This is a genomic window from Nonomuraea sp. NPDC050783 (genome assembly GCF_040802095.1).
Taxonomy (GTDB): domain Bacteria; phylum Actinomycetota; class Actinomycetes; order Streptosporangiales; family Streptosporangiaceae; genus Nonomuraea.
Genome location: NZ_JBFAHK010000003.1, coordinates 247,685 through 363,027, shown reverse-complemented (window position 1 = coordinate 363,027; position 115,343 = coordinate 247,685). Strand labels below are relative to the sequence as shown.

The following is a 115,343-nucleotide window of genomic DNA, read 5'->3' as shown; positions in this document are numbered from 1 at the left end:
GCCGAGGTTCCGCCTGCTGACGAGGGGAGCAGAGCTCCCGAGCGAAGAAGAGGTGGCCCGCAACCCGCGGGCGGCCTCGGCCCGGCTACGGGCGGCAGAGAGGATCCGTGTTGACGACTGAGCAGGAGACCGGCCGGGGCGCGGCCGTGCGCCGCGCGGTGCCCAAGACGGGGTCCACGGCGGTCCCCAGGACCGGCGCGCGCCGGGCCGGGGCGCCGCACCAGTCGAAGCCCGATCCGGCCAAGCCCGATCCGGCCAAGCCCGCGCCGGCCAGGCCCAAGCCGGCCGAGCCGGCGGCGGCGAGGTCCGCGTCGGCCAGGTCCAAGCTGACCGAGCCCAAGACGGCGGCGCCCAGGACGGCGGTGCCCAGGACGGCCGGGTCCAGGACGACCGGGTCCAGGACTACCGAGCCCAGGACGGCCGGGCCCAGGACGGCAGGGCCGGGCCGGACGCGGCCGGCGGCGCGTCCCGACGCGCGCCCGGCCTGGCGGGCCGAGACCGGGCCGGAGCCCGCGCGGCGCCGGCGGCTCGCGCGGCGGCAGCGCACGCCGTTCGTGCTGCTCGTCGTCGGGCTGATGTCCGGCGGCCTGGTCAGCCTGCTGCTGCTCAACACGATGCTGGCCAAGGACACCATCACCGACGCCACCCTGCGCGAGGAGATCGCGGTGGCGCGGCTGGAGAAGGAGAAGATCGAGCAGGAGTACCAGCGCAACACCCAGCCCGGCGTCATCGCCGAGCGCGCCGAGCAGCAGGGGCAGCACCCCGACTGGGACAACGTCAACGGCTGGGACAGCGCCGGTGACGGCCAGGTAAACCGGGTGGACACGGAACGGTGAGGGAATCAGGCGGCAGGGGGCAGGGTCCCGGCCGCGGCGCTGGCGGCGCCGGCTCTCAGGGAGGGCCCGGCGCCGCTCGTCGTACGCCGGGCGGGCCGGGACGGGCGGGGCGCCAGGGCGGCTCCGCCCGTTCGGAGGGGGCGGGCCGCCCGGCGTCGCCGGACACCCCGCCGCGCCAGCCGCGCAAGCGGCCCGACCCGCTGGACCTGCCGTTCGGTCACGAGGACGGCTACCGCACCCGGCCGCCCCGCGACCCGTCCGACCCGGGCCACGACGACGACCCCGGCCGTTCCGGCCGTAGCCGTCCGGACGGAGGGCGCGGCCGCCCGGGTGACGGCCGTGGCCGTTCCGGCGAGGGCCGTGGCCGTACGGACGGCGACCGCGGGGACGACCCGCGTGGCCGTTCCGACGAGGGACGCAGCCCCGGCGACGACCGGCGCGGCCGTCCGGACGACGACCGGCGCGGCCGTCCCGGCGACGGCCGGCGCGCGCCGCGCGAGGAGGGCTCCGGCCGCGCCGAGGACGGCCGCGCCCGCCCGCGGGGTGCCGCCGGCGAGCCCGCCGGGCGACGGCGCCCCTCCCGGGACGGCGACGACCACCCCAGGGGCCGCGCCACCGCCCAGAGCCGCGACCCCGGCCCGCGCGACCGGACCCCCGGCAGCCGCGACGACGCCGACCGCCCCCGCCGCCCTACTTCGGGCCGCGAGGACGCCGATCACCCCCGCCGTCCTACCTCCGGCCGCGAGGACGCCGGCCGCCCGCGCCGTCCCACTTCGGGCCGCGAGGACGCCGATCACCCCCGCCGTCCTACCTCCGGCCGCGAGGACGCCGGTCGCCCGCGCCGTGGCGCCGACGACGACGACGTCCGCCGCTCCCGCCGCCCCGCTTCCGGCCGTGACGACGCCGGCCGTCCCCGACGTGGTTCCGTGGATCGTGACGACGCCGGCCGCGGTCCCGCCGGTCGCGACGACGAGCGGGTGCGCGGGCGCGTCCAGGGCCGCGACGGCCGCCGCCTCCGCGACGACCGCGCCGACGAGCCGCCCGCCCGCGACCGCCGCCACGACGCCCCCCGCGCCCGTGGCGGGCGCGACGACGACCCGCGCGCCCGCGACGCCGAGGCGCGCTCGCGGCACGAGCACGGGGACGGGGCGTCGCGCCGCGCCCCGGCCGGCGGCTCCCGCCAGGAGCGCGAGCGGGCCGCCGGGCGCCGCGCCGGGGACGGCGCCAGGAGCACGCGGGGCGGCGACGTCCCCCCGCCGAGGAGCCCGTGGCGCCGGCCGCCCGCGCCGCCGCGCCCGCCCAGGCCGCCCCTGGTGCTGCGCCTGGGCAACCCGCGCCGCCGCATCAACATTGGCCTGATCGGCATGACGTTCGTGCTGTCGATCTTCGCCGGCCGCCTCATCCAGATGCAGGGCCTGGACTCCAAGGTGTACGAGGCCGCCGCCGCCGACCAGCGCCAGCACGTCGAGACCATCCCCGCCAAGCGCGGCTCGATCACCGACGTCAACGGCCACGACCTGGCGGTGACGGTCGAGGCCCGCGAGCTGTCGATCGACCCGTCCAAGATCACCAAGCCGGACGTCCGCGCGAAGGTGACGAAGGCCCTCGCCCAGCAGCTCGGCAAGAGCGAGCAGGACATCGCCGCCAAGCTGGCCAGGACCGACACCCGCTACCAGCGCCTGGCCACCGACGTCGATCCGGTGGTGGCCAGCCGCCTGCAGCAGGCGGGCATCCCGGCGCTCAGCGCGAAGAAGACCTACCGCCGCCTCTACCCGGCAGGCGACCTCGCGGGCAGCATCATCGGCTTCGTCGGCGACGAGGGCAAGGGCCTGGTCGGCGTCGAGGGTGCCAGCGACAAGCTCCTGGCCGGCCGCGACGGGCAGCAGCGCGTGGAGACCGGCCGCGACGGCCAGCGCATCCCGATGACCAGCAGCCAGCGCACGGCCCCCGTGGACGGCCGCGACATCCGGCTGACCATCGACCGCGACATCCAGTGGGCCGCCCAGAAGTCGATCGGCGACCAGGTCAGGGAGTCCGGCGCCGACAGCGGCACGGTCATCGTCATGGACGTGCGCACCGCCCAGATCGTCGCGATGGCCAACGCGCCCGAGCTCGACCTCGGCAACTGGCGCTCGGCCCCGGCGTCCAGCCAGATCAACAAGGCCGCCGCCGACGTCTTCGAGCCCGGCAGCACCAACAAGGTGATCACCGCCGCGGCCGCGCTGGAGGCCGGCGCGGCCACCCCGGACACGGTGTTCCAGGTGCCCGACCGGATCAGGTGCTACGACCAGGTGCTGCACGACGCGCACGCGCACGGGACGGAGTCGATGACGTTCCGCCAGGCGATGGCCGAGTCCAGCAACGTCGCCACGGTCATGGCCGCGCGCAAGATCGGCAGCGCCCGCCTGTACGGGATGCTGAAGGCGTTCGGCTTCGGCAGCAGGCCGGGCGGCGGCGTGCCGGGCGCCGAGGCGGGCCTGCTGCCCGACTACAAGAAGTGGTCCGGCAGCCAGAGCTGCACGATCGCCTACGGCCAGGGCGTGTCGGTGACGGCGCTGCAGATGGCCAGCGTCTACCAGACGATCGCCAACGGCGGCGTCAGGATCGAGCCGCGGATCGTGGCCGGCACGACCGACGCCACAGGCAAGTTCGTCCCGGCCCCCGAGAGCAAGCGGACCAGGGTGGTGAGCGAGACGACCGCCAAGGAGATCACGACCATGCTGGAGAGCGCCGTGGGCGAGGAGGGCACCGGCCACCTGGCCGCCATCCCCGGCTACCGGGTGGCGGGCAAGACCGGCACCGCCAACCGCTACGACGCCTCCCTGGGCCGCTACGACGGCTACACTGCCTCGTTCGTCGGGTTCGCCCCGGCGGACAAGCCGAGCCTGGTGGTCCTGTCGGTGCTGCAGAACCCCAAGAAGGGGCACTTCGGCGGCGAGCTGGCGGCCCCCGTGTTCAAGGATGTGATGACGTTCGCCATCAAGAGCAAGAAGATTCCTGCCACAGGCTCCACCGTGCCGCCGGTGCGTACGCGCGCCGGGGAGTGACCAGGAAGGGTACGCTCTCGCCGTGCGTCCCCCGTCGTCTATGCGTCCCACGACCAGTCCGCCCCGTCCGCTGACCGGGCTCGCGACCATGCTCGACGCCGATTCCGGCACGTCGCGGTCGCCACACGCCGCCCTGACCGGCGTCACCATCGACTCCCGCGACGTCCGGCGGGGTGATCTCTACGTGGCGCTGCCCGGCAGCCGGGTGCACGGCGCGACGTTCGCCGCCGCGGCGATGGCCGGCGGGGCGGTGGCGATCCTGACCGACCGGGCCGGGCGCGAGGCCGCCGTCGCCACCGGCCTGCCGGTGCTGATCGTGCCCGACCCGCGCGCGCTGCTCGGGCAGATCGCCTCCTGGGTGTACGGCCAGCCGGCCCACGACATCCAGGTCCTCGGCGTGACCGGCACCAGCGGCAAGTCCACCACCACGTTCATGCTGGAGGCGGGCCTGCGCGCCGCCGGGCACACCACGGGCCTGGTGGGCGGCGTCGAGATCCGCGCGGGCGAGCTGCGCTTCCAGCCGACGCTGACCACGCCGGAGGCCACGACGCTGCACGGCCTGTTCGCCCTCATGCGCGAGCAGGGCGTCACCGCGGCCGCGATGGAGGTCTCCAGCCACGCGCTCGCCCTCGGCCGGGTGGACGGCGTCTTCTACGACGTGGCGCTGTTCACCAACCTCTCCCAGGACCACCTCGACTTCCACAAGGACTTCGAGGACTACTTCTCGACCAAGGCGCGGCTGTTCCAGCCGGAGCTGAGCCGCGCCGGGGTGACCAACCTCGACGACCGTTACGGCCGCGAGCTGCTGCACCGGGCCAAGGTGCCGATGACGACGTTCTCGGCGCAGGGCGACCCTGAGGCCGACTGGCGGGCGGTCGACGTGCGGCTGGGCGCCGACGGCAGCGCGTTCCGGGTGACCGGGCCGGGCGGCGTGGAGGCCGACGCGCGCATCGCGCTGCCGGGGCCGTTCAACGTGGCCAACGCGCTCGGCGCCGTCGTCACCCTGGTCGAGGCCGGCATCCCGCTGCACACCGCGGTGCGCGGCGTCGGCGCGCTGGCCGGCGTGCCGGGGCGCATGCAGCGCGTCACGACCGCCGGCGACGAGTTCCAGGCCGTCGTGGACTACTCGCACAAGCCCGGCGCCGTGGAGTCGGTGCTGCGCTCGCTGCGGGCCGTCACCGCGGGCCGGCTGGTCATCGTGCTCGGCTGCGGCGGCGACCGCGACAGCGGCAAAAGACCCATCATGGGCGAGATCTCCGCGGAGCTGGCGGATGTGGCCATTTTCACGAGCGACAATCCCCGTACGGAGGATCCGCTCGCCATTCTCGCGGCCATGATGGAAGGAGCGCTCCGCGTTCCGCAGCACGCCCGCGCTCATGTGATCATTGAGCCCGACCGCGCGGCCGCCATCGGCCTGGCGATCGCCAGGGCCGGGCGCGGCGACGTGATCGTCGTGGCGGGCAAGGGTCACGAGCAGGGCCAGTACGTTTCAGGCGAGGTGATCCCCTTCGACGACCGCGAGGTCGTCGCCGAGGCGATCCACGCACGCAAGGAAAGCACGGAAAGCAGGAAGCACTGATGATCCCGTTGCCTCTGGCCAGGATCGCCGAGATCACCTCCGGCACCCTGTCGGGCATGGCCGATCCCCGCGCCGTGGTGCGCGGGCCCGTCGTGATCGACTCGCGGGCCGTCGAACCGGGATCGTTGTTCGTCGCCTTCCCGGGCGCCCGGGTGGACGGTCACGACTACGCGGCGCAGGCCGTCCGGGCCGGGGCCGTCGCCGTGCTGGCCACCCGCCCCGTCGAGGCGCCGTCGGTGATCGTGCCGGACGCCGCCGCGGCCCTGGCCCGGCTGGCCGCCGCGCAGGTGGCCGCGCTGCCCGCCACCACCGTGATCGGCGTGACCGGCTCGGCCGGCAAGACCTCCACCAAGGACCTCCTGGCCCGGCTCGCCGCCAGGATGGGGCCGACCATCGCCCCCGTCGGCAGCTTCAACAACGAGCTCGGCCACCCGCTGACCGTGCTGCGCGCCGACATGGACACCCGCTTCATGGTGCTGGAGCTGGCCGCCCGCAACATCGGCCACATCAGGGAGCTGACCCGCATCGCGCCCCCGCGCATCGGCGTCGTGCTCAACGTCGGCACCGCGCACCTCGGCGTGTTCGGCGGCAAGGAGGCCATCGCCAAGGCCAAGGGCGAGCTGGTCGAGGCGCTGCCGCGGCACGGGGTGGCGGTGCTCAACGCCGACGACCCGTACGTGCGGGGGATGGCCGGGCGCACCGACGCGCGGGTCACCTTCTACGGGCGGGGCGAGGACGCGGCCATCCGGGCCGAGGGGGTCACCCTGGACGAGCGCGGGCGGGCCTCCTTCACGCTGCGCACCCCGTCCGGCGCGGCCCCCGTCTCGCTCCAGCTCTACGGCGGCCACGCGGTCGAGAACGCCCTCGCCGCCGCCGCGGCCGCCTACGAGCTCGGGCTGCCCGTGGCCACCATCGCCGAGGAGCTGTCGGAGGCCACGCCGCGCAGCCGGTGGCGGATGGAGGTCACCGAGCGCCCCGACGGCGTCACCGTGATCAACGACGCCTACAACGCCAACCCCGACTCGATGCGGGCCGCGTTCGACGCCTTCGCCGTGCTCGGCCAGGGGCGGCGGCGCTTCGCCGTCATCGCGGCCCTGCGCGAGCTGGGCGAGGAGGGGCCCGCGCTCAACCGCGAGCTGGGCGTCATGGCGGGCGGGGCGGGCCTGGCGGGCCTCGTCGTCGCGGGCCCCGACGCCGAGCCCGTGCTGGAGGGCGCCCACGAGGGCGCCGCGCGGGCGGCCTCCGGGCCCCCCGGGCACCCGCAGCCGCGCATCGTGCACGTCCCCGACGCCGCCGCGGCCGCCGCCGAGCTGAACGCGTTGCTGCGCCCCGGCGACGCGGTGCTCGTCAAGGGCCCGCGGGCCATGGGCCTGGAGCGGACGGCCGAGCAGATCCTCGGAGGTTCCGCCCAGTGATCAACATCGTCATCGCCGGCGCGGTGGGCCTCATCCTCTCGATGCTGGGCACCCCGCTGGCGATCCGGCTGTTCTCGCGGCGCGGTTACGGCCAGCAGATCCGCGAGGAGGGCGTGCAGGCCCACCACGGCAAGCGGGGCACCCCCACCATGGGCGGCACGGTGTTCGTCCTGGCCGCCCTGTTCGCCTACGGCGCCTCCCACCTGGCCACCCTCACGCCGCCGACCGTCTCGGGCGCCCTGGTGCTGTTCCTCATGACGGGCCTCGGCGCGGTCGGGTTCCTCGACGACTTCATCAAGATCTACAAGCAGCGCAGCCTCGGCCTGCGCAGCGGCGCCAAGGCGCTCGGCCAGCTCGTCGTCGGCGCGGTCTTCGCCGTCCTCGTCGTACGCCAGCCCAACGTCTACGGCATCACCCCCGCCGAGACCCGGCTGTCGTTCCTGCGCGACATCGGCCCCTCGATCGGCATCATCGGGTTCACCATCTGGGTGCTCATCATGATCGTCGGGTTCTCCAACGCGGTGAACCTCACCGACGGCCTCGACGGCCTGGCCAGCGGCGCCTCCGGCGTGGTGCTGGCGGCGTACGTGCTGATCGGCAACTGGCAGCTGCGCAACAACTGCATCGACCAGCTCGGCCCCAACTGCTACTGGGTGCGCGACCCCCTCGACCTGGCCGTGGTCGCCGCCGCCGTGCTCGGCGCGCTCATCGGCTTCCTGTGGTGGAACGCCCCGCCCGCCCGCATCTTCATGGGCGACACCGGCTCGCTGGCCCTCGGCGGCGTGCTGGCCGGCCTGGCCATCGCCACCCGCACGCAGCTCCTGCTCATCATCCTCGCCGGCCTGTGCGTGATCATCACCCTGTCGGTGATCATCCAGGTCGGGTTCTTCAAGATGACCGGCAAACGCGTCTTCCGCATGGCCCCCCTCCAGCACCACTTCGAGCTGAAGGGCTGGGCGGAGACCACGATCGTGGTCCGCTTCTGGCTGGTCGCCATGCTCTGCGCCGCGCTCGGGCTCGGCCTGTTCTACGTCGAGTGGATGCCCAAGCCATGACCCTCACCTGCGTCGCCGGGCTCGGCGTCTCCGGCACCGCCGTGGCCAGGGCCCTCGCCGGGCGCGGCGAGCGCGTCGTCGTCGTGGAGGCCGCCGAGGGGGAGCGCCAGCTCGCCGCCGCGGCCGAGCTGGCCGGGCTCGGCGTCGAGACCCGGTTCGGGCCGATGGCCCTGCCCGAGGGCACCGGCCGGCTCGTCACCACCGGCTGGGCGCCGCACCACCCGCTCGTCGCCGCCGCGCTGGAGGCGGGCGTGGAGGTCGTCGGCGAGGTCGAGCTGGCCTGGCGGCTGCGCCCGGAGCACGCCGCCCCGTGGCTCGCCCTGACCGGCACCAACGGCAAGACCACCGCCGTGCGCATGCTCACCTCCATCCTGCTGGCCGCCGGCCACAAGGCCCTGGCCGTGGGCAACGTGGGCGTCCCCGTGGTGGGGGCCGTCGCCGAGCCGTACGACGTGCTGGCCGTGGAGCTGTCCAGCTTCCAGCTCCACTGGTCGGCGACGCTGGCCCCGCACGCCGCCGCGATCCTCAACGTGGCCCCCGACCACCTCGACTGGCACGGCTCGATGGAGGAGTACGCCGCCGCCAAGGGCCGCGTCTACGAGCGCGCCGGCACCGTGATCTACAACGCCGACGACCGCGAGGCCACCCGGCTGGCCGCGCCCTACCCGGACGCGGTCGGGTTCACGCTGCGGGTCCCCGGCCGCGGCCAGCTCGGCGTGGTGGAGGACCTGCTGGTGGACCGGGCGTTCGTGGCCGACCCGGTGGAGGCGGCCGAGGAGCTGGCCACGCTCGGCGACATCCGGCCCCTCGCCCCGCACAACGTGGCCAACGCCCTGGCCGCGGCCGCCCTGGCCCGCGCGTTCGGCGTGCCCGGCGAGGCGGTCGCGCGCGGCCTGCGCGACTTCGTCCCCGACCCCCACCGGCTGGCCCACGTGGCGCGGGTGGGCGGGGTGGACTACGTGGACGACTCCAAGGCCACCAACCCGCACGCCGCCGCAGCGGCGCTGGCCTCCTACCCGTCGGTCGTGTGGGTGGCCGGCGGCCAGCTCAAGGGCGCCGACGTGGACGAGCTGGTGCGCGGGGCGGCCCCCCGGCTGCGCGGCGCGGTGCTGCTCGGCGCGGACCGGGCGAAGATAGCCGAAGCCGTCGCGCGACACGCCCCGGATGTCCCCGTGGTGGACATCGCCGATCGCGACACTGGTGCGATGGAGAAAGTCGTCACCGAAGCCGCTCGCCTGGCCCGTCCCGGCGACACCGTGCTGCTCTCCCCGTCGGCGGCCTCACTCGACATGTACCCCGGCTACCCCGCCCGCGGGGAGGCCTTCGCGCGCGCCGTACGCGGGCTGAAGGAGCGGGCCGAGGGAGCGGTGTGAGCGCGACCGCCGAGGAACGCGCCCGCCCGGGCGCGGGGGAGCGCGAGGCCGGCCGGCCGGACGCCGCCGGTCCGCCGGGCGCCGCCAGGGCCCAGGGCAACCCGTTCCGCGAGCAGCTGGCCGCGCTGCGCGAGCTGCTCGGCAAGCCGCTGACCACCTACTACCTGATCATCATGTGCAGCGCGCTGCTGCTCGCGCTGGGCCTGATGATGGTGCTGTCGGCCTCCAGCATCGAGGCGCTGCAGAAGACCGGCAGCCCGTTCTCGTGGTTCCTCAGGCAGTCGGTCTCGGCCGCGGTCGGCGTGCCGCTCATGTACGCCTGCTCGCGCCTGCCGGCCAGGTTCTTCCGCTGGGCGGGCTACCCGCTGATGGCGCTGGCCATCATCGCGCTGGTCATGGTGCTGTTCATCGGCTCCGCCGAGCTGGGCGCGCAGCGGTGGATCTACCTCGGCCCGCTGACCGTCCAGCCGTCCGAGCCGGCCAAGCTGGCGCTCGTGCTGTGGGGCGCCGACCTGCTGGCGCGGCGGGCGCGGCAGGGCCGCATCGAGTGGCGTCAGCTGCTGATCCCGCTCATGCCGGGCACCGCCATCCTGGTCGTCATGGTCCTGCTGGGCCGCGACCTCGGCACCACGCTGGTGCTCTTCATGATCTTCCTGGCCCTGCTGTGGGTGGTGGGCGCGCCGATCAAGCTGTTCGGCGGCCTGATGGCGCTGGCCGTGCTGGCCGCGGCCATCATGATCAAGGTGGAGCCCTACCGCATGCGGCGCATCGGTGCCTTCCTCAACCCGTGGGCCGACGCGCAGGGCGACGGCTACCAGGCCGTGCAGGGGCAGATCGCGATGGGCTCGGGCGGCTGGTTCGGGCTCGGCCTCGGCAGCAGCCGGCAGAAGTGGAGCTGGCTGCCTCACGGCGAGAGCGACTTCATCTTCGCCATCGTCGGCGAGGAGCTCGGGCTCATGGGCACGCTCCTGGTCGTCGCGCTGTTCGGGCTGCTCGGCTACGCCGGGCTGCGCGTGGCCATCCGGGTCAACGACGCCTACATCAGGCTCGCCGCGGCCGCCACGGTGGCCTGGATCGTCGGGCAGGCCACCGTCAACATGGGCGCCGTGCTGGGCGTCCTGCCCATCACCGGCATCCCCCTCCCGCTGGTCTCCTACGGCGGTTCCTCGCTGCTGCCCACGCTCGCCGCGCTCGGCATGCTGCTGTCGTTCGCCAAACGCGAGCCCGGCGCGCGTGAGGCCTTGGCCGCTCGTGGCCCCGGACCGGCCGCGCGGGCCCTAAGCTGGCTTGGCCTGGGGGGAACGACCAGAGGCCGAGCGACACGTTAGGGAGTGACCGTGATGAGGGTGGTCCTCGCCGGTGGGGGGACGGCCGGGCACATCGAGCCCGCGCTCGCCCTTGCGGACGCGCTGCGTCATCTCCAGCCCGGCATCGGCGTCACCTGCGTGGGCACCGAGCGCGGCCTGGAGACGCGGCTGGTGCCCGCCAGGGGCTACGACCTGGAGCTGGTCCCGGCCGTCCCGCTGCCGAGGGCGATCACCCCCAGCCTGCTGACCGTGCCGGGCCGGCTGGCCGGGGCGATCAACGCCGTCGCGGGCCTGCTCGACCGGGTCCAGGCCAGCGTGCTGGTCGGCTTCGGCGGCTACGTCGCCACGCCCGCCTACCTCGCGGCCAAGCGGCGCGGCCTGCCGATCGTCGTCCACGAGGCCAACCCGCGCCCCGGGCTGGCCAACCGGCTGGGTGCCCGGCTCACCGACCACGTCTACACCGGCTTCCCCGACGCCGCGCTGCCCAAGGCCGAGTTCATCGGCACGCCGCTGCGGCGCGAGATCGTCACCCTCGACCGGCTGTCCACGGGCGACAAGGCGCGCTCGTGGTTCGGGCTGGAGAGCGACCGGCCCACGCTGCTGGTGTTCGGCGGTTCGCAGGGGGCCCGCTCGATCAACGAGGCCGCGCTGGCCGCCGCTCCCGCGCTGCGCCGGGCCGGGGTGCAGGTGCTGCACGTGATCGGGCCGAAGAACACCGTCGAGCACGAGCCGCCGCCCGGCGACCCCCAATACGTCCTGCTGCCCTACGTCGACCGCATGGACCTCGCTTACGCCGCCGCCGACGTGGCGCTGTGCCGCAGCGGCGCGCTCACCTGCGCCGAGCTGACCGCGGTGGGGCTGCCGGCCGCGTACGTGCCGCTGCCGCACGGCAACGGCGAGCAGGCGATCAACGCCGAGCGGGTCGTCCGCGCCGGGGGCGGGCTCATGGTCGACGACGCCGGGCTGTCGGCCGACTGGATCATCCGCAACGTGCTGCCGATGCTGCACGATCCCGAGCGCGTCGCCGCCATGTCGGAGGCCGCCTCACGGCTCGGCCGCAAGGACGCCGATATCATGCTTGCCAGGAAAGTGTTGGAGATAGCCAGATGAGTCTCGTGAAGCTGGTCGATCCCGTCCGTGTCGAAGACCTGGGGCGGGTGCATTTCATCGGCATCGGTGGCGCGGGCATGTCCGGCATCGCACGCATCCTGCTCAAGCGCGGCGTGCGGGTGTCGGGCAGCGACGCCCGCAGCTCCGACATGGTCGCCGAGCTGCGCGATCTGGGCGCCGTGGTGCACATCGGCCACGCCGCCTCCCACATCCGCGACGTCGACACCGTCGTCGTCTCGACCGCCATCCGCGACTCCAACCCCGAGCTGGGCGAGGCGCTCAAGCAGGGGCTGCGGATCATCCCGCGGGCCGCCGCGCTGGCCTCCGTCATGGCCGGGCGCACCGCCGTGGCCATCGCCGGCACCCACGGCAAGACCACCACCACCTCGATGCTGACCGTGGCGCTGCAGAAGTGCGGGGCCGACCCGTCCTACTGCGTGGGCGGCCAGCTCGTCACCACCGGGCTCGGCGCCGACGACGGCTCCGGCACGGTGTTCGTGGCCGAGGCCGACGAGAGCGACGGCTCGTTCCTCATGCTCGCCCCCGACATCGCCGTGGTCACCAACGTCGAGGCCGACCACCTCGACAACTACGGCGACCCGCGGGCCGTGCACGACAGCTTCGCCCGCTTCGCCGACCGGGTCGGCTCGCTGCTGGTGCTGTGCGCCGACGACCCGGGCGCGGCCGAGCTGGCCGTCCGGGCGCGCTCGCGCGGGCTGCGGGTACGCACCTACGGCACGGCCGAGGGCGCCGACTACCGCGTGCGCGGCGTCCGGCCCGACGGGTTCGGGACGGTCTTCGCGATCGAGGGGCGCGGCGACGTGCGGCTGGCCGTCCCCGGGGCGCACAACGCGCTCAACGCCACCGCCGTGATCGCCGTGGCCGACGAGCTGGGGCTGTCCTTCGAGGAGATCAGGGAGGGCCTGGGGGCCTTCACGGGGGCCAAGCGGCGCTTCGAGGCCAAGGGCGAGGCGGGCGGGGTCGCCGTGTTCGACAGCTACGCCCACCACCCGACCGAGCTGTCGGCCGACCTGCGGGCGGCGCGCGACGTCGTCGCCTCCTACTCCGGCCACGGGCGGGTCATCGCGATCTTCCAGCCGCACCTCTACTCGCGCACCCGGTTCTTCGCCGACGAGTTCGGCGCCGCGCTCGGGCTCGCCGACGAGGCCATCGTGCTCGACGTCTACGGCGCCCGCGAGGACCCCGAGCCCGGGGTGTCCGGGGCGATGGTCGCCTCGCGGGTGCCGCTGCCGGCCGAGCGGGTGTCGTACGCGCCGGACCGGGCCGAGGTGCCCGCCCTGGTGGCCCGGCGGGCGCGGCCGGGCGACATCGTCCTGACGATGGGCGCCGGCGACGTCACCGAGCTCGGCCCCCAGATCGTCGCCCGCCTCTCCTGACCCGCGACGGGTGCCGGAGGAAAACGCGAGGTCCCGGGCGTGGCGCGCGGGCGCGCGGGCGGGAGCGGGCGTAGGTTCGGTGCCGACATGGGTGGGAGGGCGATGAAGGCGCGCAAGGCGTTCCTGGTGCTGCTCACCGCGGGGGTGGTGGGCAGCGCCGCATGGCTGGTGTTCTTCTCGCCCGTGCTGGGCGTGCGCTCGATCGAGATCGTGGGAAATCTCACAGTGCCGAGCGAGCGCATCAGACAGCAGGCCGGCGTGCCCGACCTGCATCCCCTGGCCACCGTCGACCTGGCGGGCGTCCAGAGCCGGGTCCTCGGCATCCGGCAGCTGGCCGGTGCGAAGGTGGATCGGGTCTGGCCGGGCACCCTCAAGATCGAGGTGACCGAGCGGGAGCCGGTCGCGGCGATCCCGGCCGCCGGCAGGTTCGCGATCGTGGACGGCCACGGCGTCGTCATCGAGGTCAAGCCGGCCGCGCCGCCCCTGCTGCCGCTGCTGAGAGTGGACAACCCGGCCGCGAGCGATCCGGCCACCGTGGCCGCCCTGCGGGTCGTCCAGGCCGTCCCTGACGAGATCGCCCCCAAGGTCAGGCAGGTCCGGGCGGGCACGGCCGAGGGCGTGACGCTGGAGCTGTCCGACGGCCGCACCGTCGTCTGGGGCGGCGCCGACCGGCCCGAGGAGAAGGGCCGCATTCTGGCCTCGCTGCTGAAACGGGAGAAGGCCACCGTTTACGACGTCAGCTCACCCGACGTGGTGACCCTGAAGTGATCGGGCAGGAAGCGACCGGCCCTGAGGTGATCAAGAACGTCAGGGTCTGGCAAGTCAGCGGCAAGGGCATCGCCCAGCCTGTACGCAGGGGGCCCGCGGCGTGAGAGCCTAAAGCGGGGACAGGGCAGGGGAGTGCCCCGACCAGGCGTGACCTCGGAGCGAAACGGACAGCCCGCGACACGCCGGACGTGCTTGCGGCGCGGTTAGTTGACCCGCCAGGAGCGTAACTCCTACTGTCCGTATCAATCCTCAGGTTGACATAAATCTAAATCTCAACCTGAGGTTGAGAGTTACCCGAACTGAGAAAAGCGGAGACAATCCGCACCGAAATGGCAAGTCAACGAGCGGAAAGGCCCCTCGTCGTGGCAGCACCGCAGAACTACCTCGCGGTCATCAAGGTCGTCGGCATCGGCGGCGGCGGAGTCAACGCCGTCAACCGGATGATCGAGGAGGGACTCAAGGGCGTCGAGTTCATCGCCATCAACACCGACGCCCAGGCGCTGCTGATGAGTGACGCCGACGTGAAACTCGACGTGGGCCGCGAGCTCACGCGCGGACTGGGCGCGGGCGCCAACCCCGACGTCGGGCGCAAGGCGGCCGAGGACCACCGCGAGGAGATCGAGGAAGTCCTCAAAGGGGCCGACATGGTCTTCGTCACGGCGGGCGAGGGCGGCGGCACCGGCACCGGCGGCGCGCCCGTCGTGGCCAACATCGCCAGGTCGCTCGGCGCGCTCACCATCGGCGTCGTCACCCGGCCGTTCAGCTTCGAGGGCCGGCGCCGGGCGATGCAGGCCGAGGCGGGCATCGAGACGCTGCGCGACGAGGTCGACACGCTGATCGTCATCCCCAACGACCGGCTGCTGTCGATCTCCGACCGGCAGGTCAGCGTGCTGGACGCCTTCAAGGCCGCCGACCAGGTGCTGCTGTCGGGTGTCCAGGGCATCACCGACCTCATCACCACCCCCGGCCTGATCAACCTGGACTTCGCCGACGTCAAGTCGGTCATGTCCGGCGCGGGCTCGGCGCTCATGGGCATCGGCCACGCCCGCGGCGACGACCGCTCGGTGGCCGCCGCCGAGATGGCGGTCTCCAGCCCGCTGCTGGAGGCCAGCATCGACGGCGCCCACGGTGTGCTGCTGTCCATCGCGGGCGGCTCCGACCTCGGCCTGTTCGAGATCAACGAGGCCGCGCAGCTCGTCTCCATGGCCGCGGCGCCCGACGCCAACATCATCTTCGGCACGGTCATCGACGACGCGCTCGGCGACGAGGTGCGCGTGACGGTGATCGCGGCCGGCTTCGACGACGTGCCGGGGCCGGCCGTCAAGGAGGTGCCGCGGCCGATGGGCCGTGCCGCCGCCGCGCCGCCGCCCGCGCCGCCGGTGTCCTCGCCCGCGCGCCCGAGCGTGTCGTCCCCCAGCGTCAAGTCCGAGCTGCCCGTGCTGCGCCCTGAGCCGCGTCCTGAGGTGCGTCCTGAGCCGCGTGCGGAGTTCCGTCCGGAGCCGCGCCCCGAGCCCCGCCCTGAGCCGCGTGCGGAGTTCCGCGCCGAGCCGCGTCCCGAGCCCCGCCCCGAGCCGCGTGCGGAGTTCAGGCCCGAGCCCCGTCCTGAGCCGCGTCCCGAGCCCCGGGCGGAGTTCCGCCCCGAGCCGCGGCAGGAGCCCAGGCCCGAGCCGGTGCGCCCGGTGGAGCCGGTGCAGGCGGTCGCCGAGCCGGCCGACGAGCCGCCCGCCGACGAGCCCTCCGGCCCCGTCTCCATCCCCCGGCCCACGCCCGAGCCCGCCAATCCGCCCACGCCCATCACCTCCCGCATGTCGGAGCCCGCCAAACGCCCCCGGGTGATCTTCGAGGAGCAGGAGGAGGAGCTCGACGTCCCTGACTTCCTCAAGTAGCGCGGGCGTCCCACGCCGCTCCCCAGGGTGACGGGAGCGGCGCCGTCATGTGCGCGCGAGGAGCCCGAGCACGGGAACGCCGGTACCGGAAGGAAGACTCAGGTGAGAAGGGACGAGATCGCGGCCGGGCTCGCCCAGGTCGAGGCGCGCATCGCGGCGGCCTGCCGCGCCGCGGGCCGCGACCGCGGCGAGGTCACGCTGATCGCCGTCACCAAGACCCGCCCCGCCGAGGACGTCAGGATCCTGGCCGGGCTCGGCGTGCGCGACGTCGGCGAGAACCGCGACCAGGAGGCCGCGCCCAAGGCGGACGAGCTGGCCGACCTGCCGCTGACCTGGCACTTCGTGGGCCAGTTGCAGACCAACAAGGTCCGCTCCGTCGTCGGGTACGCCGACGTGATCCACTCCGTCGACCGGGTGCGGCTGGTGGAGGCGATCAGCCGCGAGGCGGTCCGCCAGGGCCGCGACGTCGGCTGCCTGATCCAGGTCTCCCTCGACGACGACCCGGAGCGGGGCGGCGCCCGCCCCGCCGACGTCCTGGAGCTCGCCGACGAGGTGGCCGGGGCCGGGGGCGTGTGGCTGGGCGGCGTCATGGCGGTCGCGCCGCTGGGGGAGGAGCCGGCCAAGGCGTTCGCCCGGCTGCGCGAGGTGGCCGCGCTGGTGCGCGAGCGGCATCCCCGCGCCACGATGATCTCGGCCGGGATGAGCGGCGACCTGGACGAGGCCATCGCCCACGGCGCGACACACGTGCGCGTCGGTACGGCGTTGCTCGGCCGTCGCAAGCCCTTCGTCAGGTAATGTCCCCTCAAGTGGGTCTTCAAGCCCATGATCAGGTAGAGGTCGAAGATGGCGGAGGGTTCGAGGGGTCACGGCTACCGCCCCGGGCGCCCGCCGCCGGGCCCCCACGGGGGGCGACCATGAGCAGGAGGACGACGTAGCGATGGCCGGCGCGATGCGCAAGATGGCGGTCTACCTCGGTCTCGTGGAGGACGACCGCTACGAGAGGTACGAGACCTACCAGGACGACTACGCCTACGAGGACGAGGCGCAGCGGACCGGCGAGGAACGGCCCGCGGCGGTCCAGGACCGCGACGAGGAGGCCGACGCCCCGGTGCCCGCCCCCAGGCCCTCCACGGCGATCCTGGAGCGCCGTACGACCGATCTGGCCCGCATCACGACGCTGCACCCGCGGACGTACAATGAGGCGCGCACCATCGGCGAGCACTTTCGTGACGGCACCCCGGTCATCATGAACCTGACCGAGATGGTTGACAGCGACGCCAAGCGGCTCGTCGATTTCGCGGCAGGTCTGGTCTTTGGCCTACACGGAAGCATTGAACGTGTTACCAACAAGGTGTTCCTGTTGTCCCCTGCCAATGTTGAGGTGACCGCCGAGGACAAGGCTCGAATCGCGGAACGCGGGTTCTTCAATCAGAGTTAGAGTCTCTGTATGTCCATCCACCCGACCAGGTCTCGGCGAGGCCGGGAGGGCTCACCAGAAGTGGAGGCGCGGCCGGGCCGTGGGGATCGTAGGTCAGATCTTGGTGGTTGTCCTGTCCCTCTACTTGGTGTTGCTCATCGGCAGGATGATCTTCGAGACGGTGCAGGCATTCGCCCGCCACTGGCGGCCGACAGGCGTCGTGCTGGTGCTGGCGGAGGCCACCTACACCGCGACGGATCCTCCGTTGAAGTTCCTCCGCCGTTTCATTCCTCCGCTCCGGTTGGGTACGGTGGCCTTTGACCTAAGCTTCACTGTCCTGTTCATCGTGGTCCTGATCTTGATTCAGCTCGCGGGGCTGCTGCGGTGAGCGGGCCGGTGTCGCGCAGGGCGTGATCCAACTCGTGTCCGCGCTGAAGTGATTCGGGTTACCGTCCCTCCGGACAGACTCCCAAGCGCGCCAAGGAGACCAAAAGATGCCGCTGACGCCCGCTGATGTGCGGAACAAGCAGTTCAGTACCACCCGGTTGCGGCCGGGCTACGACGAGGAGGAGGTCGATGCCTTCCTCGACGAGGTGGAGGCTGAGCTCGACCGCCTGATCCAAGAGAACGAGGAGCTCCGCGCCAAGCTGGCCGAGTGCCTGCGCGGGAAGGTGCCGGGCGGCATGAGCATGCCCATGGCCTCCGCCCCGGTTCAGGAGCAGCCCAAGCCCGAGATGATGGCGCCGCCGCAGCCGGAGCCCATGCGGGCCCCCGAGCCGCCGCCGGTGCAGCAGCAGCCGCCGGTCCCCGTGGCCATGAACATGCCTCCCGCCGAGGACAACATGGACACCGCGGCCCGCGTGCTCGCCCTGGCCCAGCAGACCGCCGACCAGGCGATCGCCGACGCCCGCCGCGAGGCCGACGAGACCGTCACCCGCGCCCGCCGCGAGGCCGACGAGATCCTCACCAAGGCCCGCCGCCAGGCCGAGCAGGTCATCGGCGACGCCCGCGCCCGTGCCGAGACGCTGGAGCGCGACGCGCAGGAGCGCCACCGCCAGGCCATGGGCTCGCTGGTGCAGACCCGCGACGAGCTGGAGCGCAAGGTCGAGGAGCTGCGCAGCTTCGAGCGCGAGTACCGCAGCAGGCTCAAGCTGTACCTGGAGAACCAGCTCGCCGAGCTCAACGTCTCCGCCGAGGGCAGTGGCGGGTTCCCGGTCATGTCCGGTGGTCCCGGCGGCCAGGCTCCGGCCATGCACGCCGTGCCCCAGGGCGGCCAGCCGCCGCTTCCGGGCAGCCCCAACCCGTTCGGCGGCGAGGCTCCGCAGGGCGTTTTCCCCGGCGGTGACGGTCCTCACAACGACCGCCGGTAAAGTAACGGGTCACTAGGACCTGTCACTCGAAAGAGCCCTCTGTGATCCTTATCAGTGCTGGTTTGGTGCTCGCGGCGGTCGTGCTGCTGATCGCGGGTTTCGTACTGGCGAAGCCGTTCCTGATCATGTGGTCCATCGTGGTCAGCGTGCTGTCCGCGCTGTTCCTGGTGATCGGGGCGTTCCTGCGGCGACACGAGCTGTTCCCCGGTGGTGGGCGGGCCGCTGCGCCGGCCAACCCTCCCGCAGGGCTCATGCCGCCGCCGCCCGGCTCGCCGCCGTACAACCAGACCGGTCCTGTGACTCACCAGCCGCCGCCTCACCCGCGTCCGCAGCCGCAACCGCCGCAGCGGACGGTGACCGTTCCGGCCACCGGTCCGCGCCGCCCCCCGGCAGGCGGTGTCGCCCCCGACGCGATCGTGCTGGTGATCCCCGGCCGCAAGCGCTACCACGTGGCCGGCTGCCGGCAGCTCGCCGGCAGGCAGCACGAGGAGCTCACCTACGAGGAGGCGCGCGAGGAGGGCTTCACGCCCTGCACGGCGTGCCTTCCCGACGCAGCGCTCGGCGGACGGCAGCTGCCACCTGCCGCCGACCCCGAGCCCGCTGCCGCCCCCGGCTCCGCGCCCGCCGCGGAGAGCCGGGCCGAGACCTCCGCGGAGACCCGCGACCCGCGCCCGCCGGTCGCGCCGCCGAAGCCCGGCAGCACGGCTTCCACCCCCAGCCCGGAGCCCGCCGCCCGCGAGGAGGGTGCCACCGGGTGGTTCGGCCGGTCGGCCGCCGCCGGCGCCCCCGCCCCTGACGCCTCCGGGTCGCCGGACGCTCCCGGTTCGTCGGACGCCCCGGAGCCGGACGACGAGCAGGCGGAGACGCGGACCGCCGTCTTCCGGCCACCGCCGTACGCGAGCCGCTCCGAGCCCCCGCAGCCCGGCAAGGACCCCCGCCCGGGACCCGCTTCGGCCGAGGCGAAGGGCACCCAGGGCAAGACCGCCGAGTCCACGGGCGCCCAGGCCGGAACCGCTGAGTCCAAGGGGACCCAGGGCAGGACCGCCGAGGCGAAGGGCGCCCAGGGCAAGACCGCCGCCGAGTCCAAGGAGACCGGCACCGCGCCCGGCAAGCCGCCCGCTCCCACCGCATCGCCCGCTCCCACCGCATCGCCCGGTCCGGCCGCATCGCCCGGTACCGGCGCCAGGCCCGGTGCCACGGCCAAGCCCGGTGCCGCCGCCGGCGCGAAGCCGGGGGCATCCGGCGCCGCGCCCGGGACCGGTGGTGCCGCGCCCGCGACCGGTGGTGCCGCGCCCGCGACCGGTGGTGCCGCGCCCGGGACCGGTGGTGCCGCGCCCGGGACCCGTGGGGGCGAGCCGGGGGCCGCCGGTGGCAAGCCCACGGCCCCTCGTACCGAGGCGGAGAGCACCGGCTCCCCTTCCGGCTCCGGTTCCGGTACGCCCGCGTCCAAGCCCGGGACGTCCGGGAGCAAGGGCGAGGCGCCGGAGGACGACGCCGAGCGGACCGACCCCTCACTGCCGCGCATCGTGCCCGCCCCCGGCGAGGCGGCCCCCACCGGCACGTCGAGCCGGACCGAACCTCTCCTGCGTCCTCCCGGCGAGGGGAAGAGCCCGCGACCGGGCACCCCCGCCCGCCCCACGCCCGAGCCCGCTCGCCCGGCCGGGACCGGGTCCGGGCCCGCCCGCTCGCCCGAACCCGCTCGCCCGGCAGGCCCGGAGCAGTCCGGGCAGTCGCCGGGCCAGTCCGCACAGACCGGTAAGCCCACGCAGGCCGGCAAGGCCGGGCAGCCGGGTAAGCCCGAGCAGGCCGGTGGCCGGCCGGGGCAGGTTGCGGACGCGAGGGACGGCGGGGACGATGCCTCCGGACCGGCCACGGCGCCGCAGCCGCGCATCACCTCCTCGACCGCCCCGCCCCGCCCCGAGCCGGCGGCAGGGGCCGGGGGGAAGACGGCGCAGGAGCGGCCTCCGTCCTCGGCCGAGTCGCAGGCCAAGCCCAAGGGACCCCTGCCCTCCGGTCCCGGCGGGGCCGGTGCGGGTCAGGCGGGGGCGCCCGGCAAGCCGCACACCGCCGCGGGCGGGAAGGCCGGGGGCGCGGACGCGAAGGGCGGCGACGAGCCTCCCGCTCCCAAGAGCCCGCGTCCGGGCACGGTGAAGGTCATCATCGGCACCCGCCGCTACCACAGCACCGACTGTCCCTTGATCAAGGGCGCGGGGGACAGCGGCGTCGAGACGATGACGGTCGCCGCGGCCGAGGCGGCCGGGCTGACGAGCTGCTCGGTCTGCCAGCACGACCGCCAGACCGTCTCCTGAGACCTGAGACCTGAGATCTGGGACCTGAGGCTTGAGACCTGAGGTCCTGAGGTCCTGACCGCACCCCTCGACCTCACGCGCGCCACGAACGGCCGCACACCGGTGACACGCGAGCCCGGACACGCGAAGGGGCGCGCCGCGTTCGTGCGGCGCGCCCCTCCGGCGGTCCGGGTCAGGCGCGGCGGAGCTGGAAGGTCAGGGACAGGTCCTCGTCCGTGTGGGACGGCAGGCCGTCCACGGTGCCCTCCGTCACCGACGTGGCCAGCACCTCCTCCGCCACCACCCCCGGCTCCTCGCGCAGCGCGGCGGCCAGGTCGGCGGACGTGGTGGACCACCACAGCTCGATGCGGTCGCTGATCGACAGGCCGGTGGCCTTGCGGGCCTCCTGCACCAGGCGGACGACCTCGCGCAGCAGGCCGGCGCGGCGCAGCTCGTCCGTCAGCTCCAGGTCCAGGGCCACGGTCTCGCCTGCGCCCGCGCCGATGGCACCGGTCTCCACGGCCCAGCCGGCCCTGGGCTGCTCGTTGACGATCACGTCGTCGGGGCCGAGCATGATCTCACCCAGGTCGCCCGCCTCCACCATGACCGTCTGGCCGGCGCGGATGGCGCGGGCCACGCGGGCCGGGTCGGCGGCGGTGACGGCGGCGGCCACCAGCTTGGTGCTGGAGCCGAACCGCTTGCCCAGCGCCCGGAAGTTGGGCTTGACCGTGTAGGACACGAGATCGGCGCTGAAGCCCGACATATCCTCCAGGGCCTGGACGTTGAGCTCGTCGGCCACCAGCCCGCGCAGCTCGTCCGGCAGCGTGGGCCAGCCGTGCGCGCCCACCAGGGCCCGCCGGAGCGGCTGGCGGGTCTTGACGCCGGAGGAGGCGCGGGCCGAGCGGCCCAGCTCCACCAGCCGTCGCACCAGCGCCATCCGGTCGGACAGCACCGGGTCGAGCAGGTCCTCGCGCACCTCGGGCCAGGACGCCAGGTGCACCGAGGCGGGGGCGTCGTCGGCGCGGAGCACGTCCCAGAGGTAGTCGGTGATGAACGGCGTGATGGGGGCCATCAGCCGCAGCACCGTCTCCAGGCACTCGTACAGGGTGGCGAACGCCTCCTGCGAGCCCTGCCAGAAGCGGCGGCGCGAGCGGCGCACGTACCAGTTGGACAGGTCGTCCAGGAAGTCGGCCAGGCGGCGGCCGGCGCGCTGGGTGTCGTACTCCTCCAGCGCCGCCGTGACCTCGGCGACCGTGCGGTGCAGCTCGGCCAGCGCCCACCGGTCGAGCAGCGGCCGCTCGGCGGCCGGAGGGGCCTCGGCCAGCCGGGACGGCGTCCAGGACTCGGCGCCCGCGTACAGGGCGAAGAACGACGAGGTGTTCCACAAGGTCAGCAGCACCTTGCGGACGATCTCCTCCAGGACGTTGTGCCCCACCCGGCGGGCCGACCACGGCGAGCCGGAGCAGGCCATGAACCAGCGCAGCGCGTCGGCGCCGTGCTGGTCCATCAGCGGGATCGGCTCCAGGATGTTGCCGAGGTGCTTGCTCATCTTGCGGCCGTCCTCGGCCAGGATCAGGCCGAGGCAGAGCACGTTCTCGTAGGAGGAACGGCCGAAGACCAGCGTGCCGACCGCCATGAGCGAGTAGAACCAGCCGCGGGTCTGGTCGGTGGCCTCGCAGATGAACTGCGCCGGGTAGACGCCCTCGGGCTTGCCCCGCTCGCCCCACTGCGCGAACGGCATCGAGCCGGAGTCGTACCAGGCGTCGATGACGTCGGGCACGCGGCGGGCCTCGGCGCCGCAGGACGGGCAGGGGAAGGTCACGTCGTCCACGTACGGGCGGTGCGGGTCGAGGGCGGAGACGTCCCGCCCGGCCAGCGTGCCCAGCTCCTCCATCGACCCGACGCAGGTGACGTGGGTGTCGTCCTCGCCGCACACCCACAGCGGCAGCGGCGTGCCCCAGTAGCGCGAGCGCGACAGCGACCAGTCGACGTTGTTGCGCAGCCACTCGCCGAAGCGGCCCCACTTGATCGTCTCGGGGTACCAGTTGGTGTTGCCGTTCTCGGCCAGCATCTGGTCCTTGACCGCGGTGGTGCGGATGTACCAGGAGGGCAGCGCGTAGTAGAGCAGCGCCGTGTGGCAGCGCCAGCAGTGCGGGTAGCTGTGCTCCAGGTGACCGCCGCGGTAGAGCAGGCCGCGGGCGTCCAGGTCGGCGGTCAGCTCCTCGTCGGCGTCCTTGAAGAACCTCCCGCCGACCATGGGCACGTCGTCGAGGAAGCGGCCGTCGGGGCCGATCGGGTTGACCACGGGCATGCCGTAGCGCTTGATGACCGCCATGTCGTCGGCGCCGAAGGCGGGGGCCTGGTGGACCAGGCCGGTGCCGTCCTCGACGGTGACGTAGTCGCCGAGCACGACGTAGTGGGCGTCGGGGATGTCGACCAGCTCGAACGGCCGGGAGTAGGTGGTGCGCTCCAGGTCGCGGCCGGTGTAGCGGGCGACCTCGGTGACGCCCTCGCCGAGGACCGACAGCAGCGGCTCGGCCACGACCAGGACCTCGCCGTCGGGGGTGCGCGCCGCGACGTAGGTGACGTCGGGGTGCACGGCGACGGCGGTGTTGGACACCAGCGTCCACGGCGTGGTCGTCCACACCAGCAGCGCGGCGCCCAGCTCAGCCAGCGGCCCGGAGGTGACCGGCATGCGGACGTAGACCGACGGGCTGGAGACGGTCTCGTACCCGCCGGGCTGGCCCAGCTCGTGGTCGGACAGTCCGGTGCCGCAGCGCGGGCAGTACGGCGTGATCCGGAAGTCGCGGAACAGCAGCCCCTTGTCGAAGACGACCTTCAGCGACCACCACACGGACTCGATGTAGGACGGGTCCATCGTCCGGTACGCCTGCGACAGGTCGATCCAGTAGCCCATCCGCTCGGTGAGCTGCTCGAAGGCGTCCACGTGCCGCAGCACCGACTCGCGGCACTTGGCGTTGAACTCGGCTATGCCGTACGCCTCGATGTCGCGCTTGCCGGACAGGCCCAGCTCGCGCTCGATGCCGACCTCGACCGGCAGGCCGTGACAGTCCCAGCCGGCCTTGCGCGGGACGCTGAAGCCGCGCATCGACTTGTAGCGGGGGAAGAGGTCCTTGAACACGCGTGCCTCGACGTGGTGGACGCCGGGCAGGCCGTTGGCGGTGGGCGGGCCCTCGTAGAAGACCCAGGCGGGGTTGCCCGCGTTCTGCTCGACGGAGCGCTCGAAGATCTTCCCGTCCCGCCAGCGGTCGAGGACCTCATGCTCGAGCGCGGGCAGGTCGACCTGCGCGGGAAGAGAGCGGAAGGTTGGGGAAGACATCTCGGGCGTGACCTCCACGCTTGATCGTCGGCCAGGACAAGCGTGAAGGGACGAAGCCGTGCGGCTCCGCGGTACCACCCTTCTTGACCCCGCACGCGGGCGGAGCCCTCTTCATTCGGTCTGCTGCCGGTTCTAATGAGCTCCGTGGAGCCGTTCTTCCGGCGGCTCCGGGGTGATATCCCTCACAGTCGGGCCCCATCAACGCCTTGCAGACTCAAACCATAACGCAGAGTAGGAGCGGGAGCTTCCAGGTTTCCCTGGTGGCGTTCCCACGGCCCCGACCCGCGCATCGGTACGCCCGGCGTAAACGCCGACAAAGTTGTGGGAATGGACGCCGCTGAGGAGGAGTTAGTTGCGCGAGGCGGGATAGTACGGGTGAGGTAAACAGCCCGGCGGGTCGTTTGTCGTTCCGTTATGCGGATCCTAAGCTGCCCGCACCTCAAGGCCTTGATCAGCAATGGAGGCAGCCATGGCGGCAGTCACGCAGACCGCTACACCGTCGATGTGGTCGGAAGAGGAGCTGGCCGAGGTACGCGGCAGTCTCCAGCGGGAGATCGCCGAGCTGGAGGCGGACATCCTCCGCCACGAGAGCGCGATAGCCTCTGGAGAGATCACTCAGGGGGCCGGCGACGACCAGGCGGACGCCGGAGCCAAGACGTACGAGCGCGAGCGCGAGATCGCCCTTACCCTGAATGCGCGCGATCTGGTCGCGCAGAACGAACGTGCGATCGCCAGGATCGACGCAGGGACCTATGGAGTGTGCGAATCGTGCCACAAGCCGATCGGCAAGGAACGCCTCCAGGCGTTCCCGAGGGCGACGCTGTGCGTGGCCTGCAAGCAGAAGGAGGAGCGCCGGTAGGCAGACCTCGCCGTCGCCTGCTCGCCGTTCTCGTCGGGCTGTCGGCCGTGATCTACGCGGCCGACCTCGTCACGAAGACGGTGGCGCTGCGAGCGCTGGAGGGCGAGGCACCGCTGGTCGTCATCCAGGACGTCCTGCAGTTCCGGGTGATCTTCAATTCCGGTGCCGCGTTCAGCATGGGCACCGGGATGACCTTCGTCTTCACGCTGGTCGCCGCCGGGGTCGTGGTGGCGATCGTCCGCACCGCGCGCAAGCTGGGCAGCAGGGCATGGGCCGTCACGCTCGGCCTGCTGCTCGGCGGCGCGCTCGGCAACCTCACCGACCGGCTGCTGCGCTACCCGTCGGGCTTCGGCCGGCCGACGCAGCTCCAGGGGCACGTGGTCGACTTCATCGAGGTGCTGCCGGGCCACTTCCCCGTCATCGACTACTTCCCCGTCTTCAACGTCGCCGACTCGGCCATCGTCTGCGGCGGCATCCTGGCGGTGCTGCTGGCCTGGCGCAACGTACAGATCGACGGGACCCGCGAGGGCAGGACGGCGGGCGAGAGTGAGTGAGCAGCAGTGAGTGAGCAGCGCAGCCTGCCGGTTCCCGACGGCCTGGAGGGCGAGCGGCTGGACGCCGCGCTGTCGCGGCTGTTCGGCTTCTCCCGCACCCGGGCCGCCGAGCTGATCAGCGACGGCGACGTGCTGGTGGACGGCCGCGAGCCCGCCAAGTCCGACCGGGTACGCGCGGGCGCCTGGCTGGAGGTCACCCTGCCGCCGCCGGTCACCACGCCCATGCCGGTGGCCGAGCCGGTGCCCGGCATGACCATCGTGTACGAGGACGACGACATCGTCGTGGTCAACAAGCCCATCGGCGTGGCCGCCCACCCGACCGTCGGCTGGACCGGCCCCACGGTCATCGGCGGGCTGCTCGGCGCCGGTCACACGATCGCCACCAGCGGCGCCGCCGAGCGTCAGGGCATCGTCCACCGCCTGGACGCCAACACCACCGGCGCCATGGTGGTGGCCAAGAGCGAGCACGCCTACTCCCACCTCAAGCGCGCCTTCAAGGAGCGCACCGTGGACAAGCGCTACCACGCGCTGGTCCAGGGGCACCCCGATCCGTTCCGGGGCACGGTGGACGCGCCGATCGACCGGCACCCGTCGGGCGACGGCCGCTTCGCGGTGGTGGCCGGCGGCAAGCCGTCCGTCACCCACTACGACACGATCGAGGCGTTCCGGGCGGCCTCGCTGCTGGACATCAAGCTGGAGACCGGGCGTACGCACCAGATCCGGGTCCACATGTCGGCCCTGCGCCACCCGTGCGTCGGCGACCTGCTGTACGGCGCCGACCCCACGCTCGCCGCCCGGCTGGGCGTCACCCGGCAGTGGCTGCACGCGGTCGCGCTCGGGTTCGAGCACCCCTCGACGGGGGAGTGGATGTCGTTCAGCACCGACTATCCCGCGGACCTGCAGAAGGCGCTCGACCTCGTCCGCGAGGAGTCCTGACCCCGGCCTGACCCGGACCCCGCTCTGGACGTGGGTCCGACCCGGGCCGGGGTGCCGGGGTTCGCCGTCAGCCGGAGCCCTCGACCGCGCCGGGGGAGGCGGCCGGCTCGGCGTTCTCGTTGCCGGTGTCCTCGTTCCCGGTGTCCTCGTTGTCCGCGCCGGAGCCGCCCTGGCCGGAGTCGTCCCGGCCTGAGTTGTCCTGGCCGGAGTTGCCCCGGTCGGACGGGCGTTCCGCCGGTGTCCTGGCGGGGGTCTTCTTCTGGCTCGGCCGGCCGCTGGGCTGGTCCCCGGTGGGGGGCGGGGTGCCGCCGCGGCGCGGGGCGTCCCCGGTGCGCTGGGGGGACGTGACGCCCTCCTGCCGGGACTGCTCGGACGGCGGGGCGGAGGACGGCTCCTCGGAGGCGGAGCGCGACGGGGAGTGCGTGGCGACCGCGGGCTTGGTGGACGGCGGGGTGCTTACCGACTCGTTCGCGCGGCTCGACCACCAGGCCACACCGCCGACGAGCACGGCGACCAGCAACGCGCCGCCGACGAGGAGCGCCAGCGGCAGCCCGCGCCGCCGCCCGCCCCCGGCGCCCGCGGCCCCGCCGGTGGGTCCGGTCCCGTCTCCACCTGCCGCCGTACCTGCCACGCCCGCCGCACCGCTGGACGCCGCATAGGGGGAGGCGGTGTCGGAGGAGGCCGCATGAGGGGAAGCCGCGTAGGCGGAGACCCCATGAGGAGAGGCCCCAGGAGAGGCCGCGTAGGCGGAGGCCGCGCCGGAGGGGGTTGTATGGGCGGAGGCGGCGTCGGTGGGGGTCGCGTAGGCGGAGGCCCCATGAGGAGAGGCCCCATGCGAGGCCCCATGCGAGGCCCCACGAGAGGCCGCGTAGGCGGAGGCACCGCCGAGAGAGGTCGTGCCGGGGGAGGCCGCGTCGGAGGGGGTTCCGTTGGCGGGGGTCGCGCGATGGGGAGCCGCGCCCTCGCCCGCCAGAGCTCCGCCCGCTAAGGCGCCGCCCGCTGCGAGCCCGCCTGCTGTGAGCACGCCTGGCGGGGTCTCGCCCGCAGGGGTCCTGTCCGGGGTAGATCCGTCAGCTGGATGACCGACGGCTGCCGGCCCACCGGTCGGGAACTCGCCTACGGGGGGCACGTGCGGTGTGGTCCCGCCTGCCGCGAGCCCGCCTGGCGGGGTCGCGCTCGCGGAGGTCCCGTCCTGGGCGGACCCGGTGGCGGGGAGACCGGCCGCTGCGGGCCCGCCTGCCGTGGGCCCGCCTGCTACGGGCCCGCCTGCTGTGGGCCCGCCCGGGGCGAACGCGACCGCTGGGGTGCTGCCAGGAGCGGAACCGTCCGCTGGAGTCCTGTTCGGTGCGGAACCGCCTGCCGGGGTCACGCCCGGGGCGGGGCCGTTCGCGGGTGACCCGCCCGCCGCGGCTGCGCCGGCCGCGAAGCCCCCGGCCGCGCTCGCGTCCCCCAAAGGCTCGGAGGGCATGATCATGGTGGGGGTCGGGCCGGGCGGTTCGGCGGGGGCGCCGGTGAGGACCGCGGCCAGCCGCCGCTCGGCCTCGTCCAGGGTCATGCGCTGGGCCGGGTTCTTGCGCAGCAGGCCGTGCAGCACGGGGGCGAGCGCGCCCGCCCGGACCAGCGGCTCCGGCTCGGCGTGCATGACCGCGCCCAGCGTGATGAGCGGATTGTCCCGCTGGAAGGGGGAGTGGCCCTCGACGGCCTCGTAGAGCGTCACGCCGACCGACCACAGGTCCGAGGCGGCCGAGGCCCGGCTGCCCGCCGCCCGCTCGGGCGCGATGAAGGCGGGCGTGCCGATGAGCACGCCGGTCCTGGTGACGGTGGAGTCACCCTCGGTGGTGGCGATGCCGAAGTCGGTCAGCACGGCCCGGCCGTCCTCGGTGAGCAGCACGTTGTCGGGCTTGACGTCGCGGTGCAGCACCCCGGCCGCGTGCGCCGCGCGCAGGGCCTCCAGGAGCTGCACGCCGATCCTGGCCGTCTCCTCGGGGGACCTCGGGCCGTCCTCGCGGATCAGCTCGCCCAGCGTGCGGGACGGGACGAGCTGCATGACGATCCACGGGTGCCCGTCCTCCTCCAGTACGTCGTACACGGTGGCCACGCCCGGGTGCGCCACCCGGCCCGCCGCCCTCGCCTCTCGGAAGGTGCGCAGGGCGAACACCTCGCGCTCGGGCTCGCTCAGGTCGGGCGGCGGCATGACCTCCTTGACGGCCACGTCCCGGCCCAGGACCTCGTCATGGGCCTGCCAGACCTTGCCCATGCCGCCCTTGCCGATCGTCCTGACCAGGCGATATCGCCCGCCGACCATCACCGCTGCGGAATCGGACATGCACCGCGACTACCCCAGAACCAGCCGGGCAAGCGCGGTCACTCCCGCCGCCCCGAAGAGCACCACGAGAAACGGCGCGCGCAGCAGCAGCGCCACCACCGCCGCCACGAGCCCCGCCGTGCGCGCCGGGTCGACGCGCAGCGCGCCCTCCTCGGTGAACGCCTGCACCGCGATCAGCGCGGCCAGCAGCGCCACCGGCACCAGCTCGGCGAACCTGCGTACCGTCGGATGGTCCAGCACCCGCCGCGGGGCGGCCAGCCCGGCCAGCTTCAGCGCGTAGCAGCCGGCGCACAGCGCGGCGATCGCCCACCACAGCGTCATCGCGCCCCCACCTCCGCTCCGCGTCCCGTGCGGAGCATGACCAGCAGCACCGCCGCAGCCGACAGCAGCACCGGCACGCCGGGCGGCAGGAACGGGGTGGCGCACAGCGCGATCGCCGCCCCGCAGGCCGCCAGGGCGCGCAGCTCGCCGCTGGCGCGCAGCCGGGGCCACAGGATGGCGAGGAACGCGGCCGGGCCGACCACGTCCAGCCCGAAGGCGCCCGGATCGCCCAGGAACGCGGTGCCGTACGCGCCGGCCAGCGTCGTCAGGTTCCAGGTCAGGTAGAGGCTCGTGAAGGTGACCACGAACGCCGTCCGCGCCGCCCGCCGGTCGGGCTGGGCGAGGGAGACCGCGGCGGTCTCGTCGATCACGCCTTGGGCGGCCAGCAGCCGCAGCGGGCCGCGTACCTGGAGCAGGTCGGCCAGGCGCAGGCCGTACAAGGTGTTGCGGCCGCCCAGCAGCAGCGCCCCCGCGACGGCGGCCAGCGGATCGCCGCCCGCGCCGACGGCTCCCGTCAGCGCGAACTGGGAGGCTCCCGTGAACGCCAGCAGGCTCAGCACGCACGCCTGCGGCACGCTCAGCCCCGCGGTGACGGCCGCGGCCCCGAAGGCGAGCCCGGACAGCCCCACCGCCAGGCCCACACCCAGACCGTCCCGCACGGCGGCGGGACGACGTGTCGTTCCATTCATGGGACGGCAGGCTAAAGGGCGGGCGATTCGTCCGTCTTGTACGTTCCTGCGGCACGTTGGTAGGCGGCCGGCGGCACGCCGACCACGCGTCGGAAATGCCGGGTCAGGTGGGCCTGGTCGGTGAAGCCCACCTCGGTGGCCACCCGTGCCGGCCGCATCCCGCCCTCCAGCAGGCGGCGCGCGGTGCGCACCCGCAGCGAGGTCAGGTACGCGTGCGGCGGCAGCCCCGTCGCCTCCTTGAACGCCCGCAGCAGCCCGAACGGCCGCGCCCCCACCGCCGCCGCCAGTTCCTCCAGCGCGGGCGGGTCCACCAGGCTCGCGTGCAGCAGCTCCACCGCCTCCCGCACGGCCCGCCCCCCGTCGCCGGGCGGCGTGCGCACCGGCCGGGGCGCGGCGTGCCGGGCCAGCAGCCGGGCGAACATCGTCCGGCTCAGCGTCGAGGCGGCCAGGGCGTCGCCCCGCTCGGCCGCCCGGTGCGCCCGCGCCAGCAGCGCCGCCACCGCCTCGTCCCGCACCACCTGGCGCGGGAAGTGCGGGGTCGCGTAGGGCGCGCCCAGCTCGGCGGCGATCGCGGCCAGCGCCTCGATCGAGGGATACAACATCCGGTACGACCAGCCGTCCGGCGTGCCCGCCTGGCCGGTGTGCACCGTCTCGGGGTTGACCAGCACCAGCTCGCCCGCGCCCGCCCGGTGCGTGGTGCCCCGGTAGTCGAACTCCTCCACGCCCTGGACGATCAGGCCGATGGCGTAGCCGTCGTGGACGTGGCGGGAGAAGCGGTGGGTGACGTAACGGGCCTTGAGCAGGTCCGTCTCCGGCACCGCGGGATGTCGCCAGAAGTGCGCCTGCTCTTTCACAGCTCTTTCACAGCGGTCGGAAGGTCTTCGTGAAGGCGTCGAAGTAGTGGCGGTCCCGCGCCCAGCGGGAGTCGGGGGTCTCCCAGTAGAGGGCGAAGGGACGGCCGTCGGCGGTGCGGAACCCCCGGTTGATCACATGGATGAGGCTTCCTGAGCGCATCCGGGTGAACTCCCAGTCGGCGGCCTGCCGTCCAAGGTACCTGACGCCGGTGATGCCGACGCGCGTGTAGCCCTGGAACTCGTTCCTGGCCAGGATCTCCTTCTCCAGGCCCAGCCAGTGGCGCTTCGGGTCCCGCCACGGCTGGTCGGGGACGGTCCACTCGACGATCAGCGTCCCCGGGGTGCCGGGGCCCGTGAGGGAGACGCTGTCCCTCGTGGGGTTCTTCCTGACCTGCCAGTTCCGGGGGAGGCCGATGGTGAAGCGGCCGGGCGTGCTGGAGAACGTGCGCCAGCCGGCGGGGAGCGGGCGTGCCGTGGCGTCCGGCTCGCCGGAGCCGCCGGGCGAGGTCGCCGGGGTCGCGCTCGGGCTCCCGGGCTCCGGGCTGGTGGGGACCGGGCTGGTGGGAGCCGAGGTCGCGGAGGCTGTGACGACCGGGGCCGCCCCGGTGTCGGCCGTCGTCGAGGAGCCGTCCGCCAGGCGGTTGTGGAGCAGCATGCCGCCCGCGCCCAGGACCGCCGCCGCCACCAGGGCGGCGGGCAGCCCGACGCGCAGCGCCCTGCCGCGCCGCCGCCGCTCCGGCACCGTGGTGTGCGGGGCACCCGGCGAGCGGGACCCCCCGGCCGCCGGCCCGCCGGTCCCTCCCCCGGCTGCCGGCCCGTCGGTCCCTCCTCCGGGCAAGGGCCCGGCAGTCCCTCCTCCGGGGAACGGCCCGCCGGTCCCTCCTCCGGGCAAGGGCCCGGCGGTCCTTCCTCCGGGGAACGGCCCGCCGGTCCCTCCTCCGGGGAACGGCCCGGCGGTTCCCGCCGGGAACGGCGCGGCGGGCTGGGTGTGCGTCGTGGCGACCTCGTACAGCAGCCGCGCGGCCTCCTCGGCCGGCATCCGGGCGGCCGGGTCGCGGCGCAGCAGCCCCATGACGACCGGCGCCAGCGCGCCCGCCCGGCGCGGCGGCTCCGGCTGGTCGCGCAGGACCGCCGCCACCGTCGCCGGCCACGACTCGCGCTTGAACGGCGGCTCGCCCTCGACGGCCGCGTACAGGGTGGCGCCCAGCGACCACAGGTCGGACTCCGGCCGCGCCGGCTCGCCGTTGAGCCGCTCCGGCGGCATGTACGCCGGCGTGCCCACCAGCCCGCCGGTCGCCGTCAGCCCCGCCTCGGCCTCCAGCGTGGCGATGCCGAAGTCGGTCAGCACCACCCGGCCGTCGTCGGCGAGCAGCACGTTCTCGGGCTTGACGTCGCGGTGCAGCACCCCGGTCGCGTGCGCGGCGCGCAGCGCGTCCAGCACCCGGCCGCCGATCACCGCCACCTGCCCGGCCGGCAGCGGCCCCTGCTCGCGCACCACCTGCGCCAGGGAGCGGGAGCGTACGAGCTGCATGACGATCCACGGCCGGCCGTCCTCCTCGACCACGTCGTGGACGACCACCACCGACGGGTGGTCGAGGCGGCCCGCCGCCCTGGCCTCCCTGATCGTGCGGCGGTTCAGCTCGGCCCGACGGGCGTCGCCGACGCCCGCGTAGCGGACCTCCTTGATGGCGACGGTGCGGTCCAGCAGCTCGTCGTAGGCCCGCCACACCACGCCCATGCCGCCCTCGCCGAGGGGTTCGAGCAGACGGTAGCGGTTGCTGACACGCACGGCGGGAAGCCTACTTGGCCGGCTTGAACGACGCGCAGAACCCCTCGAAGAAGTGGTAATCGTCCTTCCAGTGGCTGTTGAGGGTGTGCCAGTAGATGGCGTACGCGCGCCCGTTGTCGGTGAGGAAGCCCCGGTTGCGCACCCGCGTCTTGCCGGTGTTGGTGTTCCAGGTGAAGTCCCAGTCGGCGGCGGACTTCTGGTAGTCGACGCGCTTGATGTCGAGCTTCTTGTAGCCGCCGAAGTTGTGCTTGAGGTAGGGCTCCTGCTTCTTCCAGTCCTTGTACGGGTCCTTGCCCGGCTTGACGGCCTCTTCGACCATCACGTACGCGTTGGGCGCCGCCCCCGGCCCCTTGAACTTGACCTGCCGCCCGTTGCGGTCCCACTCGTCCCAGCCGGGAGGCAGCCCGATGGTGAAGCCCATCTTCTTGTCCTTGTACCACTTCCAGCCCTTCGGCAGCGTGGCCTCCGTCTTGTCCTCGCTCGGGGTGGGGCTCGGCGTGGCCGTGGGGGTGGCGGTGGCCGTGGGCGTGGTCGTCGGGGTGGTCGTCGGGGTGGTGCTCACGCTCGGCGTGGCCGACTGGCCGGCGGACGGCGTGCCCCCGCTCCCGCTCGGTGACGGCGGGGCGGACGCCGAGGTGGTCACGGCCGCCCCGGAGGCGCCCCCGTCGTCGGGGTCGTCGCCGGGGACCGAGCGCAGGCCGAGGTAGCCGGCCACGCCCGCGACCAGCATGACGGCCAGGGCCGCCGCGATGACCGGGCCGGGCCGCCGCTGGGACGGGTCGCGCGCGTCCACGGTGGACTCGGCCGGCGGCTTCGGCCCGCCGGTCACGGGGGTGAGCCGCGCGCCGGTCTCGGGCGGGGTGGAGGCGAGGGCGGGAGCGAGGTCGGGGTCGGTCGGGGTGTCGTCCTCGGCGGGCGGCTTGGGCTGATAGGGCTGCTTGCGCGGCCGGGCCGGGGCGGTGGCCTTGCGCGGCGCGGCCTGCTCGGGCACGGCGGTCGGGAACTGCGCGGTGAGCCGCGGGCTGGCCTGCGCGAGGGCCTGGCGCAGCATGCGCTCGGTCTCCTCGTACGTCAGCCGCTGCACCGGCTCCTTGCGCAGCAGCCCGGAGATCACCTCGGCCAGCGGGCCGGCGTGCGGGGCGGGGTCGGGCTCGTCGGTCAGCACGGCGTGCATCGTGGCCAGCGCCATGCCGCGCTCGTGCGGCGAGCGGCCCTCCACCGCCGTGTAGAGGGTCGCGCCCAGCGACCACAGGTCGGACTCGCGCCGCGCGGGCAGCCCCTTCAGCCGCTCCGGGGCGATGAACGCCGGCGTGCCCGCCAGCCCCGTCACGGTGAGCTGCGTCTCGGTCTCCAGCGTGGCGATGCCGAAGTCGGTCAGCACCACCCGGCCGTCGTCGGCGAGCAGCACGTTCTCGGGCTTGACGTCGCGGTGCAGCACGCCCGCCTCGTGCGCGCGGTGCAGCGCGTCGAGCACGGCCAGGCCGATCTCGGCCACCCGCTTGGGCGGCAGCGGCCCCTCCTGCTTGATCACCGCCCCCAGCGAGCGCGACTGCACGAGCTGCATGACGATCCAGGGACGGTCGTCCTCCTCGATCACGTCGTGGACGACGATCACGTTGGGATGCTCGAATCTGGCCGCCGCCCTCGCCTCGCGCATCGTGCGCCGGTTCAGGAGCTGCACCTCTTCGCCCAAGGCGGCCGCGTACCGGACCTCCTTGACCGCGACAGTGCGGTCGAGGAGCTCGTCGTGGGCCCGCCAGACGATGCCCATCCCGCCCCTGCCGATGATTTCCTGCAGGTGGTAGCGGCCGGCGATGCGACGTCCCGCCTGCTTACGATCCGACATCAACGGCCTCAAACCCTCCCTCTCGGCCAAGAAATACTCCCATAGCGAGGGATCAACGGCGACTCGCTCGAAGGACAGTCCGCCATGCGAGAAGCGCCATCCGGCAGGTGGGACGCGGGTGTAGGGTGCGGATATGACTTGTCGCAAGGCGTTTACCGAGCCGGCTCCGGGAGGGCCGGTCGGCAGCTAGCGACCACCTGGAGCCGGCACGAGGCAGAGACACCCCCGTCTCTGCCTTTTTCGTTTCCCCCGCCGGCTCCCTGCGCAGGGCGTATGAGGGTGGCCGGCCCGTATGGAGAGGTTTCGGCCATGTCATCGACCTTGGAACGGCACGCGGAACAGCACGCGGAACAGCACGCGATCGCCGTCGGCGGCCTGCTGGTGGGCGAGGGGCCCGCCGTGGTGATCGGCGACCGGGTGAGCCTGCGGGCGCATCCGGCGGCGGCGGACGCTCACGAGGTGCTGCGCGCCGCTGTCCCCGCCGTCTCCGCCGACACCGGCGGGGAGGACGGGAAGGGCGGGAAGGGCGGGGACGCCGGGCGCCGCGGCGCGGTGCTCGCCGAGCCGCGCACCGCCGCCGACCTACCGGCCATCGCCGAGCTGGCGGACGCCGTGGTGGTGGGAGCCGCGTGGACCCGGGACATCCCGCTGGTCCTGGCGGCGGCGGGGCTCGGACTGCCCGTCGTCGTCGAGCGGCGGCCCGGGGCCTCGCTGGAGGAGTGGCTGGAGCTGGCCGCCTACTGCGCGTCCGAGGGCGACGGGCGGGTGATCCTGTGCGAGGGCGGGCGGCTCGATCTCGGGCTGATGCGGGCGGCCCGCGCGGCGTCGGGGCGGCCGGTCCTGGCCGACGTCTCGGCCGACCCCGGCCTGTCGGCGGCCGCCGTCGCCGCCGGCGCCGACGGCCTCATCGTCCACGCCCCGGCCCGCCTCCTGGACGCCGTCCCGGCGCGGGACGAGCCGCACGCTCCTGCCCGCCTCCAGGGCGCCGTCCCAGTGCGGGACGAGCCGCCCGCCCCGGCCCGCCTCCTGGGCGCCGCTCCGGCGCGGGACGAGCCGCCCGCCCCCGCGCTTCCCGGCCCGCGTTCCCCCGGCTCGCCGGGGACGGTGGAGGCGCTCGCGGCGATGCGGGTGGCGCAGGAGGCCGTGACGGTCGTCGGGGCGCTGCTGCGGCCCGAGTCGCCCGCCACGATCCCGGAGTGCCGCGCCGCCATCGACCGGGTGGACGCCGCCCTGGCGACCCTCCTCGAACGGCGTGCCGCCCTCGCGGGCACCGTCCAGCGCCTCAAGCCCGTGGGGGGCTTCGCCGGCCGCGACCCGGCCAGGGAGCGCGCCCTGGTGGCCCGCATGGCCCTGCGCGCCCCGTCCCTCGGCGAGGCCCGCCTGGCCCCCGTCATGAACGCCGTCATCGAGGCCGGCCTCCACCTGGCGGAGGAGCGCGCCCGCCGGCGGTGAGCCCCGACGGCCCGCCATGCCCTGGCGGACGCCGGTGATCAAGGAGCGACGGGGCGGAAGTTGCCGAGCGGGCGGCCGGGGCCGGCGGCGATCTGCGCGCTGACGAGTTCGGCGAAGCGCCGGTAGCCGTCGCCCGTCGGGTGGTAGCTGCGGGCGTTGACCTTGAACGGGTCGGTGTCCAGCGCCAGCCCGTTCAGGTACGGCTGCGGCCGCCCCACCTCGTGCCCGGTGAACGCCTCGTACGCGTCCACGTACTCGGCGCTGCCCGGCCCGCCGAAGGCGGCGATCGCCCGGTCGAAGTCGCGCACCACGGACCCCACCGTGTCGTTGAGCCGCCGCGTCACGCCGTTCAGCCACCGCTGGTCGTCCACGCCGAGGTTGTCGACCGGCGAGACCGGGTCCTCGGGAAACGGCCTCGGGTAGCCGAGGACGACGATCCTGGCGCCGGGCGCCCGGCCGCGCAGCTCCCGCAGGACCTTGAGCAGGTCGGTGCGCAGCTGCTCGATGCGGCGGCCGACGGCGGTGTCCTGGTCGACGCAGGCCGACGACCAGGGCAGCTTGGCGATGCAGGTGGTCAGGACCCGGGTGAAGCCCGTGTCGTTGCCACCGATGCTCAACGTCACCAGGCTCGTGGCCGGGCCGACGCGGGTGACCTGCGGCCGCTGGCCCCACTGGCCGGTGAAGAGCTGGGCGATGGTGGCGCCGCTGCAGGCGTAGAAGGCGGTGCCGCCGGCGAAGCGGTAGGTGCCGGCGATCAGGGGGACGTAGGAGCCGGTGGCGCGGTGGCAGCGGTCGGCGCCGTCGTTGACCGGCTTCCGGTCCAGGTCGTAGACGCCCTCGCCGGAGGAGTAGGAGTCGCCGAGCGCGACGTACGCGCCGCTCTGCGCCGCCTGCAACGGCGTCAGGCGGACCCGCTCCGGCAGCCGCCCGGCCGGGGCGGCCCCGTCGGGGCAACCGGCGTCGAGGACGGCGCAGGCCAGCTTGGGCAGGACCCCCAGGGGCAGGCACGCCAGGGCTAACGCGACACCCAGGGCCACCGCGACGGCGACCCGCGCCACCCCGGGCCCGCCGGCCTTCGGGGCAGCGACGGACGGGACAGTGATGGGCGAGGCAGTGACGGGCGAGGCAGCGACGGGCGAGGCAGCGACGGGCGCCGCTCGGACAGCGCCCTCGGTTTCCGGCACGTTTCGTTCCGGTGCGTCCCGTTCCGGTGCGTCCAGTTCCGGTGCGTCCAGTGCGGCCTCCCCCCGAACGGCGGACTTCGTGCCCCATCGAGACTAACCCGTCCCCGCCCGCCCTCCGCGCCGCCCGCGCACCAGCAGCCATCCCAGCGCGATGGCCACGACCAGCGCCGGGATGAGGAAGAACGCCACCCGCTGATCGCGGTCGGCGAACGGCATCAGCAGCACCACCAGCGCCAGGAACGCCAGCGTCAGCCAGTTGGTGTAGGGCGAGCCCGGCATGGGGAACGCCGAGCGGTGCCCCGCCTGCCGCAGCCGGGTCTGGCAGTAGACCAGCACCCCCCAGGTGGTGATCACCCCGAGCGAGGCGACCGCGGTGGCGATGTTGAACGCCCGCTCCGGCAGGAAGTAGAACAGCGCCACCCCCGCCAGGAACATGGCGGCGGTGAACAGGACGCCCCCCATGGGCACGTGCCGCGTGCTGAGCGCGGCGGCGAACCGCGGCGCCTCCCGCTTCACGGCCATCGAGCGCAGGATGCGCCCGGTGGCGTACAGGCCGGAGTTGCAGGACGACAGCGCCGCCGTGATCACGACGAGGTTCATGGCGTCGGCCGCCCACGGCACGCCGAGCCCGGAGAAGACGGTCACGAACGGCGAGACCCCCGCCCGGTAGGCGGTCCACGGCAGCACCATCGCCAGCAGCAGCACCGACCCGACGTAGAAGATCGCGATCCGCCACACCACGCCGTTGATGGCCCGCGGCAGGACCTCGCGCGGCCGCACCGTCTCGCCCGCCGCGATCCCGACCAGCTCGATCGAGGCGTACGCGAACACCACCGACTGCAGGCTCATCAGCACCAGCGGCAGCCCGGTGGGCGCGAACCCGCCGTGCGCCACGAGGTTGCCCGCCCCGGCGCCGCCGATCGAGAAGACCACCAGCACCAGCCCCACCACCAGGAAGGCGGTGATCGCCACCACCTTGAGCAGCGCGAACCAGAACTCCATCTCCCCGAACAGCCGCACCGACAGCAGGTTGACCGTCAGCACGAGGGCGAGCGCGATCAGCGCCGTCAGCGCCTGGGGGAAGGCGGGCGCCCAGTAATGGATGTAGGCGGCGATCGCGGTCAGCTCGGCGATGCCGGTGAACGCCCAGTTGACCCAGTACATCCAGCCGCTGGCGAAGGCCGCCCACGGCCCGATGAACTCGGCGGCGTACTCGACGAACGACCCCGACGCGGGCCGGTAGAGCACCAGCTCGCCGAGCGCCCGCATGACGAAGAAGGCCGCCAGCCCGGCCGCGGCGTACGACAGCACCAGGGCGGGCCCGGTGGCCTGCAACCGGCCGCCCGCCCCGAGGAACAGCCCCACCCCGATCGCCCCGCCGATGGCGATCATCTGGACCTGCCGGTTGCCCAGCGCGGGCCTGTATCCCTCGTCGGTCTCCGTGCGCACTCCGCGTCCTTTCCGTCACTCTTCGTGGCCACGACGATATCGGCGCCGCTGATCGCGCGGACCCCCGGCGCGCCGGTCCGGTGATCGCCGCGGGATGGCTCCGGATTGTCGGCGCGGGCCACTAGAGTCGGAGCGCACCATCAGGATCAGGCAGACCCGGGAGGCGCCGCTCCATGTCGTCCAGCGACTCGTTCGTCCATCTGCACGTGCACACCGAATACTCGATGCTGGACGGCGCCGCCCGGCTGAAGCAGATGTTCAAACAGGTCGGCGACCTGGGCATGCCGGCGATCGCGATCACCGACCACGGCAACATGCACGGCGCCTACGACTTCTACAAGCAGGCGACCGGCGCGGGCATCAAGCCGATCATCGGCATCGAGGCGTACGTCGCGCCGGAGAGCCGCCACAACAAGCGGCCGGTGCTGTGGGGCGAGCCGCACCAGAAGAAGGACGACGTCTCGGCGGGTGGTTACTACACCCACATGACGATCTGGGCCCGCAACAAGACGGGCCTGCACAACCTGATGAAGCTCAGCTCGCGCGCCTACACCGAGGGGTTCGTGCGCAAGTGGGCCCGCATGGACGCCGAGATCCTGGCCGAGCACGCCGACGGCCTCATGGCCACCACCGGCTGCCCCTCCGGCGAGGTGCAGACCCGGCTGCGCCTCGGCCAGTACGACCAGGCGCTCGCGGCCGCCGCGAAATACCAGGACATCTTCGGCAAGGACAACTTCTTCCTGGAGATCATGGACCACGGCCTCGACATCGAGCGCCGCGTCCGCGACGGGCTGACCCGCATCAGCAAGGAGCTGGGCATCCCGCCGCTGGTCACCAACGACTCCCACTACACCTACGAGTCCGACGCCGCCTCCCACGACGCCCTCCTGTGCATCCAGACCGGCAAGCAGCTGTCCGACCCCGACCGCTTCCGCTTCGACGGCACCGGCTACTACATCAAGACCGCCGACGAGATGCGCGCCGTCGACTCCTCCGACCTGTGGGCCGAGGGCTGCCGCAACACCCTGCTGGTGGCCGAGAAGGTCGATCCCGAGGGCTTCTTCACCTACAAGAACCTCATGCCGACCTTCCCCGTCCCCGACGGGATGAGCGAGGAGGAATACTTCCGGCAGGAGGTCTGGAAGGGCCTGCGGCGCCGCTTCCCCGAGGGCGTCGACGACGAGCACCGCGAGTGGGCCGAGAAGGAGCTGCGGGTCATCGTCCAGATGGGCTTCCCCAGCTACTTCCTCGTGGTCGCCGACTTCATCATGTGGGCCAAGAACAACGGCATTCGGGTCGGCCCGGGGCGTGGCTCGGCGGCCGGCTCGCTGGTGGCGTACGCGCTGGGCATCACCGACCTCGACCCGATCCCGCACGGCCTGATCTTCGAGCGCTTCCTCAACCCCGAGCGCGTGTCCATGCCCGACGTCGACATCGACTTCGACGAGCGCCGGCGCGGCGACGTGATCCGGTACGTCACCGAGAAGTGGGGCGCCGACAAGGTCGCCATGATCGCCACGTTCGGCACCATCAAGGCCAAGGCCGCCATCAAGGACGCCGGCCGCGTCCTGGGCTACCCGTACGCGCTGGGCGACAAGGTCTCCAAGGCCTTCCCGCCCGCCGTCATGGGCAAGGACATCCCGCTGTCGGGCATCTTCGACAAGGACCACCCGCGTTACGCCGAGGCGGGCGAGCTGCGCAAGCTCTACGAGGAGGACGTCGACGTCAAGGCGACGATCGACCTCGGGCGCGGCCTGGAGGGCCTGATCCGGCAGACCGGCGTGCACGCCGCCGGCGTGATCATGTCCGCCGAGGTGCTGACCGACCACATCCCGATCATGCGCCGCGACTCCGACGGCGCGATCATCACGCAGTTCGACTACCCGACCTGCGAGACGCTCGGCCTGCTGAAGATGGACTTCCTGGGCCTGCGCAACCTCACGATCATCGACGACTGCCTGAAGATGATCGAGGCCACCACCGGCGAGCAGATCGACCTGCTCAAGCTGCCGCTCGACGACCGCAAGGCCTACGAGCTGCTGGCCAGGGGCGACACGCTCGGCATCTTCCAGCTCGACGGCGGCGGCATGCGCTCGCTGATGCGGCTCATGCGTCCCGACAACTTCGAGGACATCTCCGCCGCCCTCGCCCTCTACCGCCCCGGCCCGATGGGCGCCAACTCGCACACCAACTACGCGCTGCGCAAGAACGGCCAGCAGGAGATCACCCCGATCCACCCCGAGCTGGAGGAGCCGCTCGAGGAGATCCTGTCCACGACCCACGGCCTGATCGTCTATCAGGAGCAGGTCATGGCCATCGCCCAGAAGGTCGCCAACTACTCGCTGGGCGGCGCCGACCTGCTGCGGCGCGCGATGGGCAAGAAGAAGAAGTCCGAGCTGGACAAACAGTTCGTGACCTTCGAGAAGGGCATGAAGGACAACGGCTTCTCCGACGCCGCCGTCAAGGCCCTGTGGGACATCCTGCTGCCCTTCTCCGACTACGCCTTCAACAAGGCCCACACCGCCGGCTACGGCCTGGTCGCCTACTGGACCGCCTACCTCAAGGCCAACCACCCGGCCGCCTACATGGCCGCGCTGCTGTCGTCGGTCAAGGACGACAAGGACAAGTCGGCGCTCTACCTCAACGAGTGCCGCCGCATGGGCATCAAGGTCTTCCCGCCGGACGTCAACGACTCCGACTTCGACTTCACCCCGCGCGGCACCGACATCCGCTTCGGCCTGTCGGCCGTCCGCAACGTCGGCGCCAACGTCGTGGACGGCATCATCGCCGCCCGCAAGGAGAAGGGCCGCTTCACCGACTTCAAGGACTTCCTGCGCAAGGTGCCCGCCCTGGTGTGCAACAAGCGCGTCATCGAGTCGCTGGTCAAGGCCGGCGCGTTCGACTCGCTCGGGCACGTGCGCAAGGGCCTGGTCATGGTGCACGAGCAGGCCGTGGACGCGATCATCGACATCAAGAAGAACGAGGCCATCGGCCAGGACTCCCTGTTCGGCGCGATCGACGGCGGCGAGGACCAGACGTTCGACGTGCAGATCCCGCCGGGGGAGTGGGACAAGACCACGCTGCTGCAGTTCGAGCGGGAGATGCTGGGCCTGTACGTGTCCGACCATCCGCTGTTCGGCGTCGAGCACATCCTGGCGGCCGGGGCCGACTGCTCGATCGCGGCCCTGCAGGACGACAGCCGGCCCGACGGGCAGATCGTGACGGTGGGCGGCATCCTCAGCGGGGTGCAGCGCAAGGTCACCAAGAAGGGCGACACCTGGGTGCTGACCCAGCTCGAAGACCTCGAAGGCTCGATCGAGGTGATGATCTTCCCGTCGGCCTACCAGCTGTGCGCGACGATCCTGGCCGAGGACGCCATCGTGTTCGTCAAGGGGCGCATCGACAAGCGCGAGGACATCGCCAAGATCATCGCGATGGAGGTGACCGCGCCCGACCTCACCCAGGAGGCCGGCGGGCCGCTGCTGGTGAGCCTGCCGCTGACCCGCTGCACGCCGCCCGTGGTGACCCGGCTGAAGGAGATCCTCACCACCCATCCGGGCACGTCCGAGGTGCACCTGCAGGTCCACAACGGGCCGCGCACGACGGTGATGCGGGTCGACGACCGGCTCCGCGTCACCCCGTCGCCGGCCCTGATGGGCGACCTCAAGCAACTCCTCGGCCCGGCCTGCCTGGGCGCCTGACCCGAAAGCCCGGAGCCCGGGGCGCCTGACCGGAAGGCCGGCGCCCAGGGCTGACGGTTGGGGCGCCTGATCTCGACAGGGTGGCGGGGCGGCGGTGGGCAACCCTCGCCGTCGCCCGGCCGTCCCCCGTGGGGCAGGATCGTCAGCGTGAGCGAACTGCACTACCTCAGCGCGACCGAGCTGGCCGGCCTGATCAGGGCCGGGCAGGTGAGCGCCGTGGAGGTCGTCCGGGCCTGCCTCGACCGCATCGAGCAGGTCAACCCGCACGTCAACGCCATCGTCACCCTGGTCGCCGAGCAGGCGCTCGACGCGGCGAAGGCGGCCGACGCCCGGGAGCCGGACGGCCCGCTGCACGGCGTGCCCGTCGCGCACAAGGACCTCCTCGACACCGCCGGCATCCGCACCACCTACGGCTCGCCGCTCTACGCCGACCACGTCCCGGACCAGGACGAGCTGATCGTCGAGCGGCTGCGCGCGGCCGGGGCGATCAGCATCGGCAAGACCAACACGCCCGAGTTCGGCACCGGCTCCCACACGGTCAACGAGGTGTTCGGCGCGACCAGGAACCCCTACGACCTGTCCAGGTCGGCGGGCGGCAGCAGCGGCGGCGCCGCCGTGGCGCTGGCCACCGGCATGGTGCCGCTGGCCGACGGCTCCGACATGGGCGGCTCGCTCCGCAACCCGGCCTCGTTCTGCAACGTCGTGGGCCTGCGCCCCACCCCGGGCCGGATCCCGGTGATCTCCGACGTCAACGCCTGGTACACGCTGTCGGTCCTCGGGCCGATGGCGCGGACGGTCGAGGACGTCACGCTGATGTTCGGCGCCATCGCCGGGTTCGACCGGCGCTCGCCGTACGCGATCAAGGAGATCTTCGCGCCCGAGCCGGAGGAGGGCGTGCGGGGGATGCGGGTGGCGTGGAGCCCCGACCTGGGCGGGCTGCCGGTGGACCCGCGCACCGCCGCCGTCACCGCCACCGCGCCCGCCGTGTTCGAGCGGCTCGGGGCGTACGTGGAGCAGGTCGAGCTGGACCTCTGGGACGCCGAGGACGCCTTCCGCACCTACCGGGCCTGGCACTACGCGCTGTCCTTCGGCGACCTCGACCGGCTCGGCCCCAACACCGCCTGGAACGTCGAGCAGGGCCGCCAGGTCACCGGCGCCGACCTGGCCCGGGCCGAGCGGGCGCGCAGCCGCCTCTACCAGCGCATGGCGGAGTTCTTCGACACCTACGACGTGCTGATCGCGCCGGTCAGCCAGGTGCCGCCGTTCCCGGTCGAGCAGCCGTACGTCAGCGAGATCAACGGGGAGAGGCTGCCGGACTACATGACGTGGATGCGCTCGGCGTACTGGATCAGCGCGCTGCACGCGCCGGCCGCCTCGGTGCCGGCCGGGTTCACGCCGGAGGGGCTGCCGGTGGGGGTGCAGATCGTCGGCGCGCCGTTCGCCGACGCCCAGGTGCTGCGCGTGGCCCGCGCCTTCGAACAGGCCACCGGCCACGGCCGGCGCCGCCCGCCCCTCTGAGCCGGTTCCTCTACCCGTCCCGGGCGGGGCCCGCGCCGCCGCCCTCGTCCGTGTGGCCGCGCCTGTCCGTGTGGCCGCCCTCGTCCGCGCCGCCGCCCCCGTCCGTGTTGCCGTTCGGGCGGACGTCGCCGCCGGGGGAGCGGTCAGGGGAGGAGGGAGCACCGGGAAGGGGGCCGGCGCCGGCGAGCGGGCGGCGCAGCGGGGAGTCCTGGTAGCCGTGCATGCCCTCCAGCAGGCCGAACAGCCCGACCGCGAGCAGCGGCCAGGCCACCGACACGCCGTTGGCGGTCAGCTCCAGCGCCCCGGGCACGACCTTGACCCCCGGCGCCGCCGCGGCCTCCACCGTGACCGCCCCGATCGTGAACGTGGACCCCACCCAGTACGTCAGCGCCGCCCCCGCGACCCCGCCCACGCCGAGCCCGGCCAGCACCCCCACCATCCACCGCCGCCCGGCGAACCACCCGACCGCCCCGCAGGCCAGCCCCAGCCCGCCGGTGATCACCGCGTACCAGCCGTCGGCCGCGATGAGCGCCTGGGTGGACGGGTCGGCCAGCACCAGTCCGGCACGGGTGACCTGGTAGGGGGCGCGCGGCGCCAGGGCCGACCAGAGCAGCCCGGCGCCGATCCCGAGAGTGGCGAGTGCGAGGACAGTTGCCGCAAAGACGCGCACTTCCCTCGCCACTCCACTCCCCCTCATATGTACGTCCGAATCACTCGATGGTATCCCCCGGCTAGGCTCGCTTCGTGAACGCAGAAGAGGTCTGGCTGATTGAACCCTCCGGCCCGCTCCGGGGGGACGTCGTGGTACGCGGTTCCAAGAACGGCGTCTCCAAGCACATGGTCGCCGCGATGCTGGGCACCGGCGAGAGCAGCATCCAGAACGCGCCCGAGGTGGGCGAGGTCGGCATCACCGCCGCCATGCTGGAGGCGCTCGGCATCCACGTGCGGCTCGACGGCCCGGAGATCACGATCGAGCGGGGATCGCACATCGAGCCGCGGGTGCCCGACGCGTTCACCGGGCTCAACCGCATCCCCATCCTCATGCTCGGGCCGTTGCTGCACCTGGCGGGGGAGGCGTTCGTGCCGCTGGTCGGCGGCGATCCCATCGGGCGGCGGCCGGTGAACTTCCACGTGGAGGCCCTGCGGTCGATGGGCGCCGAGGTGGAGGTGGGCGACACCGGCATCTACGCCAAGGCGGGCCGGCTGCACGGCACCCGGATCGAGCTGCCGTACCCGAGCGTGGGCGCCACCGAGACGGTGCTGATGTCGGCGGTGCTGGCCGAGGGCAAGACCGTGCTGAAGAACGCCGCCATGGAGCCCGAGGTGGTGGAGCTGGCGCTGTTCCTGCAGCGGATGGGGGCCAGGATCGAGCTGTCGCCCGACCGCCGGATCGTCATCGAGGGCGTCGAGCGGCTGCGCGGCGCCTCCACCTGGCTGACCGGCGACCGCATCGAGGCGTTCTCGTACCTGGCGGCGGGCCTGGTGACCGGGGGACAGGTGCGGGTGCACGGCTGCCCGCAGGACCGGCTGGTCACCGCCATCACCACGCTGGCCAGGATGGGCGCCGACTTCGAGATCAACGACGACTACCTGTGCGCCACCGCGCCGCCGGAGGGGCTGCGCGCGGCGGCCGTCCAGACCGACACCCACCCCGGGTTCATGACCGACTGGCAGACGCCGCTGATGGTGCTGTTCACGCAGAGCCACGGCATGTCGGTGCTGCACGAGACGGTCTTCGAGAACCGCCTGGTGTACGTGCCCGCGCTGCAGAAGATGGGCTGCGAGATCGAGGTGTTCGACCAGTGCCTGGGCGGCCCGGCCTGCCGCTACCACGACACCAACGCCCGCCACTCGGCGGTGGTGCGCGGCGTGTCGCAGCTCAAGGGGGCCGACGTGACGCTGCCCGACATCCGGGCCGGGTTCTCGGCGGTGCTGGCGGCGGCGGTGGCCGACGGGACGTCCACGCTGCGCGGGGTACACCACATCGAGCGTGGTTACCACCAGCCGTACGAGCAGTTCGAGTCGCTCGGTCTGAACATTCGCAGGCAACGGTAAAGAGCCCGGAATCGGGTGTTTGCCGGTGATCATCCGGTTGCACATCGTCTGAGTGACCGTACTCAGATCCGCCGGGACGCTCGGCCTGGTCGGGGCGCTCGGCGGGGTGCTGGCGGCGGCGCTGGCCGCGCCCGTGGTGAGCGGGGGCGGCCTGGCGGCGAAGAGCGTCGCCGACACCTTCGCCCAGCCGCCGCCCGCCCCGCGCGAGGAGCCGCTGGCGCAGGTGACCAGGCTGCTGGACAAGGACGGCCGGACCTTCGCCCAGTTCTACGAGGCCAACAGGACGGCCGTGCCGCTGGCGGCGGTGGCGCCGATCATGCGCAGGGCCATCGTGGCCATCGAGGACGCCCGCTTCTACGAGCACGGCGGCCTCGACGTGCGCGGCACGCTGCGCGCGCTGCTGACCAACACCCAGGCGGGCGGCATCCGCCAGGGCGGCTCGTCCCTGACGCAGCAGCTCGTCAAGAACATCCTGGTGGAGAGCGCCCGCACCGACGACGAGCGCGACCGCGCCCGCGCACCCAACCTGGCCCGCAAGATCACCGAGCTGCGTTACGCCATGGCGCTGGAACGCAAGTACCGCAAGGACCAGATCCTGGAGCGCTACCTCAACATCGCCTACTTCGGCGCCGGCGCGCACGGCGTGGAGGCGGCGGCCCGCCGCTTCTTCTCCACCTCGGCCGCGCGCCTGACGCTCGGCCAGGCGGCGACGCTGGCGGGGGCGGTGCGGATGCCGTACTCGACCGATCCCTCGCTCGGCGGGGCGCACCGCCAGCGGCTGAAGGAGCGGCGCGACCTCGTCCTGGACCGCATGGCCGGGCTGAAGCTCATCAGCCAGCGGCAGGCGCAGGCGGCCAAGGGCACGCCGCTCGGCATCCGGCTGCGGCCCGAGCCCGGCGGCTGCGAGCAGAGCGCCTACCCGTTCTACTGCCTGTACGTCCAGCGCGAGCTGCTGTCCAACCCCGCCTTCGGCAACACCCCGGCCGAACGGCGGGCCCGGATGGCGAGGGGCGGGCTGACCATCAGGACCAGCCTCGACCCGATCGCGCAGCGCGCCGCCGAGCACGCCATCCGCCGCCACGTGAGCCCCGAGGACACCGAGGTGGCCGCCGAGGCCATGGTCGAGCCGGGCACCGGCCGGATCAGGGCGATGGCGGCCAGCAAGCGCTTCGGCCGCAACCCCGGCAACCGCAAGAACGGCCCCAAGACCACCTTCAACCTGGTGGCCGACGTGGCCCACGGCGGCGGGCAGGGTTTCCAGGCCGGCTCCACGTTCAAGGTGTTCACCCTGGCCACGGCGCTGCGGCAGGGATGGAGGTTCGGCGACGGCTTCCAGACGCCCGGGGCGCTGGTGCCCGGCCAGGGCTACCGCAACTGCGCGGGCCGACCGGTCAACGACCCCGACACCCGCGTGCTCAACGCCAGCGGCGAGGGCGAGGGCGGCCCGCACAGCATCGAGACCGGCACCTGGAAGTCGGTGAACATCTTCTACATGATGCTGGAGCGCAAGGTCGGGCTCTGCAACGTGATCAGGACCGCCCGGGCGCTCGGCGTGGCCCGCGCCGACGGGACGCCGCTGCGCGAGGTGCCGACGTTCACGCTGGGCGTCAACGAGATGGACCCGGTGACGGTGGCGGCCGCGTTCGCGGCCTTCGCGGCGCGCGGCTCCTACTGCCGGCCGCTGGCCATCATCGAGATCGTCGGCAGGGACGGGCGGCGCACCCGCGTCCCGCCCTCCTGCCGGCAGGCCCTGGACAAACCGGTCGCGGACGCGGTCAACCACGTGCTGGAGGGCGTCTTCGACAAGGGCACCATGAAGGGGCAGAGCATCGGCCGCCCGGCCGCGGGCAAGACCGGCACCAACAACGGCTACACCTCGGCCTGGTTCGCCGGGTACACGCCGCAGCTCGCGGCCGCGGTCAGCGTCGGCGACATCCGGGGCTCCTACCGCTTCCCGTTGCAGGGCGTGCAGATCGGCGACCAGCACTACGGCGCGGTGCAGGGCGCGTCGCTGCCCGGGCCGATCTGGGTGGAGTCGATGGGGCCGGCGCTGCGGGAGATGGAGCCGAGGGGCTTCCACCAGCCGGACATGGGACGCTTCGGCGGCGGTGACACGCCCGGCCTGGAAAAGGCGCAGGCCGAGGAGGAGAAGCGCGAGAAACGGCGCGGCGACCGGGCCTTCGCCCAGCGGCACCGCAAGCTCTTCCAGTGGCTGCTCGGCCAGGCGCCGGGCGTGCCGTCCCTGGAACGGCCGCCGCGCCGCGGCCGCCCGCACGAGCTCCCGCCCCCGAGGTGGCACCTCAGCCCCGAGCCCGGCCGCTCCCGGACGGGACGGGACCGTCGGGAGCCCGGCGGGCCGCAGGCGCGGCAGTACCGTCCCGAATCCGGCCGGTCGCGGGCATGGGGGGACCGCCCGGAGCCCGGCCGGCCGCAGGCAGGGCGTGACCGCCTGGAGTCCGACCGGTCACGGGCAGGGCGGGACGGCCCCGAGGCCGACCGGTCACGGGCAGGGCGGGACGGCCCCGGGGCCGACCGGCCGCAGGTGCGGCCGGCCCGGCCGGAGGCGGCGGAGCCGCGGGCGGGACGGAAGCGGCCCGGCACCACAGGGCCGGGGGCCCGGGAGCCGCACGGGTGGCAGGGGCCGCCCGGGGCCGAGCGGTCACGCGTCTGGCGGGACCACCCGTAGCCCGGGGCGCGCCCGCAGTCCGGGGCGCGCCCGCAGTCCGGAGCACGCTCGCAACCCCGGTAGCCGCACGCGCCGTGGGCCCCGCGGGAGCAGCGGGGCGCTCATTAGCCCGGCTCCATCCGGCCGGCTGACCCCGCCGGTGCGACCGCCGGTGTGACCGGCCGTGCGACCGGCCGGAGGACGGCGGGCGGGCTGCCTGCGCCCGCCGCTCCAGCGGGTCGCCGGCGGCGGTTCCCCTGTGGATGCCGGACGACGGCTGCGATGCGCGGGAACCGGAGCGGCGGGCGCGACGGGGAGGGCTCACCGTGGCGCGCCCCCGTGGGCGTTCACTGCCGCTGGTCGTGCTCCCTGATCGCGGCCTCCACGAGGGCGCGGGCGGCCCAGGTCATGGCCTCCTGCTCGGCTTGCGGGTCGAGCCCGCGGACGTCGCGCAGGGCTACCTGCGCCTCCCAGCCGACCACCATGGTCAACGCGGAGATGAGGCGCTGGTAGGACTGCTCGCCCAGGGTGTCGCGCAGTGGCCGGCAGGCTTTGTCCAGCCACTCGATCCGGCGTTGGCTGCGGCGCGGGCCGACCGGCTCCGGGGCGCCGTTCAGTGGCGGGTCCACGGTCAGACGGATCATGCGGCGTCCCAGGGCGAGCGATTGCGGCGAGTACTTCAGCAGCGTCTGGACGAGGGCCTCGACCCGCCCTGCGGCGTCGTCGGCGAGCGCGGGATCGGACAGCGCCGCCTCGACCGGCGGTTCGTTGAGCGCCCCGGCCGTCGCGTCGATGAGCAGCTGGTCCAGGGCCGGGAAGTGCATGTAGATCGTGCGCCGCGACACGTCGGCCGCGGCCGCGATCTCGTCGACGGACGGCGTGGTGCCGCCGGCGGTGAGGCGTACCGCCGCATCGACGATCGCCTTGCGGGTGCGGCGGCGCTGGGCCTCCCGGCCGCCGCTGCGGGCTGGTCTCTCAATGGTCATCGGCGTGTTGCCCCTCCTCGGGTCTGTCGGTCACGGCCGGCTTGACGGCGTTTCCGTCCTGAGTATACCGTCGTGCATCAGTTGCACGACAGTGCAATGAGTGCACATAATGGCAGTCATTGAGCCACGGCGGCGATCCAGCTCGCGGCCGAGCTCAAGAAGTACGCGGGGGCGGGCGGCCGTCGATCGGCACCGTCCTTGAAGGCAAGAGCACGTGAACCAGGAGTGGACCATGAGGGTGCTGGTAGCAGGGGCGACCGGAGTGATGGGCGGGCAGCTGGTGCCTCGCCTCGTCGGTGCGGGGCACGAGGTCTTCGCCATGACCCGGAACGAGGCGAGCAAGGCCAGGCTGTCCGAGCTGGGCGCGGTGCCGGTCGTGGCCGACGCGCTCGATCGCGGCCAGGTCGAGGCGGCCGTGCGCGAGGCGAGGCCGGACGTGATCGTCCATCAGCTGACCGCCATCGGGCACATCGACACCCGTCATTTCGACCGCAGCTTCGCCGCCACCGACCGGCTGCGCATCGAGGGCACCGACAACCTCCTCGCGGCGGGGCGCGCGGTAGGGGTGCGGCGGTTCGTGGCCGCGAGCAACGGGGCGTTCACCTACGCCCGGACGGGCGGGCCGGTGAAGACCGAGGAGGACCAGCTCGACCCGTCGCCGATCAAGCAGATGGCCCCGATGATCGCCGCGGTCGGGCATCTGGAGAAGGCCGTGCTGGGCGCCGACTGGACCGAGGGGATCGTGCTCCGCTACGGCGCGTTCTACGGACCGGGCACCTCGATGGCGCCGGGCTCCCAGCAGCTGGAGATGATCCGCAAGCGGAAGTTCCCGGTCGTCGGCGAGGGCAGCGGGGTGTGGTCGTTCATCCACATCGCCGACGCGGCCGAGGCCACGGTGGCGGCGATCGAGAAGGGCACCCGTGGCATCTACAACATCGTCGACGACGACCCCGCCCCGGTCGCCGAGTGGCTGCCGGAGCTGGCCCGCAAGCTGGGCGCCAAGGAGCCGATGCGCGTGCCCCGGCTCGTCGGGCGGCTGGCCGCCGGAGAGGCCGGCGTCGTGCTGATGACCGAGCTTCGCGGCGCGTCGAACGCGAAGGCCAAGCGCGAGCTGGGCTGGCGGCCGGCGTACCCGTCCTGGCGGCAGGGCCTCCACGTGTCATGACCGCACGCCGATCACGACGGCGTCCTCGATCGGGTCCCCTGGACCGCGAGACGGGGGACGCCGCCGTGATCCGGGTTCCCGTTCCCGAGGGACGCTCCGCCCTCGGCCGGCGGAGCCGGGCCGCCGCCCTGAGTACGGTCGCGCGGGACTGAGCACGTGCGTGCTCACGACAGGGGGCCCGTGCGGCGGCCACCATCGTGGTCCAGGAGAACCACGGTGTGGAGGTGCGATGCACGAGGAGCAGCACGAGGAGCAGCACGAGGAGCGGAACGGCGGCCACGAGCCGTCCGTCGGCAGGAGAGGGCTGCTGCGGCTGACGGGTGCGGCCGCGGTCGTCACGACGGCGGCGATGGTCCTGCCGTCCGCGCGGGCCGCTGCGGCCACGGGGGCCGCGGCGACCACGCCGGCCGGGGAGGGACAGGCGGCCGAAGGGCAGGGGCCGAGCGGTTCGGAGGTACGGGACCGCGCCTGGCGGCTGCGTACCGAGCAGCTGCGCGCCAACGGCGACAGCCTCCAGCACAGCGCCGAGCTGACCAGGCAGAGCCTGGCCGGCCAGACGGCCCTGCGGATCCCGGCCGGGCCACCCCGCTGACGACAGCCGACAGGAGGACGGACAATGACGTTTTTCGCAAGGGTCGGCTGGACGTGGGAGGCCGGTGGAGCGGTCCTCGGATCTCCCACCGTCGCGCCCGCCGTGCACGACCTGGCCACCGGCCACCTGGCGCTGCGCATGGCGACCAACCGCGGCGCGCCTTCCACCGCGGACCAGATCACCTCGCTGGGCGCGTCGATCGGCGTCCCGCGCAACGAGAACGGGCGCATCGACGGCCCCTCGGTGGTCCAGGTCGGGGCGACGTTCGTGCTGGACGCCGACTCCCGCTTCCACGTCGAGCGCTCGTGGAACTCCTCCGAGCTGTCGGTGACCCTCGCCGTCAGCCTGGAGGACCTCACGGCGGGGACCGTGGTCACCGGGCCGGAGTTCGTCATCGCGCGGGACGCCGGGTTCAACGTGGGGGAGAACAAGCTGCTGTTCAGCAATCCGGCGCCGGGCGGGTCCGCGGCGGTCAGCGGCGACTTCGCCTGCGCGGCCCGCCACGACTACCGGGCCTGGATCGACCTGCACGCGTACGTCAGCGGGGCGGGCTTCGGCGGGAGCGGCGGGTCGGGAGCCGACCTGAACGTCGGTGTGGTCGCGCCCACCCTCTCCTTCCTGTGGTACTTCACCCCGTTGCGGAGCGCGGCGCCGTCGTCGTGGACGGGAGGGGCGACCGCGCCGCCGCCCGCGCGGGCCGGCCTGCGGGCTTGACCGCCGGGGACGCGACGGGCCCCCGGGCGCGAGGGTCCCGGGCGCGAGGGATCAGGGCGCGAGGGATCAGGGCCGTAGCACGTCGCGCAGCTCGCCGAGGCTGGTGACGCCGAGCTTGGCGTAGGCGCGGGCCACGTGGTTGTCGACGGTCCGCTTGGAGATGCCCAGCCGCTCGGCGATCTGCCGGTGCGACAGTCCGGTCAGCGCCAGCGTGGCCACCTCGCGTTCGCGGGCGGTGAGCTCGGCGGTGGAGGGCGACCGCTCGGCCAGCACCAAACCGGGGCAGCGGCGCAGGTGCTCGGCCGACCGGCCCCAGCAGCGCCGGGCGGTGTGGCCGCGGCCGTGCTCCTGGTGCAGGCGCGCGGCCCGGCCGTACCCCTCGGCGGCCAGGGGGTGCAGGCCGAGGCCGGCCAGGTCGCCGGCCGCCGCCTCCAGCGCGGCGGGGTCGCCGGAGGTGATCGCGGCGGCATAGCGCAGGTAGGGGGAGTCGCCGCCAGGCGGCGGCGCGCCGGCGCGCATGCCGGTGTCGGGTCCTCCGGTGGGGTCGGGTCGTCTGGTGGGGTCGGGTCGTCTGGTGGTGTCGGGTCGTCTGGTGGTGTCGGGTCGTCCGGTGGTGTCGAGGCGTACGGCTGGGTCGAGACGTACGGCGGCGCCGAGGCGGACGGCGTCGGCCAGGGCGAGGGCGCGTACCGCCGTGGCGCCCATCGTCTCCGCCCGGGCGGCGGCCGCGACGGCCAGACCGGCCGCGGCGCGGGCGTCACCGCGGGCGGCGGCCACCCAGGGCCGGGCCAGGTCGGCCCACAGCCCGAACATCGTCGCCGGCGGCCACTCCAGGCGGTCGGCGGTACGCAGCGCGTCCCGCGCGGCGTCGGCCTCGCCCGCCAGCGCCTCGGCGTGGGCCACCTCGCCGTAGAGCAGGCGGTGGAGCAGGCGGCCGGTGACGGTGTCCGGCCGGTGCAGCACGACGGCCTCGCGCAGCCTGCGCCGGGCCTCCTCCACGTCGCCGGTGAAGCGGGCGACCTGGGCCATCGCGATGGCCGCGACCATGAGCGCGTACTCCCAGCCGTGGGCGAGGGCGGCTTCGTGCTCGCGCCGGGCCAGCCGCGCGGCCAGGTCCGTACGGCAGGCCAGAAGCGCCCCCTGCACCTGGAACAGCGCGGTGGTCGGCGGGATCCACGGCATGTTCTCCACCGCGTCGGCCAGCACGGGGTCGCGCGCGTCATGCGGCGTGGCGGGCGGGCGGCCGCCGTAGGCGACGGCCAGCTCGTGCACCAGGCGGGCCTTGGCCTCGGCCTCCTTGTTCGCCACCCCCGCCTCGAACAGCGGCGGCAGCTCCGACAGCGCCGGGCGCAGATCGCCGGAGAACGCCGCGAACACCGAGCGCAGGGCCGCCAGCTCCTCGGCGTGCTCCCGGCTCAGCGCGGCGCCGCGGGCGGGGAGCGCGCGGTGGGCGGCGGGGTCGCCGAGCCCCCAGAACAACGTCTCGGCACGGCCGAACGCGATCTTGTCGCGGTGGCGGTCGGTGGCCGCGACGGCGTCCATGACGTCCAGCATGGCCATGAGCTCGCCGGTGCGCTCGCCCGAGATGAGCACCCGCCACAGGGCCTGCGCGGCGCCGATGCCCTGCTCGGCGTCGCCGTTCAGCAGGGCCGTCTCGGTGGCCGCGCGAGCGAGCTGCTCGGCCAGCGGCAGGTCGAGCAGCGTCCAGGCGCGCCGGGTGGCGGTCAGCAGCATGCCGGCGGGCGGCTGGACGCCGGCGTCGAGGCTCCAGCGCACGATGCGCAGCGCGTCGGAGCGGCGGCGGGCGCCCGTGGCGGCGATCGCCTCGGCCAGCACGCGCTTGGCCCTGCGGGTGCGCAGCTCGGGGCAGCCGTCGCGCAGCGCCTCGCCGTACAGGGGGTGGGCCAGGCGCAGCAGCGAGCGGCGGCCGTCGCGCTGGATCCAGAGCAGGCCACGCGCCTCCAGGCGGGCGAGCAGGTCCTCGGGGACGACGCGGGTCACCACGCCCACGGAGACGGGCTCGGCCAGGGCGAGCAGTTCGAGGGCCCACCGCTCCTGGTCGTCCAGAGCGCCGAGCCGTCTGGCCACCAGCTCGGTCAGCCGGGGGGCGACCAGCCACGGGCCCTCCCACCGCCACACGCCCTTGGTCTCGGCCAGCGTCCCGGCCTGCATGCCGGCCAGCACGACCTCGCGCAGCAGGAGCGGGTTGCCCGCGGTCAGCTCGTACAGGCGGCGTACGGTGAGCTCGGCCGCCTGGCCGCCGAGCACCTCGTGCAGCACCTGCCCGACCTCGGACGCCGACAGCGCCGCCGGCTCGATCCGCTCGGCCAGCCCCTCGGTCCACAGCGCGGCCAGCCACTCGGAGAACGGCTCCCCGGCACGCAGCACCACCAGCACGAACGCGGCCCGCATGCGCGCCAGGTGGCGCAGCACCGCCGCCGACTCGTCGTCGAGCAGGTGGGCGTCGTCCACGACGACCACCGCGCGCCGCCTCCCGGCGGCCAGGGCGGCGACCGTGGCGCGGACCAGCACGCCGCGGCTGGCCACGCCCACCACGCCGTCGGGGACGAGCACGCCGAGCGGGCCGAGCGGCACGTCGGAGTTGGCCGAGGTGGCCGGCACGGCGTGCACGACGAACCGGGACGGGTCGAGCGCGGCGAGCGCTTCGTAGACCAGCCGGCTCTTGCCCACGCCCGGCGGGCCGGTGATCGCCAGCGCGGCCGTCGCGGGGTCGCGCAGGGCGGCTGTGACGCGGCCCAGCTCGGCGCTCCTGCCCACGAACGGCCACATGGCCCGCCTCCCGCCTGCGCTGCCCCCGCCTGCGCTGCCCCCGCCTGCGCTGCCCCCGCCTGCGCCGCCCCCGCCTGCCTCGTCTGCCGCAGTTTGACACGATCGGCGGGCACGAGTCAGCCGGACCGGGTCCGCGTCCCGGATCCGGCGGGGACGCCCTAACCGGCCTTGGCGATGGCGGCGGTGATGGCGCGGGTGAGCGTGACGAGGTTGGCGGGCGCGGTCTCGATCTGGAGGCCGCGCCTGCCGGCCGAGAAGTAGATCGTCTCGAAGTCGAGCGCCGACGAGTCGACCACGGTCGGGAGCTGCTTGCGCTGGCCCAGTGGGCTGATGCCGCCCACGACGTAGCCGGTCACCCGCTCGACCTTGGCCGCCTCGGCCATCGCGGCCCGCTTGCTGTCGAGCGCGCCGGCGAACGCCTTGAGGTCGAGCTTGCCCGACACCGGCACGACGGCCACCGCCAGGCCGCTCTCGACCTCGGCGACCAGGGTCTTGAAGATGCGCTCGTAGGGGACGCCGAGCGCGTCGGCGGCCTCCTCGCCGTAGGCCTGGGCGGAGGGGTCGTGCTCGTACGGGTGGAGCGTGAAGTCGGCCTTGGCCTTGGTGAGGGCCATCGTGGCCGGCGTGCCGCCGCCTCCCTTGCCTTTCGCTTTGCTCACGAGTAACGATTGTACTGAATCTACATTGTAAAGGCGCGGCCCGGGGTGTACCCGAAGGCCCGGCGGAAGACGTCGATGAACGCGCTCGCCGAGGCCCACCCGCACCGGTGCGCCACGGCGGTCACCGGCAGGCCGTCGGCCAGCAGCAGGAGCGCGTGATGCAGGCGGAGCTGGGTGCGCCACTGGGGGAAGCTCATGCCCAGCTCGCGGTGGAAGAGCCGGGTCAGCGTGCGCTCGCTCGCGCCCGTGCCGGCGGCCAGCGCGGCGAGCGTGCGGCGGTCGGCGGGGTCGCGGTGCAGGGCGGCACAGACGGCCGCGAGCCGGGGGTCCCGGGGGGCGGGCAGGTGGAGGGGCTGCTCGGGGGCGCGCCTGAGCCGGTCCAGCAGCACGGCCAGCAGCCGGTCGCGCTCGGCCCCGTCCCTGGTCCTCCCGTTCCCGGTCCCCTCGTTCCCGGTCCCCTCGTTCCCGGTCCCCCCGCCGGCCGGGGAGGGGGCGGGCTCGCCGGTGTAGGCGACGATCAGCTCGCGGAGCAGGGGGTCCACGGCGAGGACGGCGGGGCGGCCGAGGGCGAGGGGGTTGCCGGTGAGGCCGACCAGGCGCAGGTCGGTGTCGCCGTGGGCGCGGTGCTCGTGGACGGTACCGGCGGGCACCCAGATCGCCCGGTTGGCGGGGGCCACCCAGGTGCCGGCGTCCGTGGTGACCGACAGGACGCCGCGGCAGGCGTACACGATCTGGTGGGTGTCGTGCCGGTGGGCGTCGATGGCGCCGCCGGGGGCGAGCGGGCGCCGCCCGGTGGGGGCCTGTGCCTGGTGGCGGATCTCCGGCATGGGTTGGCACTTTATCGGAAGCGGGACAGCGGGCGGCCGGGTGAGGATCGGAGGGTGAACAGGGTCCCGATGCTGGCCGCCGGGCACGCGGCCGTCGATCTGTACCAGGGCGCGGTGCCCGCGCTCGTGCCCTTCCTGGTGGCCGAGCGCGGTTACGGCTACGTCGCGGTCTCGGGCGTGGTGCTGGCGGCGACGCTGTCGTCGTCGGTCGTGCAGCCGCTGTTCGGGGTGCTGACGGACCGGTGGCGCATGCCGTGGCTGATCCCGGTGAGCATGGTGGCGGCCGGCGCGGGGGTGGCGGCGGGCGGGGCGGCCGGTTCCTACGCGCTGACGTGGCTGGCGGTGGCGCTGTCGGGGCTGGGGGTGGCCGCGTACCATCCGGAGTCGGCGCGGCTGGCGCGGATCGCGAGCGCGGGCAGCCACGTGCGGATGAGCTGGTTCTCGCTGGGCGGGACGCTGGGCTTCGCCTCGGCGCCGGTGCTGGTGACGCCGTTGCTGGCGGGGTGGGGGTTAGGGGCCTCGCCGCTGCTGGCGGTGCCGGCGGTGGCAGGGGCGCTGGTGACGTTGCCGGCGGTGCGGGCGCTGACGGGCGGCGGGGGAGCGCGGGCGGCGGCGGCCGGGGCGCGGCGGGGGCGGGACGACTGGCGCTCGTTCGCCCGGCTGACGCTGGTGATCGTGTTCCGGTCGGTGGTGTACGTGGGGCTGAGCACGTTCGTCGCGCTGTTCATGGGCGGCGGGACGGCGGGGGCGGTGGCGCTGTTCGTGTTGTTCGCGGGCGGGGCGGCCGGGACGGTGCTGGGCGGGCGGCTGGCGGCGCGCTGGGGGCGGGTGCGGACGGTGCGGCTGGCGTACGCGGCGGCGATCCCGGCGGTCGCGGGCGTGGTGCTCGCGCCGGGGCCCGCCGCGTACGTGTTCGTGGCCGCCTCCTCGATCGCCCTGTACGTCCCGTTCTCCCTGCACGTCACGCTGGGCCAGGACTTCCTGCCGAGCCGGGTGGGCACGGCGGGCGGCGTGACGCTGGGGCTGGCGGTGAGCGTGGGCGGCCTGACCAGCCCGCTGGTGGGCGCGGTCGCGGAGGCGTCCTCGCTGCGGGCGGCGCTGGCCTGCCTGGTGGCCTTCCCGGTCCTGGCCTGGCTGGTGGCGCGCACGCTCAAGGAACCGGCGCGGACATGAGGCCGCCGGAAGCCGGCCGGGCCGCCGGACGCGGGCCGGGTCGCCGGGCGCCGGCCGGGCCGGACCGCCGGGCGCGGGCCGGGCCGCTGAATGCCGGCCGGGGCGTCAGGCGCGGGACGGGACGCGGAACACCGCGGTGTTGTCGCGCTGCGACGGGTCCAGGCGGGTGGCGGCGACGTGCGCGGTGACCGGCACCTGCTTGGCGGCGTCGCGGCCGAGGCGGATGCGGGCGGTGAGCTGCACGGGCCGGCCGGGCCGTATGGCGCTGATCACGCAGGTGGCCTCCTGGGCGGCGTGCCGGCAGGAGGCGCCGCTGACCGCGGTGAGGCTCGCGCCGGGCGGGACGCGGAAGGTGACGGGCACCTCGGTCGCCCCCATGAGGCCGCGCATGGTGACGGTGGCGGTGACGGCGGTGACCTCGCCCTGGCGTACGGCGTGGGCCGGGCCGGTGGCCTTGATCGACAGGGCGTCGTACACGCCGCGCGGGTCGGCCTGCCCGACGATCGCGCCGTAGCTCTCGATGTTGAGGGCGTTGGCGACGGAGTAGCCGTCGGCCTGGCCGTCCTCGGTGCCGGCGGACAGGACCCCGATCAGGTCGCGGGTGCCCTTGAGAATCCAGGGGCCGCCGCTGTGGCCCTTGGACAGGTGGCAGTTGTAGGTCTCCAGCTTGGTGGCGGGAGTGGTGGCGGGCACGGCGGCGGTGATCGCGGCGGGGGCGGGGGCGGGGGCGGCGTACGCCGTGACGGGGGCGGTGGCGGCGGCGGAGGCGGCGGCCAGGGAGCGGGCGGGCTGCGTGCGGGCCAGGCACCAGAGCTGGTCCCTGCCGTCGTACGGCTTCCTGCCGAGGACGCCCGGATAGCCGTCGGTGACGATGGTGTGCCGGCCGCCCTGGTTGCGCATGGGGGTGAAGGCGCCGACGGCGTCCTGCAGGGTGCGGCCGCGCCGGCCGACCTCGATGAGGGCCACGTCGTAGGTGGAGTTCCAGTCGCCGCCGGGCAGGCCGGTGTAGCCGTCGGGCTTCCAGGCGCGCCGCCCGCCCCAGCGCCCGTACGGCTCGCGCTGCCGCTCCCCGGCGGCGCGCCCGTCGTAGGCGGGGACGAAGGCGAAGCTGCTGTGCCACTTCCCGCGGGCGGCGCCCTCGGGAACGCTGTAGACGCAGTGGGCGGCGGTCACGACCAGCAGCCGGGAGGCGGAGCTGACGACGGAGGCGCTGCAGGAGTCGCCGCGCCCGCCGGCGTTGACGAAGAACAGCCGGCCGTTGACGCGGCTGCGCGCGCCCTCGCTGTACGGCCGGTGGACGCGGGCGTAGCCGTTGGCGTCGCCGCCGGGCGTGATGCGCTTGCCGACGGGCACGCTGAGCATCCGCTGGGCGGACGTGGCGAGGAGGGGCCGCTGGGTGGACGGCAGCTCGGCGGCCTTGGCTTTGGCCTGCTTGGCGGGCGTCCAGTAGCGGACGGCCCGGCCGGGGCGCATCACCGGCGACGACTCGGCGCCATCCGAGGCCCGCTTGCTGACGGGCACCACGGGCGACTGCCCGGCGACGGACGACTTCTCGGTGGCGAGCGCCTGCCCTGCAGTGGGCGGCTGCCCGGCGATGGGCGGCTGCCCGACGACGGGCGGCTGTCCAGCGGCGGGCGGCTGCCCGACGGCGGACGAGTGCCCGGTAACGGGCGATCGCCGGGCGACGGGTGGCTGCACGACGGCCTGCGGCTGCACGGCGGCGGGTGGTTGTGCGGCGGCGGGCGGATGCTCGCGGGCGGTGCCCGGCGGGCGGTCGGCGGCCGCCGGTGGCGCGATCGCGATCGTGGCCAGTGCGGCCAGTGTGCCCAGTACGGCCAATGCGGCCAGTACGGCCGGTGCGGTCAATGCGGCCGGTGCGGCCAGTGCCGTGACGGGTGTTCCCGGCACGGTGCCCCTCGCGGTGCCGCCCCCCATTCCGGCCCTCATGCTGCCCTTCACGGTGCCTCCCACGATGTCCCCCTGCGCGTCGATACGGGTGCAATCTCCTCGTTACTGTAAGTCACGATAAGGAGACGAAGCGTATTCAGGGGGCCCGTGTCGTGACGGATCCGGCAGCGGCGCGCCGCGCGGGTGGCCGTCAAGCTGCGGGGCTAACTTTCCGTAATGTTCATGACGCAAAGTATTTAGGCGGGCGGCGTTACAACGCGCGGCGCCGAGGGCAGAGAGAGAACCCCAAAGCTTTCCCGAGCCGTGGCCGTACCCCCGTGGCGGCCACGGCGACCGCCCCGGCAGGCCCGGTCCGGGGCGACGACGGCCGCGCGGCGGTATAGGCGAATGCCGCCCCGCGGCCGTCGTGCGCCCCGGATCGGCAGCCGTCCACTCCTCCGCGCGCCCTCCGCCCGGGCCGTCCCGCAGTGTGGACAGAACGAGATTCAGCCCTCGGACTCCGTAGACTGTGAGGGTGATTTCCCGTATCGACATGCGCGGTTCCCTGCCGGCGAACCTGCGCGACGTGTTGCCCCGCGCCGAGCTCGACGTCGAGGCCGCCCTGGAGAAGGTGCGGCCCATCTGCGACGACGTGCGCCATCGCGGCGTGGCGGCCGTACGGGAGCTGACCGCCAGGTTCGACGGCGTGGAGATCGCCACCACCCGCGTCCCCGCCGAGGCCATCGGGCGCGCCCTGGCCGAGCTCGACCCGCGGGTGCGCGCGGCGCTGGAGGAGTCGATCAGGCGGGCCCGGCTGGTCCACCGCGACCAGCGGCGCGCCGACGTCACCACCGAGGTCGTGCCCGGCGGCACGGTCACCGAGCGGTGGGTGCCGGTCGACCGGGTGGGCCTCTACGTCCCCGGCGGCCGCGCGGTCTACCCCTCCAGCGTGGTCATGAACGTCGTCCCCGCTCAGGAGGCGGGCGTCCCCTCGCTGGCCGTCTCCAGCCCGGCCCAGAAGGAGTTCGGCGGGCTGCCGCACCCGACGATCCTGGCCGCGTGCGCGCTGCTCGGCGTCGATGAGGTCTACAACGTCGGCGGTGCGCAGGCCGTGGCCATGTTCGCCTACGGCACCGAGGAGTGCGCTCCGGCCGCCCTGGTCACCGGCCCCGGCAACATCTGGGTCGCCGCCGCCAAGCGCCTGCTCAAGGGCCGCATCGGCATCGACTCCGAGGCGGGCCCGACCGAGATCGCGATCCTCGCCGACGAGACGGCCGACCCGGTCCACGTCGCCGCCGACCTGATCAGCCAGGCCGAGCACGACACGATCGCCGCCGCCGTGCTCGTCACCACCAGCCCCGAGCTGGCCGACGCCGTGGAGAAGGAGCTTCCCGGCCAGGTCTCGGCCACCCGCCACTCGGCGCGCATCGCCGAGGCGCTGAGCGGCCGGCAGTCGGGCATCGTGCTGGTGAGCGACCTCGACGACGGGCTCAGGGTCGTGGACGCCTACGCCGCCGAGCACCTGGAGATCCACACCGCCGACGCCGCCGCCGTGGCCGCGCGGGTGCGCAACGCCGGCGCGATCTTCGTCGGCACGTACGCGCCGGTCTCGCTCGGCGACTACCTCGCCGGCTCCAACCACGTGCTGCCCACGGGCGGCTGCGCCTGCCACTCCAGCGGCCTTTCGGTGCAGTCGTTCCTGCGCGGCATCCACGTCGTCGACTACACCCGCGACGCGCTCGCGGGGGCGGCCGGGCACGTGACGGCCCTGGCCGACGCCGAGGACCTGCCCGCGCACGGCGCCGCGATCCGCGCCCGGTTCGACTGGCGGGTGCCCACCACGGAGCCGGCCGAATGAGCCCCGGCGACCTGGCATCCGGCGGCATGGCGTCCGGCGGCATGGCGTCCGGCGGCATGACACCCGGCGACGTGACGCTCGGCGATCTGCCCCTCCGCGACGACCTCCGGGGCAAGTCGCCCTACGGCGCCCCGCAGATCGACGTCCCGGTCCGGCTCAACACCAACGAGAACCCCTACCCGCCCTCGCCGGAGCTGGTGGCCGACCTGGCCGAGGCGATCCGCGAGCAGGCGGGCGCGCTCAACCGCTACCCCGACAGGGACGCCCTGGCGCTGCGCGCCGACCTGGCCGCCTACCTCGGCCACGGGCTGCGCGCCGAGCAGGTGTGGGCGGCCAACGGCTCCAACGAGGTGCTCCAGCAGATCCTGCAGGCCTTCGGCGGCCACGGCCGCACGGCGATCGGGTTCGAGCCCTCGTACTCGATGCACCCGATCATCACCGGCGGCACCAGCACCGAGTGGATCAGGGCCAGCCGCGAGGACGACTTCTCCCTCGACCCCGGCAAGGCCGTGGCGGCGATCGAGGAGCACCGCCCCGACGTCGTCTTCCTGACCTCGCCCAACAACCCGACCGGCACCGCCCAGCCGCTGGCGACGATCGAGGCGGTGCTCGGGGCCGCGCCGGGCATGGTCGTGGTGGACGAGGCCTACGCCGAGTTCGCCCGCGAGGGCACGCCGTCGGCGCTGACGCTGCTGCCTGAGCACCCGCGGCTGATCGTCACCCGGACGATGTCCAAGGCGTTCGCCATGGCCGGCACCCGGCTCGGCTACCTCGCCGCGCACCCGGCCGTGATCGAGGCGCTGCTGCTGGTGCGGCTGCCCTACCACCTGTCCACGCTCACCCAGACGGCGGCGCGGGTGGCGCTGCGCCACCGGGCCGAGCTGCTCGGCACGGTCGACGCGCTGCGGCGCGAGCGCGACGCGACGGTGGCCTGGCTGCGTTCCCGTGGCCTGGAGGTCGCCGACTCCGACGCCAACTTCGTGTTGTTCGGCCGCTTCCCCGACCGGCGCGGGGTGTGGCAGGGGATGCTGGAGCGGGGCGTGCTCATCCGCGAGGTGGGCCCGCCCGAATGGCTGCGGGTGTCGATCGGCACCGGCGAGGAGATGGCGGCCTTCCGCGCCGCCCTGGAAGGAGTCCTGTGAGCCGCGTAGGCCGCGTCGAGCGCGTCACGAAGGAGACCTCGGTTCTGGTGGAGGTCGGCCTCGACGGCACCGGCCGGGTGGAGGTGTCCACCGGGGTCGGCTTCTTCGACCACATGCTGGCCCAGCTCGGCAAGCACGGGTTGTTCGACCTGACCGTCAAGACCGAGGGTGACCTGCACATCGACTCGCACCACACGATCGAGGACACCGCGCTCGCGCTGGGCGCCGCGTTCCGCGAAGCACTGGGCGACAAGTCGGGCATCAGGCGGTTCGGTAGCGCGTCGTGCCCGCTGGACGAGTCCCTCGCCCAGGTCACCGTCGACCTGTCGGGCCGCCCCTACCTCGTGCACGCCGAGCCCGAGGGCATGGCGCCGATGATCGGCCCCGACTACGACACGACCATGACCCGGCACATCCTGGAGTCGCTGGTCGCGCAGGCCGCGATCTGCCTGCACGTGCACGTCCCCTACGGGCGCAACGCGCATCACATCGTCGAGGCCCAGTTCAAGGCGCTGGCGCGGGCGCTGCGGGAGGCGTCCGAGCTCGACCCCCGCGCGACGGGGGTGCCCAGCACCAAGGGCGTGCTATGACCGACAACGTCATCGCCGTCGTTCTGGTGTTCCTCGGGATGTTCCTGGTCGGCGGGGTGTTCTCCCTGGCCAGGCAGGGGCTCAAGATCGGTGCCGTCGTCTGCGCGGTGGGCGCGGCGATGGCGGTCACGGCGGGAGTGTTGTGGTGGTGAGGAAGAACGTCGTCGTGCTCGACTACGGCTCGGGCAACCTGCGCTCGGCCGAGCGGGCCCTGGCCCGGGCCGGCGCGGAGGTGACGGTGACCGCCGACTTCGACGCGGCGGTCGAGGCCGACGGGCTGGTCGTGCCGGGCGTGGGCGCGTTCGCGGCGTGCATGGCCGGGCTGAGGTCGGTGCGCGGCGAGCAGATCGTCGGGCGGCGGCTGGCCGGCGGCCGGCCGGTGCTGGGCATCTGCGTCGGCATGCAGATCCTGTTCGCCCGCGGCGTCGAGCACGGGGTGGAGACCGAGGGCTGCGGCGAGTGGCCCGGCACGGTGGAGCGGCTGGAGGCGCCCGTCCTGCCCCACATGGGGTGGAACACCGTCAAGGCGCCCGCCGGGAGCGTGCTGTTCGGCGGGCTCGACGCCGCGACCCGCTTCTACTTCGTGCACTCCTACGGGGTGCGCGAGTGGGAGCTGCGCACCGGTGACGGCTTCGCCGAGCCGGTCGTCACCTGGGCCGAGCACGGCGTGCCGTTCGTGGCGGCCGTGGAGAACGGCCCGCTGTCGGCCACCCAGTTCCACCCGGAGAAGTCCGGTGACGCCGGCGCCACCCTGCTGGCCAACTGGCTGAACACCCTCGACTGAGCTAGGGGAGCGGTGAGCAAGGAACGGGCGCGGCTGCGGGCCGAGCGCGAGGCCGAGCGGGCGCGCGCCATGCGCGCCAACGAGGAGCGGCAGGCCCGCCGCGCCCGGCGGCGTGCCCTGCTGGCCCGGCTGGTGCCGCGGCCGGTGCGGGTGCGGCGCCAGGGCGGCGTGCTCGCCCGCCGCCACCGCGTCCAGAACGTCGTGGTGGGGGCGGCCTTCCTGCTCGTCCAGGCGCTGGCCTGGCTGTTGTGGGGCTCGGTGGCGGCCAGTTTCGCCGTGCTCGTCCTGTCCGTGCTGATCGTGCCCGTTGTCGTGACTCTCGCCTTCGACCGGAGGACCTGAAGAATGTCGCTCGTACTGCTGCCCGCCGTGGACGTCGTGGACGGCCAGGCCGTCCGCCTGACCCAGGGCGAGGCCGGCACCGAGACCGTCCACGGCGAGCCGCTGGCCGCCGCGCTGGCCTGGCAGGAGGCCGGCGCCGAGTGGATCCACCTGGTGGACCTCGACGCGGCCTTCGGCCGGGGGAGCAACCATGAGCTGCTGGCCGACGTGATCGGCCGGCTCGACGTGAACGTGGAGCTGTCGGGCGGCATCCGCGACGACGAGTCGCTGGCCGCCGCCCTGGCCACCGGCTGCCGCCGGGTCAACATCGGCACCGCCGCGCTGGAGAACCCCGAGTGGTGCCGCAAGATCATCGCCGAGCACGGCGACCGGATCGCGGTCGGCCTGGACGTACGCGGCACGACGCTGGCCTCGCGCGGCTGGACCGAGGACGCCGGCGACCTGTGGGAGGTGCTCGACCGGCTGGAGGCCGACGGCTGCCCCCGCTACGTCGTCACCGACGTCACCAAGGACGGCATGCTCCAGGGCCCCAACCTGGACCTCTACCGCCGCATCTGCGCGCGTACCGACCGGCCGGTCATCGCCAGCGGCGGCGTCTCCAGTCTCGATGACCTGGTCGCACTGGCTTCTCTCGGTACCGCCGGAGTGGAGGGGGTCATCGTGGGCAGGGCCCTGTACGCTCACGCGTTCACACTGGAAGACGCGCTGGCCGCGGTACGCGTGTAGCTGCGCCGGGAGGGGGCGGAATGAGCGTGGGTGGCGTCGGCATGCAGAGCACCGGTCCCAGGGTCTTCTCTGGGGGGATCTGGGAGGAGCGGTACGGCTACGCGCGTGCCGTGGTGGTCGGGGAGCGGGTCATCGTGTCCGGGTGCACGGCCACGGTCGAAGGGGAGGTGCGCCACGTCGGCGACGCCTACCAGCAGGCCCTGACCGCGATCGACATCGCGCTGGAGGCCGTCCTGATGGGCGGGCTCAGCCGCGAGGACGTCGTCATGGTCCGCTACTACGTGGTGGACCAGCGTCACTTCGACCTGGTGGGCCGGGCCATCGCCGAGATCTTCGGCAAGGTGCGGCCCGCCTGCACAGGAGTACGGGTGGCCGGCCTGGTCGACCCGAGAATGCTGGTCGAGATAGAGATCGAGGCACTACGAGCATGACCGTGGCGGTAAGAGTCATCCCCTGTCTCGACGTGGACGCCGGGCGCGTGGTCAAGGGCGTCAACTTCGAGAACCTGCGCGACGCGGGCGACCCCGTCGAGCTGGCGCGGCGCTATGACGAGGAGGGCGCCGACGAGCTGACCTTCCTCGACATCACCGCCTCCTCCGGCGAGCGGGAGACCATGCTCGACGTGGTGCGCAGGACCGCCGAGCAGGTGTTCATCCCGCTCACCGTCGGCGGCGGGGTGCGCTCGGTCGAGGACGTCAACCGCCTGCTGCGGGCCGGCGCCGACAAGGTGTCGCTCAACACCGCCGCCATCGCGCGGCCGGAGCTGCTGACCGAGGCGTCGCGCCGGTTCGGCGCCCAGTGCGTCGTGCTGTCGGTGGACGCCCGCCGCGCTCCCGGCACGGCCAGCGGGTTCGAGGTGACCACGCACGGCGGGCGGCGCGGCACCGGCATCGACGCGGTGGAGTGGGCGGCGCGCGGCGAGGAGCTGGGCGTGGGCGAGATCCTGCTCAACTCGATGGACGGCGACGGCACGCTCGACGGCTACGACCTGGAGATGCTGCGCGCGGTGCGGGCCGCCGTCCGGGTGCCGGTGATCGCCAGCGGCGGGGCCGGGCGGCTGGAGGACTTCCCGCCGGCGGTCGCGGCCGGCGCGGACGCCGTCCTGGCCGCCTCGGTCTTCCACTTCGGCACGCTGAAGATCGCCGAGGTCAAGGAGACGCTGCGGACGGCGGGCCATCCCGTCCGCTGACCGTCCCGTGACGGTGCCGCGCGCGCGTCAGAAGGCGCGCACGTGGTGGTACAGCTCGTAGGCCACGTCCTGGGCGGCGAACGCGGCCGCCTCGGACCTCTTGACCGCCAGGTACGCGCTGCGCCGCAGCGGGCCAAGCGCCTCCATCAGCAGCTCGTCGGCCTCCAGCGCGTCCAGCGCCTCGCCGAGGGAGGACGGCAGGCGCGGGTAGCGGCCCGGCCGGGTGTCGGGGTCGACGTCCACGGGCTCGCCGGGGTCGAGCTTGCGGCGGATGCCGTCCAGGCCGGCGTGGATGACCGCGCCCAGCGACAGGTAGGGGTTGGCCGAGGAGTCCGACGGTTTCAGCTCCACGTTGGGCTCGCCGCTGTCGCCCAGCGGGGAGCACATCCGGATCGCGGCCTCCCGGTTGTCGGGGCCGTGCACCGCGTACGCGCCGGCCCAGCTGCGCGGCGCCAGCCGGCGGAAGCTGTTGACGCTGCCGCAGGTAAGCGCGGTGAGGGCGGGCAGGTGGGCGAGGAGGCCGCCGACGAAGGCGTCGCGGATCTCGTCGTCGGCGCCGAAGAGGTTGGTGGTGTCGCTCCACAGCGACAGGTGCAGGTGGGCGCCGTTGCCCGCCTGGCCGGCCAGCGGCTTGGGTGCCAGCGAGGCCCACAGCTGCATGCGCATGGCGACGCCGCGCACGGTCTCGCGGAGCAGCACGTGGTTGTCGGCGGCGCGCAGCGCGGGGGCGTACCTGATCGACAGCTCCTGCTGGCCCGGCCCCAGCTCGGGGTGGTAGTGCTCGACGCGCAGGCCCTGCGTCTCCAGCGCCCGCACCAGCTTCATGGTGTAGTCGTGCGCCGTGTCGAAGCCGGTGTTGGCATAGCAGAGCGAGTCGTCGAGCGGGACCAGCCGGTCGTGGCCTCCTCCGGGGTCGGGCAGGAGGCGGCCGAGCGTGAACTCCGGCTCGAACGCCGCGAGCAGCGTGTACCCCTCGCCGGCGAGCTGTGCGACGGCGTCCTTGAGGAACGTGCGCGCGCACGCCTGCCAGGGCGAGCCGTCGGGCAGCCGCAGGTCCGACAGCATGGCCGCCGCGCCGGGGGCGTGGGGCAGCGGGACGTAGGTGGTCGGGTCGGGGACGATGCGGACCTCACCCACCGGTCCGAGGTGCTCGACGTCCTGGAGCTGGTCGAGCATGTTCATCGCCATCATGGCCACCGTGTGCCCGATGCCCGTGCCGAGGCGCTCGGCCAGCCGCGATCGGGACGCCGCCTTGCCGCGGATGACACCGCCGTGGTCGACGTACAGAAAGCGGATGAGCTCGATGCCCTCGAGCTCAGTCCGTTCGAGGATGCGCCGTGCGTGGGGGTCGAGCTGGCTGGTCTTGGTGCCGCTGGGGCGATCTCTCATCCTGTCTGCGTAACACGATCCGGCACTGCGGGGAAGCACCTGACGCGGACAGGAGCGTGGGCTATGTCAGAACCTGTGAGAAGAACACAGCCAACTGGTCGGCTCCTTGGAAGATTCCGTTGATCACACCATTCACGGCGTCGGCGGCCTGGGCCGGCCGGGTGAACAGGTAGAAGACCACGAACGCGATAGCCACGTAGGTGATCACCTTCTTGACCTGCATGGGGGGCCTCCTGCAGTCCATTCCCAGCCGTATATACCCGGATCTGGGCGATCACTGGCATCCACGGCGAAGATGTTCATGATCATAACCGGGGGGCAACTATTCCCTGTCATGGTACGGGCTTGAAGGCACGCGTGAGCGCCAGCCGCGCCGGGACTTCTGCCCGGCGGACCGCTAAATCCCCAGCCGGGCCTCGCGCAGCCGGGCGATCGCGGCGGGGTCGCCGGTCAGCTCCACCCGGGCGTGCTCCTGCCGCCCGAAGCAGAACATCAGCAGCTCGGCGGCGGGGCCGGTGACCTCCACCCGGGGGCCCTGGCGCGGGCCGCCGAGCGCCACGCCGCCGCCGAGGCGGTGCAGCACCACGCCGACCGGCGAGCGGCGCAGCATGAGCCGGGCCCCGGACGAGACCCGCTTCCACACGACCCGGTCGAGGTCGGCGGGCAGGTCGCGGGGCTCCCACGACGGCTGGGCCCGGCGTACGTCCTCGTGGTGGACGAACAGCTCAAGGGTGTTGACGGCCTCGTCGAGGAAGGGGGCCAGGCCGTAGACGCCGCCGGGCCGGCGGATCATGCTCACCAGCTCGGGATAGGGATGTCTGGCCTTCAGGCCGCTCTGGACCGAGGCGGTGTAGCCGGCCAGCGGCTTGAGCGCGATGCCCGGCATCGCGTCCGGGCGGCGCTCGCGCAGCGCCAGGTGGGCGGCCAGATCGTAGGTGTTCCAGCCCGCGCACAGGGTGGGAGCGTCGGGGCCGAGGCGGTCCAGGAGGTCGCACAGCGCGGTGCGCTCGTCGCGGGCATGCGTCACGTGCTCACCCTACCCGCGGGAATAACAACACGATCAGGAGTGATGTACTCACTTATCTACATACGCGAGTAATGAGGGAGCCTACCGAGTGGCGAGCAAGGTCACCTCGGCCGTCATGCGTCAAGGACTGCGGGTCCTTGGGGTGGCCATCCGCACCGAGAAGGGCGTCTTCGCGCTGGCCGTGCTGGCCAGCGCCGTCTACGGAGGCATGACCGTGGCCTCCGCCTGGGCGCTCGGCTGGGCCACCCAGAACGTGGTGCTGGCCGCCTTCGCCGAGGGCCGGGTGGCCGCGGGCACGTTATGGGCCGGTGCCGGCCTCATCCTCGGCGCCGCGCTGCTCAAGGCGCTGGGCGTGGCCGGGCGGCGCATCCTGGCCGGTGTCATGCAGTACCGCATGCAGGCCAGGTCCCGCCGGGACGTCACCAAGCAGTACCTGCGGCTGCCGCTGTCCTGGCACCACCAGCACCCCACCGGCCAGCTGCTGTCCAACGCCAGCGCCGACGCCGAGGCCGCCTGGGCCCCGCTCGCGCCGCTGCCCATGGCCGTCGGCGTGATCGTCATGCTGGTCACCGCGGCCGTGGCGATGGTCTTCACCGACCTCGTACTGGCCCTGGTGGGCTTCCTGATCTTCCCGGCCATCGCCGTGCTCAACCTCGTCTACCAGCGCCGGCTCAGCCCGCTGGCCACCCGCGCCCAGCAGCTCCGCGCCGAGGTCAGCGAGATCGCGCACGAGAGCTTCGACGGCGCGCTGGTCGTCAAGACCCTCGGCAGGGAGGACCTGGAGACCGAGCGCTTCCTGCGCCGCGCCCACGAGCTGCGCGACGCCAACATCGCCGTCGGCCGGGTGCGCGGCCTGTTCGACCCGATGCTGGAGGCGCTGCCCACGCTGGGCGTGCTCGCGGTGCTGGCCGTCGGCGCGGTACGGCTGGCCGGCGGCTCCATCGACTCCGGCGACCTGGTGCAGGTCGCCTACCTGTTCACGCTGCTGGCCTTCCCGATCAGGGCGCTCGGCTGGGTGCTGGCCGAGCTGCCGCGCAGCGTCGTCGGCTGGCAGCGGGTGCAGGCCGTGCTGGAGGCCACCGGCTCCATGGACTACGGCCGGGCGGAGACCGCCTCCGCGGCCCCCGCCGCCCTGGAGGTGCGCGGCGTCTCCTACAGCTACGGGGAGGCCGAGGTGCTGCACGACGTCACCTTCGAGGTGCCCGCGGGCCGTACCGTCGCGCTGGTCGGCCCGACCGGCTCCGGCAAGTCCACGCTCGTGCAGCTGCTCGCCCGGCTGGTGGACCCCGCCCGGGGCGCGGTCCTGCTCGACGGCGAGGACCTGCGCGCGCTGGCCTACGGCTCGGTGGCCCGCTCGGTCGCCCTCGTCCCGCAGCAGACGTTCCTGTTCGACGACACCGTGCGCGGCAACGTCGCGCTCGGCCTGGACGTCCCCGACGAGGACGTGTGGGCCGCGCTGCGGCTGGCCCAGGCCGACGGCTTCGTGGCCCGGCTGCCGGCCGGGCTGGACACGCGGGTCGGCGAGCGCGGCGCCTCCCTGTCCGGCGGCCAGCGCCAGCGGCTCGCCCTGGCCCGCGCGGTCGCCCGCCGCCCCCGCCTGCTCGTGCTCGACGACGCGACCAGCAGCGTCGATCCGCAGGTCGAGGCCAGGATCCTGCACGGGCTCCGGGACGCCGCCGAAGCCTCCACCGTCGTGGTCGTCGCCTACCGCATGGCCACGATCGCGCTCGCCGACGAGGTCGTCTACCTCGACCACGGGCGGGTGGTGGACCGCGGCCCGCACGAGGAGCTCATCGGGCGCTGCGAGGGCTACCGCAACCTGGTGACGGCCTACGAGCGCGAGGAGGCCGAGCGGGCCGCACTCGACGCCCCCGCCGCCGGCGACGAAGAGATCTCCGCGGGAGAGGAAGAAGAGGTCAGCGCATGACGGTCCAGGGCATCCACGGCAACGCCGACCGCTCCGCGCTGGCCACCATCCGGCAGGGGCTGTCGCTCACCCCCGAGTTCCGCAAGGGCCTGGCGGTCACGCTGGCCCTGGCGGTCGTCGCCACCGTCGGCAAGATCATCGTGCCGATCGCCGTCCAGCAGACCATCGACCAGGGGCTCAAGAGCGGCACGCCCGACGTGCCGTACATCACCAGGGCCGTGGTGATCTGCGCCGCCGCCGTCCTGCTGACGGCGGCCGCCGCGTACGTCATGAACGTCCGCCTCTACAAGGCCACCGAGTCCTCCCTGGCCACCCTGCGGGTGCGCGGCTTCCGGCACGTGCACGACCTGTCGGTGCTCACCCAGAACACCGAGCGGCGCGGCGCCCTGGTCTCGCGCGTCACCAACGACATCGACCAGATCAGCACGTTCATGCAATGGGGCGGGCTGATGATCATCGTCTCGCTCGGGCAGCTCTTCGTGGCGACCGTGCTCATGGTCGTCTACTCCTGGCAGCTCACGCTGCTGGTGTGGGCCTGCTTCGTCCCGCTGATGATCGCCCTGCCGCGCTTCCAGCGGCTGCTGTCGCGGGCGTACACGGTGGTGCGCGAGCGCACCGGCGACATGCTCGCCGCCGTCAGCGAGTCGGTGGTCGGCGCCGCCGTCATCCGCGCCTACGCCGCCGAGCGGCGCACCGCCGAGCGCATCGACCGGGCCGTGGACGCCAACCGCGCCGCCCAGACCAGGGCGCAGACCATCGTCGGCTTCGTCTTCCCGCTGACCGAGATCGTGGCCGCCGTCGCGATCGCCGGGATCGTGCTGCTCGGCGTGCGGCTCGGCCTGTCGGGCGACATCACCCAGGGCCGGCTCGTGGCCTTCCTGTTCCTCGTCACGCTCTTCGTCTCGCCGCTGCAGACCGCCACCGAGGTGCTCAACGAGGCCCAGAACGCGGTCGCCGGCTGGCGGCGCATCCTCGGCGTCCTCGACACCCCGCCCGACGTGGCCGACCCCGGCGACAAGGGCGTCGAGCTGCCGCGCGGCCCCATCTCCGTCGCCTTCGAGAACGTGCACTTCGCCTACCCGGGCGGCGCGCCGGTGTTGCGCGAGGTCTCGGTGGAGATCCCGCCCCGCTCGCGCGTCGCGATCGTCGGTGAGACCGGCTCGGGCAAGACCACCTTCGCCAAGTTGCTGACCCGGCTGATGGACCCGGTCGGGGGCCGCGTCACCGTGGACGGCCACGACCTGCGGAGGGTGCGCTTCTCCTCGCTGCGCGAGCGCATCGTCATGGTCCCCCAGGACGGCTTCCTGTTCGACGGCACGCTGGAGCAGAACATCCGCTACGGCAAGCCGTCGGCCACCCGCGAGGAGATCGGGCTGGCGCTGACCGAGCTGGGCCTGGCCGACTGGCTGGACGGCCTGCCCGCCGGCCTGGACACGCCCGTCGGCCAGCGCGGCGAGTCGCTGTCGGCCGGCGAGCGCCAGCTCGTCGCCCTGGCCCGCGCCTACCTCGCCGACCCCGACCTGCTCCTGCTGGACGAGGCCACCTCGGCCGTGGACCCGGCCACCGAGGTACGCCTGGCCCGCGCCCTGGAGGGCGTCACCCGCGGCCGTACCGCCGTCTCGATCGCCCACCGCCTCTCGACCGCCGAGAACGCCGACGAGGTGCTGGTCTTCGACGCCGGCCGGCTGGTGCAGCGCGGCTCGCACGCCGAGCTGGTGCGGCAGCCCGGCGTCTACGCCGACCTGCACGCCTCCTGGGTCTCCGCCGCCCGCTCCTGACCGGCCGCCCGCTCCTGGCCCGCACCCGCTCCTGACCGGCCGCCCGCGCCGGGGGCCCCGCCGGTCAGCCGGGCCCCGACGCGAACGTCACGATCGTGCCCCGGGGCCCGGACACGATCGTGATGTGGTCGCACAACATCCACGTCAGCCACAACCCCCGCCCGCCGCCCGCGAACCCGGCGGGCGGGCGCAGGTCGCCCATCCACCCCGGCGGCAGCCCCGGCCCCTCGTCGGCCACCTCGCACCACAGCCGCCCGGCCTGCGACCACAGCCGCAGCCTGCCGTGCCCGCCGCCGTGCACGACGGCGTTCGTGGTGATCTCGTTGACGGCCAGCACGAAGTCCTCCAGCCGCCGCCCCGACAGCCCCTCGTAAGCGGCGTGCTCGGTGACCGTCCTGCGCAGGAACGTGATGCGCCCGCGCCCGAAGGCGACACCGAGCACCTGCCTACCCATCGCCCACCCGGCGGACGGTGAGGCACTCCTCCGCCCTGATCAGCCTGAGCACCCGCGCCGTCGCCGCGCCGCACACCACCACCGTGGACCCGGCCGGCCTGGCCAGCGCCGTGCGGGTGAGCAGCTGCGCCGACCCGGCGTCGATGAAGCCCAGCCCGGAGGCGTCCACGACGACCTCGCCCGGCTCCCTCTCCAGCCGGGCCAGCACCGACGCGAATGCCTGCCGGTTGGTCAGGTCGACGTCGCCCCACACCCGCAGCCCCGGCGGGCGGGAGGTGCAGGCGAAGCGCAGCAACGCCTGCTCGGGCGCGATCGGGTGCAGCGCGGCCGCCTGGTCGATGGCCTCGCGGGGGAACAGGGCGCGGTCGTACTGGCACACGGCCGCCAGCCAGCGCGCGCCGAACAGCTCGTTGGCCGCCGCCTCCAGCGCCGCCTGCCCCGGCACGTCGCGCGCGCCCCAGGAGGCGTCGATGAGCGCGTAGACGCCGTGTTGGCCGTGCCTGCGGGCGCGCTCGTGGGCCTCGGCCAGCCCGCGGAACACCCGCTCGGGGTCCAGGCCGCCCGCGGTGAAGTGGGTGTCGGCGCAGGCCAGGATCTCCACCTGCCCGGCCGACTCGGCGTCGGCGAAGCCCGGCACGAGCGGCGCCAGCCAGCCGCGGGTCCGCCCGGGGCTGTCGGCGTGCGTGATGATCACGACCTTGACCCGGCGGCGCAGCCCGTTGACGGTGAACACCACCGTCGCCCGCCTCCGCTCGCGCTCGCCGTCGAACGGCAGGCATACGTGATCCCCCAGCTCCGGGTCGAGAACGGAACCCGCGACGTACATCACGATGGACGCCTCTCCCTAGCACCCGCCGGGTCAAGAAAATACCCGGCGGCACGCCATCACGTAGTGCGTTCTCGGCAAAACCCGCTGTGACGGCGGCTCCGGCCGGTGTACCTTTTTCCCGCGGGGAGCGCCCCAGGGGAGGGGACATGAGCAACACGAGCGCCGAGGTGCTGGAGATGTCCCGGCGCCGGCACGGCGAGCTGGTGGTGGTGAGCCTGGCCGGGGAGGTCGACGTCGACAACGCCTCCCGGGTGCGGCAGTGCCTCGGCGAGGCGGTGGCGGCGCACGGGCCGCGCCTGGTGGTCGACCTGAGCGAGCTGACGTTCATCGACACGACGGGGCTGGGCGTCCTCGTGCGCCAGCTCGCCGCGCTGCGCGAGCGCGACGGGTCGATGGCGCTGGTGGCGCCGGACGGCCAGGTGCTGCGTCGGCTGCGCAGGACCAACCTGGCGCCGCTGTTCCCCATCTACGAGACGCTCTCGCAGGCCCTGGCCTGAGGCGCGCGGCGATGGCCGGGGCGCGGGGGCGGGCTGGTTGAATGGACGCATGTCCCTCGACTCCCTCGACCCCGAGATCGCCGCGAGGCTCAAGCGCAACCCCGACGGCCTCGTCGCCGCCGTGGCCCAGCAGTACGACACCGGCGAGGTGCTCATGCTGGCGTGGATGAACGACGAGGCGCTGCACCGGACACTCACCACCGGCCGGGCCACCTACTGGTCGCGCAGCCGCGGGGAGCTGTGGGTCAAGGGCGACACCTCCGGCCACGTCCAGCACGTCAAGTCGGTGGCGCTCGACTGCGACGGCGACGCCGTCCTGGTCAAGGTCGACCAGGTCGGGGCGGCCTGCCACACCGGCGACCACACCTGCTTCGACGCCGGCGCCCTCGCCCAGGGCGTTCGGTGAGACCTGGCGCGGCGGCCCGCGGGGAGCTGCTGTCCTGGCTGGCGCTCACCGTCCTGGGCTGCCTGCTGGTGCTGCTGGCCGCCGGCCGCGCCTGGGTGAGCCTCGCCCAGGCCGGGGCCGAGGCGCCCACCGGCGGCGACCTGAGCCCCGTGCTGACGCCCGTCGCGCTGGCCGGCCTGGCCGGAGCGGTCGCCGTGCTGGCCACCAAGGGCGCCGGGCGCCGCGTCGTCGGCGGCCTGCTGGCGCTGTGCGGGATCGGCGCGGGCGCCGGCACGTGGACGGCGCTGGACGACACCACCGTCACCGAGTGGCTGGGCGCCCACAACGCGCTGCACGCCGCGACCGGGCTGTCCTGGCGGCTCGTGGCGCTCTGGCCCGTGGTGGCGGGCGCGGGCGCGGTGCTGCTGGCCGCCGGGGGCGTGCTGGCGATCGTCCGCGGCGGCCGGTGGGCGGGCATGTCGGCCCGCTACGAGCGGCGCGAGCCCGCCACGACCAGCGGCGATCCCGTCGCGGGCGATCCGCGGAGCCGGGCCGGGCACGACGACAAGGCCCTGTGGGACGCCCTCGACCGGGGCGACGACCCCACCGATCCCCGCTGACGCCGCCGGTGACGAAATCAGCACTGTTCTGAACCTCTGTCCGCTCGGCCGCCATTTCCTCAATAAGCTGCCGGATGCAACCCACCACGGACACGAGGAGCCAGGGGCATGAGTTACGGGGATCAGGGCGGCGGCTACGGCGCACAGCCGCCCGGCGGCGGTTACGGCCAGCAGTCGCCCGGCGGAGGTTACGGGCAACAGCAGCCGCCCGGCGGTTACGGCCAGCAGCAGCCGAGCGACGGTTACGGCTACGGGCAGCAGCAGCCCTCGGGGGGCTACGGCTACGGTTACGGCCAGCAGCAGCCGCCCAGCGGCAGTTACGGCTCCGGCCAGTCGCAGGAGAACTACGCCTACGGCCAGCTCCCGCCGAGCGGCGGCTACGGCTACAACAACCCCTACGGCGCGCCCCCGCCCCCGTCGCGCCCCACCAACGGCATGGCGGTCGCCTCGCTCGTCCTCGGCATCGTCGGCATGATCAGTTGTGGCCTGACCAGCATCGTCGGCGTGATCCTGGGGCACATCGCGCTCAACCGCATCAAGCGCTCCGGCGAGGAGGGCCAGGGGCTGGCGGTGGGCGGCCTGGTGACGTCGTACGTCATGATCGTGATCAACGTGCTGCTGCTGATCTGGTTCGGCGGGATGATCCTGTCCATCATCGGACTGGGCGCCGCCGCTTCCAGCTCGTCCAGTTACTGACCGGACAGTGACCTGCCGCTTGCAGTCCGATTACGAATTGTCCGCAGGATGGATGTTCGTCCACGTAAGACCTGGTTTCTCGCTAGGCTGCCGCGCACTCGCACGACTTGAGGAGTCAGAGCAATGACGTATGGGAACCAGGGCGACGGCGGCTACGGCTCGCAGCCGCCCGGCGGCGGCTACGGCCAGCAGCCCCCGAGCGGTGGCGGTTACGGGCAGCAGCCGCCGAGCGGCGGCGGTTACGGGCAGCAGCCGCCGAGCGGCGGCGGTTACGGCGGCTACGGGCAGCAGCCGCCCAGCGGCGGCGGCTACGGCGGCTACGGCCAGCCTCCGGGCGGCGGTTACGGCGGCCAGCAGCCGCCGGACAACCACCTCGTCCCGGCCATCCTGACCACGATCTTCTGCTGCCTCCCCTTGGGCATCGTCGCGATCATGAAGTCGTCGCAGGTCAACCAGCGGTGGCAGGTCGGCGACTACCCGGGCGCCGTGCAGGCGAGCGAGGAGGCCAAGACCTGGTGGAAGCGCTCGCTGATCTTCGGCATCGTCGCCTGGGTGCTGAGCGTCATCGCGATCATCGCGTACTTCTTCCTCATCTACGCGACCGTCGCCTCCAACGTCTCGAACTACTGAGCCGCAAGGGCGGATACTGGAGCCATGAACCTCGCGACGACCGGGCGGCACCGCACGGGACGGCTCAAGGGCCTGCTCCCGCCGCTCGGTGTTGCCGCCGCGGCCGGGGCGGTGGTCACGTTCGTCGGCGTCGTCGACCCCAACCAGCCCGGCCACTACCCGACCTGCCCCTTCCTGTGGTTGACCGGCCTCTACTGCCCGGGCTGCGGCACGCTGCGCGGCATCCACGCGCTGGCCCACCTCGACCCGGTGGCGGCGCTCGGGCTCAACCCCCTCATGGTGGCGACCCTGCCGTTCCTGCTGTTCTGGTGGGGCAGATGGGTCGTACGCGCCGCGCAGGGCCGGCCCCGCAGGACGACGCTCGCCCACCCGGCGTGGCTGTGGGCCTTCCTGGCGATCGTCATGGTCTACTGGGTCGTCCGGAACCTGCCTTTCGGAGCGTTCCTCGCCCCCTAGGGCACGTCCGGACCCGGGCCCCGGGGTGAGGTACCCCGCGCGGGCCGATACCATCGCAGGACAAGGCGGAGAGCGGACGCGACGCGAACTCTCGGCCACCCCCACAGTCGATCCGGAGGGACCCCAAGCGCGTGAGTGAGCGGACGGAAGGGCCGAGCGTCCTCGACGACATCCTCGACGGGGTGCGCGCCGACCTCGCGGCACGCCAGCAGGCCGTGTCCATGGACGAGCTCAAGCGGAGGGCCGAGCGGGCACAGCCGCCCAGGGACGCGATGGCCGCCCTCGGGGGCGACAAGGTGTCGGTGATCGCCGAGGTCAAGCGCTCCAGCCCGTCCAAGGGCGCGCTGGCCGCGATCGCCGACCCCGCCGCGCTGGCGGCCGACTACGAAGCGGGCGGCGCCCACGTCATCAGCGTGCTGACCGAGCAACGCAAGTTCGGCGGCAGCCTCGACGACCTGGCCGCGGTGCGCGCCCGGGTCGACATCCCGATCCTGCGCAAAGACTTCATCCTGACCTCCTACCAGCTCTGGGAGGCCCGGGCGCACGGCGCCGACCTGGCCCTGCTCATGGTCGTCTGCCTGGAGCAGGAGGCCCTGGTCTCGCTCATCGAGCGGGCCGAGTCGATCGGGCTCACGCCGCTGGTCGAGGTGCACACCGAGGAGGAGCTCGACCGGGCGGTCGCCGCCGGGGCACGGGTCATCGGGATCAACGCCCGCAATCTCAAGACACTCGAGGTCGACCGCGAGGTCTTCACGAAGCTCGCGCCGAAGATCCCCGATAATGTGATCAAGATTGCCGAGTCGGGCGTGCGCGGCCCGCACGACCTGCTCGCCTACGCCCGCAACGGCGCCGACGCCGTTCTGGTGGGGGAGAGCCTGGTCACCGGCAAGGACCCGCGCAAGGCCGTGGAGGCTCTGGTGACCGCCGGCGCCCACCCGTCGACGCGCCCCGACCACTCAGCAGAGGGATAGCAGTGGCAAACGAAGGCACCATCCTGACCGCCGCCGACCTGGCGGGCAACGCCGCGCACGGCAACGATCCCGACGTCCACGGCAAGTTCGGCATCTTCGGCGGCCGGTTCGTGCCCGAGGCGCTGATCCCGGCCCTCGACGAGGTCGCCTCGGTCTACGAGAAGGCCAAGAACGACGCTGAGTTCATCCGCGAGTTCGACCACCTGCTGCGCACCTACGCGGGCCGGCCCACCACGCTGACCGAGGTGCCGCGCTTCGCCGAGCAGGCCGGCGGGGCCAGGATCGTGCTCAAGCGCGAGGACCTCACCCACACCGGCGCCCACAAGATCAACAACGTGCTGGGCCAGGCCCTGCTCACCAAGCGGCTGGGCAAGAAGCGGGTGATCGCCGAGACCGGCGCCGGCCAGCACGGCGTGGCCACCGCCACCGCCGCGGCCCTGCTCGGCCTGGAGTGCGTCATCTACATGGGCGCGGTCGACTGCGAGCGCCAAGCGCTCAACGTGGCCAGGATGAAGCTGCTCGGCGCCAAGGTAGTGCCGGTCACCAACGGCTCCCAGACCCTCAAGGACGCCATCAACGAGGCCTTCCGCGACTGGGTCACCAACGTCGACACCACCCACTACCTGTTCGGCACCATCGCGGGCCCGCACCCGTTCCCCGAGATCGTGCGCGACTTCGCCCGCATCATCGGCGTCGAGGCCCGCCGCCAGATCCTGGAGCTGACCGGCCGGCTGCCCGACGCGGTGTGCGCGGCGGTCGGCGGCGGCAGCAACGCCATCGGCATCTTCCACGCCTTCATCGGCGACCAGGACGTCCAGCTCCACGGCTACGAAGCCGCCGGGCGCGGCCTGGAGAGCGGCGAGCACGCGCTCACGCTCACCGCCGGCACGGTCGGCGTGCTGCACGGCTCGCGCACGTACGTGCTGCAGGACGACGAGGGCCAGACCATCGAGTCGCACTCGATCTCGGCCGGCCTCGACTACCCGGGCGTCGGCCCCGAGCACGCCTGGCTCAAGGACTCCGGCCGGGCCGTCTACCACGGCATCACCGACGACGCGGCCATGCAGGCGTTCTCGCTGCTGGCCCGCACCGAGGGCATCATCCCCGCCATCGAGTCCTCCCACGCCCTGGCGGGCGCGCTGGAGCTGGGCCGCGAGCTCGGCCCCGAGGCGACCATCCTGGTCAACCTCTCCGGGCGCGGCGACAAGGACATGGGCACGGCGATGAAATACTTCAACCTCTGACGAGTCGCCCTCCCGGCGCGGGCCCGCGCCGGAGCATCATGGTGGGACTCGACCTTCGGAACGGACAGACATGACGACTCTTCAGACGGTGTTCGCCAAGGCCAAGGCGGACAACAGGGCCGCGCTCATCGGCTACCTGCCCGCGGGCTTCCCGTCCAAGGACGGTGCCGTCGCCGCGGCCGCGGCCCTGGTGGAGGCCGGTTGCGACGTCATCGAGATCGGCCTGCCCTACTCCGACCCGCTCATGGACGGGCCGACGATCCAGGACGCCGTGCACCGGTCGCTGACCAACGGCACCCGCATCGCCGACGTGCTGCGCACCGTCGAAGGGGTCGCCGCCACCGGCGCGGCCACGCTCGTCATGACCTACTGGAACCCGGTCGACCGCTACGGCGCCGAGCGCTTCGCCCGCGCCCTGGCCGACGCGGGCGGGGCGGGCACGATCACGCCCGACCTGACGCCCGAGGAGTCCGAGCCGTGGCGGGCCGCCTCGGCCGCCGCCGGCATCGACACCGTGTTCCTGGTCGCGCCCAGCTCCACCGAGGAGCGCATCAAGGCGGTCGTCGACTGCTGCACCGGCTTCGTGTACGCGGCCTCGCTCATGGGCGTCACGGGCGCCCGCGAGACCGTCAACGTCGCCGCCGAGGGCCTGGTCGAGCGCACCCGGGCGCACACCGACCTGCCGGTGTGCGTCGGCCTCGGGGTCGGCACCGGGGCGCAGGCGGCCGAGGTCGCCTCCTACGCCGACGGGGTGATCGTGGGGTCGGCGTTCATCCGGCGGCTGCTGGACGCCCCTGACGAGGCGGCGGGGCGGGAGTCCTGCGCCGCGCTGGCCCGCGACATGGCGCGGGGCGTGCGGCGCTGACCTGGCGCGGGGCGTGTGGCGCTGACCTGGCGCGGGGCTTACGGCGCTGACCTGGCGCCGGACGGAGCGCGGTTCCTCTCGCTGAGGGCCGCGCTTTACCGTTTTCTGCGGAAATTTGTGAATATGGCGGGTAAGTGCATGGCGGGGGCGGCCGGGCGGGGCGATGATCGGGGCTCCCGAGCGGTGTGACGCATGATCCGGAGGGACTCCTATGCGTCCAGGTCCCGTCATCCTCGCAGCAGCCCTCGCCCTCACCCTCACGACCCCGGCCACGGCCACGGTGGCAGGGGCTCAAGGCGAGCGGGCCCGGCCGGACCAGACCCGGTCGGACCTGGCCCAGCCAGATCGAGTCCGGCCGGATCAGGCCCGAGCGGACCAGGCCCGGTCCGATCCGGCCTCGTCCGCCGTGGGGAGCGCGCCGGAACCGGGGGCCACGTCCCAGCCCACGCCGACGTACGAGCTGCCCTCGCCCGAGCCGGCGCCGACCGGGCCGCCGCCGCCCAGCCCGACCACGCAGAACCTGCCGCCCGCGCCCGCCCGCGTGGCCGAGCCGGTCGTGATCGCGTCGGCGGCGCTGCGCGTCGAGCTGGACCCGGCCTTCCCCCGCGTCCTCGGCTACACCGACCGGGCCACCGGCGCCACCCTGGGCGGCGGCACGGCGGTGCCCTCCGTGGTGCTCAACGGCGAGCCGCGTACCGCCCAGGTGAGGCTGACCGGCCACGACGGCGCCACCGCCCGCTACCGGCTGACCTTCCCCGACCTGCCCGGCGTCGCGCTGGCGGCCTCCCTGGGGGTCCGGGGCCGGGTGACGACGTTCCGGATCGACGAGGTGGCCGACACCGCCGCCTTCCGCGTCGGCACGATCGACCTGCCCGGCCACGACCTGGTGTCGGTCTCCAGCGCGCAGCCCGGCGCGGCCACCGCCTTCACCAGGCTCGACCCCAACGCCACCCGAACCGCCGACGTCCTGGCCCCGGTCACCGCGGGCACCGCGCCCGACAGCGCCCCGGTCGGGGCGTCGTACGCCATCGTCAGCACCGCCCGCCTGGCCGCCGCCGTGGAGACCAACTCCAGCTACGACCGCCCCTCGGGCGTCACCGACCGCGACGCCGCCCGGCTCTGGCACCAGGCCAGGAAGGACGGCTCCGGCGCGGTCACCGTCGCCGTGTGGAGCGGCCAGTGGACGCACCGGGCGGCCGGCGCGCCGTTCACCGAGGAGCCGCCCTGGGCCAAGGTGGTGCTCACCCCCGACGCCAACGGCGACGGCGCCGTGGACTGGCAGGACGGCGCGATCGCCTTCCGCGGCATCGAGATCAGGCCGCCCGGCGCGGAGCGCACCAAGGACCGGGTGGCGGCGCACATCCCGTTCAACTTCTCCAGCCAGGCCACGCACCCGTTCCTGCGCACGCTGGACGACGTCAAGCGGATCTCCCTGGCCACCGACGGCCTCGGCCAGCTCGCGCTGCTCAAGGGTTACCAGTCCGAGGGCCACGACTCGGCCCACCCCGACTACGGCGGGAACTACAACCGCCGCGCGGGCGGCCTGGCGGACCTGAACACGCTGCTCAGGGCCGGCCGCGCCTGGAACGCCGAGTTCGGCGCGCACGTCAACGCCACCGAGGCCTACCCGGAGGCCCGCTCCTTCAGCGAGCAACTGGTCGATCCGGCCGCCAAGGGCTGGAACTGGCTGGACCAGGCGTACCTGATCGACCAGCGCGGCGACCTCACCCGCGGCACCCTCGCCGGCCGCTTCGAGCGGCTGCGCCGCGAGACGGACCGCAACCTGGCCGTGCTGTACGTGGACGTGTACCGGCCGTTCGGCTGGGTGGCCGACCGCATGCTGGCCGAGCTGCGCGCCCAGGGCTGGCAGGTGGCCACCGAGTGGTCGGACAAGCTGGAGCGCGCGTCGCTGTGGTCGCACTGGGCCAACGACCTCGGCTACGGCGGCGTCACCAACAAGGGGCTGAACTCGCAGATCATCCGCTTCATCCGCAACCACGAGAAGGACGTCTGGAACCCGCACCCCATCCTCGGCAACGCCCGCATCGTCGAGTTCGAGGGCTGGCAGGCGCGCAACGACTTCACCGCCTTCCTCCGCAACGTCTGGGAAAACAACCTGCCGGCCAAGTTCCTCCAGCACCACGAGATCATGCGCTGGGGCGCCGACGAGATCGTCTTCACCGGCGGCGTACGCGGCACGTACCGGGACGGACGGCGGGAGCTGTTCGCGGGCGGGCACAAGGTGCTCTCCGGGGACGCGTACCTGCTGCCGTGGGGCGGCAAGTACTACCACTACAACGCCGCCGGCGGCGACACGACCTGGGACGCCGACCGGCCAATGAGCGTCTACCGGCTCACCGACCAGGGCCGGGTCCCGGCGGGCACGGCCGTCCCGTCCGGCGGGCGGATCACGCTGCGGGCGGAGCCGGGCGTGGCGTACGTGCTCTACCCCCGCGTGCCCGGCCCCGGCAGGGCGCCCGCGCAGGCCGACCCCGGATGGGGGCAGGGCAGCGGGGTGCGCGACCCCGGCTTCAACTCCGACCGGCTCGCCGGATGGCGGACGAGCGGCCCCGTCCGGGCCGCGCGGGACGAGCTCGGCCGCCGGTTCGCGGTGCTCGGCGGCGGCCCCGAGGCGCGGCTGGAGCAGCGGCTGACCGGCCTGAGGCCCGGCCGGGCCTACACCGCCTCCGCCTTCGTCGAGATCGAGCCGGGACGCGCCCGCGCCACCACGCTGTCCGCCGGCGGGTCCGGCGTCACCGTCGAGCGCTCCACGGCCAGGAACTACATCGCCTCCGACGACAAGCACGACACCTTCTTCCAGCGGGTCGCGGCGACCTTCACCGCGACCGGCACGTCCGCCACGCTGCGGATCGCGGCCGCGGCGGGCGACGGGGACGTGCGGGTGGACGACGTGCGGCTGACGCCGGGCGGCCCGCCCGTCCCGGTCGAGACGTTCGAGTCGGACGATCCCGGGTGGGGGCCGTTCGTGAAGGGCGACGCGGGCGGGTCGTTCGACGCGCGCACGCACCGCTCGCAGCGGCACGAGCCGTACACGCAGGCCGGGTGGCGCGGCAAGGCGGTGGACGACGTGCTGAACGGCGACTGGTCGCTCAAGGCGCACGAGGAGCGCCAGGGGCTCATCTACCGCACGCTGCCGCAGACCGCCCGGTTCGCGCCCGGCCGGGCCTACGAGGTGTCCTTCTCCTACCAGAACGCGCAGGCCGGCACCTACCAGTGGGTCACCGGCTACGACACCGGCCCCGGCACCAGCGTGGAGACCCGGCGTACCGACCTGCCCGAGCAGCGGGCCACGGCCGCCTTCACCGAGCGGGTGGTGGGCGGCTGCGGCGAGGTGTGGGTCGGGCTGCGCTCGCTGCGCCCCGAGCAGCCCGGCGCCGACTTCGTCCTGGACGACTTCGCCGTCACCGACCTCGGGCCCGCCCAGGACGCGCCCGCCTGCGGGACGCTGGAGGTGACGCCCGGCGTGCCCGCCTTCGAGCAGGGCGCCGCCAACGAGGTCACCACCGTCCTCACCAACCTGGAGGACGCCGCGGCCGAGGACGTCCGGGTGACGTTGCAGGCGCCCGACGGCTGGACGGTGACCGGGGACGGCACCGGCACGGCCGGCCCCGGCGCCACGCTCACCACCGTCTGGCAGGTCACCCCGCCGGCCGACGCGCCCCACGGCACGTACGAGCTGAAGGCCACCGCCGTCTACACCGTCGCGGGCACCCCGAGGACGCTGACGGCCACGGCCCGCGTCCAGACGCTGCCGCCGCCGCCCCGGGCCGACGCCTACGCCTCCGACCTGCCGTGGGTCAGCGCCGACAACGGCTGGGGGCCGGTCGAGCGCGACCGGTCCAACGGCGACACCGGCGAGGCCGACGGCGGACCGATCGTCATCGGCGGGCGGAGCTTCGCCAAGGGGCTCGGCACGCACGCGCCCGCCCGCGTCCGCTACTTCCTGGGCGGGCACTGCACGGCCCTGCGGGCCTTCGTCGGCGTGGACGACGTGCAGGCCACGCGGGGGTCGGTGCGGTTCGCGGTGCTGGCCGACGGGGCCGAGCGGGCCGGCAGCCCGGTGCTGAGGGCCGCGGACGGGGCGTACGAGCTGGTGGCCGACCTGTCCGGCGCCCGGTACGCGGACCTGGTGGCCGAGGACGGCGGTGACGGCAACGGCAACGACCACGCCGACTGGGGCGAGGCCCGCTTCACGTGCTCGTGACGGGCGCGCCCCGCTCGCGGAGGGGGGCGTACAGCGGGGACCAGCGGCTGTAGAGCCCGCTGGGCACCAGGTAGACGTTGATGGCGACCTGCATGAGCACCAGCCACCCGACGTACTGGGCCGCGCCCAGCCCCGGCACGGCGTCCACCGGCAGCGTGTACGCCATCACCACCCGCACCGCGGCGTCCACCAGCAGCCCCATGCCGTAGATCACCGTCACCACCCGCCAGATCCTGCGGAAGGGCGGCAGCCGCTCCCACAACACGTCCCACGGCTCGCGGTGCGGCCCGACCCGGCCCTCCAGGACGAAACGGGTGAACACGAACGCCAGCGGCCGCGGCCCGCGCGCGGTCGACAGGAACCACAGCCCCGCCACCGCCATGAACCAGCCGTCCTTGGCCAGCAGGAAGCGTACGTCGTGGACGAAGGCCGAGATCAGGGCACTGGCCAGGATCATGGCCGTCATGAAGAGGGCCAGCCGGTCGGGACGGCGCCCGCGCGCCAGGTCGGCGACCACGCTCAGCCCGGGGACGAGCGAGCTGATCACCAGCGCCCGGTGCTCCTCCAGGCCCCAGACGGAACGCAGCCCGTAGTAGAAGCCGATCGGCAGGGCGATGTCCACCGCCAGGGCGAGAAGCCCTCTTACTCGCATGAGTAATTTCTACCTTAACCCAGTAAAAACGGCCAACATCCCAGGCGGGGGCGGGAAAACTGGCTTAAGCGGCGCTTATCCCGGGCGTGGTCCGATGGAGTCCCGGTACTGTGCGCAGGTCCGGCGCAGAGAAAGAGGAGATGACCCGTGGACGCGTCACTATCGTCACCGAGCGCGAGGTTGCCGATACCCTGGGTGACGACCGCCGCCCGGCTGGTGCTGGGCGGAGTGCTGATCGCGGCAGGCGCGCTCAAGATCGGCAACCCGTCCGACTCGGTCGTGGCGGTCAAGGCTTACCAGCTGCTGCCCGACTCGGTCGCCGTCGCGGTGGGCTACGCCCTGCCGATCCTGGAGATCGTCGTCGGCGTGCTGCTGGTGGTCGGTCTGCTGACCAGGGTGGCCGCCGCGATCGCGGCGCTGCTCATGCTCGCGTTCGTGTTCGGCATCGCCTGGGCGTGGGCGCACGGCCTGCGGATCGACTGCGGCTGCTTCGGCGGCGGCGGGCAGCTCGGGGTGGGGCAGGAGCCGACCTACCTGCTCGACATCCTGCGCGACTTCGGCCTGACGCTGCTCGGCGCCTGGACGGTCCGCTTCCCGCCGGGCCGCTTCGCGCTCGACGGCGCTCTCGGCCTCGGGGGCGACGGTGCCGACGACGACTTCGACGACCATGACGTGGAGGACCAGGGATGAGCAAGGGCGAGCGGACGACGACCCGCAGCGCGCGCGAGAAGATCAGGGAGCAGCAGGCCGCCGCCCGCGCCCGCGACCGGCGCAAGCGCGTCGTCACCTACGTCACGGCCGGGGTGGTCGCCGTCGCCGCCGTGGGCGCCGGCTGGTGGTACGCCGCCAGCACGTCCAAGCCGGAGGAGGCCGCGGCCGGCCTCGCGCCGGTCACCGTGCAGCCCGATGGCAGCGTGGTCATGGCCAAGAGCGGCGTCGAGAAGCCGGTGCTCGACGTCTACGAGGACTTCCAGTGCCCGGCCTGCAAGGAGGCCGAGCGGGTGAGCGGCCAGACCATCAAGAACCTCGCCGCCGAGGGCAAGGCCAAGGTCGTCTTCCACCCCATCACGATCTTCTCCCAGGAGCCCACCCGCTCCAACTCCCTGCGCGCGGCCAACGCGGCCCGCTGCGTCACCGACGGCAAGCAGTGGGTGGCCCTGCACGACCTGCTCTACCAGAACCAGCCGCCCGAGAACGAGGAGGGCTTCACCAACAGCCAGCTCCTGCAGTGGGGCAAGACCGCCGGGGTGAACGCGGCCGGCTTCGAGCAGTGCGTCACCTCGGGCAAGAACGTCCAGGCGCACCAGTCGTACAGCCAGAAGATCCTGGACGGGCAGAAGCTGACCCACACGCCGACGCTGAAGCTGAACGGCGCGGAAGTGGACAATGCGGTGGTGTTCAGCCCCTCGGAGCTGCGCGATGCGGTGACGAAGGCGGCCAAGTAGCCGCGCTTCCGCTACCCTCACCTGACATGCCCCTAGCCTCGATTCCCAGCCCTTCCCAGGGGGTCTGGTACCTCGGGATCATCCCGATCCGAGCGTATGCACTGTGCATCGTGCTCGGCGTCATCGTCGCCGTCTGGCTGAGCGAGCGCCGCTGGCGCGCGCGTGGCGGCCAGAAGGGGACGATCATTGACATCGCGGTCCCCGCGGTCATCTTCGGCCTGATCGGCGGCCGGCTCTACCACGTCATCACCGACTGGCAGACCTACTTCGGCAGCCGCGCGGTCAAGGAGCCCTACCGGGCGCTGTTCATCTGGGAGGGCGGCCTCGGCATCTGGGGCGCGATCGCGCTCGGCGCGCTCGGCGTCTGGCTGGCCGCCCGACGCCGCGGCCTGTCCATGAGCGCCCTGGCCGACACCATCGCGCCCGGCATCGCCTTCGCGCAGGCCATCGGCCGCTGGGGCAACTGGTTCAACCAGGAGCTGTACGGCGGCCCGACCACGCTGCCGTGGGGCCTGGAGATCGACATCGACCACGGCGGCGAGCCCGGCGTCCTCTACCACCCGACCTTCCTGTACGAGTCGATCTGGGACGTCCTGCTCGGCTTCGCCCTCATCCTGGTGGGCCGCCGCCTCCAGCTCCGCCACGGGCGGCTGTTCGCCCTCTACGTGGCGGGCTACACGCTCGGCCGCTTCTGGATCGAGGGGCTGCGCATCGACCCGGTCGGCGGGGTGGACCACGCGGTGACCTTCCTGGGGCTGCGGATCAACCAGTGGACGTCGATCGTGTTGTTCGTCGGTGCGCTGATCTACTTCTGGGCGACCAGGAACAAGGAGGGCACGGAGGTCGTCGTGCCGCCGTCCGCCGACACCGACCCGGCCCACGAATCCGACCAGGCCGACCCCGGCTCCACGGACGACCCGCTCGCCTCCGACGCCGCCCCGGCCCGTACCGAGGCGACCGACGACACCGGAGACCCGGCCGGGGGCCACACCGCCCCCGCGGCGGACGATCCTCCGGCGGACGGTCCTACGCCGGACGGTCCTACGCCGGACAGGCCCGCGACGGCCTCCGGCTCGGGGACGGACGATCCTCCGGCGGCCACCGACCCCGCCCATGCCGCCGTTCCCTCCTCGTCCCCGTCCTCCTCGGGGCTCGCCGACACCCAGGAAGTGGCCGGGACCCAGGCGGCCAGGACGGCGGACGAGCCCGGGGAGGGCACCGGGAGCGACGTCCCCAAGGAGACGAACTCCCGATGAGCGAGAGCGCGGAGGCCCACCACCGGCATCGCGACGTCACGGGCGGCTGGCTACGGCCCTCGGTGTTCGGCGCGATGGACGGCCTGGTGTCCAACTTCGCGCTCATCGCGGGGGTCGCGGGCGGCACCGCCAACTCCCGGGTCATCGCCCTCAGCGGCGTCGCCGGCCTGGCCGCCGGGGCGCTGTCGATGGCGGGCGGCGAGTACGTGTCGGTGGCCAGCCAGCGGGAGCTGGCCCAGGCCGAGATCGCCGTCGAGCGGCGCGAGCTGCGCCGCCACCCCGAGGCGGAGCAGGACGAGCTCGCCCAGACCTTCGTCGACCGGGGCGTGGACCGGACGCTGGCCGCCGAGGTGGCCCGGCAGATCTCCCGCAACCCCGAACGGGCTCTGGAGGTCCACACCGCCAACGAGCTGGGCGTCACGCCCGGGGGTCTGCCGTCGCCGCTGGTGGCGGCCGTGTCGTCGTTCCTGTCGTTCGGGGTGGGGGCGGTGCTGCCGCTGCTGCCGTACGTGCTGGGGAGCCGGGAGCTGACGGTCTCGGCGGTGGTCTCGTGTGCGGCGTTGTTCGCGGCGGGCGCTATCGTGTCGGCCGTGACGGCGCGAAGCTGGTGGTATTCGGGGCTGAGGCAGCTCGTGGTGGGAGCGGTGGCGGCCGCGGTCACCTTCGGGCTGGGCCATCTGATCGGGGCGGCGGGCCTGTGATGGCCCGCAGGAGAGCGGGCTCCCGCGCGAAGGACGGCCGCCCGGACCCGGACACCCCCTACCCGGGCCCCATGTCCGCGGACGCGGCCTTCCCCGCCCCGGCCTCCCCCGACAATCCCCGCCCAGCCACCCCCGACCACCCGAACACCCCGTACCGGGACCCCGGCTACCAGGGCGCCGGGGACCCCGGCTACCAGGGCGCCGCCGGTTACCCGAACGCCGCTGCCCCCACCGGCAGCGGCCACCCGCCACCCGGCCCTTACGGAAGCGGCCCGACGAGCGGCGCGTACCCCGCCCCGGACCTGAACGGCCGCAGCCCCGCGAGCGGCGCCCAGCCCCCCTCCGGGGGATACGCCCCTGGCGGACCCGGGGGCGCGCACAGCTCCACCGGCGAGCACAGCCCGACCGGCGGGTACGGCTCGACCGGCGAGTACGGCTCCACCGGCGGTTACAGCTCCACTGGCGAGTACGGCTCCACTGGCGAGTACGGCTCGACCGGCGGCTACAGCTCGACCGGCGAATACGGCTCCACCGGCGGCTACGGCTCGACCGGCGAGTACGGCAGCCCGAGCCCGGCGAGCGGCGCGCAGGGCGCCGGCACGGGGTACGGCGGCGACCCCGGCCCGTCCGCCGCCGCGGCCCCGTCCTACGACGACGGCCAGCCGGAAGGCACGCCCCGGGCCGGCCGGTCACGACGTGCCCGCTCGTCCGGCAGCAGGCGCGCAGGCGCCCGCGCCGAGGGAAGCGGCTGGAACCCGTTCCACCCGTCCGAGGGCACGGACGCCTCCGGCCGGCCCACCGCGCGCCCGGACGGCGGCGACCACCGACCACCGCCCGACACGAACAGCGGACACCACCGCTCCCCGGACGCCCCACTCGGCGGCCACCACACATCGGACGCTCCTGGCGGCGGCGGCCGCCGTGCGTCGGATGGCTCCGGTGGCGGCGGCCACCGCACGCCGGACGCTCCTGGCGGTGGCGGTCGTCGTACGCCGGACGGGTTCGGTGACGGTCATCGTGTGCCGGACATTCCCGGCGGCGGGGGTCGTGCGTCGGACGGTCCTGGCGGCGGCCGTCGTCCGTCGGACGGCTTCGGTGGTGGCGATCACCGTGGGAACAGCGGCCCCGGTGGCGGTGGTCACCGGGTATCAGGCGGTCCTGATGGCGGTGGACGTCGTGCGTCGGGTGGCTCCACCGGCAGTGGTCGCCGCGGGACGGGCGGTTCCGCCGGTGGTGGTCACCGGGCACTGGCTGGGGCTGACGACGGCGGCTGGGCGGTGGTCACCGGCCCCGGTGCGTCGTCCATCGGCCCTGGCGTGTCGTCCGGTCCCGGCATGTCGTCCACCGGCCCTGATGCGTCGTCCACCGGCCCCGGCGCACTGTTCACCGGCCCAGGCGCGTCGCCTGCTGGTTCCGGGGGCTGGGCGGTCGATGGTCCTGGTGCGTCGTTCGGCGGTCCTGGCGGTGACCTGACGGGTGATGGCCCCCGTGCGTCGTTCCGAGGTGCCGGTGCCGGTGCCGGTGGCGGGGCGGCCGGCGGCTCTGGGGGCGGGGACCGGGGGCCGGGCGCGGGGAGCGGTGACGTCCAGGCTGAAGAGGCCGGCCGGGGCCGGCGGGGCAAGGGGCTCCTCGGCCGGGGCAAGCGGGCGAAGGACGTCCGTGACGACGACGGTGGCGATGAGGCGAGGGGCGATTTCTTCGCGGAGGACCGGGTAGCGGCGGAAAGCTTCGCCCCCGACAGCCTGGCGGCGCTGGCGGGCGAGGACGCGACGGCGCACGGCACCGCCCCGGGCGGTACGGACCCCGGCGGCCTTGCGGCACGAGGCAGGACGGCAGCCGGACGGACCCGATCGCGGGGCGACGCGAGCCAGGAGACCCCGGCCGGGCCGCGCTCTCGGGGCGACGCGAGCCGGGAGTTCCCGGCCGGGCCGCGCTCTCAGGGCGACACGAGTCAGGAGTTTTCGGCCGGGCCACGCTCTCGGCGCGACGCGAGCCAGGAGCTCCCGGCCGGGCCGCGCTCTCAGGGCGCCGGGAGCCGGAGGAAGCCAGGCGGGGCGCGGTCGTCGGATGACGAGGGCTGGGCGGCGGCGGGCGCGGACCGGTCGCCGGGTGACGAGGAGGCGGAGGCGGCGGGCGGGTCGCGGAAGCGGCGGCGTACCCCGCCGTCGGACTGGCAGTTCCCCCTGCTCACCGCCTTGGGCCTCCGCCCCCGGCAGCAGAAGCTGATCGTGATCGTCGCGTCGGTCCTCGGCCTCCTGGCCGCGGTGGCCGGCGTGGCGGTCGTCGCCACCTCGATCGGCGCCTACACGCCGGAGCGCGAGTCCGGCGCGGCCGTGCTGGGGCCGGACACGGCGTTGCCGCTGGTGTTCCGGGGGTGGAACTCGCCCAAGCTGTTCGACCCCCTGGCCGACCGGGCCAAGGACGGCAAGGCGCTCACCGAGAAGGAGGTGTTCGGGCAGAGCGAGCTGGCGGTCACCAAGAGGCTCAAGCTGAAGCTCGTGGCCAAGAAGCTCGACGCCGACTGCTCGGCCGCCCTGTGGGGCGAGCGCCTCACCGAGCAGGTCGCGGACGCCGGATGCGCCCAGGCCGCCCGCGGCCTCTACGTCAGCTCCGACGGCCGCTACGTCGGCCAGTACACGCTGCTCAACCTCAAGGACGGCCAGTCGGCCACCGAGCTGGTCAACTCCCTGCGCACCCTCTACCGGGGCGGCTGGACGCGCCCGCTGGCCTCGTCCAAGGGCGCTTTCCCGGCGGGCGGCTACTCCGAGGCCGGCGGCTACGCCCTCGGCCACTACGTCGGCCTGGTGTGGCTCGGCCGCGTCGACGGCGCCGAGCCGGGGGCCAAGGACGACTACGTCTCGCTCACGCTGGCCATGCGCGGCGCGGAGAAGGCCGTCTACCGCCGGGTCGTGTCCATCACGGGGCCGTCCTCCTGATGTCCGCCCGCCCCGAACCCGTACGTGCCCTGTGTCCCGTGTGTCATGTCGTCATCGTCGTCGCGAGCAGGAGGGCGGCCGGATGATGTCCCGTCGCGTCGTGATTCCCGTCGTGGTCGCCAACGTGCTGGTCATCGCCGCGGTCTGCTGGCTGTGGCTGCGCCGGGACGACCCGAGGCCCGCCTCGTTCCACGGCGAGTCGACGTCCGCCTTCTACGCGGCCGTGGACACCCGGGAGAAGGACCGGGCGCCGTTGACCTCGCAGGAGGTCTTCACCGCCGCCGGACAGGCGCTGGGCGCCATGCGGCGGGAGGAGGCGCGCGAGTTCGCCGACTGCGACGAGGTCCTGTGGGGTGTCTCGGCCGCCGGGTGCACGCAGGCGCTGCGGGCCACCTACCGGGGTGGCGCGCTGGCGGGGCAGTTCGTCATCTTCAACCTCAGCGACGGGCGGGCGGCCGACGCGCTGGTGGCGGCGCTGGGCAGGGACGGGTTCGTGCGGCAGGGCGTCCTGTTCGACGCGGTGGCCAGCCGGGCGCAGGCCCGCGCGCTCGGCCACTACGTGACGGTGAGCTGGGCCGGCGGGGCGGCGCACGAGCAGGAGCTGGCGGCGGCGCTGGTCGCGCTGGACGGGATCGGGCACGTGGTGCAGAGCCGCATCGTCGCCGCGACCTGAGCACCGGCCAAGCCGGGAGCCCGGGCCGGGGAGGGTGGGTCAGGGCGACGGCGTGGGGAGGGTGGCGACGGTGGTCGCGATCGCGTCGGGCAGGGACTCCAGGCGGTGGAGCGGGGCGTCCAGGGGCGTGAGGTCGTCGGCCCAGGGGGCGGCCTCGCGGATCAGGGCGCGGGCCTCGTTCTTGGTGAGGGCCGAGCCCTGGGCGCGGGCCAGCGCGATGAGGGCCTCGCGCCAGGTGTTGGCCAGCTTGGCGTGGCCGTTGTCGAGAACGCGGCGCAGCACCGCGGGGGCGCCGCCGTCCGGCTGCGGCAGGCGTACGGCGTCGAGGACGCCGGAGCCGGCGCTCAGCTCGTAGACGGCGGCCAGCACGCCGGGCAGGGACGGCGGGACGGCGCCCAGCACGCGGACGCGCGAGGCGCGGGTGGCCAGCAGGAGGCGGGGGAGCGCGGGCTCCAGGCCGGGCGGCACGGCGATCGCCACCCGCTCCGCCGCGGCGGCGTACGGCTTGGCGAGCCAGGTGGACAGCTTGACCCGGGCCTGGCGCGGGCCCTTGGGCCAGTCGCCGACCAGGAGGTCGGGGTCGAAGTCCGGCGGGAGGGCCGGCGGGGCGCCGTTCGCGGCGGCGGCCGGGGCGGATTCGACGGACTGCGGGCCCTGGGTGTAGATGGCGGTGGTCAGCCGGCTCAGGCGCGCGGCCGCGGCCGGGCGGGCCTTGGAGGTGGGGCGCAGGACGTACAGGTCGGCGGCGGAGCCGATGGCCTCGGCGCCGATGTAGCGGTTGAAGTCGGGGTGGATGGCCTCGTAGGCGAGGTTGAGCTCCGCCAGGGCCTGCTGCACCTTGTACGCCAGCATCGGCGTGCGCTCGCTGGCCCCGTACGCCACCAGCACCCGCCCGTCGTCCTTCAGCCCCTCCACGGCACGGGCCGCGAACAGGCCGACGCCCTCCGGCGTGTACGGCGGGTCGGTGAACGCCAGGTCGTGCCCGTGGACGGAGGCGGGCAGGCCGAGCCGCAGGTCGGCCCAGTACGTGCGGACGCCGAGGTCCTGGGCGTCGATGTAGGCCAGGACGCGCTCGTCCACGTCCACCACCGTGACGTCGGTCTCGGGGTGGACGAGCTTGACCGCCAGCGAGGTGAGGTCGTGGTCGCCGACGCACAGCAGGCGGGCGCCCGGGAGCCAGAAGCGGGCGCCGAGCAGGAGCGCGCGCCGCAGCGCCGTCTCCGGGGTGGCCGAGACGTGGTCGAGGGTGTGGCGGGCGCGCGGGGCGCCTGCGACGAGCCGGGTCAGCCGGTCGAGGGCGTCGGGGTAATGGGGGACGAGGTGGGCCACCGGGTCCTCGGGCGGCGGCGCCACGGCCAGGAGGTCCTGGTAGGCGGGGGTGCCGGTCGGCGGGACGCGGAAGCGGCCGGCGCCCCGGTGTTCGGAGCCCCGGTGTTCGGCGTCCCGGTGTTCGGCGTCCCGGTGTTCGAGGTGCAGCTCGCGCAGCAGGGCCTCGATCGTGCGCCGGGAGGTCGCGGTGGCCCTGATCAGGTCGGCGAGGGTCCACCAGCGGCCGTCGCACAGCAGCGCCAGGGCGTGCCGCAGCCGCCGGCTGTCGGCCCCGGCCGCCTCCAGCAGCCGCTCCAGCCCACCCCGCCCGGCCACCTCATCGCGCCCGGCCGCCTCACCCAGCCCGGCCGCATCATCGCGCCCGGCCGTCTCGCCTCGCCCGGCGACCTCGTCCTGCTCAGCCGCCGTCGTCCCGTCATGCCGCATGGGGCAACCCTATCGAGGGCCGCCCCGGCCTCCCGCGCCCCAGCGCCGGCCGCGGATCGGGCAAAATCGCTCCTCATGGCGTAAAAGGCCGCCCAGAGCGGGAATTTCCCGTCCGGCATCCGAAGTTTGAGATGATGAGTTCGGATGCCGGGACAGTCGCAATGTTCGCAATGCGGACGCGGCGGGCACCATTCCGACATGGTGCGGTAACCTCTACCCACGATACGCAGCAGGGCCAACGTCGTCCCCGCCTGTAAGTGCAGTTCGAGACAGACGATGACGACGGGAGGGATTACATGCCTGCTGCCCACCTCGGGTTCCCCGAGCCCCAGGGCCTTTACCACCCCGCCAACGAGCACGACGCCTGCGGTGTCGCCATGGTTGCCGACGTCGCGGGACGCCGGGGGCACGGGATCGTGGTCAAGGCGCTGACGGCGCTGTGCAATCTTGATCATCGGGGGGCCAAGGGTAGCGAGCCGGACACCGGGGACGGTGCCGGCATCCTCACGCAGGTTCCCGATGCGTTCTTCCGGGCCGTGGTGCCGTTCACCCTGCCCGCCGCCGGCGCGTATGCCGCCGGCATGGCCTTCCTGCCGAGCGACGAGCAGGCCCGCGGCGTCGCCGTGCGGCTGATCGAGGAGATCGCCGCGGAGGAGGGCCTGACCGTGCTCGGCTGGCGCGAGACGCCGGTCGACCGCGCGCTGCCGGGCCCGAGCGCCCGCGCCGTCATGCCGCACTTCGCCCAGCTGTTCGTCGCGAGCCCCGACGGGCTGGAGGGGCTGGAGCTGGACCGGCTGGCGTTCTGCCTGCGCAAGCGGGCCGAGCACGAGGCGGACGTCTACTTCCCCTCGCTGTCGGCGCGCACGATCGTCTACAAGGGCATGCTCACGCCCGACCAGGTCGAGCCGTTCTTCCCCGACCTGAGCGACGAGCGCTACGAGACCGCGATCGCGCTGGTGCACTCGCGGTTCTCGACCAACACCTTCCCGAGCTGGCCGCTGGCCCACCCGTACCGCTACATCGCCCACAACGGCGAGATCAACACGGTCAAGGGCAACCGCAACTGGATGCGCGCCCGCGAGGCCATGCTGGCCTCCCCGCACATCCCCGGCGACATCTCGCGCCTGTTCCCCATCTGCGACCCCGACGGCAGCGACACCGCCAGCTTCGACGAGGCGCTGGAACTGCTGCACATCGGCGGCCGCAGCCTGCCGCACGCCGTGCTGATGATGATCCCGGAGGCGTGGGAGAACCACACCGAGATGGACCCGGCCCGCCGGGCCTTCTACGAGTTCCACTCCTCGATGATGGAGGCCTGGGACGGCCCCGCCTCGATCACCTTCACCGACGGCACCGTGGCCGGCGCCGTGCTCGACCGCAACGGCCTGCGCCCCGGCCGCTTCTGGGTGACCGCCGACGGCCTGGTCGTGCTGGCCTCCGAGGCCGGCGTCCTGGACATCGCGCCCGAGGACGTCGTGCGCAAGGGCCGCCTGCAGCCCGGCCGGATGTTCCTCATCGACACCGCCCGCGGCAAGATCATCGAGGACGACGAGATCAAGGCCGAGCTGGCCGCCGAGCTCCCGTACGCCGACTGGCTGCACGCCGGCCTGGTCCGCTTCGAGGAGCTGCCGTCCCGCGAGCGCGAGCCCCTCACCCACGAGGCGCTGGTCAAGCGGCAGCAGACCTTCGGCTACACCGAGGAGGAGCTGCGCGTCATCCTGTCGCCGATGGCCAAGGCGGGCCAGGAGCCGATCGGCTCCATGGGCACCGACACGCCGGTGGCGGTCCTGAGCGAGAAGCCGCGGCTGCTGTTCGACTACTTCACGCAGCTGTTCGCGCAGGTCACCAACCCGCCGCTGGACGCCATCCGCGAGGAGCTGGTCACCTCCCTGGCCAGCACCATCGGCCCCGAGGGCAACCTGCTCGACCCGGGCCCGGCCTCGTGCCGCCAGCTCGTGCTGCCGTACCCGGTGATCGACAACGACGAGCTCGCCAAGATCATCCACATCAACGACGAGCACGACCTGCCCGGCTTCCAGCCGCACGTCATCAGCGGCCTGTACGAGGTCGCCGGCGGCGGCCAGGCCCTGCTGCGCCGCCTGGAGGAGATCCGGGCCGAGGCGTCGCGGGCGATCGCGGGCGGCGCGCGCATCCTGGTGCTGACCGACCGGGGCTCCTCCGACACGCTGGCCCCGATCCCGTCGCTGCTGCTGACCGGCGCGGTGCACCACCACCTGATCCAGGAGAAGACCCGCACCAAGATCGGCCTGGTCGTGGAGACCGGCGAGGCCCGCGAGTGCCACCACATGGCGCTGCTCATCGGCTACGGCGCCGGCGCGATCAACCCGTACCTCGCGATCGAGACCGTCGAGGACCTGGTCGACACCGGTGCCCTGCAGCTCGACAAGCGCAAGGCCGTGCGCAACCTCATCAAGGCCTACGGCAAGGGCGTCATCAAGGTCATGTCCAAGATGGGCGTGTCCACGGTGGCCTCCTACACCGGCGCGCAGATCTTCGAGGCGCTCGGCCTGAGCCAGGAGGTCATCGACTCCTGCTTCACCGGCACCACCTCGCGCCTCGGCGGCGTCGGCTTCGACGTGCTGGCCGAGGAGGTCGCGCAGCGGCACCGCCACGCCTACCCGCGGGTGGAGAACGCCCACCGCAGGCTCCAGGTCGGCGGCGAGTACCAGTGGCGGCGCGAGGGCGAGCCGCACCTGTTCAACCCCGAGACCGTCTTCAAGCTCCAGCACGCCACCCGCACGCGCCGCTACGAGATCTTCAAGGAGTACACGAACCTCGTGGACTCCCAGGCCGAGCGGCTCATGACGCTGCGCGGCCTGTTCAAGCTGCGCAAGGGCAACCCGATCCCGATCGAGGAGGTCGAGCCGGTCTCCGAGATCGTCAAGCGGTTCTCCACCGGCGCGATGTCGTACGGCTCGATCTCGATGGAGGCGCACGAGACGCTCGCCATCGCCATGAACCGGCTGGGCGGCAAGTCCAACACCGGCGAGGGCGGCGAGGACCCCGAGCGGCTCTACGACCCGGCCCGCCGCTCGGCGATCAAGCAGGTGGCCTCCGGCCGCTTCGGCGTCACCAGCGAGTACCTGGTCAACGCCGACGACCTGCAGATCAAGATGGCCCAGGGCGCCAAGCCCGGCGAGGGCGGCCAGCTGCCCGGCCACAAGGTCTACCCGTGGATCGCCAAGACCCGGCACTCCACGCCCGGCGTCGGCCTCATCTCGCCGCCGCCGCACCACGACATCTACTCGATCGAGGACCTGGCCCAGCTCATCCACGACCTGAAGAACTCCAACCCGCAGGCCCGCGTCCACGTGAAGCTGGTCGCCGAGGTCGGGGTCGGGACGGTCGCGGCGGGCGTGTCCAAGGCGCACGCCGACGTGGTGCTCATCTCCGGCCACGACGGCGGCACCGGCGCCTCCCCGCTGACCTCGCTCAAGCACGCCGGCGCGCCGTGGGAGCTGGGCCTGGCCGAGACCCAGCAGACGCTGCTGCTCAACGACCTGCGCGACCGCATCGTCGTCCAGGTGGACGGCCAGCTCAAGACCGGCCGCGACGTCGTCATCGCCGCGCTGCTCGGCGCCGAGGAGTACGGCTTCGCCACCGCGCCCCTCGTCGTCAGCGGCTGCGTGATGATGCGGGTCTGCCACCTCGACACCTGCCCGGTGGGCGTCGCCACGCAGAACCCCGAGCTGCGCAAGCGCTTCACCGGCAAGCCCGAGTTCGTGGTCAACTTCTTCGAGTTCATCGCCGAGGAGATCCGCGAGTACCTGGCCGAGCTGGGTTTCCGCTCGCTGGACGAGGCCATCGGGCACGTCGAGATGCTCGACACCGCCGCCGCCGAGGAGCACTGGAAGGCCGCCGGCCTGGACCTGTCGCCGATCCTGCACCGGCCGGAGCTGCCCCAGGGCACCGCGCTGCGCCGGGTCGTCGGCCAGGACCACGGCCTGGAGCACGCGCTGGACAACACCCTCATCCAGCTCGCCGAGGGCGCGCTGGACAACGGCACCCCGGTCACGCTGGAGCTGCCCATCCGCAACGTGAACCGCACGGTCGGCACCATGCTCGGCTACCAGGTCACCAAGCGGTACGGCGGCAAGGGCCTGCCCGACAACACCATCGACATCTCCTTCACCGGCTCGGCGGGCAACTCGTTCGGCGCGTTCGTGCCGCGCGGCATCACGCTGCGGCTGACCGGCGACGCCAACGACTACCTCGGCAAGGGCCTGTCGGGCGGCCGCATCACCCTGCGCCCGCACGCCGAGGCCCCGCTGGACGGCGACATCATCGCCGGCAACGTCGCCCTGTACGGGGCCACCTCCGGCGAGGTGTTCATCCGCGGCGTCGTCGGCGAGCGGTTCTGCGTGCGCAACTCCGGCGCCACGGCCGTCGTCGAGGGCGTGGGCGACCACGGCTGCGAGTACATGACCGGCGGCCGGGCGGTCGTGCTCGGCCCCACCGGGCGCAACTTCGCGGCCGGCATGTCGGGCGGCATCGCCTACCTGCTGGACCTCCGGCAGGAGCGGGTCAACCGCGAGATGGTCGCCGTCGAGGAGCTGTCCGCGGCGGACGCCGAGTTCCTCAAGGACGTCGTGGAGAAGCACTTCGCGGAGACCGGCTCGCCGGTGGCCAAGGAGCTGCTGGCCGACTGGGACGCGGCGCTCGGCAGGTTCAGCAAGATCATGCCGACCGACTACAAGCGGGTGCTGGCCGCCGCCGAGGCCGCCCGCATCGAAGGCAGGAACGTCGACGAGGCCGTCATGGCGGCCGCGGTCCAGGGTTAAGGGAGGCGTAACCGAATGGCTGACCCGAAGGGTTTCCTCACGCACGACCGGGAGCTGCCGGCGCGCCGCCCGGTGGACGTCCGCATCAGCGACTGGCGCGAGGTCTACGAGGACTTCTCCGCCGAGAAGCTGACCAAGCAGGCGGCCCGCTGCATGGACTGCGGCATCCCGTTCTGCCACAACGGCTGCCCGCTGGGCAACCTCATCCCCGAGTGGAACGACCTGGTCTACCGCACCGACTGGCGCGAGGCGATCGAGCGGCTGCACGCCACCAACAACTTCCCGGAGTTCACCGGCAGGCTCTGCCCGGCTCCGTGCGAGGCGGCGTGCGTGCTCGGCATCAACTCCGACCCGGTGGCGATCAAGCGGGTCGAGGTCGAGATCATCGACCGCGCGTTCGCCGAGGGCTGGGTGACCCCGCAGCCCCCGGCCGTCAGGACCGGCAAGAAGGTCGCGGTCGTCGGCTCGGGCCCGGCGGGCCTGGCCGCCGCCCAGCAGCTCACCAGGGCCGGGCACGACGTGGTGGTGTTCGAGCGCGCCGACCGCGTCGGCGGCCTGCTGCGCTACGGCATCCCCGAGTTCAAGATGGAGAAGCGCCACATCGAGCGCCGCCTGGAGCAGATGCGGGCCGAGGGCACCGAGTTCCGCACCGGCGTCGACGTCGGCGTGGACATCACCGCGGCCGAGCTGCGCGAGCAGTTCGACGCCGTGGTGCTGTCCGGCGGCGCCACCCAGTGGCGCGACCTGCCGGTGCCCGGGCGCGAGCTCAAGGGCGTCTACCAGGCGATGGAGTACCTGCCGCTGTCCAACAAGGTCCAGGAGGGCGACTACGCGGTCTCGCCCGTCTCGGCCGAGGGCAAGCACGTGGTGGTGATCGGCGGCGGCGACACCGGCGCCGACTGCATCGGCACCGCGATCCGGCAGGGCGCCCGGTCGGTCACCCAGCTGGAGATCATGCCGATCCCGCCGAGGGAGCGGCCGGCCGGCCAGCCGTGGCCGACGTACCCGATCCTGTTCAAGATGGAGAGCGCCCACGAGGAGCTCGCCGCCGGGGACGGGGAGCGCATGTACGCGGTGTCCACCACCGAGTTCGTCGGCGACGCCGACGGCAACGTGCGGGCGCTGCGCCTGGTCGAGGTCGAGGGGCCGCAGACCGGGTTCAAGCCCATCCCCGGCACCGAGCGGGAGATCCCGGCCGAGCTGGTCACGCTGTCCATGGGCTTCCTCGGGCCGGAGAAGGGGCCGCTGCTGACCGACCTGGCCGAGGTCGCCGGCGGTGACGGCTTCTTCGACAAGCGGGGCAACGTCGCCCGCGACAAGACGTACATGTCGCAGGTGGACGGCGTCTTCGTGGCCGGCGACATGGGCCGCGGGCAGTCGCTCATCGTGTGGGCGATCGCCGAGGGGCGCGCCGCCGCCTCCGGCGTGGACCGCTACCTGAGCGGGGAGACGGCGCTGCCGTACCCGATCCTGCCGACCGCGCGGCCGCTGGTCTGACCTCCCGACGCCGCCGGGCGCGCCTCTCGGGCGTGCGCCCGGCGGCGTCTCCGTGTGCCCGCACGTCCCCCACGTCCTCGCGCGTCCCCCGACGTCCTCGCACGCCCTCGCACGTCCTCGCGGGGACGGCTTCCGGCCTGGGCCGCGCTTCACCGCTCGTAGTCCGAAATTTCACTATTAAGTTGCATCGGTGGTTTGCTGCCGGGAAGATGCAGAATCTGCGACCGGTCGGCGAATGGGGGAAACATGCGGCGAGTCGCCTCCGGGGTGACGGCCCTGACCCTCCTGGCGCTCGCGGCCTGCACGCCCGCCACCGTCAACCACCCCGCGGCCGGCGCCACGACCGGCCCCACCGGCCCGACCACCGGCACCGGCGGCCCCGCCACGCCCGCCCCCAAGGGCACCCAGGCGCAGCCCACCGGCCCGCACGCCGACTACCTGGTCTTCTACGCCGACGGCAAGCAGAGCCAGGCCCTGGAGGCCGTGGTGCGCGCCGGCGGCACCGCCGCCGGCGAGGACACCAGGCTCGGCTACGTCCTGGCCAGGGGCGCCCGCGACGGCTTCGCCGAGAGCGTGGCCGCCGACCCGGCCGTGGCCGGCGTCTCCCCGGACCGCAGCATCGGCCACGCCACCGCCGAGCCCGCCCGGTCCTTCCCCGACGGCTCCGCCCTCCACCACTCCGCCGGCGCGGGCGGCGCCGCCGCCGAGCCGCTGGCCGGCCGCCAGTGGGACATGCGCATGATCGGCGCCGACCGCGCCCACGCCAGGACCCCGGGCAGCAAGGACGTGCTGGTCGCCGTCATCGACACCGGCATCGACGGCGACCACCCCGACATCGCCCCCAACTTCGAGCGCGAGCTGAGCCGCAACTTCGTCACCGACAAGCCCAAGGACGACAACGGCGAGACGCTCGACGGCCCCTGCGAGGCGGCCGGCTGCAAGGACCCCGTGGACGAGGACGACGACGGCCACGGCACCCACGTCGCCAGCACCATCGCCTCCCCGGTCAACGGCGTCGGCATCGCCGGCGTCGCCCCGGGCGTGCGGCTGGTCAACGTCCGGGCCGGCCAGGACTCCGGCTTCTTCTTCCTCAAGCCCAGCCTCGACGCGCTCGCCTACGCCGCCGACATCGGCGCGGACGTCGCCAACCTCAGCTACTACGTCGATCCCTGGCTGTTCAACTGCGCCGCCAACCCCGCCGACAGCCGCAAGGAGCAGCTGGAGCAGCGGGCCGTCGTCCTCGGCATGCAGCGGGCCATCGACTACGCCCGCAAGAAGGGCGTCACGATCGTCTCGGCCCTCGGCAACGGCTCCACCGACCTCGGCCGTCCCCGGGCCGACGACAAGAGCCCCGGCTACCCCGAGGGCAGCCAGAAGACCCGCAAGGTCGACAACACCTGCCTCAACGTGCCCGCCGAGTCCGACGGCGTCATCTCCGTCTCCGCGCTCGGCCCCTCCGGCCGCAAGGCCGTCTACAGCGACTACGGCGTCGAGCAGACCGACGTGGCCGCGCCCGGCGGCGACGCGGTGGACGGCAAGGGCGCCGATGCCACCCGCTCGATCCTGGCCGCCGCCCCCGAGCGGGCGCTGCGCGCCGCCGGCCGGATCGGCGCGGACGGCAAGCCCAAGGGCGCGGACGTGGTGCGCGACTGCGCCTCGGGCACCTGCTCCTACTACCAGTATCTCGACGGCACCTCGATGGCCGCCCCGCACGCCGCCGGCGTGGCCGCGCTGCTGGTCAGCCGCTTCGGCAAGCCCGCCCCCGGCGGCGGGCTGACCCTCGACCCGGCCACCGTCGAGAAGCTCCTCTACCAGAGCGCCGACCAGCGGGCCTGCCCCACGCCCCGCCAGTACGTCTACCAGACCTACGGCGAGAAGGAGACCCACACCTGCGAGGGTGACGCGGCGGACAACGGCTTCTACGGGCACGGCATCGTGGACGCCTGGAAGGCGGCCACCTTCGAACCCTGATGTATCGCCTCCTCGCGGAGACCGCGATGGTGGTGCACTTCGCCTTCCTCGTCCACCTCGCGGCGGGGGGCTTCCTGGCGTGGCGGTGGCGGCACGCGGGGGAGCGGGGGCTGCCGCCGCCCCCATTCATCGACCACTACATCGAAGGCGTCATCCATCCGGAGCAGTACACGAACTTGGCACGATCAGGGGTCGCCGTTCTCGTGCTGTTCTCCTACGCGGGCTATGTTCTCCGTCGTCGGTGACTGCCAAGTGGTCTGTACCAATTAAGGTAGGACTCGTGACTCGTCGCGCGAAAATCGTCTGCACCCTAGGCCCTGCCACCTCTTCCGAGGAGCGGCTCCGTGAGCTGATCTCCGCCGGCATGGACGTGGCACGGTTCAATCTCAGCCATGGCAACCATGACCTGCACCGAGAGGTCTACGACCGGGTGAGACGGGTGGCGGCCGAGCTCGGCCGCGGCGTGGGCGTGCTCGCCGACCTGCAGGGCCCCAAGATCCGCGTGGGCACGTTCGAGGAGGGCCCGGTCCGGCTGGGCTTCGGCGACGTCTTCGCCGTCACCACCGAAGACGTCCCCGGCGACCGCGAGCAGGTCTCCACCACCTACAAGGGCCTGCCCAACGACGTGCGGCCGGGCGACACGATCCTGGTCGACGACGGCCGCCTCGTGCTGGAGGTGACCCGCGTCGACGGCGAGCGGGTCGTCACCCGCGTCGTCATCGGCGGCATGATCTCCGACAACAAGGGCCTCAACCTGCCCGGCGTCAACGTCAGCGCGCCCGCGCTCACCGACAAGGACGAGGCCGACCTGCGCTGGGCGCTGCGCACCGGCTTCGACATGATCGCCCTGTCCTTCGTCCGCCGCCCGTCCGACGCCGACGTGGTGCGCAACATCATGGAGCAGGAGGCCGTGCGCCTGCCGCTGCTCGCCAAGATCGAGAAGCCGCAGGCCGTCGACCGGCTGCCCGAGATCGTCGAGGCGTTCGACGGCATCATGGTCGCCCGCGGCGACCTCGGCGTCGAGCTGCCGCTGGAGCAGGTGCCCATCGTGCAGCGCCGCATCATCGAGCTGTGCCGGGAGAAGGCCCGCCCGGTCATCGTCGCCACGCAGATGCTCGACTCCATGATGAACGCGCCCCGCCCCACCCGGGCCGAGGCCTCCGACGTGGCCTACGCGGTCATGGACGGCGCCGACGCGATCATGCTGTCGGGCGAGACGTCGGTCGGCAACTACCCGATCGAGGCCGTCTCCACGATGGACCGCATCGCCTGCGCCGCCGAGAAGTCCTACCTTCAGGCCACCCACACGCTGGAGCGCATGCCCGAGACCACCGGCGGCGCCATCGCCAGGGCCGCGGCCGAGGTCGGCGCCATCGTCGGCGCCAAGGCGCTGGTGGCCTTCACCATGTCCGGCGAGACCGCGCGGCGGCTGGCCCGCTACCGCTCGCCGATCCCGCTGCTGGCCTTCACCTCGGCGCCCCACGTGCGCGGTCAGCTCTCGCTGACGTGGGGGGTGGAGACCTTCCACGTGCCGTTCGTGCACCACACCGACGACATGGTGCGGCAGGTGGAGGCGTCGCTGCTGTCGCTCGGGCGGCTGGAGAAGGGCGACAAGGTCGTCATCGTGGCCGGCTCGCCTCCCGGCACCCCCGGCTCCACCAACGCCCTGCGCGTCCACACGATCGGCTCCGCCGTCTCGCACGCGAGCTGACCGGCTGACCGCCGCGCCGGCCGGCCCCCGGCGCCCGGGGGCCGGCCGGGGCGATCAGTTGGCGTGCAGGGCGGCGTTGAGCTCGATGCCGGTGCCCGTGCGCGGCACGGCCTCGACGGCGCCCGACTGGGAGTTGCGGCGCAGCAGGATGCCGTCGCTGCCCGACAGCTCGGCCGCCTTGACGACCCTGCCGTCGGGAAGGGCGACCTTGGTGCCCGCCGTCACGTACAGGCCCGCCTCGACCACGCAGTCGTGGCCGAGCGAGATGCCGATGCCGGCGTTCGCGCCCAGCAGGCAGCGCTCGCCGATCGAGATGACGTGCTTGCCGCCGCCCGACAGGGTGCCCATGATCGAGGCGCCGCCGCCGACGTCGGAGCCGTCGCCGACGACCACGCCGGCCGAGATCCGGCCCTCGACCATGGAGGAGCCCAGGGTGCCGGCGTTGTAGTTGACGAAGCCCTCGTGCATCACCGTGGTGCCGCTCGCCAGGTGGGCGCCGAGCCGGACGCGGTCGGCGTCGGCCACGCGCACGCCGGAGGGCAGCACGTAGTCGACCATGCGCGGGAACTTGTCCACCCCGTACACCGTCACCGGCCCGCGGGCGCGCAGCCGCAGGCGGGTCCGCTCGAAGTCGGGGACCGGGCACGGCCCGTGGTTGGTCCACACCACGTTGGCCAGCAGGCCGAAGATGCCGTCCAGGTTGGCGCCGTGCGGCCGGATCAGGCGGCCGGACAGCAGGTGGAGGCGCAGGTAGACGTCGTGGGCGTCCACGGGGGCCTCGGAGAGCTTGGCGATGCCGGTGCGCACCGCCACCACCTCCACGCCCCGCGCCGGGTCGGGGCCCGTGAGCGAGGCCAGCTCGCCGGCCTCGTCGTCGGACAGCCGCTCGGTGCCCGAGAGCGGCGCCTCGCCCAGCTCGGGGGAGGGGAACCAGGTGTCGAGTACGGTGCCGTCGGCGGCGATGGTCGCGAGGCCGACGCCGTGGGCGCCGGTCGAGGCGGGATCGATAGCAGTCACGCGCCAAAAATACCGGTTGGGGGAGCGGCCCGGCGGAACCGGCTCAGGCCAGCGCCCCCAGGTCGGCCGAGAGCCAGCGCTCGGGCCGCATCCGGAACGTCACCAGCGCGTGCAGGTCGGAGCCCTGCACGTAGCCGGCCACGGCCTCGGGCGGCAGGTAGCGAGCGGAGATGCGGGCCAGGTCCTCCAGCGTGGACGGCCGGGAGTGGACCAGCGGGCCCTCGACGGAGACGTAGCGGTAGGTCGGGCTGTCGCGCTGCACCAGGATGGAGAAGCGGCCCGCCTTCGCGATGAGCCTGGCCTTGACGGAGTCGCCGTCGGTCAGGAAACGCACGTCCCCGCCGGGGACGTAGTCGTACCAGACGGGCACGGTCAGCGGCGCCCGGCCCTGGCCCGCCTCGACGGCCAGGCTCGCGATGTGCGCCTCCGCCAGGAACGCCTCCCGCGCCGCCACGCTCAACGACATCCCGCCCACCCCCCGCATCGCGCTGCCGGCCGTGCAACGCCTATTCCCCCCGAGGCCCGCCCCGAACCGCCATCCAGGGACGATCGGTCACGTAATGCGATGATGTGCGGGCGTTGGGTGACCGCGATGGCCCGGACACGACGAAACCGCCCGGCCGGGGAGCCGAGCGGTCAAGGGTGCCCCGGGTGGGACTCGAACCCACACTGAATGGATTTTGAGGCCATCGACTCTGCCGATTGGTCTACCGGGGCCTGTGCACGGAACTTCCGTGCACAGGGGTGTCGCGTCGTTGAAGCTTAGCCGACCAGGACCATGCCGATCCGGCGTGGATCTAATCTACCGGACGTCTGTACTCTTCTGCTCGTGAGTACGCAGCGGCGAGTAGTGATCGCGGAAGACGAGGCCCTGATCCGCCTCGACCTCAAGGAGATGCTCCAGGAGGACGGTTACGTCGTCGTGGGAGAGGCCGCCGACGGCGAGCAGGCGATCCGGCTGGCCGCCGAGATGAAGCCCGACCTGGTGATCCTCGACGTCAAGATGCCCGTGCTCGACGGCATCTCGGCGGCCGAGCGGATCGTGTCCGAGCGCATCGCGCCGTGCCTGATCCTGACCGCCTTCTCCCAGCGCGACCTGGTGGAGCGGGCGCGGGACGCGGGGGCGATGGCCTACCTGGTCAAGCCGTTCACCAAGGCCGACCTGGTGCCGGCCATCGAGATGGCGGTCAGCAGGCACGAGGAGATGGTGGCGCTGGCGGCCGAGGTCTCCAGCCTGTCCGAGCGCCTGGAGACCAGGAAGCTGGTCGAGCGGGCCAAGGGCCAGCTCATGGCGCAGCACGGCTGGACGGAGCCCCAGGCGTTCCGGTGGATCCAGAAGGCGTCGATGGACCGGCGGCTGAGCATGCGCGAGGTTGCCCAGATCGTTATCGACGACGCGGCCAAGCAGTCCTAAAAGCGCCCTATATCAGCCGATCTGGCCCGGTGGGTCGTGGCCCGGTCACGAGTGGGCATCCAACCGGACTCGGCGGCTTTCTCCGGCGGCGTCCCGGCGCGTAACTGATGGGCGGACCGAAGATCCGCTCATCAGCGAACGGAGAAGCCCGCGATGATCCGCATTTCCCGCGCACCCGTGCCCGTCCTGGCCGCCACCGCGGCCTGTCTGGTGCTGGCCGCGTGCTCGTCCGGCGGCACCACCACCGCCGCCTCCTCTGCGCCCCCGGCGGCGGCCCGGGGTGACGGCACGTTGTCCATCGGCACCGTGCTGCCGCAGACGGGCTCGCTGGCGTACCTGGGGCCGCCCATGTACGCGGGCGTGGACCTGGCGCTCAAGGAGATCGGCGAGGCCGGGGGCGTGCTCGGCAAGCAGGTCACCAAGATCGACACCGACTCGGGCGACACCACCACGAACATCGCCTCGCAGTCGGTGGACAAACTGCTGGCGCAGAAGGTGGACGTGGTGATCGGCGCGGCCTCGTCCTCGGTCTCGGAGTCCATCCTCGACAAGATCGTCGGGGCCGGGGTGGTGCAGTTCTCGCCCGCCAACACCTCCGACAAGTTCACCACCATCGACGACAAGGGCCTGTACTTCCGCACCGCGCCCCCCGACAAGCTCCAGGGCCGGGTCCTGGGCGACCTGGTGGTGGCCGACGGCAACGACACGGTCGGCATCCTGGCCATGCAGGACTCCTACGGCACCGGCCTGGCCGACCAGGTCACCAAGACGGCCCAGGAGGGCGGCGCCACCGTCGTCGAGCGGGTGGACTACGACCCCAAGGCGCCCGAGTTCTCCGCCGACGTGGCCAGGATCAAGGCCAAGAACCCCAAGGCGATCGTGCTCATCGGCTTCCAGGAAACGGGGAAGGTGGTGCGCGAGCTCGTCAAGCAGGGCCTGACCACCGACAAGGTGAAGTGGTACATGGTGGACGGCAACATGTCGAACACCAACTACCTGCGGATGCCCAAGGGCGCGATGGAGGGCGTCAAGGGCACGCTGCCGGGGGCGGCGGCGCCGGAGGAGTTCCAGAAGCGGCTGCTGAAGGTCCGGCCGAACCTGCAGGAGTTCACCTACGCGGCGGAGTCGTACGACGCCACGACCCTGGTCGCGCTGGCCGCCCAGGCGGCCGGGGACGACGACGGCAGGTCGATCGCCGGCAAGCTGGTCGAGCTCAGCAAGGGCGGCGAGAAGTGCACGACCTTCAAGCAGTGCGCCGACCTGCTCAAGGCCGGCAAGGACATCGATTACGACGGCGTCAGCGGCCCGGTGGACTTCGACGGCGCGGGTGACCCGTCGGTGGCCACGATCGGCGTCTACCAGTACCGGGCGGACAATACCTTCAACGCCGCGAAAGCCGTCGAGTACCGTACGGGCCGCATCGCCGGCTGATTCGCCACGATTCTCGTTACGCGAAGGTTTCAGACATCACAAATTCGTATAAAAATGCCGTTAAAAGTGCGCAGACCCTGTCAATACCGGCATGCTGAGCTCGGAATACGCAGCGGCGGAGATCGTCCCGCCGTTGAGGACAGGGGAGTCTCTTTTAATGATCCGCATAGCTCCAGCAGGCCGCGCCCTGGCCGTCGCGGCCGCGGCGAGCCTGGCCCTGACGGCCTGTGGTGGTGGCGGCGACACGACCGCGCAGCAGTCCGCGTCGACGTCCTCCGCATCGGCGGCCGCGCCGGCCTCGTCCGCTCCGGCCGCCGCCAAGGGCGACGGCACGCTGACGATCGGCACGGTCCTGCCGCAGACCGGCTCGCTGGCCTTCCTGGGCCCGCCCGAGTTCGCCGGCGTGGACCAGGCCGTCAAGGAGATCAACGAGGCCGGGGGCGTGCTGGGCAAGCCGGTGACGGCCATCCACACCGACTCCGGCGACACCACCACGAACATCGCCTCGCAGTCGGTGGACAAGCTGCTGGGCCAGAAGGCGGACGCGATCATCGGCGCGGCCTCGTCCTCGGTCTCCGAGTCGATCATCGACAAGGTGACCGGGGCCGGGGTGGTGCAGTTCTCGCCCGCCAACACCTCCGACAAGTTCACCACGATCAACGACAAGGGCCTGTACTTCCGTACCGCGCCCCCGGACAAGCTGCAGGGCCGCGTGCTCGGTGACCTGGTCGTCGCCGACGGCAACGACACCGTGGGCATCCTGGCCATGCAGGACTCCTACGGCTCGGGCCTGGCCGACCAGATCGCCAAGACGGCCGAGGAGGGCGGCGCCACCGTCGTCGAGCGGGTGGACTACGACCCGAAGGCCGCCGAGTTCTCCGCCGACGTCGCCAAGATCAAGGCCAAGAACCCGAAGGCGATCGTCCTGATCGGCTTCGAGGAGGGCGCCAAGGTCATCCAGGAGCTCGTCAAGCAGGGCCTGACGGCCGACAAGGTGAAGTGGTACATGGTGGACGGCAACATGTCGAACACCAACTACCTGAAGATGCCCAAGGGCACCCTGAAGGGCGTCAAGGGCACCATCCCCGGCGCGGCGGCCCCCGACGACTTCCGCAAGAAGCTCCTGGAGGTCAACAAGGACCTGGAGGACTTCACCTACGCCGCCGAGTCCTACGACGCGGCGAACCTCATCGCGCTGGCCGCCGAGGCCGCCAAGGACGACAGCGGCGCCTCCATCGCCGCCAAGCTGGCCGAGGTCAGCAAGGGCGGCACGAAGTGCAAGAGCTTCAAGGAGTGCGCCGACCTGCTGAAGTCCGGCACGGACATCGACTACGACGGCATCAGCGGTCCGGTCGAGTTCGACGACAACGGTGACCCGGCCGTGGCCACCATCGGCGTCTACCAGTACGGCGACGACAACAAGTACCCCGGCAAGGCCCTGGAGTACCGCACCGGCAACATCGCCGGCTGACGCCGGCCTAGCCGCCCAGGCCGCAGACCCGCTGCGCCCAGCGCGTGAGGCGTTCCTGCAACGGCCCGGGCGGCACCACGATGACCACGCGTTCCTCGCCCCCGTCGATGCGCGCCCGCACGGGGAACAGGAAGGCCTTCTTGGCCTCGGCGAACGCGTGCGGGTCGCAGCGGCCGGGGGTGAGCGCCACCCGCGCCTCCAGCCGCTGCGCGCCCGGCTCCAGCGTCCCCAGCGGCTGGTGCTCCGGCGTGACGATGTAATGGGTGGTGCCGTCCATGCTGGTCAGCGTCACCGTGCCGGGGCCGCGCCGGGTGACCACGACGCTGCCGCGCATGGCCCCGCCCGACTCCGTCCACTCCGGGCCGAACGCGATCTCCGCCGCCTGCTTGATCAGGAACTCCGAGCACTCGTCGCGCAGCAGCCTGGCCAGCAGCGGGTCCGGGTGCGGCACCCGGAAGACGACCTTGCGCGGCGGCCCGCCGCCGGTGGCGACGTGCGCCACGACCGTCGCCGGCTGCACCTGCGGCAGGCCGCCGGGCGAGCAGTTGGCCGGCCCGTACGGGAGGGGCAGGTCGGTGCGCTCGGTGCGCCCGAGCGTGGTGTCGGCCGGCCGCGGCGCGAGCGTCCTGAACGACGCCGTGACGAGCTGCACGTCGGTGAAGCGGACAGGGGTGGCGGTGGTGTTGCGCACCGCGGCCTGCAACCGGTGCGCCGGCTCGTCGGAGCGCCACTGGGCCAGCGACACCGACACCCCGGGAGGCGGGTCCGTGGAGGGCGGGTCCGCGGGGCGGCCCCCGGTCCCGCCACCGGCGCTAAAGAACACGGCGGCGAGGAACGGCGTCATGCGCTTCACCTGCCGCACATTAAGCCTGCTTGACCAGGTTCGTAAGTTGAGGACTGATTACGACTCCGCATCCAAGTGCCGACAGTTGCTCAAGGCATCTGGTTCGAGGATGCAGCAATTTTGTACGTTTCCTGCATTCGATCGGGAACGCTCGGCCTGCTGACCGGTCCCGGCCTGGAAATGAAGGAGACACTTCATGATCCGCATTGCTCCCGTGGGGCGGGCGCTGGCTGTCGTGGCTGCCACCAGCCTGGCCCTGACAGCCTGCGGCGGTGGCGGCGGCAACACCGCCTCGGAGACCTCACCGTCCTCGGCTGCTCCGGCGTCGTCGGCCGCGCCCGCCGCCAAGGGCGACGGCACCCTCACCCTCGGCACGCTGCTGCCCCAGACCGGTTCGCTCGCCTTCCTCGGTCCGCCGGAGTTCGCGGGGGTCGAGCTGGCCGTCAAGGAGATCAACGAGGCCGGGGGCGTGCTGGGCAAGCCGGTCGCCAAGATCGACACCGACTCGGGCGACACCACCACGAACATCGCCTCGCAGTCGGTGGACAAGCTGCTGGCGCAGAAGGCGGACGCGATCATCGGCGCCGCCTCGTCGTCGGTGTCGGAGTCGGTGATCGACAAGATCACGGGTGCCGGGGCCATCCAGTTCTCGCCCGCCAACACCTCCGACAAGTTCACCACGATCAACGACAAGGGCCTGTACTTCCGCACCTCGCCCCCGGACAAGCTCCAGGGCCGCGTGCTCGGTGACCTGATCGTCGCCGACGGCAACGACACGGTCGGCATCCTGGCCATGCAGGACTCCTACGGCACCGGCCTGGCCGACCAGGTCCAGAAGACCGTCACCGACGGCGGCGCCGAAGTGGTCGAGCGCGTGGACTACGACCCCAAGGCCGCCGACTTCTCGGCCGACGTGGCCAAGATCAAGGCCAAGAACCCCAAGGGCATCGTCCTGATCGGCTTCGAGGAGACCTCCAAGGTCATCCAGGAGCTGGTCAAGCAGGGTCTGCCGGCCAGCGAGCACAAGTGGTACATGGTGGACGGCAACACCTCCAACACCAACTACATCAAGATGCCCAAGGGCACCCTGAAGGGCGTCAAGGGCACCATCCCCGGCGCGGCGGCCCCCGAGGAGTTCCAGAAGAAGCTGCTCGGGGTCAACAAGGACCTGGAGGACTTCAGCTACGCCCCCGAGTCCTACGACGCGGCGAACCTGATCGCGCTGGCCGCCGAGGCCGCCAAGAGCGACGCCGGCACCGACATCGCCGCCAAGCTGGCCGAGGTCAGCAAGGGCGGCACGAAGTGCAAGAGCTTCAAGGAGTGCGCCGACCTGCTGAAGGCGGGCACGGACATCGACTACGACGGCGTCAGCGGCCCCGTCGAGTTCAACGACGCCGGTGACCCGGCCGTCGCCACGATCGGCATCTACCAGTACGGCGACGACAACAAGTACGCCACCAAGGCCCTGGAGTACCGCACCGGCAACATCGCCGGCTGATCACCAGCGCCCGCGGGAGGGGCCCGGCCGCCACGGCCGGGCCCCTCTCCGTCGTCAGGAGCAGCCCGCCACGATCCGGTCGGCCGCCGCCCGGTACTGCTTGAGCAGCGCCACCTGCCGCTCGCGCGGCACGTCGTTCCTGGCCAGCCCCGCGGTCGTGGCCTTGACCGTCGCCACCGCGCCCTGGAGCGAGGCGGGCAGCCGGTCGCCGAACTGCAGGACGATCCCGCGGGCCTCGGCCAGGCGGCCGATCACGGCGTCCTCGAAGTACTGCCGCTCCTCCTGGCCCTTCGGCTCCAGCATCAGGCCGGCGTAGCCGATGGCCGACACCACGCGGGCGCAGGGGCTGTCGGTGGGATCGCCGCCGGTGCTGTAGCGCGGCGCGGAGGAGGCGTCGTCCTGGCAGCCCATGAGCAGCACGGGCAGCATGAGCGCGACTGTCACTGAGCGTTTCACAACGCTCATTAAAGAACGGCGGAGGGGCTCCGCGGGAGCCCCTCCGCCGTCGCGATCGCGGGGAGTTTACGCCTTGGCGAGGGTGCCGAGGTACAGCTCGATCACCTTCGGATCGTTGGCCAGCTCCCTGCCGGTGCCGGTGTAGGCGTTGCGGCCCTGGTCGAGGACGTAGCCGCGGTGGCAGATCTGCAGGCAGCGGCGGGCGTTCTGCTCCACCATGACGACGGTGACGCCGGCCTTGTTGATCTGCTGGGCCTGGATGAAGACCAGGTCCTGCAGCTTGGGCGACAGGCCCGCGGACGGCTCGTCGAGCAGCAGCACCGACGGCTCGGTCATCAGGGCCCTGGCCATCGCCACCATCTGCCGCTCACCGCCCGACAGCGAGCCGGCGCGCTGCTTGCGCCGCTCCTTCAGCGCGGGGAACAGCTCGGCCACGAACTCGAAGCGCTCCTTGAACTTCCCCGGCACCTGGAAGGCGCCCATCTCCAGGTTCTCCTCGATGGTGAGGCTGGGGAAGACGTTGTTGGTCTGCGGGACGTAACCCACGCCGCGCGAGACCAGCGCGTGCGCCTTCATGTTCGTGATGTCCTCACCCTTGAGCAGCACCGTGCCGCTGCGGATGTTGACCAGCCCGAACATCGCCTTGAGCAGCGTGGACTTGCCGGCGCCGTTCGGGCCGATGATCCCGATCAGCTCGCCCTCCTGCACGTACAGGTCGGCGCCGTTGAGGATGTTGACGCCCGGCAGGTAGCCGGCGATCAGCTCGTCGCAGCGCAGGAGGGCGCCCTCGGCGCCACCCAGGTGCGCGTCGCGGCCGGTGACCGCCGACCGCGACGCGGCCGCGGCCGCGTCCTTCGGCGCGGCCGGTTGCTCCGGCGTGGCCGGCTCAGGGACGGCGTTCACTTCTGCGTCTCCTCCTCAATCTCGGACTCCAGCTCCGCCTCGGCCTCGTGGAGCTGGGCCTGCAGCTCGGTGTCCGACAGGGGGGCGTCGTGGTGCGCGCCCAGGTACGCGTCGATCACCCGCTCGTCCGACATGATCGTGGACGGCGGGCCCTCGGCGATGACCGCGCCCTGCGCCATGACGATCACCCAGTCGCTGATGTCGCGCACCATGTCCATGTCGTGCTCGACGAACAGCACCGTCATGCCCTGCTCGCGCAGGTCCTTGACGTGGCCGAGCAGCGACTGGGTGAGCGCCGGGTTGACGCCCGCCATGGGCTCGTCGAGCATGACCAGCTCGGGGCCGACCATGAGCGCGCGGGCCATCTCCAGCAGCTTGCGCTGGCCGCCGGAGAGCGACCCGGCGAAGTCCTCGCGCTTGGCGTCGAGCTTGAAGCGGACCAGCAGCTCCTCGGCCCGCTCGGTGATCTCGTCCTCCTGCTTGCGCCAGAAGCCGGGCACCAGGGCCCGCCAGAAGCTCTCGCCCCTCTGCTGCTGGGCGCCGAGGCGCATGTTCTCCATCACCGTCAGGCGCGACAGCGCCTTGGTGAGCTGGAAGGTGCGCACCATGCCCGCGCGGGCCACCTTGTGGGCCGGCACGCCGTTCATGGCGCGGCCGTTGAACGTCCAGTTGCCGGAGTCGGCGGTGTCGAAGCCGGTGAGCTGGTTGAAGAAGGTGGTCTTGCCCGCGCCGTTGGGACCGATCAGCGCGGTGATGGAGCCGCGCTGGATCTCCACGTGCTCGACCTCGACGGCGGTGAGACCGCCGAAGCGGCGCACCACGTTGTCCACGACGAGGATCGGGTCCGGCTTGGGCACGCCCGGCTCGCGCGGCATGTCCTTGAACGCCGCCAGCGCCGCGGCCTTGCGGTCGGCGGTCGCCGCCCCGCCCACCGTGCCGTCTATCGTGTCATCGCGCATCGATGGCGATCTCCCTCTTGTCACCGAAGATGCCCTGCGGCCGGACGACCAGCAACAGGATGAAGCCCAGGCCGACCAGCGCGTAGCGGATGGGGCCCACCTGGATGCTGGTCATGAAGGGGATGTAGCCGTTGGCCACCAGCTCGGAGAGCAGGTTGCCGATGAAGACGAACAGCACCCAGAAGATCATCGCGCCGACGACCGGGCCGAAGACGCGGGCCGCGCCGCCGAGGATGACGATGGTGTAGGCGAAGAACGTCATCTCGGTGCCGAACACGTCGGGCTGCACCGCGCCGTTGTAGAGGCCGTAGAAGAAGCCGCCGAAGCAGCCGACGACGCCGCCGAGGACCAGCGACTGCATCTTGTAGGCGAAGACGTTCTTGCCGAGCGCGCGCACGGCGTCCTCGTCCTCGCGGATGGCCTTCAGCACGCGGCCCCACGGGCTCTTCATGAGCAGGTAGACCAGCAGGCAGGCCAGCAGCATGACGATCCAGCCGACCGTCAGCAGCCACAGCGTGCGCTCGTCGAAGACGATCGGGCCGATGCCGTAGCGGCCGGACGGATAGGGGTTCATGGCGTAGAAGTCGCCGTTGAAGCCGCGCCGGCCGTCGGAGCCGCCGAAGACGTCCTTGAACTGCACCGAGCGGAAGATCAGCCGGATGATCTCGGCCGCGGCGATCGTGACGATCGCCAAGTAGTCGGCGCGCAGTTGCAGCGTCGGGATGCCCATGAGCAGGGCCAGGACCACCGCGGCCGCCAGGCCGACGGCGACGCCGATCCAGAAGGGCAGGTCGAGCACGGTGACGGTGACGGCCAGGCCGTAGCCGGCCACGGCCATGAACGCCGCCTGGCCGAAGTTGAGCAGGCCGGTGTAGCCGAAGTGGATGTTGACGCCGATCGCGGCCAGACCGTACACCACGGTCTCCCAGCCGATGGCGGCGTGGACGGTGGTGGTGAAAATCGTGAGCCAGTCCATCTGTTACCCCCGTCACCCGATCCGCTCGCGCCGGCCGAGGATGCCCTGCGGCCGGAAGAGAAGCACGATGATGAGCACCACCAGCGCGCCGACGGACTTCAGCTCCGGCGGCACCCACAGCGTGGAGACCTGGATGAACACGCCCACCACGAGCGAGCCGACCAGCGCGCCGAAGGCCGTGCCGAGCCCGCCGAGCGTGACGCCCGCGAAGATGAGCAGCAGGATGTCCTGGCCCATCGTGAACTTCAGCGACTGCGACAGGCCGAGCATGATGCCGGCCAGCGCGGCGATGGCGGCGCCGACGGTCCAGATGATGCGGATGACGCGGTCGACGTTGATGCCGGAGGAGGCGGCCAGGGCCGGGTTGTCGGACACGGCGCGGGCGGCCTTGCCGGTGCGGGTCTTCATCAGGGCCAGGCCCACGACGACGAGGACGGCCAGCTCGATGGCCATGGCCCACAGGTTCTTCGGCGCGGCGCTGATCGGGCCGAGCTGGATGCCGGCCTGCGTGTTGTAGTCCGTGTAGGTCTCGGTCTGCGGGCCGAAGAAGAACTGGATGAGGTTGCGCAGCAGGATCGCGACGCCGATCGAGATGATCATCATGGCGATCGTGCCGGTGCCGCGCTTGCGGAGCTGGCCCCAGAACAGGCGGTCCTGGCCGTAGCCCAGGGCGCCCGCCAGCACCACGGCGATGACCGCCGCCGGGATGAGCTGGAGGCCGAACCCGACGTTGAACGCGTAGGCGAGGACCGCGCCCAGGGTGATCAGCTCGCCGTGGGCGAAGTTGGTCAGGCCGGTGGTGCCGTAGATGAGCGACAGGCCCAGCGCGCCCAGGGCGATGATGAGGCCGAGGTTGAAGCCCTCGAAGGTGAGCTGCGCGGCCTGGGTCCAGAAGGAGCTCTCACCGCCGCTGCCGCCGTCGCCCTGCTGCGGGTTGTTCGCGGCGCCCTTCGCCTCCAGGGCGAACAGGACCGTGGAGCAGTTGCCCTCGTAGACGGTGGGCGTGCGGACGTTGTTGCCGCCCCGAACCTGGGAGTTCGGGGGAAGGGAGCCGGGGTCCAGGGTGACCTTGTACTTACCGGGCTTGTCGACCTGGACGTCCCAGGCGCCCTGAGCGTCCGAGGTGACCTCCTTGACGGGTTGTCCGCCCTCGGTGGTCACTGAGACTTTGG

96 protein-coding genes and 1 tRNA gene (1 of these 97 cut by a window edge) are annotated in these 115,343 nt (G+C 73.2%); 65 read left to right on the top strand and 32 right to left on the bottom strand.

The genetic code is table 11. The features are described from left to right. Positions 1–121, top strand: the final stretch of a protein-coding gene (gene rsmH, locus AB0H75_RS09765; RefSeq protein WP_367793286.1) for a 16S rRNA (cytosine(1402)-N(4))-methyltransferase RsmH. Its footprint begins 806 nt before the window's first position; the window shows 121 of its 927 coding nt (coding positions 807–927); its start codon lies off the left edge, out of view; its stop codon occupies positions 119–121. After that, positions 111–836: a hypothetical protein gene (locus AB0H75_RS09760; protein ID WP_367793283.1), complete on the top strand. Its 726-nt coding sequence runs from the start codon at positions 111–113 to the stop codon at positions 834–836. The genes rsmH and AB0H75_RS09760 overlap by 11 nt, the downstream gene beginning before the upstream one ends. A 5-nt stretch (positions 837–841) precedes the next feature. Here the strand turns inward: AB0H75_RS09760 and AB0H75_RS09755 are convergent, their stop codons facing one another. Continuing rightward, positions 842–1,897 carry a hypothetical protein gene (locus AB0H75_RS09755; RefSeq protein WP_367793280.1) on the bottom strand — a complete coding sequence of 352 codons (1,056 nt, stop codon included), beginning with the start codon at positions 1,895–1,897 and terminating at the stop codon, positions 842–844. Between AB0H75_RS09755 and AB0H75_RS09750 the strand changes: the two genes are divergently transcribed. From AB0H75_RS09750 to AB0H75_RS09680, 15 genes are all read left to right on the top strand, one after another. Beyond that, positions 1,814–3,883, top strand: coding sequence for a penicillin-binding transpeptidase domain-containing protein (locus AB0H75_RS09750; protein WP_367793277.1), 2,070 nt, complete (start codon positions 1,814–1,816; stop codon positions 3,881–3,883). The genes AB0H75_RS09755 and AB0H75_RS09750 overlap by 84 nt on opposite strands. Positions 3,884–3,923: 40 nt before the next feature. Next, entirely contained in the window at positions 3,924–5,462 is a 1,539-nt protein-coding gene (locus tag AB0H75_RS09745; RefSeq protein ID WP_367793274.1) for a UDP-N-acetylmuramoyl-L-alanyl-D-glutamate--2,6-diaminopimelate ligase, read from the top strand. After that, entirely contained in the window at positions 5,462–6,877 is a 1,416-nt protein-coding gene (gene murF / locus AB0H75_RS09740; protein ID WP_367793271.1) for a UDP-N-acetylmuramoyl-tripeptide--D-alanyl-D-alanine ligase, read from the top strand. Before AB0H75_RS09745 ends, murF begins: the two co-directional genes overlap by 1 nt. Beyond that, a complete protein-coding gene (gene mraY / locus AB0H75_RS09735; RefSeq protein ID WP_367793268.1) occupies positions 6,874–7,932 on the top strand; it encodes a phospho-N-acetylmuramoyl-pentapeptide-transferase in 1,059 nt (352 codons plus the stop codon). The genes murF and mraY overlap by 4 nt, the downstream gene beginning before the upstream one ends. Then, on the top strand, positions 7,929–9,305 hold the full coding sequence (gene murD / locus AB0H75_RS09730; RefSeq protein WP_367793264.1) for a UDP-N-acetylmuramoyl-L-alanine--D-glutamate ligase: 1,377 nt from the start codon (positions 7,929–7,931) through the stop codon (positions 9,303–9,305). The genes mraY and murD overlap by 4 nt, the downstream gene beginning before the upstream one ends. A 116-nt stretch (positions 9,306–9,421) precedes the next feature. Next, a complete protein-coding gene (ftsW, locus tag AB0H75_RS09725; protein ID WP_367794216.1) occupies positions 9,422–10,633 on the top strand; it encodes a putative lipid II flippase FtsW in 1,212 nt (403 codons plus the stop codon). Positions 10,634–10,645: 12 nt separating this feature from the next. Then, positions 10,646–11,722: an undecaprenyldiphospho-muramoylpentapeptide beta-N-acetylglucosaminyltransferase gene (gene murG, locus AB0H75_RS09720; RefSeq protein WP_367794214.1), complete on the top strand. Its 1,077-nt coding sequence runs from the start codon at positions 10,646–10,648 to the stop codon at positions 11,720–11,722. After that, on the top strand, positions 11,719–13,119 hold the full coding sequence (gene murC, locus AB0H75_RS09715; protein ID WP_367793261.1) for a UDP-N-acetylmuramate--L-alanine ligase: 1,401 nt from the start codon (positions 11,719–11,721) through the stop codon (positions 13,117–13,119). The genes murG and murC overlap by 4 nt, the downstream gene beginning before the upstream one ends. 102 nt (positions 13,120–13,221) lie before the next feature. After that, positions 13,222–13,887 (top strand): cell division protein FtsQ/DivIB, encoded by a 666-nt coding sequence (locus AB0H75_RS09710; protein ID WP_367793258.1) that lies wholly within the window; start codon positions 13,222–13,224, stop codon positions 13,885–13,887. 362 nt (positions 13,888–14,249) lie between these two features. Next, a complete protein-coding gene (ftsZ, locus tag AB0H75_RS09705) occupies positions 14,250–15,773 on the top strand; it encodes a cell division protein FtsZ (RefSeq protein WP_367793255.1) in 1,524 nt (507 codons plus the stop codon). Between the two features lie 102 nt (positions 15,774–15,875). Then, positions 15,876–16,568 carry a YggS family pyridoxal phosphate-dependent enzyme gene (locus AB0H75_RS09700; protein WP_367793252.1) on the top strand — a complete coding sequence of 231 codons (693 nt, stop codon included), beginning with the start codon at positions 15,876–15,878 and terminating at the stop codon, positions 16,566–16,568. Between the two features lie 142 nt (positions 16,569–16,710). Next, on the top strand, positions 16,711–17,211 hold the full coding sequence (locus AB0H75_RS09695; protein WP_367793249.1) for a cell division protein SepF: 501 nt from the start codon (positions 16,711–16,713) through the stop codon (positions 17,209–17,211). Between the two features lie 79 nt (positions 17,212–17,290). Further along, a complete protein-coding gene (locus AB0H75_RS09690) occupies positions 17,291–17,578 on the top strand; it encodes a YggT family protein (protein WP_367793246.1) in 288 nt (95 codons plus the stop codon). 106 nt (positions 17,579–17,684) lie between these two features. Then, positions 17,685–18,560 (top strand): DivIVA domain-containing protein, encoded by an 876-nt coding sequence (locus AB0H75_RS09685; protein ID WP_367793243.1) that lies wholly within the window; start codon positions 17,685–17,687, stop codon positions 18,558–18,560. Between the two features lie 41 nt (positions 18,561–18,601). Then, positions 18,602–20,869 carry a hypothetical protein gene (locus AB0H75_RS09680; RefSeq protein ID WP_367793240.1) on the top strand — a complete coding sequence of 756 codons (2,268 nt, stop codon included), beginning with the start codon at positions 18,602–18,604 and terminating at the stop codon, positions 20,867–20,869. Between the two features lie 172 nt (positions 20,870–21,041). On the opposite strand, the gene ileS is transcribed toward AB0H75_RS09680, so the two are convergent. Next, positions 21,042–24,188, bottom strand: coding sequence for an isoleucine--tRNA ligase (ileS, locus tag AB0H75_RS09675; protein ID WP_367793237.1), 3,147 nt, complete (start codon positions 24,186–24,188; stop codon positions 21,042–21,044). Positions 24,189–24,657: 469 nt separating this feature from the next. Here ileS and AB0H75_RS09670 point away from each other — a divergent pair, with 469 nt between their 5' ends. The 3 genes from AB0H75_RS09670 to AB0H75_RS09660 are packed head-to-tail and all read left to right on the top strand — an operon-like array spanning position 24,658 to position 26,537. Further along, the gene (locus tag AB0H75_RS09670; protein WP_367793234.1) at positions 24,658–25,047 is read left to right on the top strand and encodes a TraR/DksA family transcriptional regulator; all 390 of its coding nucleotides are present in this window, start codon (positions 24,658–24,660) and stop codon (positions 25,045–25,047) included. A gap of 47 nt (positions 25,048–25,094) precedes the next feature. Beyond that, positions 25,095–25,601: a signal peptidase II gene (gene lspA, locus AB0H75_RS09665; protein WP_367793231.1), complete on the top strand. Its 507-nt coding sequence runs from the start codon at positions 25,095–25,097 to the stop codon at positions 25,599–25,601. Positions 25,602–25,607: 6 nt separating this feature from the next. Beyond that, positions 25,608–26,537, top strand: a complete 930-nt coding sequence (locus tag AB0H75_RS09660; RefSeq protein ID WP_367793228.1) for an RluA family pseudouridine synthase — start codon at positions 25,608–25,610, stop codon at positions 26,535–26,537. 67 nt (positions 26,538–26,604) lie between these two features. On the opposite strand, the gene AB0H75_RS09655 is transcribed toward AB0H75_RS09660, so the two are convergent. Genes AB0H75_RS09655 through AB0H75_RS09630 form a run of 6 tightly spaced genes read right to left on the bottom strand, consistent with a single transcriptional unit; the run spans position 26,605 to position 34,362 of the window. Then, positions 26,605–28,863 (bottom strand): protein kinase, encoded by a 2,259-nt coding sequence (locus AB0H75_RS09655; protein ID WP_367793225.1) that lies wholly within the window; start codon positions 28,861–28,863, stop codon positions 26,605–26,607. A gap of 9 nt (positions 28,864–28,872) precedes the next feature. Further along, entirely contained in the window at positions 28,873–29,184 is a 312-nt protein-coding gene (locus AB0H75_RS09650) for an AzlD domain-containing protein (protein WP_367793222.1), read from the bottom strand. Next, positions 29,181–29,873 (bottom strand): AzlC family ABC transporter permease, encoded by a 693-nt coding sequence (locus tag AB0H75_RS09645; protein ID WP_367793219.1) that lies wholly within the window; start codon positions 29,871–29,873, stop codon positions 29,181–29,183. Before AB0H75_RS09645 ends, AB0H75_RS09650 begins: the two co-directional genes overlap by 4 nt. Positions 29,874–29,884: 11 nt before the next feature. Continuing rightward, positions 29,885–30,727, bottom strand: a complete 843-nt coding sequence (locus AB0H75_RS09640) for an AraC family ligand binding domain-containing protein (RefSeq protein WP_367793216.1) — start codon at positions 30,725–30,727, stop codon at positions 29,885–29,887. Positions 30,728–30,734: 7 nt separating this feature from the next. Beyond that, the gene (locus tag AB0H75_RS09635) at positions 30,735–32,516 is read right to left on the bottom strand and encodes a serine/threonine-protein kinase (RefSeq protein ID WP_367793213.1); all 1,782 of its coding nucleotides are present in this window, start codon (positions 32,514–32,516) and stop codon (positions 30,735–30,737) included. A 10-nt stretch (positions 32,517–32,526) separates the two neighbouring features. Continuing rightward, the gene (locus AB0H75_RS09630) at positions 32,527–34,362 is read right to left on the bottom strand and encodes a protein kinase (protein WP_367793210.1); all 1,836 of its coding nucleotides are present in this window, start codon (positions 34,360–34,362) and stop codon (positions 32,527–32,529) included. A 309-nt stretch (positions 34,363–34,671) separates the two neighbouring features. Here AB0H75_RS09630 and AB0H75_RS09625 point away from each other — a divergent pair, with 309 nt between their 5' ends. Further along, on the top strand, positions 34,672–35,814 hold the full coding sequence (locus AB0H75_RS09625; RefSeq protein WP_367793208.1) for a chorismate mutase: 1,143 nt from the start codon (positions 34,672–34,674) through the stop codon (positions 35,812–35,814). 38 nt (positions 35,815–35,852) lie between these two features. Here AB0H75_RS09625 and AB0H75_RS09620 read toward each other — a convergent pair whose 3' ends face one another. After that, positions 35,853–36,872 (bottom strand): SGNH/GDSL hydrolase family protein, encoded by a 1,020-nt coding sequence (locus AB0H75_RS09620; RefSeq protein ID WP_367793205.1) that lies wholly within the window; start codon positions 36,870–36,872, stop codon positions 35,853–35,855. 219 nt (positions 36,873–37,091) lie between these two features. Then, the gene (locus AB0H75_RS09615; RefSeq protein ID WP_367793203.1) at positions 37,092–38,447 is read right to left on the bottom strand and encodes an amino acid permease; all 1,356 of its coding nucleotides are present in this window, start codon (positions 38,445–38,447) and stop codon (positions 37,092–37,094) included. Positions 38,448–38,620: 173 nt separating this feature from the next. Here AB0H75_RS09615 and dnaE point away from each other — a divergent pair, with 173 nt between their 5' ends. Both dnaE and AB0H75_RS09605 read left to right on the top strand, forming a co-directional pair. Further along, the gene (gene dnaE, locus AB0H75_RS09610; protein ID WP_367793200.1) at positions 38,621–42,148 is read left to right on the top strand and encodes a DNA polymerase III subunit alpha; all 3,528 of its coding nucleotides are present in this window, start codon (positions 38,621–38,623) and stop codon (positions 42,146–42,148) included. A gap of 147 nt (positions 42,149–42,295) precedes the next feature. Further along, entirely contained in the window at positions 42,296–43,666 is a 1,371-nt protein-coding gene (locus AB0H75_RS09605) for an amidase (RefSeq protein WP_367793197.1), read from the top strand. Between the two features lie 10 nt (positions 43,667–43,676). Here the strand turns inward: AB0H75_RS09605 and AB0H75_RS09600 are convergent, their stop codons facing one another. Further along, positions 43,677–44,336: a hypothetical protein gene (locus tag AB0H75_RS09600; protein ID WP_367793194.1), complete on the bottom strand. Its 660-nt coding sequence runs from the start codon at positions 44,334–44,336 to the stop codon at positions 43,677–43,679. A 74-nt stretch (positions 44,337–44,410) separates the two neighbouring features. Between AB0H75_RS09600 and murA the strand changes: the two genes are divergently transcribed. Together murA and AB0H75_RS09590 are read left to right on the top strand one after the other, a co-directional pair. Beyond that, positions 44,411–45,721 carry a UDP-N-acetylglucosamine 1-carboxyvinyltransferase gene (gene murA / locus AB0H75_RS09595; protein WP_367793191.1) on the top strand — a complete coding sequence of 437 codons (1,311 nt, stop codon included), beginning with the start codon at positions 44,411–44,413 and terminating at the stop codon, positions 45,719–45,721. Between the two features lie 52 nt (positions 45,722–45,773). Continuing rightward, positions 45,774–48,407 carry a transglycosylase domain-containing protein gene (locus tag AB0H75_RS09590; RefSeq protein WP_367793188.1) on the top strand — a complete coding sequence of 878 codons (2,634 nt, stop codon included), beginning with the start codon at positions 45,774–45,776 and terminating at the stop codon, positions 48,405–48,407. Between the two features lie 326 nt (positions 48,408–48,733). Here AB0H75_RS09590 and AB0H75_RS09585 read toward each other — a convergent pair whose 3' ends face one another. Then, on the bottom strand, positions 48,734–49,372 hold the full coding sequence (locus AB0H75_RS09585; RefSeq protein WP_367793185.1) for a TetR/AcrR family transcriptional regulator: 639 nt from the start codon (positions 49,370–49,372) through the stop codon (positions 48,734–48,736). Positions 49,373–49,604: 232 nt separating this feature from the next. Between AB0H75_RS09585 and AB0H75_RS09580 the strand changes: the two genes are divergently transcribed. From AB0H75_RS09580 to AB0H75_RS09570, 3 genes are all read left to right on the top strand, one after another. Continuing rightward, complete coding sequence (locus tag AB0H75_RS09580) at positions 49,605–50,537, top strand: NAD-dependent epimerase/dehydratase family protein (RefSeq protein WP_367793182.1); 933 nt, start codon at positions 49,605–49,607, stop codon at positions 50,535–50,537. A gap of 229 nt (positions 50,538–50,766) precedes the next feature. Next, positions 50,767–51,129, top strand: coding sequence for a hypothetical protein (locus AB0H75_RS09575; RefSeq protein ID WP_367793180.1), 363 nt, complete (start codon positions 50,767–50,769; stop codon positions 51,127–51,129). A 24-nt stretch (positions 51,130–51,153) separates the two neighbouring features. Continuing rightward, positions 51,154–51,843 (top strand): hypothetical protein, encoded by a 690-nt coding sequence (locus tag AB0H75_RS09570; protein ID WP_367793178.1) that lies wholly within the window; start codon positions 51,154–51,156, stop codon positions 51,841–51,843. A 66-nt stretch (positions 51,844–51,909) separates the two neighbouring features. Here AB0H75_RS09570 and AB0H75_RS09565 read toward each other — a convergent pair whose 3' ends face one another. From AB0H75_RS09565 to AB0H75_RS09555, 3 genes are all read right to left on the bottom strand, one after another. Further along, positions 51,910–54,633, bottom strand: coding sequence for a LuxR C-terminal-related transcriptional regulator (locus tag AB0H75_RS09565; RefSeq protein ID WP_367793175.1), 2,724 nt, complete (start codon positions 54,631–54,633; stop codon positions 51,910–51,912). A 158-nt stretch (positions 54,634–54,791) separates the two neighbouring features. After that, the gene (ybaK, locus tag AB0H75_RS09560; protein ID WP_367794211.1) at positions 54,792–55,247 is read right to left on the bottom strand and encodes a Cys-tRNA(Pro) deacylase; all 456 of its coding nucleotides are present in this window, start codon (positions 55,245–55,247) and stop codon (positions 54,792–54,794) included. A gap of 65 nt (positions 55,248–55,312) precedes the next feature. After that, positions 55,313–56,119 (bottom strand): helix-turn-helix transcriptional regulator, encoded by an 807-nt coding sequence (locus tag AB0H75_RS09555; protein ID WP_367793172.1) that lies wholly within the window; start codon positions 56,117–56,119, stop codon positions 55,313–55,315. A 54-nt stretch (positions 56,120–56,173) separates the two neighbouring features. On the opposite strand from AB0H75_RS09555, the gene AB0H75_RS09550 reads away from it, so the two are divergent. After that, entirely contained in the window at positions 56,174–57,292 is a 1,119-nt protein-coding gene (locus AB0H75_RS09550; protein WP_367793169.1) for an MFS transporter, read from the top strand. Between the two features lie 105 nt (positions 57,293–57,397). Here the strand turns inward: AB0H75_RS09550 and AB0H75_RS09545 are convergent, their stop codons facing one another. Beyond that, positions 57,398–59,131, bottom strand: a complete 1,734-nt coding sequence (locus AB0H75_RS09545; protein WP_367793166.1) for a serine protease — start codon at positions 59,129–59,131, stop codon at positions 57,398–57,400. A 583-nt stretch (positions 59,132–59,714) separates the two neighbouring features. Between AB0H75_RS09545 and hisD the strand changes: the two genes are divergently transcribed. From hisD to hisF, 9 genes are read left to right on the top strand one after another with little or no spacing between them, the layout of a single operon-like run. Further along, the gene (hisD, locus tag AB0H75_RS09540; RefSeq protein ID WP_367793164.1) at positions 59,715–61,037 is read left to right on the top strand and encodes a histidinol dehydrogenase; all 1,323 of its coding nucleotides are present in this window, start codon (positions 59,715–59,717) and stop codon (positions 61,035–61,037) included. A 56-nt stretch (positions 61,038–61,093) separates the two neighbouring features. Further along, positions 61,094–62,179: a histidinol-phosphate transaminase gene (locus AB0H75_RS09535; RefSeq protein ID WP_367794208.1), complete on the top strand. Its 1,086-nt coding sequence runs from the start codon at positions 61,094–61,096 to the stop codon at positions 62,177–62,179. Next, positions 62,176–62,769 carry an imidazoleglycerol-phosphate dehydratase HisB gene (gene hisB / locus AB0H75_RS09530; RefSeq protein ID WP_367793161.1) on the top strand — a complete coding sequence of 198 codons (594 nt, stop codon included), beginning with the start codon at positions 62,176–62,178 and terminating at the stop codon, positions 62,767–62,769. Before AB0H75_RS09535 ends, hisB begins: the two co-directional genes overlap by 4 nt. Then, complete coding sequence (locus AB0H75_RS09525; protein ID WP_367793158.1) at positions 62,766–62,921, top strand: hypothetical protein; 156 nt, start codon at positions 62,766–62,768, stop codon at positions 62,919–62,921. Before hisB ends, AB0H75_RS09525 begins: the two co-directional genes overlap by 4 nt. Beyond that, the gene (gene hisH / locus AB0H75_RS09520; protein ID WP_367793155.1) at positions 62,918–63,553 is read left to right on the top strand and encodes an imidazole glycerol phosphate synthase subunit HisH; all 636 of its coding nucleotides are present in this window, start codon (positions 62,918–62,920) and stop codon (positions 63,551–63,553) included. Before AB0H75_RS09525 ends, hisH begins: the two co-directional genes overlap by 4 nt. 12 nt (positions 63,554–63,565) lie before the next feature. After that, entirely contained in the window at positions 63,566–63,895 is a 330-nt protein-coding gene (locus tag AB0H75_RS09515) for a hypothetical protein (RefSeq protein ID WP_367793152.1), read from the top strand. A 3-nt stretch (positions 63,896–63,898) separates the two neighbouring features. Beyond that, the gene (priA, locus tag AB0H75_RS09510) at positions 63,899–64,621 is read left to right on the top strand and encodes a bifunctional 1-(5-phosphoribosyl)-5-((5-phosphoribosylamino)methylideneamino)imidazole-4-carboxamide isomerase/phosphoribosylanthranilate isomerase PriA (protein ID WP_367793148.1); all 723 of its coding nucleotides are present in this window, start codon (positions 63,899–63,901) and stop codon (positions 64,619–64,621) included. Positions 64,622–64,641: 20 nt separating this feature from the next. Continuing rightward, a complete protein-coding gene (locus tag AB0H75_RS09505) occupies positions 64,642–65,052 on the top strand; it encodes a Rid family hydrolase (RefSeq protein WP_367793145.1) in 411 nt (136 codons plus the stop codon). Continuing rightward, complete coding sequence (gene hisF / locus AB0H75_RS09500) at positions 65,049–65,810, top strand: imidazole glycerol phosphate synthase subunit HisF (RefSeq protein ID WP_367793142.1); 762 nt, start codon at positions 65,049–65,051, stop codon at positions 65,808–65,810. The genes AB0H75_RS09505 and hisF overlap by 4 nt, the downstream gene beginning before the upstream one ends. Before the next feature lie 27 nt (positions 65,811–65,837). On the opposite strand, the gene AB0H75_RS09495 is transcribed toward hisF, so the two are convergent. The 3 genes from AB0H75_RS09495 to AB0H75_RS09485 all read right to left on the bottom strand — a co-directional run bounded on the left by AB0H75_RS09495 (position 65,838) and on the right by AB0H75_RS09485 (position 68,226). Beyond that, entirely contained in the window at positions 65,838–67,199 is a 1,362-nt protein-coding gene (locus AB0H75_RS09495; RefSeq protein WP_367793139.1) for a glutamine synthetase family protein, read from the bottom strand. 61 nt (positions 67,200–67,260) lie between these two features. Beyond that, positions 67,261–67,422: a hypothetical protein gene (locus AB0H75_RS09490; protein ID WP_020543816.1), complete on the bottom strand. Its 162-nt coding sequence runs from the start codon at positions 67,420–67,422 to the stop codon at positions 67,261–67,263. A gap of 174 nt (positions 67,423–67,596) precedes the next feature. Beyond that, complete coding sequence (locus tag AB0H75_RS09485) at positions 67,597–68,226, bottom strand: TIGR03085 family metal-binding protein (RefSeq protein ID WP_367793136.1); 630 nt, start codon at positions 68,224–68,226, stop codon at positions 67,597–67,599. Between the two features lie 115 nt (positions 68,227–68,341). Between AB0H75_RS09485 and AB0H75_RS09480 the strand changes: the two genes are divergently transcribed. Both AB0H75_RS09480 and AB0H75_RS09475 read left to right on the top strand, forming a co-directional pair. Continuing rightward, the gene (locus AB0H75_RS09480; RefSeq protein ID WP_367794205.1) at positions 68,342–70,153 is read left to right on the top strand and encodes an ABC transporter ATP-binding protein; all 1,812 of its coding nucleotides are present in this window, start codon (positions 68,342–68,344) and stop codon (positions 70,151–70,153) included. After that, positions 70,150–71,931: an ABC transporter ATP-binding protein gene (locus AB0H75_RS09475; protein ID WP_367793133.1), complete on the top strand. Its 1,782-nt coding sequence runs from the start codon at positions 70,150–70,152 to the stop codon at positions 71,929–71,931. Before AB0H75_RS09480 ends, AB0H75_RS09475 begins: the two co-directional genes overlap by 4 nt. A gap of 64 nt (positions 71,932–71,995) precedes the next feature. Here AB0H75_RS09475 and AB0H75_RS09470 read toward each other — a convergent pair whose 3' ends face one another. Together AB0H75_RS09470 and AB0H75_RS09465 are read right to left on the bottom strand one after the other, a co-directional pair. Further along, the gene (locus AB0H75_RS09470; protein ID WP_367793129.1) at positions 71,996–72,385 is read right to left on the bottom strand and encodes an ATP-binding protein; all 390 of its coding nucleotides are present in this window, start codon (positions 72,383–72,385) and stop codon (positions 71,996–71,998) included. Next, the gene (locus tag AB0H75_RS09465; protein WP_367794203.1) at positions 72,378–73,211 is read right to left on the bottom strand and encodes an MEDS domain-containing protein; all 834 of its coding nucleotides are present in this window, start codon (positions 73,209–73,211) and stop codon (positions 72,378–72,380) included. Before AB0H75_RS09465 ends, AB0H75_RS09470 begins: the two co-directional genes overlap by 8 nt. A gap of 149 nt (positions 73,212–73,360) precedes the next feature. Here AB0H75_RS09465 and AB0H75_RS09460 point away from each other — a divergent pair, with 149 nt between their 5' ends. From AB0H75_RS09460 to AB0H75_RS09415, 10 genes are all read left to right on the top strand, one after another. Beyond that, positions 73,361–73,711, top strand: coding sequence for an STAS domain-containing protein (locus AB0H75_RS09460; RefSeq protein ID WP_367793126.1), 351 nt, complete (start codon positions 73,361–73,363; stop codon positions 73,709–73,711). A gap of 49 nt (positions 73,712–73,760) precedes the next feature. After that, positions 73,761–74,117 carry a phosphoribosyl-AMP cyclohydrolase gene (gene hisI, locus AB0H75_RS09455; protein ID WP_367793123.1) on the top strand — a complete coding sequence of 119 codons (357 nt, stop codon included), beginning with the start codon at positions 73,761–73,763 and terminating at the stop codon, positions 74,115–74,117. Further along, positions 74,114–74,716 (top strand): TIGR02234 family membrane protein, encoded by a 603-nt coding sequence (locus tag AB0H75_RS09450; RefSeq protein WP_367793120.1) that lies wholly within the window; start codon positions 74,114–74,116, stop codon positions 74,714–74,716. The genes hisI and AB0H75_RS09450 overlap by 4 nt, the downstream gene beginning before the upstream one ends. A 108-nt stretch (positions 74,717–74,824) precedes the next feature. Further along, the gene (locus AB0H75_RS09445) at positions 74,825–75,412 is read left to right on the top strand and encodes a DUF4190 domain-containing protein (protein ID WP_367793117.1); all 588 of its coding nucleotides are present in this window, start codon (positions 74,825–74,827) and stop codon (positions 75,410–75,412) included. 123 nt (positions 75,413–75,535) lie between these two features. After that, complete coding sequence (locus AB0H75_RS09440; RefSeq protein WP_367793114.1) at positions 75,536–76,042, top strand: CD225/dispanin family protein; 507 nt, start codon at positions 75,536–75,538, stop codon at positions 76,040–76,042. Between the two features lie 24 nt (positions 76,043–76,066). Further along, positions 76,067–76,498, top strand: a complete 432-nt coding sequence (locus tag AB0H75_RS09435) for a DUF2752 domain-containing protein (protein WP_367793111.1) — start codon at positions 76,067–76,069, stop codon at positions 76,496–76,498. A gap of 131 nt (positions 76,499–76,629) precedes the next feature. Continuing rightward, positions 76,630–77,469 (top strand): indole-3-glycerol phosphate synthase TrpC, encoded by an 840-nt coding sequence (trpC, locus tag AB0H75_RS09430; RefSeq protein WP_367793108.1) that lies wholly within the window; start codon positions 76,630–76,632, stop codon positions 77,467–77,469. A gap of 38 nt (positions 77,470–77,507) precedes the next feature. Beyond that, complete coding sequence (gene trpB, locus AB0H75_RS09425; RefSeq protein ID WP_367794201.1) at positions 77,508–78,713, top strand: tryptophan synthase subunit beta; 1,206 nt, start codon at positions 77,508–77,510, stop codon at positions 78,711–78,713. Between the two features lie 70 nt (positions 78,714–78,783). After that, positions 78,784–79,578, top strand: coding sequence for a tryptophan synthase subunit alpha (trpA, locus tag AB0H75_RS09420; RefSeq protein ID WP_367793105.1), 795 nt, complete (start codon positions 78,784–78,786; stop codon positions 79,576–79,578). 406 nt (positions 79,579–79,984) lie between these two features. Further along, positions 79,985–83,803: an endo-alpha-N-acetylgalactosaminidase family protein gene (locus AB0H75_RS09415; protein ID WP_367793102.1), complete on the top strand. Its 3,819-nt coding sequence runs from the start codon at positions 79,985–79,987 to the stop codon at positions 83,801–83,803. Here AB0H75_RS09415 and AB0H75_RS09410 read toward each other — a convergent pair. Further along, positions 83,790–84,455: a VC0807 family protein gene (locus AB0H75_RS09410; protein ID WP_367793099.1), complete on the bottom strand. Its 666-nt coding sequence runs from the start codon at positions 84,453–84,455 to the stop codon at positions 83,790–83,792. The two genes, AB0H75_RS09415 and AB0H75_RS09410, sit on opposite strands and share 14 nt — an antisense overlap. A 195-nt stretch (positions 84,456–84,650) precedes the next feature. Here AB0H75_RS09410 and AB0H75_RS09405 point away from each other — a divergent pair, with 195 nt between their 5' ends. The 6 genes from AB0H75_RS09405 to AB0H75_RS09380 all read left to right on the top strand — a co-directional run bounded on the left by AB0H75_RS09405 (position 84,651) and on the right by AB0H75_RS09380 (position 91,466). Continuing rightward, entirely contained in the window at positions 84,651–85,145 is a 495-nt protein-coding gene (locus tag AB0H75_RS09405) for a MauE/DoxX family redox-associated membrane protein (RefSeq protein WP_367793096.1), read from the top strand. Then, the gene (locus tag AB0H75_RS09400) at positions 85,142–85,900 is read left to right on the top strand and encodes a DsbA family protein (protein ID WP_367793093.1); all 759 of its coding nucleotides are present in this window, start codon (positions 85,142–85,144) and stop codon (positions 85,898–85,900) included. Before AB0H75_RS09405 ends, AB0H75_RS09400 begins: the two co-directional genes overlap by 4 nt. A gap of 110 nt (positions 85,901–86,010) precedes the next feature. Beyond that, positions 86,011–87,156, top strand: a complete 1,146-nt coding sequence (gene lgt / locus AB0H75_RS09395; RefSeq protein ID WP_367793090.1) for a prolipoprotein diacylglyceryl transferase — start codon at positions 86,011–86,013, stop codon at positions 87,154–87,156. Then, positions 87,153–87,857, top strand: a complete 705-nt coding sequence (locus tag AB0H75_RS09390; protein WP_367793087.1) for a VIT1/CCC1 transporter family protein — start codon at positions 87,153–87,155, stop codon at positions 87,855–87,857. The genes lgt and AB0H75_RS09390 overlap by 4 nt, the downstream gene beginning before the upstream one ends. A gap of 2,228 nt (positions 87,858–90,085) precedes the next feature. Beyond that, positions 90,086–90,793: a hypothetical protein gene (locus AB0H75_RS09385; protein ID WP_367793084.1), complete on the top strand. Its 708-nt coding sequence runs from the start codon at positions 90,086–90,088 to the stop codon at positions 90,791–90,793. 100 nt (positions 90,794–90,893) lie between these two features. Further along, positions 90,894–91,466: a hypothetical protein gene (locus tag AB0H75_RS09380; protein ID WP_367793081.1), complete on the top strand. Its 573-nt coding sequence runs from the start codon at positions 90,894–90,896 to the stop codon at positions 91,464–91,466. 39 nt (positions 91,467–91,505) lie between these two features. Here the strand turns inward: AB0H75_RS09380 and AB0H75_RS09375 are convergent, their stop codons facing one another. Further along, a complete protein-coding gene (locus tag AB0H75_RS09375) occupies positions 91,506–93,221 on the bottom strand; it encodes a bis-aminopropyl spermidine synthase family protein (RefSeq protein WP_367793078.1) in 1,716 nt (571 codons plus the stop codon). Between the two features lie 296 nt (positions 93,222–93,517). Between AB0H75_RS09375 and gltB the strand changes: the two genes are divergently transcribed. The 5 genes from gltB (at position 93,518) to pyk (ending at position 103,202) form a co-directional block, all read left to right on the top strand. After that, entirely contained in the window at positions 93,518–98,023 is a 4,506-nt protein-coding gene (gene gltB / locus AB0H75_RS09370) for a glutamate synthase large subunit (protein ID WP_367793075.1), read from the top strand. 15 nt (positions 98,024–98,038) lie between these two features. Continuing rightward, positions 98,039–99,520 (top strand): glutamate synthase subunit beta, encoded by a 1,482-nt coding sequence (locus tag AB0H75_RS09365; RefSeq protein ID WP_367793072.1) that lies wholly within the window; start codon positions 98,039–98,041, stop codon positions 99,518–99,520. A 246-nt stretch (positions 99,521–99,766) separates the two neighbouring features. Further along, positions 99,767–101,491, top strand: coding sequence for a S8 family serine peptidase (locus tag AB0H75_RS09360; RefSeq protein ID WP_367793070.1), 1,725 nt, complete (start codon positions 99,767–99,769; stop codon positions 101,489–101,491). Next, positions 101,491–101,736, top strand: a complete 246-nt coding sequence (locus AB0H75_RS09355; protein ID WP_367793068.1) for a hypothetical protein — start codon at positions 101,491–101,493, stop codon at positions 101,734–101,736. The genes AB0H75_RS09360 and AB0H75_RS09355 overlap by 1 nt, the downstream gene beginning before the upstream one ends. A 35-nt stretch (positions 101,737–101,771) precedes the next feature. Next, entirely contained in the window at positions 101,772–103,202 is a 1,431-nt protein-coding gene (gene pyk / locus AB0H75_RS09350) for a pyruvate kinase (RefSeq protein ID WP_367793065.1), read from the top strand. Positions 103,203–103,256: 54 nt separating this feature from the next. On the opposite strand, the gene dapD is transcribed toward pyk, so the two are convergent. From dapD to AB0H75_RS09335, 3 genes are all read right to left on the bottom strand, one after another. Further along, positions 103,257–104,219: a 2,3,4,5-tetrahydropyridine-2,6-dicarboxylate N-succinyltransferase gene (gene dapD / locus AB0H75_RS09345; RefSeq protein ID WP_367793062.1), complete on the bottom strand. Its 963-nt coding sequence runs from the start codon at positions 104,217–104,219 to the stop codon at positions 103,257–103,259. A gap of 43 nt (positions 104,220–104,262) precedes the next feature. Next, positions 104,263–104,685, bottom strand: a complete 423-nt coding sequence (locus AB0H75_RS09340; protein ID WP_367793059.1) for a pyridoxamine 5'-phosphate oxidase family protein — start codon at positions 104,683–104,685, stop codon at positions 104,263–104,265. Between the two features lie 177 nt (positions 104,686–104,862). Further along, positions 104,863–104,936, bottom strand: a tRNA-Leu gene (locus AB0H75_RS09335). 61 nt (positions 104,937–104,997) lie between these two features. Here AB0H75_RS09335 and AB0H75_RS09330 point away from each other — a divergent pair. The 3 genes from AB0H75_RS09330 to AB0H75_RS09320 all read left to right on the top strand — a co-directional run bounded on the left by AB0H75_RS09330 (position 104,998) and on the right by AB0H75_RS09320 (position 108,535). Beyond that, a complete protein-coding gene (locus AB0H75_RS09330) occupies positions 104,998–105,633 on the top strand; it encodes an ANTAR domain-containing response regulator (RefSeq protein ID WP_367793056.1) in 636 nt (211 codons plus the stop codon). Positions 105,634–105,786: 153 nt separating this feature from the next. Further along, positions 105,787–107,064: an ABC transporter substrate-binding protein gene (locus tag AB0H75_RS09325; protein ID WP_367793054.1), complete on the top strand. Its 1,278-nt coding sequence runs from the start codon at positions 105,787–105,789 to the stop codon at positions 107,062–107,064. A gap of 157 nt (positions 107,065–107,221) precedes the next feature. Further along, positions 107,222–108,535 (top strand): ABC transporter substrate-binding protein, encoded by a 1,314-nt coding sequence (locus AB0H75_RS09320; protein ID WP_367793051.1) that lies wholly within the window; start codon positions 107,222–107,224, stop codon positions 108,533–108,535. 7 nt (positions 108,536–108,542) lie between these two features. On the opposite strand, the gene AB0H75_RS09315 is transcribed toward AB0H75_RS09320, so the two are convergent. Beyond that, on the bottom strand, positions 108,543–109,388 hold the full coding sequence (locus tag AB0H75_RS09315; protein ID WP_367793048.1) for a hypothetical protein: 846 nt from the start codon (positions 109,386–109,388) through the stop codon (positions 108,543–108,545). Between the two features lie 187 nt (positions 109,389–109,575). Here AB0H75_RS09315 and AB0H75_RS09310 point away from each other — a divergent pair, with 187 nt between their 5' ends. Continuing rightward, positions 109,576–110,877 carry an ABC transporter substrate-binding protein gene (locus AB0H75_RS09310; RefSeq protein ID WP_367793045.1) on the top strand — a complete coding sequence of 434 codons (1,302 nt, stop codon included), beginning with the start codon at positions 109,576–109,578 and terminating at the stop codon, positions 110,875–110,877. A gap of 54 nt (positions 110,878–110,931) precedes the next feature. On the opposite strand, the gene AB0H75_RS09305 is transcribed toward AB0H75_RS09310, so the two are convergent. From AB0H75_RS09305 to AB0H75_RS09285, 5 genes are all read right to left on the bottom strand, one after another. Then, positions 110,932–111,306 (bottom strand): hypothetical protein, encoded by a 375-nt coding sequence (locus AB0H75_RS09305; RefSeq protein WP_367793042.1) that lies wholly within the window; start codon positions 111,304–111,306, stop codon positions 110,932–110,934. 93 nt (positions 111,307–111,399) lie between these two features. Then, positions 111,400–112,134, bottom strand: coding sequence for an ABC transporter ATP-binding protein (locus AB0H75_RS09300; protein WP_367794199.1), 735 nt, complete (start codon positions 112,132–112,134; stop codon positions 111,400–111,402). Between the two features lie 98 nt (positions 112,135–112,232). Then, positions 112,233–113,111: an ABC transporter ATP-binding protein gene (locus AB0H75_RS09295; RefSeq protein ID WP_367794197.1), complete on the bottom strand. Its 879-nt coding sequence runs from the start codon at positions 113,109–113,111 to the stop codon at positions 112,233–112,235. Positions 113,112–113,184: 73 nt separating this feature from the next. Continuing rightward, the gene (locus AB0H75_RS09290; protein WP_367793039.1) at positions 113,185–114,171 is read right to left on the bottom strand and encodes a branched-chain amino acid ABC transporter permease; all 987 of its coding nucleotides are present in this window, start codon (positions 114,169–114,171) and stop codon (positions 113,185–113,187) included. Positions 114,172–114,183: 12 nt separating this feature from the next. Beyond that, complete coding sequence (locus AB0H75_RS09285; protein WP_367793036.1) at positions 114,184–115,332, bottom strand: branched-chain amino acid ABC transporter permease; 1,149 nt, start codon at positions 115,330–115,332, stop codon at positions 114,184–114,186. Positions 115,333–115,343 lie beyond the last annotated feature (11 nt).

Bases quoted from the DNA above. Each gene is read 5' to 3' on its own strand.
- AB0H75_RS09745 (WP_367793274.1), top strand. From the start codon at position 3,924: ATGCGTCCCACGACCAGTCCGCCCCGTCCGCTGACCGGGCTCGCGACC.
- murF (WP_367793271.1), top strand. From the start codon at position 5,462: ATGATCCCGTTGCCTCTGGCCAGGATCGCCGAGATCACCTCCGGCACC.
- murD (WP_367793264.1), top strand. From the start codon at position 7,929: ATGACCCTCACCTGCGTCGCCGGGCTCGGCGTCTCCGGCACCGCCGTG.
- murG (WP_367794214.1), top strand. From the start codon at position 10,646: ATGAGGGTGGTCCTCGCCGGTGGGGGGACGGCCGGGCACATCGAGCCC.
- murC (WP_367793261.1), top strand. From the start codon at position 11,719: ATGAGTCTCGTGAAGCTGGTCGATCCCGTCCGTGTCGAAGACCTGGGG.
- AB0H75_RS09710 (WP_367793258.1), top strand. From the start codon at position 13,222: ATGAAGGCGCGCAAGGCGTTCCTGGTGCTGCTCACCGCGGGGGTGGTG.
- AB0H75_RS09695 (WP_367793249.1), top strand. From the start codon at position 16,711: ATGGCCGGCGCGATGCGCAAGATGGCGGTCTACCTCGGTCTCGTGGAG.
- AB0H75_RS09685 (WP_367793243.1), top strand. From the start codon at position 17,685: ATGCCGCTGACGCCCGCTGATGTGCGGAACAAGCAGTTCAGTACCACC.
- ileS (WP_367793237.1), bottom strand. From the start codon at position 24,188: ATGTCTTCCCCAACCTTCCGCTCTCTTCCCGCGCAGGTCGACCTGCCC.
- AB0H75_RS09670 (WP_367793234.1), top strand. From the start codon at position 24,658: ATGGCGGCAGTCACGCAGACCGCTACACCGTCGATGTGGTCGGAAGAG.
- AB0H75_RS09655 (WP_367793225.1), bottom strand. From the start codon at position 28,863: ATGTCCGATTCCGCAGCGGTGATGGTCGGCGGGCGATATCGCCTGGTC.
- AB0H75_RS09650 (WP_367793222.1), bottom strand. From the start codon at position 29,184: ATGACGCTGTGGTGGGCGATCGCCGCGCTGTGCGCCGGCTGCTACGCG.
- AB0H75_RS09645 (WP_367793219.1), bottom strand. From the start codon at position 29,873: ATGAATGGAACGACACGTCGTCCCGCCGCCGTGCGGGACGGTCTGGGT.
- AB0H75_RS09630 (WP_367793210.1), bottom strand. From the start codon at position 34,362: ATGTCGGATCGTAAGCAGGCGGGACGTCGCATCGCCGGCCGCTACCAC.
- AB0H75_RS09625 (WP_367793208.1), top strand. From the start codon at position 34,672: ATGTCATCGACCTTGGAACGGCACGCGGAACAGCACGCGGAACAGCAC.
- dnaE (WP_367793200.1), top strand. From the start codon at position 38,621: ATGTCGTCCAGCGACTCGTTCGTCCATCTGCACGTGCACACCGAATAC.
- AB0H75_RS09585 (WP_367793185.1), bottom strand. From the start codon at position 49,372: ATGACCATTGAGAGACCAGCCCGCAGCGGCGGCCGGGAGGCCCAGCGC.
- AB0H75_RS09580 (WP_367793182.1), top strand. From the start codon at position 49,605: ATGAGGGTGCTGGTAGCAGGGGCGACCGGAGTGATGGGCGGGCAGCTG.
- AB0H75_RS09575 (WP_367793180.1), top strand. From the start codon at position 50,767: ATGCACGAGGAGCAGCACGAGGAGCAGCACGAGGAGCGGAACGGCGGC.
- AB0H75_RS09570 (WP_367793178.1), top strand. From the start codon at position 51,154: ATGACGTTTTTCGCAAGGGTCGGCTGGACGTGGGAGGCCGGTGGAGCG.
- AB0H75_RS09565 (WP_367793175.1), bottom strand. From the start codon at position 54,633: ATGTGGCCGTTCGTGGGCAGGAGCGCCGAGCTGGGCCGCGTCACAGCC.
- ybaK (WP_367794211.1), bottom strand. From the start codon at position 55,247: ATGGCCCTCACCAAGGCCAAGGCCGACTTCACGCTCCACCCGTACGAG.
- AB0H75_RS09555 (WP_367793172.1), bottom strand. From the start codon at position 56,119: ATGCCGGAGATCCGCCACCAGGCACAGGCCCCCACCGGGCGGCGCCCG.
- AB0H75_RS09535 (WP_367794208.1), top strand. From the start codon at position 61,094: ATGACACCCGGCGACGTGACGCTCGGCGATCTGCCCCTCCGCGACGAC.
- AB0H75_RS09525 (WP_367793158.1), top strand. From the start codon at position 62,766: ATGACCGACAACGTCATCGCCGTCGTTCTGGTGTTCCTCGGGATGTTC.
- priA (WP_367793148.1), top strand. From the start codon at position 63,899: ATGTCGCTCGTACTGCTGCCCGCCGTGGACGTCGTGGACGGCCAGGCC.
- AB0H75_RS09505 (WP_367793145.1), top strand. From the start codon at position 64,642: ATGAGCGTGGGTGGCGTCGGCATGCAGAGCACCGGTCCCAGGGTCTTC.
- hisF (WP_367793142.1), top strand. From the start codon at position 65,049: ATGACCGTGGCGGTAAGAGTCATCCCCTGTCTCGACGTGGACGCCGGG.
- AB0H75_RS09495 (WP_367793139.1), bottom strand. From the start codon at position 67,199: ATGAGAGATCGCCCCAGCGGCACCAAGACCAGCCAGCTCGACCCCCAC.
- AB0H75_RS09490 (WP_020543816.1), bottom strand. From the start codon at position 67,422: ATGCAGGTCAAGAAGGTGATCACCTACGTGGCTATCGCGTTCGTGGTC.
- AB0H75_RS09480 (WP_367794205.1), top strand. From the start codon at position 68,342: ATGCGTCAAGGACTGCGGGTCCTTGGGGTGGCCATCCGCACCGAGAAG.
- AB0H75_RS09475 (WP_367793133.1), top strand. From the start codon at position 70,150: ATGACGGTCCAGGGCATCCACGGCAACGCCGACCGCTCCGCGCTGGCC.
- AB0H75_RS09470 (WP_367793129.1), bottom strand. From the start codon at position 72,385: ATGGGTAGGCAGGTGCTCGGTGTCGCCTTCGGGCGCGGGCGCATCACG.
- AB0H75_RS09465 (WP_367794203.1), bottom strand. From the start codon at position 73,211: ATGTACGTCGCGGGTTCCGTTCTCGACCCGGAGCTGGGGGATCACGTA.
- AB0H75_RS09460 (WP_367793126.1), top strand. From the start codon at position 73,361: ATGAGCAACACGAGCGCCGAGGTGCTGGAGATGTCCCGGCGCCGGCAC.
- hisI (WP_367793123.1), top strand. From the start codon at position 73,761: ATGTCCCTCGACTCCCTCGACCCCGAGATCGCCGCGAGGCTCAAGCGC.
- AB0H75_RS09445 (WP_367793117.1), top strand. From the start codon at position 74,825: ATGAGTTACGGGGATCAGGGCGGCGGCTACGGCGCACAGCCGCCCGGC.
- AB0H75_RS09440 (WP_367793114.1), top strand. From the start codon at position 75,536: ATGACGTATGGGAACCAGGGCGACGGCGGCTACGGCTCGCAGCCGCCC.
- AB0H75_RS09435 (WP_367793111.1), top strand. From the start codon at position 76,067: ATGAACCTCGCGACGACCGGGCGGCACCGCACGGGACGGCTCAAGGGC.
- trpA (WP_367793105.1), top strand. From the start codon at position 78,784: ATGACGACTCTTCAGACGGTGTTCGCCAAGGCCAAGGCGGACAACAGG.
- AB0H75_RS09410 (WP_367793099.1), bottom strand. From the start codon at position 84,455: ATGCGAGTAAGAGGGCTTCTCGCCCTGGCGGTGGACATCGCCCTGCCG.
- AB0H75_RS09400 (WP_367793093.1), top strand. From the start codon at position 85,142: ATGAGCAAGGGCGAGCGGACGACGACCCGCAGCGCGCGCGAGAAGATC.
- AB0H75_RS09390 (WP_367793087.1), top strand. From the start codon at position 87,153: ATGAGCGAGAGCGCGGAGGCCCACCACCGGCATCGCGACGTCACGGGC.
- AB0H75_RS09375 (WP_367793078.1), bottom strand. From the start codon at position 93,221: ATGCGGCATGACGGGACGACGGCGGCTGAGCAGGACGAGGTCGCCGGG.
- gltB (WP_367793075.1), top strand. From the start codon at position 93,518: ATGCCTGCTGCCCACCTCGGGTTCCCCGAGCCCCAGGGCCTTTACCAC.
- AB0H75_RS09365 (WP_367793072.1), top strand. From the start codon at position 98,039: ATGGCTGACCCGAAGGGTTTCCTCACGCACGACCGGGAGCTGCCGGCG.
- AB0H75_RS09360 (WP_367793070.1), top strand. From the start codon at position 99,767: ATGCGGCGAGTCGCCTCCGGGGTGACGGCCCTGACCCTCCTGGCGCTC.
- AB0H75_RS09355 (WP_367793068.1), top strand. From the start codon at position 101,491: ATGTATCGCCTCCTCGCGGAGACCGCGATGGTGGTGCACTTCGCCTTC.
- AB0H75_RS09340 (WP_367793059.1), bottom strand. From the start codon at position 104,685: ATGTCGTTGAGCGTGGCGGCGCGGGAGGCGTTCCTGGCGGAGGCGCAC.
- AB0H75_RS09330 (WP_367793056.1), top strand. From the start codon at position 104,998: ATGCCGATCCGGCGTGGATCTAATCTACCGGACGTCTGTACTCTTCTG.
- AB0H75_RS09325 (WP_367793054.1), top strand. From the start codon at position 105,787: ATGATCCGCATTTCCCGCGCACCCGTGCCCGTCCTGGCCGCCACCGCG.
- AB0H75_RS09320 (WP_367793051.1), top strand. From the start codon at position 107,222: ATGATCCGCATAGCTCCAGCAGGCCGCGCCCTGGCCGTCGCGGCCGCG.
- AB0H75_RS09310 (WP_367793045.1), top strand. From the start codon at position 109,576: ATGATCCGCATTGCTCCCGTGGGGCGGGCGCTGGCTGTCGTGGCTGCC.
- AB0H75_RS09305 (WP_367793042.1), bottom strand. From the start codon at position 111,306: ATGCTGCCCGTGCTGCTCATGGGCTGCCAGGACGACGCCTCCTCCGCG.
- AB0H75_RS09295 (WP_367794197.1), bottom strand. From the start codon at position 113,111: ATGCCGCGCGAGCCGGGCGTGCCCAAGCCGGACCCGATCCTCGTCGTG.
- AB0H75_RS09290 (WP_367793039.1), bottom strand. From the start codon at position 114,171: ATGGACTGGCTCACGATTTTCACCACCACCGTCCACGCCGCCATCGGC.